The organism is Achromobacter sp. SX5 (assembly GCF_056711425.1).
The window spans coordinates 5,500,047-5,609,776 of sequence record NZ_CM160041.1 but is presented as its reverse complement, the minus strand read 5'-3'; the positions used below and the strand labels follow the sequence as shown (position 1 = coordinate 5,609,776).

Sequence of the window (109,730 nt, the reverse complement as noted above, 5' to 3'; positions counted from 1 at the left end):
GTGACGAGTTCCTTGTACTTGCTGTAGAGGCCGCCGGCCTGCTGCGACAGGGTCCAGTCCAGGAAGCGCTTGGCGTCCGCGGGATTCTTGGCCGTTTTCATCAGGCCCGAAGCCTCCAGCTCGTAGCCCACCCATTTGGACGGGATCACCATCTTGATGGGATAGCCCTCTTCGATGGACTGCATGGCCGGAAAGGCGAAGGACACGCCGATCGCGTACTCGCCGGCGCGCGCCATCTTGCAGGGACGCGAACCGGAAGGCGTGTACTGCGCCACGTTCTTGTCCAGGTCCTTGAGCAGGGCCCAGCCCTTTTCCTTGCCCAGGCCCTGCAGCAGGGCGGCGATCTGCAGATAGCCGGTGCCGGAGGCGGCCGGGCTGGGAATCACGATCTCGCCCTTGTAGGCGGGCTTGGTCAGGTCTTCCCACGACGTGGGCATGGGCAGGTTCTTGGACTTCAGCCTGTCGGTGTTGACACAGAACGCCGCCACGTAGCCGGTGGCGGCGAACCATTTGTTGTCGGCGCCCTTGTAGCGGGCGGGCAGGGCGTCCATGCCCTTGGCCGCATAGGGTTCCAGCAGGTTCTGCAGGCGCGGGTCGAGCATATTGCTGACCGCGAAGCCCCAGATCACGTCCTGCTGCGGGTTGGAGGCCTCGGCGATCAGGCGCGCGCCCAGGTCGCCGGTGGACAGGCGCAGCACGTTGACTTTCAGGTCGGGCATGGCGGCGTTGGCCGCCTTGAGGTAGGCCGCGATCTCGTCTTCCTCGAGCGCGGTGTAGACGGTGATGGCGCCGGCATGGGCCTGCGAGCCGATGGCACCTAGGGAAATTACTGCAACCACAAGGCTGAGCTTCTTCATACATTGCATGATGGGACTCCGGTTGGAATACACGGCAACGGTGCGAGCTACATATGCGGACTGCGGGGCTGCAAGACAGGTGCGAGTTGCAGTTTTAAGTATATTTGCAAATTTGTGGCAACGTGTCTAGACTGGAAAAACCTCGTATGCACGGTTTTTTTTGGCCTGGGCCCGATCCCGCGGCCGGTCTGGAGGCATCACCGATGCAAACCTCATTGCCGCTATCCGCGCCGCAGCTGGCCGCCTATCGCGCGTTCGCCCAGACGCTGGCCGACCGCGTGCGGCCGCTGTCGCGCAAGTGGTTCCGCCATCCGCTGGCGGTCGACACCAAGGCCGACGCCAGCCCCGTCACCCAGGCCGACCGCGAAGTCGAGACGGCCCTGCGCGCGGCCATCGCGGAGCAATACCCGGAGCACGGCATCCTGGGCGAGGAGTTCGGCGTATCGCACATGGAGGCCGAGCTGGTCTGGTCGCTCGATCCCATAGACGGCACCCGCGCCTTTATTTCCGGCAACCCGCTGTGGGGCACGCTGCTGGCGCTGCTGCACCGCGGCAGGCCGGTGCTGGGCCTGATCGACATTCCCGCGCTGGACGAACGCTGGATCGGCGCGGCCGGCCAGCCCGCCAGCCTGAACGGCCACGCGTGTCGCGTCAGCGGCTGCACCGAACTGGGCGAGGCCATCCTCTACGCGACCTCGCCGGACATCTTCGCCGGCGCCGAGCTGGCCGCCTTCGACGCGCTGGCGCAGGCCGCGCGCATGCGCCGCTACGGCGGCGACTGCTACAGCTACGGGCTGCTGGCCAGCGGCCACGTCGACCTGGTGGTCGAGTCCGGCCTGCAGCCATACGACTATCTGGCGCTGATGCCCGTGATCGAAGGGGCAGGCGGCGTCATTACCGACTGGTCCGGGCAGCCGCTCGGCCTCCAGTCGCAGGGCCGCGTGATCGCGGCCGCCACGCCGCAGCTGCATCGCCAGGCGATGCGGCTGCTGGGGGCGGCCGCGACCTGAACGCCACGCCGCCCGCCCGACAGGTCAACGCAACGCTACAGTCACAGCAAGGTGGACAAGCATGCATGCACTAGGGGTAGCAACGGTGGAAGACGCGGAGCGGCTGGTGCAGGCCAGCGCGCTCTCGCACATCAAGGTCGGCCTGTCCGACGTCGACGGCGTCATGCTGGGCAAGTACCTGCGCCGCGATAAATTCCTGGGGGCGCTGCGCTCCGGGCTCGCATTTTGCGACGTGGTGTTCGGCTGGGATCTCGACGACCAGCTCTACGACAACACCAAGTACACCGGCTGGCATACCGCCTATCCCGACGCCAAGCTGCGGATCGTCCCGCAAAGCGCCCGCAGGCTGCCGCTGGAGCAGGGGCCGGGCGGCGAGGACATGCTGTTGTTCCTGGCGGAATTCGAAGGCGAGGCCGGCGCCATCTGCCCGCGGCGCCTGCTGCACCGGGTCATCGACCGGGCCGCCGACATGGGCTTCGACGCCTACGCCGCGCTGGAATACGAGTTCTTCATGTTCCGCGAGACCCCGCACTCGGTGCGCGCGAAGCACTACCGCAACCTCGAGAACTGGACGCCCGGGAATTTCGGCTACTCGGTGCTGCGCAGCACGGTGGAGGGCGATTTCTACCGCAAGCTGCTGGACATGTGCGAACGCATGGACATGCCCATCGAAGGCCTGCATACCGAGACCGGGCCGGGCGTGCTGGAAGCCGCGCTCGCGGTCGACCAGGCCGCGGCCGCCGGCGACAAGGCATTCCTGTTCAAGACCTTCACCAAGGCGCTGGCGCAGCAGAATGGCCTGATGGCGACCTTCATGGCGAAGTGGTCGCACGAGCATCCCGGCCAGAGCGGCCACATCCACCTGTCGCTGCGCGACCGCAAGACCGGGCGCTCGGCGTTCCACGACGAGTCGCGGCCGCATTGCATGAGCGCGACGCAGGCTTCCTTCATGGCCGGCGTGCAGCGCTACCTGCCGGAATTCATGGCCCTGTACGCGCAGACCGTCAACAGCTACTCGCGCCTGGTGCCCGGCTACTGGGCGCCGCTGGACGCCACCTGGGGCATGGAGAACCGCACCACCGCGCTGCGGCTGATTCCCGGCAGCGACAAGTCGCAGCGCGTCGAAGTGCGCATCGGGTCGGCCGACGCCAATCCCTACCTGGCGTTGTCGGCCGCGCTGGCCTCGGGCCTGTACGGCATCGAACAGGGGCTCGAACCCGAGCCCATGGTGCAGGGCAACGCCTATACCCAGCAGTTTCCCGCGCATCTGCGCCTGCCGAGCACGCTGTGGGACGCGGCCCAGCGGCTGGGCGAATCCGAGGCCGCGCGCCGGCTGTTCGGCGACGCCTTCGTCGAGCACTACGTGGCCACGCGCGAATGGGAAGAAAGGCAGTTCCGGCGCCACGTGACCGACTGGGAACTGGCGCGCTACTTCGAAATCATCTGACCATCGACCACACCGTTTGCACAGGGCAGCCATGACGCAGGAACTCATCACCATCAGTCCGATCGACGGGCGCGAGGTCGTCCGCCGTCCCTATGCCAGCGAGGCGCAGATCGCGCGTGCGCTGGCCGACGCCCACGGCGCGCAGCCGGGCTGGGCGGCGCTGGGCGTGCAGGAGCGGGGGCGCATCGTGTCGGCCGCCGTGGACCGCTTCGTCGCGGCCAGGGACGAAATCGCGCGCGCCATCACCGTGCAAATGGGCCGGCCCCTGCGCTACACGCCGGGCGAAGTGGCCGGCTTCGAGTCGCGCGCGCGTCACATGATCGCCATCGCCGCCGAGGCGCTGGCCCCGATCCGGGTTCCCGAGCAGCCCGGGTTCACGCGCTTCATCAGCCGCGAGCCCATCGGCGTGGCGCTGACGATCGCGCCGTGGAATTATCCGCTGCTGACCGCCGTCAACAGCATCGTGCCGGCGCTGATGGCCGGCAACGCCGTCATCCTCAAGCACTCGGATCAAACGCCGCTGTGCGCCGAATTCATCGAGCGCGCGTTCCGCGAGGCCGGCGCGCCCGCGGGCGTGTTCCAGTACCTGCACGCCAGCCACGAGATCGCGCAGCGACTGATCCGCGCGCCGGAAATCGGCTATGTGTCCTTCACCGGCTCCGTGCGCGGCGGACACAGCGTGGAAGAGGGCGCGGCGGGGCGCTTCATCGGCGTCGGCCTGGAGCTGGGCGGCAACGATCCGGCCTATGTGCGCAACGACGCCGACATCGGCCACGCGGTCGAGACGCTGGTCGACGGCGCATACTTCAATTCCGGCCAGTCCTGCTGCGGCATCCAGCGCATCTACGTGGCGCGGCCGCGCTACGATGAGTTCGTCGAGCGCGCCGTGGCGCTGACCGAGCAATACGTGCTGGGCGATCCGCTGCAGGACGGGACCACGCTCGGGCCGGTGGTGCGCAAGCGCGCCGCCGACGAAATCCGCGAGATCGTCGACGCCGCGGTCGCGGCCGGCGCCAGAAACCTGATAGATCCATCGCGTTTCAAAAACGCGAACAAAAACTCGCCTTACGTCGCGCCGGCGCTGCTGACGCAGGTGGACCACGGCATGCGCGTCATGAACGACGAATGCTTCGGCCCCGTCGTCGGCATCATGCCGGTCGACAGCGACGAGCAGGCCATCGCGCTCATGAACGACAGCCCCTACGGCCTGACGGCCGCGGCGTTCACGCAGGACCAGGAGGCCGCGCTGCGCATCGGCCGCCAGGTCCGCACGGGCACGTTCTTCATGAACCGCTGCGACTACCTGGACCCCGCGCTGGCCTGGACCGGCGTGAAGAACTCGGGCCGCGGCGTATCGCTGTCCGTGGTCGGATACGAACAGCTCACGCAGGCCAAATCCTTCCATCTGCGCAGCCTCTAACCAGATATCCACAGGAAGCCGACCATGAGCGTGCCTAGCGTCAACTGGAATTACCCCACCGCCATCAAGGCCGGTCCCGGCCGCATCAGCGAACTGCCGCAGGCATGCCGCGAACTGGGCATGGCGCGCCCGCTGCTGGTGACCGACCCCGGCCTGGCGGCGCTGCCGATGGTGGCCGCGGCGCAGGCCGCGTGCCGCGAAGCCGGCCTGCAATGCGGCCTGTTCCACGATATCAAGGGCAACCCCACGGGCCGCAACGTCGACGACGGCGTGGCGGCGTACCGGCAGGGCGGCCATGACGGCGTGATCGCGATGGGCGGCGGGTCGGCGCTGGACGCGGCCAAGGCCATCGCGCTGATGGCGGGCCAGCAGCGGCCCCTGTGGGACTTCGAGGACGTGGGCGACAACTACCTGCGGGTGAACGTGGCCGGCATGGCGCCGGTGGTGGCGGTGCCCACCACCGCGGGCACCGGCTCGGAAGTGGGACGCGCCTCGGTCATCACCGACGAGGCGGCCGAGGTCAAGCGCATCATCTTCCATGCGCGCATGCTGCCGGCCATCGTCATCCTGGACCCCGAACTCACCGTCGGCCTGCCGCCGAAGATCACGGCCGCCACCGGCATGGACGCGCTGTCGCACAACCTGGAGGCCTATTGTTCGCCGGTGTTCCATCCGATGGCCACGGGCATCGCGCTCGAAGGCATGCGCATGGTCAAGGAATACCTGCCGCAGGCGGTGGCCGACGGCGCCGACCTGCAGGCGCGCCAGCAGATGCTGGTGGCCTCCAGCATGGGCGCCACCGCGTTCCAGCGCGGGCTGGGCGCCATGCACGCGCTGGCGCATCCGCTGGGCGCGCTCTACGACGCGCACCACGGCCTGCTCAACGCCATCCTCATGCCCTACGTGCTGAAAGCCAACCAGCACGCCGTGGCTCCGCGCCTGGAAGCGCTGGCGCGCTACCTGGACCTGCCGGCCCGGCCGGGCGCGGTGCTGGACTGGGTGCTGGCGCTGCGCGAGGCCATCGGCATTGCGCACACGCTGGCCGAGATCGGCATCGATGACGCCCAGGCCGAGCGCGTCGGGCGCATGGCGGCCGCCGACCCTTCGGCCGGCACCAATCCGGTGGACTACTCGGCCGCGCAATACACCGAACTTTTCCGTGCAGCGGTTCACGGAAATCTGTAAGATTGCCCCCCTCTGCGTGCAAACGCGGGGTGACTGAACCGGAGTTCTGAATATTTTTCGTCCGAATCGTTTGACAGCGATTTAGAAAGTGTTCATAATCTCGAATTCTCCTCTGGAGGAGTGCCCGAGTGGTTAAAGGGGGCAGACTGTAAATCTGTTGGCCTTGCGCCTACGTTGGTTCGAATCCAACCTCCTCCACCAGAGACCCGTACCTCGTGTAGTAGTACACAGGAATCCAGGCGCAGTTGGCCTGGATTTACAATGTGAGGTTCTGGATGCTTGGCCGCCTTTGCAAGAAAGGCGGCACGGTTTTCCAGGCTTTGTATTGAAAGAGGTTCGGGAAGAGAGAAGGTGAAAGGATAGCCGCGGGTGTAGCTCAATGGTAGAGCAGAAGCCTTCCAAGCTTACGACGAGGGTTCGATTCCCTTCACCCGCTCCAGCTTTATATGCCCATGTGGCTCAGTGGTAGAGCACTCCCTTGGTAAGGGAGAGGTCGCGCGTTCGATCCGCGCCATGGGCACCACTAATTCCCTAAGTTCTTTTCTTCAGTCGCAGCTTTAGTCAAAAGCGCAATCCAGGTCAGGAGTCAGCCATGGCAAAAGGCAAGTTTGAACGTACCAAGCCGCACGTGAACGTGGGTACGATTGGTCACGTTGACCACGGCAAAACGACGTTGACGGCGGCCATCACGACCGTTCTGTCGACCAAGTTCGGCGGCGAAGCCCGCGGCTACGACCAGATCGACGCGGCTCCTGAAGAAAAGGCTCGCGGCATCACCATCAACACCGCCCACGTCGAGTACGAAACGGAAACGCGTCACTACGCGCACGTTGACTGCCCGGGCCACGCCGACTACGTGAAGAACATGATCACGGGCGCGGCGCAAATGGACGGCGCGATCCTGGTGGTGTCGGCCGCTGACGGCCCGATGCCGCAGACCCGCGAACACATCCTGCTGTCGCGCCAGGTGGGCGTGCCCTACATCATCGTCTTCCTGAACAAGGCTGACATGGTCGACGACGCCGAGCTGCTCGAGCTGGTCGAAATGGAAGTGCGCGAACTGCTGTCGAAGTACGACTTCCCGGGCGACGACACCCCGATCATCAAGGGTTCGGCCAAGCTGGCGCTGGAAGGCGACAAGGGCGAACTGGGCGAACAGGCCATCCTGTCGCTGGCCCAGGCGCTGGATTCGTACATCCCGACGCCGGAGCGCGCGGTTGACGGCTCGTTCCTGATGCCGGTCGAAGACGTGTTCTCGATCTCGGGTCGCGGCACCGTGGTGACCGGCCGTATCGAACGCGGCGTGATCAAGGTCGGCGAAGAAATCGAAATCGTGGGCATCACCCCGACGGTCAAGACGACCTGCACGGGCGTGGAAATGTTCCGCAAGCTGCTGGACCAGGGCCAGGCTGGCGACAACGTCGGCATCCTGCTGCGCGGCACCAAGCGTGAAGACGTCCAGCGCGGCCAGGTTCTGGCCAAGCCGGGCTCGATCACCCCGCACACGGAATTCACCTCCGAGGTGTACATCCTGTCCAAGGAAGAAGGCGGCCGCCACACCCCGTTCTTCAACGGCTACCGTCCCCAGTTCTACTTCCGTACGACGGACGTGACGGGCACGATCGACCTGCCGGCCGACAAGGAAATGGTTCTGCCGGGCGACAACGTGACGATGACCGTCAAGCTGCTGGCCCCGATCGCCATGGAAGAAGGCCTGCGTTTCGCCATCCGTGAAGGCGGCCGTACCGTCGGCGCCGGCGTGGTCGCCAAGATCATCGCCTAAGCAGTCTCCAGAGTGGATAGAGCGGATTTTTCAATCCCTCTATCCATTCTTGCAGTAAAAGTAGTATGATGTATGGTTCCGCGAGCTGATATGGCGCGGAAAGCAGCGGTGAAGAGCGGCTGCGAACTAATGCAAGTGTTTTAGGGGCATAGCTCAATTGGCAGAGCGTCGGTCTCCAAAACCGAAGGTTGTAGGTTCGATTCCTACTGCCCCTGCCACCGCCAGGATAAACCCGCGGGAGATCATCGCGAGTTACGCATTCACGGCGGCTCGCGTCGCAAAATGTCTAATACCAGCGTAGAAACCGTAACCAGTACCGCCGACCGGGTCAAGCTCGGGCTGGCGGTTCTTGTCGTTATTGCTGGCATCGTCGGGTTCTCCGTGCTCAGCGCGCAGCCGATGCCTGCTCGTATCGGCGTGTTCGTCGCCGGCCTCGTGATCGCCGCCGTGATCGCGTGGTTCAGCGAGCCGGGCCGCCGCACCCTGAGCTTCGCGAGCGAATCCTACAACGAAGTCAAGCGTGTCTCGTGGCCCACGCGCAAGGAAACGACCCAGATGACGGGCATCGTTTTCGCGTTCGTGGCGATCATGGGCATTTTCATGTGGGTGCTCGACAAGGGCATCGAATGGATTCTCTACGGCCTGTTGTTGGGCTGGAAATAAGGACGGCGAATGAGTAAGCGTTGGTATGTCGTCCATGTGTACTCCGGCATGGAAAAAAGCGTACACAAGGCCCTGAACGAGCGCATCGAGCGCGCAGGCCTGCAAACGTCGTTTGGCCGCATTCTTGTGCCCTCCGAGGAAGTCGTCGAGGTCAAGGGCGGTCAGAAGTCGATCACCGAGCGCCGCATTTTCCCCGGTTATGTCCTGGTTGAAATGGACCTGACCGACGAAACGTGGCACCTGGTCAAGAACACCAACCGCGTCACCGGCTTTCTGGGTGGCTCGGGCAATCGTCCGACCCCGATTTCCGAAAAGGAAGTCGAAAAGATCCTCTCCCAGATGGAAGAGGGCGTCGAGAAACCCCGCCCCAAGATCCTGTTCGAAGTGGGCGAGATGGTTCGGGTCAAGGAAGGTCCGTTTGCGGACTTCAACGGCAACGTCGAAGAAGTCAACTACGAAAAGAGCAAGGTGCGTGTGTCGGTCACCATTTTTGGTCGCGCCACCCCCGTCGAGCTCGATTTCAGCCAGGTCGAAAAGACCTGATTTCAACCCCCGGGGAGCTTCGGGCCTGAACGGCGCGAAGCGATATAACCCGCAAGGAGCAAAGCATGGCGAAGAAGATCGTCGGCTTTATCAAGCTGCAAGTGCCGGCTGGTAAGGCTAACCCCTCCCCCCCGATCGGTCCGGCGCTGGGTCAGCGCGGCCTGAACATCATGGAATTCTGCAAGGCGTTCAACGCCAAGACGCAGGGCATGGAGCCCGGTCTGCCGATTCCGGTGGTGATCACCGCCTTCGCGGACAAGAGCTTCACCTTCATCATGAAGACCCCGCCCGCGACGGTCCTCATCAAGAAGGCCGCTGGCGTGCAAAAGGGTTCGGCCAAGCCGCATACCGACAAGGTCGGCACGCTGACCCGCGCTCAAGCCGAAGAAATCGCCAAGACCAAGAGTCCGGACCTGACGGCTGCCGACATGGAAGCCGCCGTCCGCACCATCGCTGGCAGCGCCCGCAGCATGGGCATCACGGTTGAGGGGATCTAATCATGGCAAAACTGTCCAAGCGCGCCGCCGCCATTGCGCAGAAGATCGACCGCACCAAGCTGTACCCGGTCGCTGAAGCCCTGACCCTGGTCAAGGAAACCGCCGTCGCCAAGTTCGACGAATCCATCGACGTGGCCGTGCAACTCGGCATCGACCCGAAGAAGTCGGACCAGCTGGTCCGCGGCTCGGTCGTGCTGCCCGCCGGCACCGGCAAGTCGGTCCGCGTGGCCGTGTTCGCCCAGGGCGACAAGGCTGAAGCCGCCAAGGCCGCCGGCGCCGACATCGTCGGCCTGGACGACCTGGCCGAGCAGATCAAGGCCGGTCAGATGGACTTCGACGTGGTCATCGCCTCGCCCGACACGATGCGTGTCGTGGGCGCCCTGGGTCAGATCCTGGGCCCCCGTGGCCTGATGCCGAACCCGAAGGTCGGCACCGTGACCCCCGACGTCGCCACCGCCGTCAAGAACGCCAAGGCCGGTCAGGTTCAGTACCGCACCGACAAGGCCGGCATCATCCACGCCACGATCGGCCGCGCGTCGTTCGGCGTGGAACAGCTGCAAACCAACCTGGCCGCTCTGGTCGACGCCCTGCAAAAGGCTCGTCCCGCTGCTGCCAAGGGCATTTACCTGCGCAAGCTGGCCGTCTCGTCCACGATGGGCGGCGGTGCGCGCGTGGAAATCGCCTCGCTGTCGGCCTGAGTCCGACAGTAGTAAACGTACTTTGGGCCGCATCCGGAGTTCTCCGGATGCTGCTGTCAAAGACCGCTGGAGCAGGGTGGTTCAAGCCGTACCGGGCCACCCCGCTTAATCCCGAAGCTCACATAGTTCGGATCCAGCGTAGACGGCGTCCCCAGGAAGATTTCTTTACCCGAAGAACTCGACCAGGCGCCGCATTCGGTTGACGCGCAAGGCATTCGCCCCAGGCGTCTTTTGATGGAGTGTTCAAACCGTGAGTCTCAATCGTCAAGAGAAAGCGGTGGTGATCGAGGAAGTCTCGGCTGAAGTTGCCAAGGCTCAATCGATCGTTATCGCCGAGTACCGTGGTCTGGACGTCGCCTCTGTCACCGTACTGCGCAAAACTGCGCGTGAATCGGGCGTGTATCTGCGTGTTCTGAAGAACTCGCTGGCCCGTCGTGCCGTTGCCGGCACGGCTTTCGAGCCGTTGGCCGAGCAACTCACCGGTCCGCTGATCTACGGTATCAGCGCCGATCCGGTCGCGGCGGCCAAGGTCCTCGCAGGTTTCGCGAAAAGCAATGACAAGCTGGTCATCAAGGCGGGCTCGCTGCCCAACAGCCTGTTGAACCAAGAAGGCGTGAAGGCCCTGGCCACCATGCCCTCGCGCGAAGAGTTGCTGTCGAAACTGCTGGGCACCATGCAAGCCCCCATCGCGCAATTCGTGCGTACGCTCAACGAAGTTCCGACCAAGTTCGCCCGTGGCCTCGCCGCCGTGCGCGACCAGAAGGCTGCGGCTTAATCCCCGCCCTTCCCGGAATTCGCTGAACGACCGAGCGACACCCAAACCCTGGCATTACCAAAATATTTGGAGTTCTTAAAAATGGCACTTAACAAAGCTGAAATCCTTGACGCCATCGCTGGCATGACCGTGCTCGAACTGTCCGAGCTGATCAAGGAAATGGAAGAGAAGTTCGGCGTGTCGGCTGCTGCCGCCGCTGTCGCTGTCGCTGCTCCCGCCGCTGGTGGCGCCGCCGCCGCTGCTGAAGAGCAGACCGAGTTCACCGTTGTCCTGGCTGAAGCCGGCGCCAACAAGGTTTCCGTCATCAAGGCCGTGCGCGAGCTGACCGGTCTGGGCCTGAAGGAAGCCAAGGACCTGGTCGACGGCGCTCCGAAGCCCGTCAAGGAAGGCGTTGCCAAGGCTGACGCCGAAGCCGCCAAGAAGAAGCTGGAAGAAGCTGGCGCCAAGGTCGAAGTCAAGTAAGACCTGCGTCAACTTGCCCGGGGACAGCGCAGTTTGCAGTCCCCGGGCTTTTGCGTTTCCAGGAAACCCCTACTGGGGGAATGCCCTTTTCAGGGGGGTTTCCTGGAGTCGTATCACCTGGGGCCGTGGTTGACGGCCCATGCAACCTCGAGTCGGAGTGCTCATGCCTTACTCGTACACCGAAAAAAAGCGCATCCGCAAAAGCTTCGCCAAGCGTGAAGACGTTCAAAACGTTCCCTTCCTGCTGGCGACTCAGCTTCAATCCTACCTAACTTTCCTGCAGGCGGATACCGCCCCGTCCGAACGCGTAGCCGACGGTTTGCAGGCGGCGTTCTCGTCGATTTTCCCGATCGTTAGTCACAACGGTATGGCGCGCTTGGAGTTCGTGAGCTATGTGCTCGGCGAACCGGTGTTCGATGTCAAGGAATGTCAGCAACGTGGCCTGACCTATGCCTCGCCCCTGCGAGCCAAGGTCCGCCTGGTGCTGCTTGACCGCGAAGTCAGCAAGCCCACCGTCAAGGAAGTGAAGGAACAGGAAGTCTACATGGGCGAGATTCCGCTCATGACCAGCACCGGTTCCTTCGTCATCAACGGCACCGAGCGCGTCATCGTGTCGCAGCTGCACCGCTCGCCCGGCGTGTTCTTCGAGCACGACCGCGGCAAGACCCACAGCTCCGGCAAGCTGCTGTTCTCGGCCCGCGTGATTCCCTACCGCGGCTCGTGGCTGGACTTCGAGTTCGACCCCAAGGACATCCTGTTCTTCCGCGTCGACCGCCGCCGCAAGATGCCCGTCACGATCCTGTGCAAGGCCATCGGCATGACGCCGGAATCGATCCTGGCCAACTTCTTCGACTTCGACAACTTCGAACTGAAGAGCGAAGGCGCGATGATGGAATTCGTGCCCGAGCGCTGGAAGGGCGAAATGGCCCGCTTCGACATCTCGGACCGCTCCGGCAAGGTCATCGTCGAGAAGGACAAGCGCATCAACGCCAAGCACCTGCGCGACCTGGCTGCCGGCGGCATCCAGCGCATCTCCGTGCCGGAAGACTTCCTGTACGGCCGCGTGCTGGCCAAGAACATCGTTGATCCGGACACCGGCGAAGTCATCGCCAACGCCAACGACGAGATCACCGAAAGCGTGCTGGGCGCGCTGCGCGCCGCCAACGTCCACGACATCCAGACGCTCTACACGAACGACCTGGACCGCGGTCCCTACATCTCGCAGACCCTGCGCACCGACGAGACCGCCGACCAGATGGCCGCGCGCGTCGCCATCTACCGCATGATGCGTCCCGGCGAGCCGCCCACCGAAGAAGCGGTGGAGGCCCTGTTCCAGCGCCTGTTCTACAGCGAAGAAACCTACGACCTGTCGCGCGTGGGCCGCATGAAGGTCAACAGCCGTCTGGGCCGTGGCGAAGACACCAGCGGTCCGATGACGCTGACCAACGAGGACATCCTCGAAACCATCAAGGTGCTGGTCGAGCTGCGTAACGGCCGTGGCCAGATCGACGACATCGATCACCTGGGCAACCGCCGCGTGCGCTGTGTGGGCGAACTGGCCGAGAACCAGTTCCGCGCCGGCCTGGTGCGCGTCGAGCGCGCCGTCAAGGAACGTCTGGGCCAGGCCGAGACGGAAAACCTGATGCCGCACGACCTGATCAACTCCAAGCCGATCTCGGCCGCCATCAAGGAGTTCTTCGGTTCGAGCCAGCTGTCGCAGTTCATGGACCAGACCAACCCGCTGTCGGAAATCACGCACAAGCGCCGTGTTTCCGCACTGGGCCCGGGCGGTCTGACCCGCGAGCGCGCCGGCTTCGAAGTCCGCGACGTGCACCCGACCCACTACGGCCGCGTCTGCCCGATCGAAACGCCGGAAGGCCCGAACATCGGCCTGATCAACTCCATGGCGCTGTACGCCCGCCTGAACGAGTACGGCTTCCTGGAAACGCCTTACCGCAAGATCATCGACGGCAAGGTCAGCGACCAGATCGATTACCTGTCGGCCATCGAGGAAAGCCACTACGTCATCGCGCAGGCCAACGCCGCGCTCGACGACGAAGGCCGCTTCGTGGACGACCTGGTTGCCTGCCGTGAAGCCGGCGAAACCATGCTGACCGCGCCGGCCAACGTGCACTACATGGACGTGGCGCCGTCGCAGATCGTGTCGGTCGCCGCCTCGCTGATTCCGTTCCTGGAGCACGACGACGCGAACCGCGCGCTGATGGGCGCCAACATGCAGCGTCAGGCCGTGCCTTGCCTGCGTCCGGAAAAGCCGGTCGTGGGTACGGGCATCGAGCGCACCGTGGCCGTCGACTCGGGCACCACCGTGCAGGCGCTGCGCGGCGGCCTGGTCGACCACGTCGACGCCGAGCGTGTCGTGATCCGCGTGAACGATGAAGAAAACGTCGCCGGCGAAGTCGGCGTCGACATCTACAACCTGATCAAGTACACCCGTTCCAACCAGAACACCAACATCAACCAGCGTCCCATCGTCAAGCGCGGCGACCGGGTCGCCAAGGGTGACGTGCTGGCCGACGGCGCATCGACCGACCTGGGCGAACTCGCCCTGGGTCAGAACATGCTGATCGCGTTCATGCCCTGGAACGGCTACAACTTCGAAGACTCGATCCTGATCTCGGAAAAGGTCGTGGCCGATGACCGCTACACCTCGGTGCACATCGAGGAACTGACGGTCGTGGCCCGCGACACCAAGCTCGGACCTGAGGAAATCACGCGCGACATCAGCAACCTGGCGGAAACCCAGCTGAACCGCCTGGACGATTCCGGCATCTGCTACATCGGCGCCGAAGTGAGCGCCGACGACGTGCTGGTCGGCAAGGTCACGCCCAAGGGCGAGACCCAGCTGACGCCGGAAGAAAAGCTGCTGCGCGCCATCTTCGGCGAGAAGGCCTCCGACGTTAAGGACACCTCGCTGCGCGTGCCCTCGGGCATGACCGGCACCGTGATCGACGTGCAGGTGTTCACCCGCGAAGGCATCGTGCGCGACAAGCGCGCCCAGTCCATCATCGACGATGAACTGCGCCGCTATCGCCAGGACCTGAACGACCAGCTGCGCATCGTCGAGAACGACCAGTTCGACCGTATCGAGAAGATGCTGGTCGGCAAGACCGTCAACGGCGGCCCGCGCAAGCTGGCCAAGGGCGCCACGATCACCAAGGCCTACCTGGCCGACCTGGACCGCTGGCAGTGGTTCGACATCCGCCTGGCCGACGAGCCCCACGCCGTGGTGCTGGAGCAGGCCAAGGAATCGCTCGAGCAGAAGCGCCACCAGTTCGACCTGGCCTTCGAAGAGAAGCGCAAGAAGCTGACGCAGGGCGACGAGCTGCCCCCGGGCGTGCTGAAGATGATCAAGGTCTACCTGGCCGTCAAGCGTCGTCTGCAGCCCGGCGACAAGATGGCCGGCCGCCACGGCAACAAGGGCGTGGTCTCGCGCATCACCCCGGTGGAAGACATGCCGCACATGGCTGACGGCACGCCGGCCGACATCGTTCTGAACCCGCTGGGCGTGCCCTCGCGGATGAACGTCGGCCAGGTGCTGGAAGTCCATCTGGGCTGGGCCGCCAAGGGCGTGGGCCATCGCATCGCCGACATGCTGCGCGACGAGCGCACCGCGCAGGTCAAGAACGTCCGCGCCTACCTGGACAAGGTCTACAACACGACCGGCACCGGCGCGCGCATCGACGAGCTGACCGACGACGAAGTCATGGAAATGGCCCAGAACCTCAAGAACGGCGTGCCGTTCGCGACGCCCGTCTTCGACGGCGCGACCGAAGAGGAAATCACCAAGATGCTGGAACTGGCCTATCCGGACGACGTCGCCAAGCGCATGGCGCTGACGCCGTCGCGCACGCAGGCGTGGCTGTTCGACGGCCGCACCGGCGAGCAGTTCGAGCGTCCCGTGACCGTCGGCTACATGCACTACCTGAAGCTGCACCACCTGGTCGACGACAAGATGCACGCGCGTTCGACCGGCCCGTACTCCTTGGTTACCCAGCAGCCGCTGGGCGGCAAGGCGCAGTTCGGCGGCCAGCGTTTCGGGGAAATGGAAGTGTGGGCGCTGGAAGCATACGGCGCCGCCTACACCCTGCAGGAAATGCTGACGGTGAAGTCCGACGACATCACCGGCCGCACCAAGGTATACGAAAACATCGTCAAGGGCGATCACGTCATCGACGCCGGCATGCCGGAATCGTTCAACGTGCTGGTCAAGGAAATCCGCTCGTTGGCCCTGGACATGGATTTGGAGCGTAACTAATGAAAGCGCTACTCGACCTCTTTAAGCAAGTCTCGCAAGACGAGCAGTTCGATGCCATCAAGATCGGCATCGCCTCGCCCGAGAAGATCCGTTCGTGGTCTTACGGCGAAGTTCGCAAGCCCGAGACCATCAACTACCGTACGTTCAAGCCCGAGCGCGACGGCCTGTTCTGCTCCAAGATCTTCGGCCCGATCAAGGACTACGAGTGCCTGTGCGGCAAGTACAAGCGCCTGAAGCACCGCGGCGTGATCTGCGAGAAGTGCGGCGTGGAAGTCACCGTCGCCAAGGTCCGCCGTGAACGCATGGGCCACATCGAGCTGGCCAGCCCGGTCGCGCACATCTGGTTCCTGAAGAGCCTGCCCTCGCGTCTGGGCATGGTGCTCGACATGACCCTGCGCGACATCGAACGCGTGCTGTACTTCGAAGCCTGGTGCGTGATCGAACCCGGCATGACGCCGCTCAAGCGCGGCCAGATCATGTCGGACGACGATTTCCTCGCCAAGACCGAAGAGTACGGCGACGACTTCCGTGCCCTGATGGGCGCGGAGGCCGTGCGCGAACTGCTGCGCACCATCGACATCGACCGCGAAGTGGAAACGCTGCGCGGCGAACTGAAGGCCACCAGCTCGGAAGCCAAGATCAAGAAGATCTCCAAGCGCCTGAAGGTGCTGGAAGGCTTCCAGAAGTCCGGCATCAAGGCCGAGTGGATGGTCATGGAAGTGCTGCCCGTGCTGCCGCCGGACCTGCGTCCGCTGGTGCCGCTGGACGGCGGCCGCTTCGCGACCTCCGACCTGAACGACCTGTACCGCCGCGTCATCAACCGCAACAACCGTCTGAAGCGCCTGCTGGAGCTGAAAGCGCCGGAAATCATCCTGCGCAACGAAAAGCGCATGCTGCAGGAAGCCGTCGACTCGCTGCTGGACAACGGCCGCCGCGGCAAGGCCATGACCGGCGCCAACAAGCGCCAGCTCAAGTCGCTGGCCGACATGATCAAGGGCAAGAGCGGCCGCTTCCGTCAGAACCTGCTGGGCAAGCGCGTCGACTACTCGGGCCGTTCGGTCATCGTGGTGGGTCCGCAGCTCAAGCTGCACCAGTGCGGCCTGCCCAAGCTGATGGCCCTGGAACTGTTCAAGCCGTTCATCTTCAACCGCCTGGAGATGATGGGCCTGGCCACGACCATCAAGGCCGCCAAGAAGCTGGTGGAAAGCCAGGAACCGGTGGTCTGGGACATCCTGGAAGAAGTCATCCGCGAGCACCCGGTCATGCTCAACCGTGCGCCCACGCTGCACCGTCTGGGCATCCAGGCGTTCGAGCCGGTGCTGATCGAAGGCAAGGCCATCCAGCTGCACCCGCTGGTCTGCGCGGCGTTCAACGCCGACTTCGACGGCGACCAGATGGCCGTCCACGTGCCGCTGTCGCTGGAAGCCCAGCTCGAAGCCCGCACCCTGATGCTGGCCTCGAACAACGTGCTGTTCCCGGCCAACGGCGAACCGTCGATCGTGCCGTCGCAGGACATCGTGCTGGGTCTGTACTACACGACCCGCGAGCGCATCAACGGCAAGGGCGAAGGCATCTTCTTCATGGACGTCGCTGAAGTCCAGCGCGCCTATGACAACGGCGAAGTCGAGCTGCAGTCGCGCATCACCGTGCGCCTGAAGGAGCACGAGCGCGACGAGAACGGTGAATGGCAGCCGGTGATCCGCCGCCACGAAACCACGGTCGGCCGCGCGCTGCTGTCGGAAATCCTGCCCAAGGGTCTGCCCTTCACCGTCCTGAACAAGGCGCTGAAGAAGAAGGAAATCTCGCGCCTGATCAACCAGTCGTTCCGCCGCTGCGGCCTGCGCGACACGGTGATCTTCGCCGACAAGCTGATGCAGTCGGGCTTCCGCCTGGCCACGCGCGGCGGTATCTCCATCGCCATGGGCGACATGCTGATCCCGACCGCCAAGGAAGGCATCCTGGCTGAAGCCAGCCGCGAAGTGAAGGAAATCGACAAGCAGTACTCGTCGGGTCTGGTCACGTCCCAGGAACGCTACAACAACGTGGTGGACATCTGGGGCAAGGCCGGCGACAAGGTCGGCAAGGCGATGATGGAACAACTGGCCACCGAGCCCGTGATCAACCGTCACGGCGAAGAAGTGCGCCAGGAATCGTTCAACTCCATCTACATGATGGCTGACTCGGGCGCCCGCGGTTCGGCCGCCCAGATCCGCCAGCTCGCCGGCATGCGCGGCCTGATGGCCAAGCCGGACGGCTCGATTATCGAAACGCCGATTACCGCGAACTTCCGTGAAGGCCTGAACGTGCTTCAGTACTTCATCTCGACTCACGGTGCGCGTAAGGGTCTGGCCGACACGGCGCTGAAGACCGCGAACTCGGGTTACCTGACCCGCCGTCTGGTCGACGTGACGCAGGACCTGGTGATCACCGAGGACGATTGCGGCACGTCGCAGGGCTACAACATGAAGGCCCTGGTCGAAGGCGGCGAAGTCATCGAACCGCTGCGCGACCGTATCCTGGGCCGCGTCGCGGCCGTGGACATCGTCAACCCGGACACGCAGGAAACGGCCATCGTCGCCGGCACCCTGCTGGACGAAGACATGGTCGACACCATCGACCGCATCGGCGTGGACGAAGTCAAGGTCCGCACCCCGCTGACCTGCGAAACGCGCCACGGCCTGTGCGCGCACTGCTACGGCCGCGACCTCGGCCGCGGCACCTCGGTCAACCAGGGCGAAGCGGTCGGCGTCATCGCCGCCCAGTCCATCGGCGAACCGGGCACGCAGCTCACGATGCGTACGTTCCACATCGGTGGCGCGGCTTCGCGTTCGGCCCTGGCCAGCGCGGTCGAAACCAAGTCCAGCGGCACCGTCGGCTTTGCCAGCACGATGCGCTACGTCACCAACGCCAAGGGTGAACGCGTGGCCATCTCGCGTTCCGGCGAACTGGCGATCTTCGACGACAACGGCCGCGAACGCGAACGCCACAAGATCCCGTACGGCGCGACCGTGCTGGTGGGCGATGGCGAGGCCGTCAAGGCCGGCGCCCGCCTGGCGACGTGGGACCCGCTGACCCGTCCGATCGTGTCGGAATACGGCGGCGCCGTGCGCTTCGAGAACATCGAAGAAGGCGTGACCGTGGCCAAGCAGGTCGACGAAGTCACCGGCCTGTCCACGCTGGTCGTGATCACGCCCAAGACCCGTGGCGGCAAGATCGTCATGCGTCCGCAGATCAAGCTGGTCAACGAGAACGGCGAAGACGTCAAGATCGCCGGCACCGATCACTCGGTGAACATCTCGTTCCCGGTGGGCGCGCTGATCACGGTGCGCGACGGCCAGCAGGTTGCCGTGGGTGAAGTCCTGGCGCGTATTCCGCAGGAATCGCAAAAGACCCGCGACATTACCGGCGGTCTGCCGCGCGTGGCCGAGCTGTTCGAAGCCCGTTCGCCCAAGGACGCCGGCATGCTGGCCGACGTCACCGGCACGGTCTCGTTCGGCAAGGACACCAAGGGCAAGCAGCGCCTGGTCATCACCGACCTGGAAGGCGTCAGCCACGAGTTCCTGATTCCGAAGGAAAAGCAGGTGCTGGTGCACGACGGCCAGGTGGTGAACAAGGGCGAAATGATCGTGGACGGCCCGGCCGATCCCCACGACATCCTGCGCCTGCAAGGCATCGAGAAGCTGGCGACCTACATCGTCGACGAAGTGCAGGACGTCTACCGTCTGCAGGGCGTGAAGATCAACGACAAGCACATCGAAGTGATCGTGCGCCAGATGCTGCGCCGCGTGAACATCGTGGACGCCGGCGATACCGAGTTCATCCCGGGCGAGCAGGTCGAGCGCTCCGAGCTGCTCAACGAGAACGATCGCGTCACGGCCCAGGACCTGCGTCCTGCCACGTACGAGAACGTGCTGCTGGGTATCACCAAGGCGTCGCTGTCGACCGATTCGTTCATCTCGGCCGCTTCGTTCCAGGAAACCACCCGCGTCCTGACCGAAGCCGCCATCATGGGCAAGCGCGACGACCTGCGCGGCTTGAAGGAAAACGTCATCGTCGGCCGCCTGATCCCGGCCGGCACCGGCCTGGCCTACCACCATGCCCGCAAGGACAAGGAAGCGCTGGAGGCCGCGGAACGCGAAGCCGCCCGCCAGCTGGCCAACCCGTTCGAAGACTCGCCGGTCACGGTGGGCTCGGATACGGAAACGCCGGCTTCCGACCTGGGCACGGACGACGCCGAGCAGTAAACCGGTACTGGCGGGACCTCCCGCCAGCAAAAAGGCCGCTGATTGTTATCAGCGGCCTTTTTTTTGCCTTGAAGAAGCGGGGCCAGGCCTACTTCGCGGCCTGCGCCTGGGCGCGCTGGAATGCCGGGCCCCAGACCGGGTGGCCGGCCTCGTTGGGCGCCAGCACGAAAGCGGGGTCGAGCGCGAGAATGCGCGAGAAGCTGTCCTGGCAGAGCTGCGGATAGCGGCTGACGCAATAGCTGAACGCCTGCAGCTTGTACGCTTCGATGCGCACGGCCTTGGTGGAAGTCGCCAGGGTGTCCGAGGTGGCCACGGTGCGGATCACGTCGCCGTAGCGGCCCGCGCTGTATTTCTCGCGCACTTGTTGCAATTGATCCAGCGCTTCGGCGGTCGGCGGACCTTCCGGCTGCATGGAAGTAAGACCGGCACAGCCCGTCAGGAGGGCGGATAAGCCAAGCAGACTACTCAAAACGCGAATTTTCATGGGCTTCCAAAGAGGTAGGGAGTTGATGCCATACGCTATCGTGCCACAGCCTGATGCGCTCGGACATTTTCGGCAATGTCCTTGTGTGGCGGATTGGATAATATTCGCCCTATCCACTTTTGATACCGTATTCGCGCCGTGGCGCAGCTCTCGATCATGTCTCCTACCGCCGGCCTGCCGATGCCGCGTGGCCCGTTTTCCGGCGCCGCGCCGCTCGCGCTGCGCCCCTTGAGCGCCATCGCCGCCAGCACCGCGGGCGGCGTGCCCCAGGCGCGCATCAAACGGCTCCTGTCCGACCTCCTGCCGTCCCTGATCGCCCTGCACGGGCAGGGCGAAATCTGCGGCGACATCTCGCTGGAAACGGTGGGGATGGACGAAAACGCGCGGGCCCACCTGGTGCCCGAACTCATCGTGGCCCGTTCGCGCCGCGTCACCCGCAGTCCGTCGGCCGGCTTCGCGCCGTTCGAGCTCTATACCGATTCAATGGAATGGCCGCGCGGCCCCTGGAGCGACATCTACGCGCTGTGCGCCGTCATGCACGCGCTGGTCACCGGCCGCCGGCCGCCGCCGGCGCCCGAGCGCCGGGCGGAAGACACCTACCAGCCGCTGGTCTCCCTCGATCTGCCCAAGTACAGCCAGGATTTCCTGTCGGTGATCGACGCCGGCCTGTCGATGGTCCCGGCCGACCGCCCGCAGACGCTGGACGAACTGGCCGAGATGCTGGGCGTGGCCGCGCAGCCCGAGGCCGCGCCCGCGCCGGCCGAAGCGAACGAGGCGGCCGCGGCCCAGGCGCTGCCCGCCGCGGCCGCCGCCGCCTCGCAGCGTCCCGCGCGCGGTCGCCGCGTGCTGTTGTGGCTGCTGCTCATCGCGGCCCTGATCGGCGCCGGCGTCTACGCGTGGCAGCAGTACGGCCCCGGCGCGCAGAACGCGCTGATCACCCGTTCCGAACTGGTGCAGCCGAATCCGCCCGCGGTCCATCCCTTGCCGCAGGCCGCGCCGGAGCCGGCGCCCGCGCCGGTCGTCCCGCCGGGCCCTGCGCCCGCGCCCCAGCCGTCCGAACCGCCCGCGCCGGCCGGCGCCAATGCCGCGGAAAATCCGGCGCCGGCCGACACGCCCGCGCCGCCGGCGGCGGCGCCCGAGGCCGCGCAGCCCGAAGCGCCGGCGGCGGCCGCCGCCGAAGAGGCTCCCAAGCCCAAGCCCGTGCCCGTGCTGGTGCGGCTCGACATACGTCCGTGGGGCGAGGTGTGGATCAATGGGGTGGCGCGCGGCGTCAGCCCGCCGGTCAAGGAGCTGCGGCTGATTCCGGGCAAGTACCAGGTGGTGCTGCGCAATGCCGGCCTGCCGCCGTACCGCATGACCCTGGAGGTCAAGGCCGGCCGCCCGGCGCTGATCTCCCACACCTTCCAGTAGGCGCTACGCCATCGGCAGGCGCAGCGTGAAGACCGAGCCGGCGCCCGGCTCGCTGCTGACTTCCACCGAGCCGCCGTGGCGTTCGGCCACGGTGCGCACGAACGCCAGCCCCAGGCCCGCGCCGCCCACGTCGCCGCGGGTGTCGACGCCGACGCGCGAGAACGGCTCGAACAGCCGTGCCAGGTCCTCGGCCGCGATGCCCTGGCCCTGGTCGCGGATGGCGGCGCGCCAGAAGCCCGGCTCTTCGTCTATGCCGCATTCGATGCGGGTCTGCGCGGGGCTGTACTTGATCGCGTTGTCGATCAGGTTGCACAGCGCGCGCATCAGCAGGGTCTGGTCGCCGCGCACATAGGCCGCGGGCAAGGGCAGGCGCAACTCCAGCGCGATGCCGCGCTTTTGCGCCGAGGCCCAGAATTCGTCCGCGGCGTCCTGCAGCAGGCTGGCCAGGTCCAGTTCCACGGCGCTGATGACCATGGACTCGGCGCGCGTCAGGTGCACGAAGTCGTCGACCAGGTGCAGCGTGCGCCGCGCCAGCATGGCGATGCGGTCCAGCGTGGCGCCGTGGTCCCCCTGCGCCGCGCCTTCCTGCTTCATTTCCACCAGCGCCAGGATGGAGCTCTGCGGCGCGCGCATGTCGTGCGAGATGAAGCGCAGCGTCTCTTCGCGCTGGCGTTCGGCCTGGCGGATGCGGGAGATGTCGGTCAGCGTGGCGACGGTGCCGGCGAAGTTGCCCTCGGCGGTATGGATGGGCGCGCATTTCAGGATCAGATCGCGTCCCGCATGGTCGCGCAGTTCCAGGTCCGCGCTCCACGGCGAGCCGGCGGCGGCCGGCCCCTGGCCGCTCAGCGCTTCGGCCACGCGCTGGCGCGTGGCGGGATCGGAGATGGTCTTTTCCAGCAGGTGGATGGCCGGGCGGCCCACGCGCGGCGGCCGCATGCCCAGGCGCTGGAAGTACATGACGGCGGCCCGGTTGCGGAATTGCATGCGCCCGTCCTGGTCGAACACCAGCGTGGCGTCGGGCATGCCGTCCAGGCCGTCGGCCAGGAAGCGCCGCAGGTTGCGCACGCGCGCCAGCGCGCGGCGCAGTTCGCCGACGCGGCTTTCGAGCGAAGCGCTGGGCCCCGCGGCCTGGGCGCGCGCCTCGTTCATCACCGGCGGGTACTCGCGCTGCAGGCGGCGCAGTTCATTGTCCATGTAGCGCAGCGCCGCTTCCTGGCTGCGCCAGCTCCACAAGGGATAGCACAGCGCCACCCCCAGCAGCGCCGCCGAGGGCGCGAACCAGAAGCGGCCATAGGCCAGAAACAGCAGCGCCGCCAGCAGGATGCCGGCCAGCAGCCCGACACAGACCAGCAGCGCGCGCTTGGGCGACAGCCGCCACAAGGCCAGGCAGGCCAGCATCACCGGCAGCGCCGAGAACAGCGCGCTCCACCAGGCCGGCGGCTGCACGTACGCGATGTCCTCGCGCGCCGCGTGCAGCAGGTTGGCGATGATCTCCACTCCCGACATGCCGCTGACGTCATGCGAGACGGGCGTCGGATAGGCGTCGCCCAGGCCGGTGGCCCAGGCGCCCACCAGCACGTACTTGCCGCGCAGTTCATCGGGCGGGATATCGCCGCGCAGCACCGACAGGTACGACACCGTGCGCACATGCGCGGTGGGGCCGGCGTAGGGAATCAGGATGCTGCCGTCCGGCGCGGCGCGCCGCAGCAGGCGCTGCGCCTGTTGCGCCTGGCCGCCGACTTCCAGCATCGACAGGGCCAGGTGCTGCCAGCGTCGGCCGTTCACGTGCGCGGCCAGCGTGGCCGCGCGCACCACGCCGTCGGAATCGATGCGGGCATTGATGAAGCCCAGGCCGGCGGCGGCCTGCGCCAGCGGCGCGATGGGGGCGTTGACGGCGGAGGGATGGTCCAGCCGGTTCAGCACGACCGGCAGCACCGTGCGGCCGTTGCGCCGGATGCTGTCGGCCAGGAAGCGGTCGTCGTCCGAATAGACCCCGTCCGCTTCGCCGAAGATCAGGTCCAGCCCCACGGCGCGGGCGTCATGCAGCCGGTCCAGCAGCGCCGCGTGGACCGCGCGCCGCCAGGGCCAGCGGCCCAGTGCGTCGATGCTGGCGTCGTCGATCGCCACGATCAGGATGTCGGGATCGGCGCCGCGGCCCGTCACCGAGACGGCGCGGTCGTAGAGGATCTGGTCGACCCGGCCGAGTCCGTTGAACCAGCCCAGGACCGCGGCCAGCAGCGCCAGCGCCAACGTCAGCCATAGCCCTGAGCGCGAGGTCCGGTCCTGCGGATCGGCGGCGGCCATGAGGGTCCTTGCGGCGCTAGTACTCGGTGAGCGTGATGAAGCCGCCCGTGCCGCTGGCCACGCCCAGCCCGTAGGCGGTCATGAGCTGGTTGGCGCCTTCGAAGGTCGCGACCGCGTCCTTGCCGCTCAGGCCCAGGTCGTCCACGGCCCGCACCGATACGTAATACGTGCCCGGCCCGGGCGCGGAGAAGCGGATGTCCTGGTTGTCGGGAAAGTCGGCCGACGATACCGGCAGGGCGCCTTCGGCATCGCGCGAGACCCGCACCAGATAGCTGCGGGCGCCGGCCACGGGCGAGACCGGGGCGGTCCATACGCCGCCGCCGGCGCGCACGGGTTCGCCCAGCTGCGGCGCGGGGAGGAGGGCCCGCATGCCGGCGACCGTGCCGTCGGCGCCGACCGCCGCGCCATAACCCTTGGCCACGGCCACCGGCCTGGCCGGGCGCGCGCCCGGGGCGTGGGGCTGCAGGCGGACGCTGCCGTCCAGCACCTCGCTGTGCACGCCCTGCGCGCTGCTCTGCACGCGGAAACGCGTGCCGCGCACCCCGGTCACCGCCACCGGCGTGCGGACCTCGAAGCGGCCCACGCCTTCGCCGGCGGGCGCCACCGAAGACTCGACGCCGCCACGGCGCACCTCGACGATGGAATCGGTCAGCGCCGTGCCTTCGAACTGGCGCAGGCGGGTCAGTTCGACCGCGCCGCCGGCCGGCAGGGTGAGCTTGGATCCATCGGCCAGTTCCAGCGTGACGAAGCCGTTGGCGGCGGTGGACACGGTGCTGCCTTCGGCCACCGCGTCGCCGGCGCGCAGCGATTTGCCGTCGAGCTCGGCCTGGCCGCTGACGTGCACCACGCGGGCGCTGGCCGGGCGCACGGGAATCATGGAAAGCGGAATGTGCAGTTCCAGGCCGATGGGCAGCAATTCCGGCGTCACCACGCGGTTCAGGCTCTGCAGCGGGCCCCAGTTGGCCTGGTTGCGCGTGTAGCGGGTGGCCAGGTCGATGAGGGTGTCGCCCTGGCGCACGCGATAGATGAAATCGTCGCCGAGCGCGCCCGCCGGCTGGCTGTGCGCCGGCGCCAGGATGCTCAGGCAGGAAATCAGGGCAAGCAAAGAAAGCGCGCGGCAGCGGCTCATGACTAGCGGTTCTCCAGGGGTGCGCGCGGGGGCGCTTACAGTGGATGGGCGGGCGCGTCTTCGGCCGGGCTGGTCAGTTCCAGCCGGTAGCCCAGCGCGTAGGAGGAAGACAGGCGCACGCCGTGCTCGGGGCGCAGCTGGAGCTTTTGCCGGATGTTCGACAAATGGGTGTCCAGCGTGCGCGAGGTGGCCGGGATCTCCCGGTTCCAGACGCACTCGGCCAGCACGTCGCGCGACATGAGGCGGCCGATATTGCGGAAAAACAGCAGCGCCAGATCGAATTCCTTGGGGGCCAGCGCGACCGGCGCGCCGTCCAGGGAAATCGTGCGCGCGCCCGGCTCGATGCGGTAGCGGGCGACCTCGAAGCCCTCGCGGGCGGGCTCGGAGATCTGGCTGCGGCGCAGCAGCGCGGCCACGCGCGCCAGCAGTTCCTGGGGGCGCAGCGGTTTGACGATGTAATCGTCGGCGCCCGCGCGCAGGCCCTCGACCAGATCGTCCTCGCTGGAGCGGTTGGTCAGGAAGATAACGGGAATGCGCGCGCCGATATTGGCGCGCAGCCAGCGCACTACGTCGTCGCCGTCGATATCGGGCAGGTGCCAGTCCAGCAATACCAGGTCGAAATGCTCCGTGCGCAGTGCGGCCAGGAGATCCCGGCTTTGCTGGTAGCTGGCGCAGGAGTATCCGGCGGTGGTCAAGACTTGCTGGATGCGGCGGGCTTGGTCCAGGTCATCTTCCAGCGACGCGATTTTCATCAGACGTGTTCTCGCGAAGGTTTGCTACGCAAGCGCGCGCTATGGCGCCCTACTGCAAGAGGGTAAGGGAATTCGTGTAAACGAATGATAACTCGGGCTGTGTCCCCGCTGGCTACGTTATGCCAAGAACTGTCAAACATTGCAAAGTTGACGAATCTTGACTGGAGTTGTTGCGCAACACCGCGCCACACTGTCTCAAACATCCCACTACCAGAGGCACTGGAGGGAATCGACCGTATTGCTGAGTGGAACAAACATGAATCAATTGTGCGTACTTATGATGTCGCCGGACGAAGCGGCCCGCGGGGCGGCCGTGTCCGCGCTGCTGCAGGCCGGCATATCGGCGCGCGGCTGTTCGACGTCCCTGGAGCTGTTCGGATTGCTCAACGGCGGCGCCTATGACGTCGTGATCCTGGACGTGGGCGCGCTGGGCGAGATCGGCTACGCCCTGGTGGCGCGGCTGCATGGCTCCTCGTCCCTGGGCATCGTGGTGACGGGCGCCGACCTGTCGGTGGACGGCCGCCTGCGCTGCCTGCAAAGCGGCGCCGACGCCTGCCTGCCCGAGCCGCAGGACCCGCGCGAGCTGGCCTGCATCCTGCTGGCGCTGGCGCGCCGCCTGCCGCCCGGCCGCGCGGGAGCCGGAGCGGAAGCGCCCGGCAACGGCCAATGGGAGCTGCGCGACCAGGGCTGGACCCTGGCCTCGCCCAGCGGCACCACCATTTCGCTGTCGGCCAACGAGCGCCTGGTCGTGCGTTCGCTGCTGGAAGTGGCGGGCAGGGCGGTCGGGCGCACCGAGCTGGGCGAAGGCCTGCAGGTCGAAGGCGGCAGCGCGCGCGCCAGCGGTTCGCGCAGCATCGACGTGATCGTCAGCCGCCTGCGGCGCAAGGCCGAGCTGGCCGGCGTGATCCTGCCGATCCGCACCGTCTACGGCAGCGGCTACCTGTTCGCCGACCAGTAAAAAACCGGCGCAAACCCGCGCGCGCGGGGCTACACTGATCGCTGCCGCCGCATACGTGGAAACCCGGACCGGGCGGCGCGGCCCGCGACCCGGATCTGCGGTTTATGCGGCCCCAATTTTCATGACCGGCGCTTAACTGGCCGTCTTCTGCCGGCAACATGCCGTCTGGCAGGGTTTACAAATTTCTTTGACAGTGCGCCCGAATCTCAGTTATGCTAAAGGGCTAACTGCTTTATCTCGCGCGCAAAATCTGTACGCGGTAGGGTTTGGAAGTTCGGGTCATGGGCGAAGGTGCGTCACGAGCCATTCAAGCATGATCCGCTAGGCGGGGGGCTGGTACTCCCGCGGCGACTTCCCTGCCGCATCCGGTTTTGTGCGTTTTGTCACAGTTTGTTGGCAAGCCCGCTCTTTTACGTATTCGAACGTTTGAGGCGGTTTTGCGCGAACTGCCTGCTCCGGAGGCTCTCCGCCTCGGGACACTAGTACGAAAGTACTTACCAGTGGTACGTAAAAGGGATTTCAAAGGTCATGCCTACCATTAGCCAACTCGTGCGCAAGCCGCGCGAAGTCAGCATCATCAAAAGCAAGAGCCCCGCGCTCGAAAACTGCCCGCAACGCCGCGGCGTGTGCACTCGCGTGTACACCACCACCCCCAAGAAGCCGAACTCCGCTCTGCGTAAGGTTGCCAAAGTGCGTCTGACCAACGGTTACGAAGTCATTTCGTACATCGGCGGCGAAGGCCACAACCTGCAAGAGCACTCGGTGGTTCTGGTGCGTGGCGGTCGTGTGAAGGACTTGCCCGGTGTGCGTTATCACATCGTGCGCGGTTCCCTCGACCTGCAAGGCGTCAAGGATCGTAAGCAAGCCCGCTCGAAGTACGGCGCCAAGCGCCCGAAGAAGGCCTGATAACGAATCGGTAGTACCCCGAAGTGGCGGAAGTCCGTCACCAGGGAAGTGCAACCGCGCCATCCGCATACAGGAAGGTGCGCGGCACGTAAGGGGTCGTCCCATTGGGCGGCCATGGCCGTGTAATGAAGCACGGTTCAACTGAACAGACACAAGGAAGCAACAATGCCCCGTCGTCGCGAAGTACCCAAGCGCGAGATTCTGCCCGATCCCAAGTTCGGCAGCGTCGAGCTCGCCAAGTTCATGAACGTCGTCATGCTGGACGGCAAGAAGGCCGTCGCCGAGCGCATCGTCTATGGCGCCCTCGAGCAAGTCGCCACCAAGACCGGCAAGGAGCCGATCGAGGTGTTCAGCCTGGCGATCAACAACATCAAGCCGATCGTCGAAGTCAAGAGCCGCCGCGTGGGCGGTGCCAACTACCAAGTGCCGGTTGAAGTGCGCCCCGTGCGCCGCCTGGCCCTGGCTATGCGTTGGCTCCGTGAAGCCGCCAAGAAGCGTGGCGAAAAGTCGATGGATCTGCGCCTTGCTGGCGAACTGATCGACGCATCCGAAGGACGTGGCGCCGCGATGAAGAAGCGCGAAGACACGCACAAGATGGCCGAGGCCAACAAGGCCTTCAGCCATTTCCGCTGGTAATTTAAGGACTAACCCACCATGGCCCGCAAAACCCCGATCGAGCGCTATCGCAACATTGGTATCTCTGCGCACATCGATGCAGGGAAAACCACCACGACCGAACGTATCCTGTTCTACACCGGCGTCAATCACAAGATTGGCGAAGTGCATGATGGCGCAGCCACCATGGACTGGATGGAGCAAGAACAAGAGCGTGGCATCACCATTACGTCGGCTGCTACGACGGCGTTTTGGCGTGGCATGGCTAAGAACTACCCCGAGCACCGCATCAACATCATCGACACCCCGGGGCACGTGGACTTCACCATCGAGGTGGAGCGTTCCATGCGCGTCCTGGACGGCGCCTGCATGGTGTACTGCGCGGTGGGCGGCGTTCAGCCGCAGTCCGAAACCGTGTGGCGTCAGGCCAACAAGTACGGCGTGCCGCGTCTGGCCTTCGTCAACAAGATGGACCGCACCGGCGCCAACTTCTTCAAGGTCTATGACCAGCTGAAGACGCGCCTGCGCGCCAACCCCGTGCCCGTGGTGATCCCCATCGGCGCCGAAGACACCTTCAAGGGCGTCATCGACCTCGTCAAGATGAAAGCGATCATCTGGGACGAAGCCAGCCAGGGCATCAAGTTCGAGTACGAAGACATCCCGGCCGAGCTGCAGAGCACCGCTGAAGAGTGGCGCGAAAAGCTGGTCGAGGCTGCCGCCGAATCGTCCGAGGAACTGATGAACAAGTACCTCGAGACCGGCGCGCTGGAAGAAGCCGAGATCAACCTGGCCATCCGCCAGCGCACCATCGCCGGCGAAATCCAGCCGATGCTGTGCGGCACCGCCTTCAAGAACAAGGGCGTGCAGCGCATGCTCGACGCCGTCATCGACTACCTGCCCTCGCCCGTGGACATCCCGCCGGTCGAAGGCACCGATGACGCCGGCAACGAAGTCAAGCGCCAAGCCGACGACGGCGAGAAGTTCTCGGCCCTGGCGTTCAAGCTGATGACGGACCCGTTCGTCGGTCAGCTGACCTTCGTGCGCGTGTACTCGGGCGTCCTGAAGTCGGGCGACACCGTGTACAACCCGGTCAAGGGCAAGAAGGAACGTATCGGCCGCATCCTGCAGATGCACGCGAACAACCGCGAGGAAATCAAGGAAGTTCTGGCTGGCGACATCGCCGCCGTCGTGGGCCTGAAGGACGTGACCACCGGCGAAACGCTGTGCGACGTCGACTCGCACGTGACGCTGGAGCGCATGGAGTTCCCCGAGCCCGTGATTTCGCAGGCCGTGGAACCCAAGTCCAAGGCCGACCAGGAAAAGATGGGCCTGGCGCTGTCGCGCCTGGCGCAGGAAGACCCGTCGTTCCGCGTGCGCAGCGACGAAGAATCCGGCCAGACCATCATTTCCGGCATGGGCGAGCTGCACCTGGAAATTCTGGTCGACCGCATGAAGCGCGAATTCGGCGTGGAAGCGAACGTCGGCAAGCCCCAGGTGGCCTACCGCGAAACCATCCGCAAGACCTGCGAGGAAGTCGAAGGCAAGTTCGTCAAGCAGTCGGGCGGTCGCGGCCAGTACGGTCACGTGGTCCTGAAGGTCGAACCGCTGGAGCCGGGCGGCGGCTACGAGTTCGTGGACGCCATCAAGGGCGGCGTGGTGCCGCGCGAGTTCATCCCCGCGGTGGACAAGGGCATCCAGGAAACGCTGCCTTCGGGCATCCTGGCCGGCTACCCGGTCGTGGACGTCAAGGTCACGCTGTTCTTCGGTTCGTACCACGACGTGGACTCGAACGAAAACGCGTTCAAGATGGCCGGCTCGATGGCGTTCAAGGAAGGCATGCGCAAGGCCAGCCCTGTGCTGCTGGAACCGATGATGGCCGTTGAAGTCGAAACGCCTGAAGACTACGCCGGCACCGTGATGGGCGACCTGTCCTCGCGTCGCGGCATGGTCCAGGGCATGGACGACATGGTTGGCGGCGGCAAGACCATCAAGGCCGAAGTTCCGCTGGCCGAGATGTTCGGTTACGCCACGAACCTGCGTTCGCTGACGCAAGGTCGTGCCACGTACACGATGGAATTCAAGCATTACTCCGAGGCCCCCAAGAACGTCGCTGACGAAGTCATCGCCGCTCGGGCCAAGTAAATAACCCTCGCCGCGTCCGCCCACAAGGCGGCGCGGCAAATATCGAAATTTCCTTGAAAGTCAAAGGATAGAGATCATGGCAAAAGGCAAGTTTGAACGCACCAAGCCGCACGTGAACGTCGGCACCATCGGTCACGTCGACCACGGCAAGACCACCCTGACGGCGGCCATCACGACCGTTCTGTCGACCAAGTTCGGCGGCGAAGCCCGCGGCTACGACCAGATCGACGCGGCTCCTGAAGAAAAGGCTCGCGGCATCACCATCAACACCGCCCACGTCGAGTACGAAACGGAAACGCGCCACTACGCGCACGTTGACTGCCCGGGCCACGCCGACTACGTGAAGAACATGATCACGGGCGCGGCGCAGATGGACGGCGCGATCCTGGTGGTGTCGGCCGCTGACGGCCCGATGCCGCAGACCCGCGAACACATCCTGCTGTCGCGCCAGGTGGGCGTGCCCTACATCATCGTCTTCCTGAACAAGGCTGACATGGTCGACGACGCCGAGCTGCTCGAGCTGGTCGAAATGGAAGTGCGCGAACTGCTGTCGAAGTACGACTTCCCGGGCGACGACACCCCGATCATCAAGGGTTCGGCCAAGCTGGCGCTGGAAGGCGACAAGGGCGAACTGGGCGAACAGGCCATCCTGTCGCTGGCCCAGGCGCTGGATTCGTACATCCCGACGCCGGAGCGCGCGGTTGACGGTTCGTTCCTGATGCCGGTCGAAGACGTGTTCTCGATCTCGGGTCGCGGCACCGTGGTGACCGGCCGTATCGAACGCGGCGTGATCAAGGTCGGCGAAGAAATCGAAATCGTGGGCATCACCCCGACGGTCAAGACGACCTGCACGGGCGTGGAAATGTTCCGCAAGCTGCTGGACCAGGGCCAGGCTGGCGACAACGTCGGCATCCTGCTGCGCGGCACCAAGCGTGAAGACGTCCAGCGCGGCCAGGTTCTGGCCAAGCCGGGCTCGATCACCCCGCACACGGAATTCACCTCCGAGGTGTACATCCTGTCCAAGGAAGAAGGCGGCCGCCACACCCCGTTCTTCAACGGCTACCGTCCCCAGTTCTACTTCCGTACGACGGACGTGACGGGCACGATCGACCTGCCGGCCGACAAGGAAATGGTTCTGCCGGGCGACAACGTGACGATGACCGTCAAGCTGCTGGCCCCGATCGCCATGGAAGAAGGCCTGCGTTTCGCCATCCGTGAAGGCGGCCGTACCGTCGGCGCCGGCGTGGTCGCCAAGATCATCGCCTAAGTAGCACCCATCAGCGAAGGCGGCTCAGTCCTCCCCGGCCGCCTTCGTCTTTCGTTCTTTAGGAAACGCCATGAAAAACCAAAAGATCCGCATCCGTCTGAAGGCTTTCGATTACAAGCTGATCGACCAGTCCGCTGCGGAAATCGTCGATACCGCCAAGCGTACCGGCGCCGTTGTCCGTGGCCCCGTGCCGCTGCCCACGCGCATCCGCCGCTACGACGTCCTGCGTTCGCCGCACGTGAACAAGACGTCGCGCGACCAGTTCGAGATCCGTACCCATCAGCGCCTGATGGACATCGTGGATCCCACCGACAAGACCGTTGACGCCCTGATGCGTCTGGACCTGCCGGCCGGCGTCGACGTCGAAATCGCGCTGCAGTAAGACCGCAAGACCTTCGAGCCTGCTACCTTCGCCGGCAGGCCCGGAAAAAGAAAAGCCGCATTCCCCGGAATGCGGCTTTTTTGTTTGTGGCGCGCAACGGTCAATCGCGCTAAGTGCTTGTGCTGCCTGAAAAAAACGTGCTAATATGCGAAGCTTGCCATTTTGTGGCAAGAGCAGCTATGGAAAAAAGGCAGGCGGGTTCGATTTTCAGAGCCATCGTGCCTTTGACCAGGTTGAACATAGTCGTAGGGCAGAGGCCGTTACCCTTTGCCTGATTAGCCCCGACCAATCGCAGTCGGGAATGGAGAAAACGATGTCGAATTCGACACCCACGCCCGCCGCTCACCGGCTGGGGCTGGTGGGTCGCAAGGTCGGCATGACCCGCATTTTCACCGAGGATGGCGAATCCATTCCGGTGACCGTGCTGGACGTGTCGAACAACCGCGTGACCCAAGTTAAGTCGCTGGAAACCGACGGCTACGCCGCGATCCAGGTGGCTTATGGCACTCGTCGTGCCTCGCGCGTGGCTCAGCCGCAAACGGGCCACTACGCCAAGGCCGGCGCTGAAGCCGGCAGCATCCTGAAAGAATTCCGCCTTGATCCCGCCCGCGCCGCCGAATTCGCGGCTGGTGCCGTGATCGCCGTGGAATCGGTGTTCGAAGCCGGCCAACAGGTCGACGTCACGGGCACCACCATCGGTAAAGGCTTCGCCGGTACCATCAAGCGCCACAACTTCGGTTCGCAGCGCGCGTCGCACGGTAACTCCCGTTCGCACCGCGTCCCGGGCTCGATTGGTCAAGCTCAAGATCCGGGCCGTATCTTCCCGGGTAAGCGCATGGCCGGTCACCTGGGTGATGTCACCCGCACCGTTCAAAACCTCGACGTCGTTCGCGTTGACGCTGAGCGCGGCCTGCTGCTGGTCAAGGGCGCCGTCCCCGGCCACGCTGGCGCCGACATCGTCGTGCGTCCGGCCATCAAGGCCCCGGCCAAGAAGGGAGCGTAAGTAAATGGATCTCAAGCTCCTGAACGACCAAGGTCAGGCCGCCGCGACTTTCAGCGCGCCCGACACGATCTTCGGCCGCGACTTCAACGAAGCCCTGATTCATCAGATCGTGGTGGCCTTCCAGGCCAACGCCCGTTCCGGCAACCGCGCTCAGAAGGATCGTGCCGAAGTCAAGCACACCACCAAGAAGCCCTGGCGCCAGAAGGGTACCGGCCGCGCTCGCGCCGGTATGACCTCGTCGCCGCTGTGGCGTGGGGGTGGTCGGACTTTCCCGAACTCGCCCGAAGAGAACTTCAGCCAGAAGGTCAACAAGAAGATGTACCGCGCCGGGATCCGCTCGATCCTGTCGCAGCTGGCTCGCGAAGACCGCATCGCCGTCGTCGAATCGTTCGATCTGGAATCGCCCAAGACCAAGGCCGCCGCTGCAAAGCTGAAGAGCCTGGGCCTGGACTCGGTCCTGATCATCACCGACAGCGTCGATGAAAATGTTTACCTCGCCACCCGCAACCTGCCGCACGTTGCCGTTGTCGAGCCCCGTTATGCCGATCCGTTGTCGCTGGTCCACTACAAGAAAGTGCTGATCACCAAGCCGGCCATCGCTCAACTCGAGGAGATGCTGGGATGAACGCTGAACGCTTGATGCAAGTCATTCTGGCGCCGATCGTGACCGAAAAGGCCACCTTCGTTGCCGAGAAGAATCAGCAAGTCGCTTTCCGTGTCGTGGCTGACGCTACCAAGCCGGAAATCAAGGCTGCCGTCGAACTGCTCTTCAAGGTGCAGGTCGAGTCCGTGCAGGTCCTCAACCGTAAGGGCAAAGTCAAGCGCTTTGGCCGATTCGTTGGCCGCCGCCGCAATGAGCGCAAGGCCTACGTCTCGCTCAAGGACGGCCAGGAAATCGACTTTGCGGAGGTGAAGTAAATGGCCCTCGTAAAAGTTAAGCCGACTTCGGCTGGCCGCCGTGGCATGGTGAAGGTCGTCAGCCCGAACCTGCACAAGGGCGAGCCCTACGCGCCGCTGCTGGAAAAGAAGACCCGTGGCTCGGGCCGTAACAACAACGGCCACATCACGGTCCGCCATCGTGGCGGCGGTCACAAGCAACACTACCGTGTCGTCGACTTCCGTCGCGACAAGGATGGCATTCCGGCCAAGGTCGAGCGTCTGGAATACGACCCCAACCGTACGGCGCACATCGCTCTGCTGTGCTACGCCGACGGCGAACGTCGCTACATCATCGCTCCGCGCGGCCTGGAAGTGGGCGCCACGCTGGTCTCGGGCATCGAAGCCCCGATCCGCGCCGGCAACACCCTGCCGATCCGCAACATCCCGGTGGGTACGACCATTCACTGCGTCGAAATGATCCCTGGCAAGGGTGCCCAGATGGTCCGCTCGGCCGGCGCTTCCGCCGTCCTGCTGGCCCGTGAAGGCGTCTACGCTCAGGTCCGTCTGCGCTCGGGTGAAGTCCGCCGTGTGCACATCGAGTGCCGCGCCACCATCGGTGAAGTCGGTAACGAAGAACACAGCCTGCGCCAGATCGGCAAGGCCGGTGCAATGCGTTGGCGCGGTGTCCGCCCGACGGTCCGTGGCGTCGCCATGAACCCGGTGGATCACCCGCACGGTGGCGGTGAAGGCCGTACCGGTGAAGCACGCGAACCGGTCAGCCCGTGGGGCACTCCGGCGAAGGGTTACAAGACCCGTCGCAACAAGCGGACGAACAATATGATCGTCCAACGGCGCAAGCGCAAGTAAGAGGCGAACACTATGTCACGTTCGATCAAGAAAGGCCCGTTTGTCGATGCTCACCTGATCAAGAAGGTGGACACGGCCGTCGCGGGCAAAGACAAGAAGCCGATCAAGACCTGGTCGCGTCGCTCGACGATCCTGCCCGAGTTCATCGGTCTGACGATCGCTGTGCACAACGGCAAGCAACATGTTCCCGTGTACATCAACGAGAACATGGTCGGTCACAAGCTGGGCGAGTTCGCGCTGACCCGCACGTTCAAGGGTCACGCCGCGGACAAGAAGGCGAAGAGGTAAGCGATGGAAACTACTGCCATTATCCGTGGGGTTCACATCTCCGCTCAAAAGACGCGCCTGGTTGCGGATCTGATCCGCGGCAAGTCCGTCGCGCAAGCGTTGAACATCCTCACCTTCTCGCCGAAGAAGGCCGCCGCCATCCTGAAGAAGGCTGTCGAGTCCGCCATCGCCAACGCCGAGCACAACGACGGCGCCGATATCGACGAACTGAAGGTCACCACGATTTTCGTGGACAAGGCCCAGTCGATGAAGCGCTTCTCCGCTCGCGCCAAGGGCCGCGGCAACCGTATCGAGAAGCAGACCTGCCACATCACGGTCAAGGTCGGAGCTTAAGGAGTCACGATGGGTCAGAAAATTCACCCCACTGGGTTCCGTCTCGCGGTCACCCGTAATTGGTCCTCGCGTTGGTTCGCCGACGACAAGGCCTTCGGCTCGATGCTGGCCGAAGACATCCGCGTGCGCGAGTACCTGAAGAAGAAGCTCAAGAGCGCCTCCGTCGGTCGCGTGATCATCGAGCGTCCCGCCAAGAATGCCCGCATCACCGTCTACTCGGCTCGTCCGGGCGTGGTGATCGGCAAGCGCGGCGAAGACATCGAAAGCCTGAAGGCTGATCTGCAGCGCCTGATGGGCGTGCCCGTGCACGTCAACATCGAAGAAATCCGCAAGCCGGAAACCGATGCTCAACTGATCGCCGACTCGATCTCGCAACAGCTCGAGAAGCGCATCATGTTCCGCCGCGCCATGAAGCGCGCGATGCAGAACGCCATGCGTCTGGGTGCCCAAGGCATCAAGATCATGAGCTCGGGCCGTCTGAACGGTATCGAAATTGCCCGCACCGAGTGGTATCGCGAAGGCCGTGTGCCGCTGCACACGCTCAAGGCCAACATCGACTACGGCACCTCCGAAGCCCACACCACGTACGGCGTGATCGGCATCAAGGTCTGGGTCTACAAGGGCGACATGCTGGCCAACGGCGAACTGCCGCCGGAAACCGCCGCCCCGCGTGAAGAAGAACGTCGTCCGCGCCGCGCTCCGCGTGGTGATCGTCCGGACGGTGCTCGCACCGGTCGTCCGGGTGGTCGTGGCCGTGGTCCCCGCAAGGCGGACGCTGCTCCGGCGCCTGAAGGAGAATAACCATGCTGCAACCCTCTCGCAGAAAGTATCGCAAAGAGCAGAAGGGCCGCAACACCGGTCTGGCGACCCGCGGCACCAACGTGTCGTTCGGCGAATTCGGTCTGAAGGCCACCGGCCGTGGCCGTCTGACCGCCCGTCAGATCGAAGCCGCTCGTCGTGCCATCAATCGTCACATCAAGCGTGGCGGCCGTATCTGGATTCGTATCTTCCCGGATAAGCCCATCTCGCAGAAGCCTGCCGAAGTCCGTATGGGTAACGGTAAGGGCAACCCGGAGTACTGGGTCGCCGAAATCCAGCCCGGCAAGGTGCTCTACGAAATGGAAGGGGTTAGCGAAGAGCTCGCGCGTGAAGCTTTCCGCCTGGCCGCTGCCAAGCTGCCGATTTCGACCACGTTCGTCGCGCGTCATATCGGTGCTTAAGGAGTACTAAGATGAAAGCCAGCGAACTCCGTTCGAAAGACGCCGCCGAGCTCGGCAAAGAGCTCGAAAGCCTGCTGAAGGCACAATTCGGTCTGCGTATGCAGAAGGCCACGCAGCAGCTTGCCAACACCAGCCAGCTGCGCAACGTGCGCCGCGACATCGCGCGCGTGCGTACCTTGCTGACCGAGAAGGCAGGGAAATAAAGATGAGCGAAACTCAAAACACCCAAGTGGCCAAGCGCCAGCGTACGCTGGTCGGCAAGGTCGTCAGCAACAAGATGGACAAGACTGTCGTCGTGCTCGTCGAGCGCCGCGTCAAGCACCCCATCTTCGGCAAGATCATCATGCGTTCCGCGAAGTACAAGGCGCACGATGAATCGAACCAGTACAACGAAGGCGATACGGTTGAAATCGCTGAAGGCCGTCCCATCTCGCGCTCGAAGTCGTGGCGCGTGGTGCGTCTGGTTGAAGCCGCACGTATCATCTAAGTGAAAGCAGTTTGTCGGAACGGTTCGCCGTTCCGATAATGAAACGGCAAGGGATCAAACCCTTGCCGTTTTTTTTGCGCCGTGCGGAAGTGTGGCGGGGCTTGTTTTCAGCGGTGGGCCATCTCCCGCAGCCGGCCCGCGATGCCGGTGGGAAAGTAATACACCGACACCACGAACAGGATGCCCAGCCACAGCAGCCAGCGGTCGGGTTCGAACAGCAGGGCCAGCGGCGCGACGCCGGAGACCAGGCCGTGCACGTGGTGCAGGCCGTCCTGCAGATAGCTCTGGGCGAATACGAACAGGCTGGCGCCCACCACCGCGCCATACATGGTGCCCATGCCGCCGATCACCAGCATCAGCAGGATATTGAGCATGATCTCGAACGACAGCGAGGCGTCGGGGCCGTTGTAGCGCAGCCAGAGCGCGTACATGGCGCCGGCCAGCGTGGCGAAGGCGGCCGCCAGGAGATTGGACAGGCTGCGGTACAGCACGGTGCGGTAGCCGATGGCTTCGGCGCGGAAAGGGTTCTCGCGGATCGCCTGCAGCACGCGGCCGAAGGGCGAGTTCACGATGCGCAGCAGCAGCAGGAACAGCACCAGGCAGACCGCGGCGATCAGGTAGTAGGTGATGATGCGGCCGTCCACGTTCACGCCGAACAGCGGTTCGGAGAACGGCCGGAAGGCCGGGCGCAGCATCTGCGGCACCTTGAAGCTCAGGCCGTCCTCGCCGCCGGTCAGGTGCGACAGCTGCGACACCAGGGTCTGGAACGCGGCGGCCACCGCCAGCGTGATCATGGCGTAGAAGATGGCGCGCACCCGCAGGCTGGCCAGGCCGATCAAGAGCGCGAAGGCCAGCGACACCGCCAGGCCGGCGGCCGTGCCGGCCAGTATCGCGGTCCAGCCGGGCTCCATGCGCACGCTGGCGATGGCCACGCCATAGGCGCCGATGCCGAAGAACATGGTGTGCGCGAAACTGACGATGCCGGTGTAGCCCAGCAGCAGGTCGTAGCTGGCCACCAGGATCACGAACACCAGGATCTTGGCGGCCACGGCCAGCGACTTCGGGCCGGGAAACAGAAAGGGCGCGGCCGCCAGCGCGGCCACGATCGCGATCAGCAGCAGCGTCAGCACGGCGCTGCGGGGAGGGTCGCCGGAAAGCAGGCGTACGGACATGTCGGTTCCTAGCGGTTCGTGACCGGATACACGCCCTGCGGGCGCCACAGCAGGATGGCGACCATCAGCGCGATGTTCGAGAACAGGGCGGCCTTGGGCATCAGAAAGCCCGTGTAGTTGGCCATCAGGCCCACCAGCAGCGCGCCGATCAGGCAGCCCACGGTCGAGCCGAGGCCGCCGATCATGATGACGATGAAGATCAGCACGTTGACCTGCGCGCCCAGCTGCGGCACCACCGACTGCTGGTACATGCCCCACAGCACCCCGCCCAGCCCCGCCAGCATCGAGCCGGCGACGAACACGCCCACGAACAGGTGGCGGATGCGGTAGCCCAGGCTTTCCACCATCTCGCGGTCTTCCACCCCGGCGCGGATCAGCAGGCCGAGCTTGGTGCGGTTGAGCAGCCACAGCATGCCGCCCAGCACCAGCAGTCCGGCCACCAGCGCCACGATGCGGAACTTCTCGATGGCGGCGTCACCCAGCAGGAACGCGCCGCGCATGGCCTCGGGCAGCGGCAGCGAAATCGTCTGCGGGCCCCACAGCATCTTGATGATCTCTTCGCCGATGATCATGCCGCCCATCGTGATCAGGATCTGCTTGAGATGCTGCCCGTACACCGGGCGCACGATGACGCGTTCGAACGCCAGGCCGACGGCGCCGGCCACCAGCATGCCGACGATCATGGCCGGCAGCACCGCGGCCAGGTTCACCCACAGGCTGCCTGACTGGGTCCAGTCGGCCATGGCGCCCAGCACCGTGGCCGCCATGTACGCGCCGATGGCGATGAACAGGCCGTGGCCGAAGTTCAGCACGTCCATCAGCCCGAAGACCAGCGTCATGCCGGAGGCCACGATGAAGATGATCATGCCCATCGCCAGGCCGGCCAGGGTCAGCGTGACCCAGGTCGACAGCGAGCCCACCAGCGGCAGCGCGATCGCCGCCAGGGCCAGCACCAGCAGCGCCGGGCGCAGGTCCGCGCGCACGCGCGGCAAGGGGGTATCGAGTTCCAGCGTGCTCATTGGTGGCTTCCCAGCGACAGGCCCAGCAGGCGCGTCTGCAATGCGTCGTCCTCGGCCAGCTGCGCCATGCTGCCGGCATGGACCACGCGGCCGTTGTCCATCACGGCGACGTGATCGCCCACGAAGCGGGCGAAGTTGAAGTTCTGCTCGACCAGCAGGATGGTGGTGGAGGCCTGCTTCAGTTCGATGAAGGCGTCGATCATGTTCCGCACGATGGCGGGCGCCAGGCCCTTGCTGGGCTCGTCGACCAGCAGCAGCCGGCGCGGCTCGATGATGGCGCGCGCCACCGCCAGCATCTGCTTCTGGCCGCCCGACAGCTTGCCGGCCGGGTGCAGCCAGAATTTCTTCAACGCCGGGAAGAAACCGAAGATCCATTCCAGCCGGGCGCTGTCGAGCTGGCTGGCGTTGCGCGCCTGGCGCGCCGCCAGCAGGATGTTCTCCTTGACCGACAGGTCGGCGAAGATGCCCATGTTCTCGGGCACGTAGGCCATGCCCAGGCGCGCCATGTCGGGCGGCGAGGTGCGCGTGCCGGGCCCGCCCACCGGCGCGCCGTCGAAGCTCACCTGGCCTTGCGAGGCGCGCCACAGTCCCATGATCGTGCGCAGCGTGGTGGTCTTGCCCGCGCCGTTGCGTCCCAGCAGCATGGTCACGCCGGCGGCGGGCACCGCCAGGTCGACGCCGTGCAGGATGTGGTAGGCGCCGATGTGCGTGTGCACGTCTTTCAATTCCAGCAGCGCTTGCGTCATGCCGCCTTCTCCGTGGGGCTCACGCCCAGATAGGCCTGCTGCACGATGGGCGAGGCGATGACTTCGGCCGGCTCGCCGTCGGCCATCAGGCGGCCGTTGTGCAGCACCACGATGCGGTCGGCCAGTTCGCGCACCACGTCCATCTTGTGCTCCACCAGCAGGATGGTCTTGCTTGCGTCGTTCTTGATTTCGCGGATCAGCTCCAGCACCACCGGCACGTCGTCCACGCTCATGCCGGCCGTGGGCTCGTCGAACATGAACACCTGCGGATCGAGCGCGACCAGCATCGCGATCTCCAGCTTGCGCTGGTCGCCGTGCGGCAGGTCGGCGGCCGGCTGGTCGCGGCGCGCCGACAGGCGGGTGCGCGCCAGCAGCGCGTCGGCGCGTTCGATCAGGGCGCGGTCGTCGCTCCAGGTGCGCCAGAAACGGATCTGGCGCCAGCCCAAGCCTTGCTGGCGCGACTGCAGCGCCAGCCGCACGTTCTCGTGCACGCTCAGGCGCGGAAACAGCTGGGTCAGCTGGAACGCCCGGCCCAGGCCCGCGTGCATGCGCGCCGGCGCGCCCAGCGCGGTGAGGTCGCGCCCGTTCAGGCGCACCGTGCCGGCGCTGGCGCGCAGCTGGCCGGAGATCAGATTGAAGTAAGTGGTCTTGCCCGCGCCGTTGGGGCCGACGATGGCCGTCAGCGTGCCGGGCGCGTAGCTGCAGCTGACTTCGTCGACGGCCACGTGCCCGCCGAAACGGATGGTGAGCGATTGGGTCTCCAGCATGGACGGATGCAGGCTCAGCGCTTGTTCTGGATGGGCACCGACATCTGGTCGGGCGTGATTTCCCTGACCAGGTCCTGCACCGCCCACGGCACCGAGGGATCGTTCTTGATGCGGAAGTGGTACATGGACTGCATGGCCTGGTGGTCCTCGGGGCGGAAGGTCATCTTGCCCTTGGGCGTGTCGAAGCTCATGCCTTCCATGGCCTTGATCAGCGCGTCGGTGTCGGAGTCGCCCTTGGTCCTGGCCAGCGCCGTCGCGATCGCGATGCCCGAGGCCATGCCGCCGGCGGTGAAGAAGTCCGGCGGCTGGCCGTAGCGCTTCTGGTGTTCGGCCACCAGCCAGTCGTTGACCGGGTTCTTGGGTATGCCGTAGTAGTAATAGGTGGCGCCTTCCATGCCGACCAGCGATTTCAGCGGCGTCATGGCCGCCAGCGTGTTGCCGCCGGTGGCGATCTCGATGCCGAAGCGCTGCGGGTCGAGGTCGGCGATCTTGAACGGGTTGCCGGCGCCGGCCCACAGGATGAAGATGATCTTGCGCCCGGGCTGGTCCTTCAGCGCATCGAACAGGCGCTGCGCGCCGGCGGTGAAATCGGTGGCGTTGGCCGGCAGATATTCCTCGTGCACGATCTTGGCGTTCTTCAGGGCGCTCTTGAACGCCTTGACGCCGTCGCGGCCGAAGGCGTAGTCCTGCGCGAGCATCGCGATGGAGGTGCCGGCCTGGTCGAAGGCGACCGCGTTGGCGATGGCGTCCTGCGAGGAATTGCGGCCGGTGCGGAAGATGTACCGGTTCCACTTGTCGCCGGTGATGGAGTCCGCCACGGCGGGCTCGACCAGCAGGATCTTCTCGTACTCTTCGGCGATCGGCAGCATGGCCAGCGCCACGCCGGACGACGTGGGGCCCACGGCGATGTCGGCATTGTCGTCGGCATAGGCCGAGGCCAGCTGGGCGCGGGCCACGTCGGGCTTGCCCTGGTTGTCCTTCTCGATGACGCGGATCTTGCGCCCGGCCACCGTCATGCTGCCCTGGGTCGCGTACTCCAGGCCCAGCATCAGGCCGGCCTGGGTCTGCTTGGCGTAGGCCTCCAGCGGGCCGGTCTTGTCGTAGACGTGGGCCACGACGAAATCCTTCGCCGCGGCCGCGGAACTCATGCACAGGCCGGCGAGCGCGGCGAGCAGTAGGCGTTTCATAGGGGACTCCTGTTTATCAGTGACGTGCGGCGAGGAATTGGCGGACGGCTTCGATCTGCGGGGCGACGTTGAGCGCGGGGGCGTGGCCGCAATCGGGGAAATCGATGCGCTGCGCGCGCGGGCCGCGCCGCGTCATGGCCTCGGCCACTTCCGGCAGCAGCAGATCCGACTCGGCCCCGCGCAGCAGCAGCAGCGGCATGCGCAGCGAGTCATAGCCGCTCCAGCGGTCGTAGTCGTCGGGATGATGGCTGAACTGGCCGACGATGGCCGGGTCGTAGTGCGCGGTCACGCGCCCGTCCGGCAGGCGGCGCATCGAGGTCTCGGCCATGCGGCGCCATTGCTCGTCGCTCTGCCAGCCATAGGGCTTGTAGGCGGCGCGCAGCCAGGTCTCCAGTTCGGTGACCGTGTCGAAGGCAGGCGGATCGCCGGCGTAGTCCAGGATGCGCCGGATGGCGGGGCGCGGCAGTTCCGGCCCGATGTCGTTGACCACCAGGCGCGAGATGCGGTCGCGCAGGGTGGTGGCCGCGGCATGCATGCCGATGGCGCCGCCCATGGACGTGCCGACCCAGCGCACGCTGGCGAGCGCCAGCCCGTCGAGCAGGGCGCGCGCCAGCCGCGCGTAGAAGTCCAGCCGGTACTCGGCCACCGGGTCCGGGCTCCATTGCGACAGGCCGCGGCCGATCGTGTCCGGGCAGATGATGCGGTAGTCGGGCGCCAGCGCCTGCGCCAGCTCGTCGAAGTCGCGCCCGGTGCGCGCCAGGCCATGCCACATGACCAGCGGCGGCGCGTCGGGGGCGCCCCATTCGGTGTAATGCAGTTCGCGGCCTTCGCAGCGCAGATAGCGCGAGGCCGGCGCGGGCGCGGTCGCCATGAGTCTCCTCCCGGTGGGTCCAGGTCGTTCTGTGCGGTTGTTGTACGCTTATGCGGGTGAATATAGACTTGCGCCAGGCGCGCGCACAATGCGCCGCCCGCCCTGCTGCAGGCTGAGTCAAGAACTTGTAGACGCAAGATCAATTTGCGCTTCGCATCCCAGGAGACCGCGCCATGTCGGAGACGGAATTCGCCATTTCGGCCGGCGCCGGCGCGGACCGGCGCGATCAATGGCGCGCGGCGCTGGCCGACGCCTTCGGCCCCTTCGAGGTCCACGGCGGCAAGCCCGGCCATTTCGCCGGGCGCCTGCGCTACGCGCGCCGCGCCAGCCTGCAGTTCAACGACCTGCACTACCAGGGCCAGCAGCTCGAACGCACGGCCGGCAATGTCTCGCGGCTGGACCAGGAGTTCTATACCTTCGGCCTGCCGCTGGCCGGGCCGCTGGCGGTGCGCCAGCAGGGGCGGGACTTCCAGGTCGAGCCGGGCTGCGTGTACCTGATGAACCAGAGCCTGCCGTACCAGGCCACGGCGCTGGGCGCCGGCGGCTACCGCAGCCTGAGCATCTCGTTTCCGCGCAGCGCGCTGTCGCAGCGCGATTCGCGCGTCGGCGCCTTCCACAAGCTGCGCATCGATGACGGCTCGCCGCGAGGCGCCATGCTGGCCAGCTACATGGAACACATGTTCAAGGGCATGGACGGCTGGTCCGACGCCGAGGTCGCCGAACTGGGCGAGCGCCTGATCGACCTGATCGTGCTGTTCCTGGTGCAGCCGGGGCAGGGCCATGCGTCGGAGTCGGACAGTAGCGTGACGGTGGCGCACCGCCAGCGCGTGCTGGCCTACATCCGGCAGCACCTGGCCGATCCCGAACTGTCGCCGGCGCGCGTGGCCGAAGGCTGCGGCATCTCCGTGGCCTACCTGCACCGCATCCTGCGCGCCGGCGGGCTGTCGGCGGAGTCCTTCATCTTCGACCAGCGGCTGGAACGCTGCCACGCGCTGCTGCTGGACCCGCGCCATCGCCATCGCGCGATTTCCGAACTCGCCTACCAGGTCGGGTTCTCGCATCCGGCGCATTTCAGCCGCCTGTTCAAGCGGCGCTTCGGCATGTCGGCGCGCGAACTGCGCGCCCGTTCCTAGGACGCGGCCGCCGCCAGCGCCGCGTCCAGGTCGCCGATGATGTCGGCGTGGCTCTCGAAGCCCACGCCGAGCCGGATCAGTCCCGGCGGCAACCCCGATTCCGCCAGCTGCTGCGGCGTCATCATGCCCGCCCACATGGCCGCCGGATGCACCACCAGGGTCGAGAACGAGCCGAAGCTGGCCGAGCGATGCGCCAGCGTGAGCGCGCCCACGACGCGCTCGGCCTGCGCCATGCCGCCCGGCACCTCGAAACTCAGCACGCCGCCGTATCCGCTCATCTGCGCGCGCGCCAGCGCGTGCTGCGGATGGCTTTCCAGGCCGGGATAGTGCACCGCCGACACCGCCGGGTGCGCGGCCAGGTGCCGGGCGACGGCCAGCGCGGTTTCGTTCTGGCGCGCCACGCGCATGGGCAGGGTGCGCAGGCCGCGCAGCACCAGCCAGGCGGCGAAGGGGTCCAGCGTCGCGCCCAGCAGATAGGCCTTTTCCCACACGGCCTTGATGCGCTGCTCGTCGCCCACCAGCACGCCGGCCGAGGCGTCGCCGTGGCCGCACAGGTACTTGGTGGCGCTGTGCATCACCAGGTCCATGCCCAGCGCCAGCGGCTGCTGGTTGATGGGCGAGGCGATGGTGTTGTCGACCAGCGTGGTGATGCCGCGGGCGCGCGCGATGCCCGACATGCGCGCCAGGTCCGTCAGGCGCAGCATCGGATTGGACGGGCTTTCCAGCACGAAGAGGCGGGTCTCGGGGCGCGCGGCGGCGGCGAAGCCGTCGGCGTCGGCCTGGTCCACGAAGCTCACGTCGATGCCGAGCTGCGGCGCGATGTTCTGCAGCAGGCCGGTGGTGCCGCCGTACAGCACGCGCTGCGCCACCACGTGGTCGCCGCGGCCGGCGAAGGCCAGCAGCGCCGCCGTGATGGCGCCCATGCCGGAGGCGGTGGCCAGCGCGCATTCGCCGCCTTCCAGCCCGGCCACGGCGGACTCGAACGCGCGCGTCGTGGGGTTGCCGTAACGTGTATAGAATCCCGGATGCAGGGGCCGCGTCGCCATGTCCAGGAACACGCCGGCCTCGTCCGTAGCGAAGCTGGCCGTCTGGTACAGCGGCGGGGCCACGGGATACGAGCTTTCCGGCAGCAGTACGGCCGCCTGCGCCAGGCGGGTATGGGGATCGGAATGGGAAGACATCGTCTATGACCTCATCGAATGATTTCAGGTCCTACGATCTTATGGATGGCGGCGAGGCTGTCTTGTCTGATCCTGCTGTCGCCGCCCACGGCCTCTACGGCGGCCTGCGCGACGGCGTGCGGGTGTGGCGGCAGGGCGCCTGCGGCGCCATGGCGACCGCGGCGCGCTTCGTGCGCCACCGCTTCCGGCCGCATACCCACGACACCTTCATGTTCGGCCTCATCGAAAGCGGGGCCAAGGAATTCCAGCGGGGGCGCGCCACCTATCTCGCCGCGCCGCAATCGGTATCGGTGGTCAATCCGGGCGACCTGCACACCGGCCGCCGGGCCGCGGGAGCGGAGCTGCGCTATCGCGCGCTGTACGTCCCGGCCGACGCCATGTCGCAGGCGCTGGGCGCGGCCGCGGCCGTGGGCTTCCAGTCGGGCGTGGTCCAGGACCCCGCGGTGTTCCGCGCCATGCTGCGCGCCCACGACGCCCTGGTCGAAGGCGATTCGCGCCTGGCCTGCGACGGCCTGATGCTGGCGGCCCTGGGCCTGCTCGCCTCGCGCCATGGCGGCGCGGCGGCCGCCGGCCCGGCGCGGGAGGCCCGGCCCGAGATCCGGCGGGCCCGGGCGCTCATCGAGGATTGCCACGCGCAGGCCTTGTCGGTGGCCGAGATCGCGCGGGAGGTGGCGCTGAGCCCCTACCACCTGATGCGGCAGTTCCGCAGCCAGGTCGGCATGCCCATGCACGCCTACCAGCTGCAGGTGCGGGTCGAGCGCGCCAGGCGGCTGCTGGCCGCGGGCCAGGCGCCGGCCGACGTGGCCCTGAGCGTGGGCTTCGCGGACCAGGCCCATTTTTCCAAGCGCTTCAAGAGCCTGGTGGGGGCCTCGCCCGCCTCGTATCAGCGCGACCTGCGCCGCTGATGCGCCGGCGGCCCGGACGAAAAAACGGGCTCCCGCGGGAGCCCGTCAGTACATCCTGGCCGCGGAGCGGTCAGATGTGGGTGATGAACTTGGTCACCAGGTAGCCGTCGAACGTTTCCAGGCCGCCTTCGCTGCCGATGCCGCTGTCCTTGATGCCGCCGAAGGGCGTCTCGGCCAGGGCGCTGCCGAAATGGTTGATGTTGACCATGCCGGCTTCCAGGCCGTTGGAGACCTTGGTGGCCGTCTTCAGCGAGTTGGTGAACACGTAGGACGACAGGCCGAAGGGCAGGCTGTTGGCGCGGCGCAGCACTTCATCGGTGTCGGTGAAGCGGACCACGGGCGCGACCGGGCCGAAGGGCTCTTCGGTCATGAGCATGGAATCGTCGGGCAGCTCGGTCACGACCGTGGGGGCGAAGAAGAAGCCCTTGCGGTCCAGCGGGCCGCCGCCGACCACCACCTTGCCGCCGTGCTTCTTGGCGTCGTCGATGAAGGCGGTCATGGCGGGGACGCGGCGCTCGTGCGCCAGCGGGCCCATGTCGGTGCCGGTTTCAAGGCCGTCGCCGACCTTGATGTTCTTCAGCACTTCGGAGAAGCGCGCCAGGAACTGCTCGTAGGCGCCGTTCTGCACGTAGAAGCGGGTCGGCGATACGCAGACCTGGCCGGCGTTGCGGATCTTGAACTTGGCCAGCATGGTGGCGGCGCGGTCGATGTCGGCGTCGTCGAACACCAGCACCGGCGAGTGGCCGCCCAGTTCCATGGTGACGCGCTTCATGTGCGCGCCGGCCAGCGCGGCGAGCTGCTTGCCCACCGGCACCGAGCCGGTGAACGACACCTTGCGCACGATGGGCGAGCGGATCAGGTAGTCCGAGATCTTGGCGGGTTCGCCCCACACGATGTTCAGGCAGCCCTTGGGCAGGCCGGCGTCGTGGAACATGCGGGCGATCGCCATGACGGCGCTGGGGGAATCCTCGGGACCTTTCAGTACCACCGTGCAGCCGGCGCCGATGGCGGCGGCGATCTTGCGGATGGCCTGGTTGTACGGGAAGTTCCAGGGTGTGAACGCGGCGCAGACGCCGATGGGTTCGCGCACGACGATCTGGCGCACGTCGGGGTTGCGCGGCGGCACCACGCGGCCGTAGATGCGGCGGCATTCCTCGGCGTGCCAGTCGGCGTGCTCGGCGCAGGAGGTGACTTCGCCCACGGCCTCGGCCAGCGGCTTGCCCTGGTCCAGCGTCATGTTGCGGCCGATCTCGTTGGCGCGTTCGCGCGACAGCGTCGCGACCTTGCGCAGGATGGCCGAGCGGTCCATGGGCGAGGATTTCTTCCACGACTCGAACGCGCGCTGGGCGGCGGCTAGCGCCCGGTCCAGGTCCGCTTCGGTGGCGTGGGGCAACTGGCCGAGAACTTCCAGCGTGGCCGGGTTGATGACGTCCTGGGTGCGCCTGCCCTCTCCGGCGACGAATTCTCCGTCGATATACAGCGCCAACTGTTCATACATGCCTGTCTTCCCTTGCTAAATAGGAGTGGATAGCGATCACTGTCGCCCGCTCCAGTCTAAACCAGCTTGTGGATGGCGGGGAGGGCCAATGGCGGACGGGGCCGTGGAGCCAATCGGACCGCAAACCTTGCACGCGCGCCCGGGCATGGCCAAAATGGGGCATCTTTGGCCGCCTACCCGATTCCCTATCGTGCAACCCGTCGATGCGCGTCCGTCCGGCAAGCCCAGCCTCTATTCCCGGGTGTTCTTCCGTTTCATCGACTGGCTGCGCCAGCGCATCGCCCAGGCGTCGCTGGTGGGGGACCGGCCCATCTTCCGAAACGACCAGTTCCCCTGGCTGGCCGCGCTGGAGGCCCAGGCGCCGGCCATCCGCGATGAACTGAACGGGCTGCTGTCCGAACGCCAGCAGCTGCCGTCCTTCCACGAGCTGTCCCCCGACGTGGGCATGATCACGTCCGACGACCAATGGAAGACCTTCGTCTTCATGGGCTACGGCCTGCGTTCCGAGCGCAACCTGGCGCGCTGCCCGGCGACCGCGCGCGCCCTGCAGGGCATTCCGGGCCTGCGTACCGCCTTTTTCTCCATACTTGAGCCCGGCAAGCGGATTCCGCCGCATACCGGACCCTATAACGGCGTGCTGCGCCTGCACCTGGGACTGGTCGTGCCCGAGCCGGCCGAACGCTGCTGGATCGAGGTGGGCGGCGAGCGCTACCACTGGAAGGAAGGCGAGGCCGTGGTGTTCGACGACCTCTACCTGCACCAGGTGCACAACGACACCGAGGGCCTGCGCGCCGTGCTGTTCGTGGATTTCGAGCGGCCCTGCCGGGCGCCGGTGCGCTGGCTCAACCGCCTGGTGCTGGCGGCGGCGCCGTTCACCGACGAGATCCGCCGCGGCAAGGCCAACCACGACGCCTGGGAACGCAACTATTACGGCGGCAAGCGCGCCGGAAATAAAACGGGGGCGGATTGATTCGGGGCAGAAACGGCCTGCGGCCCGGAGTTGTCCACAGGCGTTGTCGTGTATTTGCTCTCTATGTCAACAAAGGGCTTGCGCTCAAAATATAAGCAGGCTAGAATTATCAGCTTTCCCAGATTGTCTGTTGGCTTAGAGGTCTACGTAGAGGTCTAAGCCCAGGTGATTGGGGGAATTACCCGCAGGATTTCAACCCAGGGTCGTTGCGTTGCCACCAGTTGCTGGTCTTTGGAGCGGAAAAGCTCGAGGCGCCAGCCAACAAAAGCAGGGCGGCTGACCTGACGGGACCAAAACTGGCAGGAATTGCAGTGTTCCTAAGGGGGAGAGCCCCGGGGGAAAACCGTATTTCCAGTTAAGTTGGAACAGGAAAAATCATGATCCAAATGCAGACCACGCTGGATGTGGCCGATAACACTGGTGCGCGTCATGTCATGTGCATTAAGGTGCTCGGTGGCTCCAAGCGCCGTTATGCCGGTATCGGCGACATCATCAAGGTGAGCGTCAAAGATGCGGCTCCGCGCGGACGCGTCAAGAAAGGCGAAATTTACAATGCCGTGGTGGTTCGTACCGCCAAGGGCGTGCGCCGTAAGGACGGTTCGCTGATTCGTTTCGGTGGCAATGCCGCCGTGTTGCTCAACGCCAAGCTGGAGCCCATCGGCACCCGCATCTTCGGACCCGTGACGCGTGAACTGCGTACCGAGAAGTTCATGAAGATCGTGTCGCTGGCCCCGGAAGTGCTGTAAGGAGCCCTACGATGAACAACATTCGTAAAGGCGACGAAGTCATCGTCCTGACCGGTCGCGACAAGAAGCGTCGCGGTACCGTGCTGGCTCGCGTTGGCGCCGACCACGTGCTGGTCGAAGGCGTCAATGTCGTCAAGAAACACGTGAAAGCCAACCCGATGGCCAACAACCCGGGCGGAATCGTCGAAAAGACCATGCCGATCCACATCTCGAATGTGGCGCTCTTCAACCCCGCGACCGGTCGTGGCGACCGCGTCGGCGTGCAGGAAGTCGAAGGTCGCAAGGTCCGCGTGTTCCGTTCCAATGGTGCCGTTGTCGGCGCCAAGGCGTAAGGGGCGATAGACATGTCTCGTTTGCAAGATCTGTACAAGAGCAAGGTCGCTGCCGACCTGCAGGCCAAGTTTGGCTACAAGAGCGCGATGGAAGTGCCGCGCATCACCAAGATCACCCTGAACATGGGTGTCTCGGAAGCCGTCGCTGACAAGAAGGTCATCGAGCACGCCGTCTCGGACCTGACCAAGATCGCCGGCCAGAAGCCCGTCGTGACGAAGACCAAGAAGGCTATCGCCGGGTTCAAGATCCGCGAAAACTACCCGATCGGTTGCATGGTCACGCTGCGTGGTCAGCGTATGTACGAATTCCTGGATCGCCTGGTGGCGGTTGCGCTGCCCCGCGTGCGCGACTTCCGCGGCATCTCGGGTCGTGCTTTCGACGGCCGTGGCAACTACAACATCGGGGTGAAAGAGCAGATCATTTTCCCCGAAATCGAGTACGACAAGATCGACGCGCTGCGTGGGCTGAACATCAGCATCACCACCACCGCCAAGACCGACGAAGAAGCCAAGGCGCTGCTGACCGCCTTCAGCTTCCCGTTCCGTAACTAAGGGGCTGATGACGTGGCTAAACTTTCCCTCATCAATCGCGACATCAAGCGCGCCAAGCTGGCTGACAAGTTCGCCGCCAAGCGCGCTGAGTTGAAGGCGATCATCGACGACCAGTCGAAGACCGACGAAGAACGTTACCAAGCTCGGCTCAAGCTGCAACAGCTGCCGCGCAATGCCAACCCGACGCGTCAACGTAACCGTTGCGTGGTCACCGGTCGTCCGCGCGGCGTGTTCCGCAAGTTCGGCCTGACGCGCCACAAACTGCGTGAAATGGCGATGAAGGGTGAAATCCCCGGCATCACCAAGGCCAGCTGGTAGGAGAAACAATATGAGCATGAGCGATCCCATCGCCGATATGCTGACCCGCATTCGCAATGCGCAGCAAGTGGACAAAGTTACGGTGAGCATGCCCTCCTCGAAGCTGAAGGCGGCCATTGCCGCCGTGCTGAAGGACGAAGGCTACATCGACAGCTTTGAAGTCAAGGGCACCCAGGCCAAGCCTGAGCTCGAGATCACCCTGAAGTACTACGCCGGCCGTCCGGTCATCGAACGCATCGAGCGCGTTTCGCGCCCGGGCCTGCGTATCTACAAGGGCCGTACCAGCATTCCTCAGGTCATGAACGGCCTGGGCGTGGCCATCGTTTCGACCTCGCGCGGCGTCATGACCGACCGTAAGGCTCGCGCCAACGGCGTCGGCGGCGAAGTGCTTTGCTACGTGGCCTAAGGAGAGTCGAATGTCACGTATCGCTAAGTATCCGGTCGAACTGCCCAAGGGTGTTGAAGCCAACATCCAGCAGGATCAGATCATCGTCAAGGGCCCGCTGGGTTCCCTGACCCAAGCCCTGACCGGCGACGTCACGATCGCGTTGGACGAAGGCAAGCTCACGTTTGCCGCCGCCAACGAGACCCGTCACGCCAACGCCATGTCGGGCACCGTGCGCGCGCTGGTGGCCAATATGGTCAACGGCGTGAGCAAGGGATTCGAGCGCAGGCTGAACCTGGTTGGCGTGGGTTACCGCGCCTCGGTTCAAGGCGACGCCGTTAAGCTGCAGCTCGGTTTCTCGCACGACGTCGTGCATCAGTTGCCGGCCGGTATCAAGGCCGAATGCCCCACCCAGACGGAAATCGTCATCAAGGGCGCCAACAAGCAAGTCGTCGGTCAGGTGGCCGCTGAAATCCGCGCGTACCGCGAACCCGAACCCTACAAGGGCAAGGGCGTGCGTTACTCGGACGAACGCGTCGTCATCAAAGAAACCAAGAAGAAATAACGGCGCACGCAAGGACGAATCATGGACAAAAAAGTTTCCCGTTTGCGTCGTGCGGTTCCGACCCGCCGGAAGATCAGCGAGCTGCGCGTTCATCGCCTCTCGATTTTCCGCTCGAACCAGCACATCTACGCCAACATCATTTCGCCGGAAGGCGATCGCGTTCTGGTCAGCGCCTCGACGGTCGAAGCCGAAGTGCGCGCGCAACTGGCCGGCCAAACCGGTCAGGGCGGCAACAAGGCCGCTGCGTCGCTGGTCGGCAAGCGCGTGGCCGAAAAGGCCAAGGCTGCCGGTATCGAACTGGTTGCTTTCGATCGCTCGGGCTTTCGTTACCATGGCCGCGTGAAGGCGCTGGCCGATGCCGCGCGTGAAGCCGGCCTGAAGTTCTAAGCGAGGATCTGTCAAATGGCTAAAGTACAAGGCAAGAACGCCGCGGAAAAAGAGAACGATGACGGCCTCCGCGAAAAAATGATCGCGGTCAACCGCGTGAGCAAAGTCGTCAAGGGTGGTCGCACCATGAGCTTTGCCGCGCTGACCGTGGTCGGCGATGGCGACGGCCGCATCGGCATGGGCAAGGGCAAGGCGCGCGAAGTGCCGGTGTCCGTTCAGAAGGCTATGGAACAGGCCCGTCGCGGCATGTTCAAGGTGGCCCTGAAGAACGGCACGCTGCACCACTCCGTGGTCGGCAAGCATGGCGCCGCCACCGTGCTGATTTCGCCCGCTGCTGAAGGTACCGGCGTTATCGCCGGCGGCCCGATGCGCGCTATTTTCGAAGTGATGGGTGTGCGTAACGTGGTTGCCAAGAGCCTGGGCTCGAGCAACCCCTACAACATGGTTCGCGCCACGTTGAACGGCCTGCGCGCCTCCCTGACCCCGGCGGATGTTGCTGCCAAGCGCGGCAAGACCGTCGAAGAAATCCTGGGGTAAATCATGGCTCAGAAGCAGATCAAAGTGACCCTCGTGCGCTCGGTGATCGGTACCAAGCAATCGCACCGTGATACGGTTCGCGGTTTGGGCTTGGGCCGTATCAACAGCAGCCGCGTGCTGGTCGATACGCCCGAGGTGCGTGGGATGATCCGTAAGGTGGATTATCTCGTTTCCGTCTCGGAAGCCTAAGGAATCACCATGTCGGATATGCAACTCAATACGCTGAAGCCCGCCGAGGGCAGCAAGCACGCCAAGCGCCGCGTCGGCCGTGGCATCGGTTCGGGTCTGGGCAAGACCGCCGGCCGTGGCCACAAGGGTCAGAAGTCGCGCTCGGGCGGTTTCCATAAGGTTGGCTTCGAAGGCGGTCAAATGCCGCTGCAGCGTCGTCTGCCCAAGCGCGGTTTCACCCCGCTCGGCCAGCACCTGTACGCCGAAGTCCGTCTGTCGGACCTGCAAGCCGTGCCCGTCGACGAAATCGACGTGCAAGTGCTGAAGGCCGCTGGCGTGGTCGGTCAGGCGGTTCGCTACGCCAAGGTCATCAAGTCGGGTGAACTCTCGCGCAAGGTCGTGCTCAAGGGCATTACCGCGACGGCCGGCGCTCGCGCCGCCATCGAAGCCGCGGGCGGCTCGCTTGCCTGATCACGAGGTGACGAGTGGCTAACGCGCAGGCATTGGGCAAAACCGGAGGACGTTACGGCGATCTGAAGCGCCGTCTCGTTTTCCTGGTGCTCGCCCTGGTGGTTTACCGGTTGGGTACACACATCCCGGTACCGGGCATCAACCCGGATGCGCTGGCGGACCTGTTCCGCCAGAACCAGGGCGGGATCCTCGGCCTGTTCAACATGTTCTCGGGCGGGGCGCTTTCGCGCTTCTCGATTTTTGCCCTGGGGATCATGCCGTACATTTCGGCATCCATCATCATGCAGCTGATGTCTGTGGTGGTGCCGTCGCTGGAAGCCCTCAAGAAAGAGGGCGAATCCGGCCGTCGGAAGATCACCCAATACACCCGCTACGGCACCGTGGTGCTGGCGCTGGTGCAGGCTGTGGGCATTTCGGTTGCGCTGGAGTCCCAACCGGGGCTGGTGATCGATCCGGGCATGCTGTTCCGCTTCACGACCGTCGTGACCCTGGTCACCGGCACCATGTTCGTCATGTGGCTGGGTGAACAGATCACGGAACGCGGTCTGGGCAACGGGATTTCCATCCTGATCTTCGCAGGTATCGTTGCGGGTCTGCCCGCGGCGCTGGCTGCATTGCTGGACCTGGTCCGCACCAACTCGATGTCCGTGCTGTCGGCGCTGTTCATCGTGGCTCTGGTGGTGCTGGTTACCGCTTTTGTGGTGTTCGTCGAACGCGGACAGCGCAAGATCACGGTGAACTACGCCAAGCGTCAGGTCGGCAACAAGATCTACGGTGGCCAAAGCTCGCATTTGCCGCTGAAGCTGAACATGGCAGGGGTGATTCCGCCGATCTTCGCATCGTCGATCATTCTGTTCCCGGCCACGATCACGAGCTGGTTTTCCAGCAGCGAGAACATGCGCTGGCTTAGCGACCTGGCTGCGGCCCTGTCGCCTCGTCAACCGCTCTACATCACGCTGTATTCGGCCGCGATCATTTTCTTCTGCTTTTTCTACACGGCTCTGGTGTTCAACAGCCGCGAAACGGCGGACAACCTGAAGAAGAGTGGTGCGTTCGTTCCGGGCATCCGTCCGGGCGAACAAACGGCGCGCTACATCGACAAGATCCTGATGCGTTTGACGCTCGCAGGTGCCATCTACATCACGTTGGTGTGCCTGTTGCCGGAATTCTTGGTGATGCGCTGGAACGTTCCGTTCTACTTCGGTGGTACGTCTCTGTTGATTATTGTGGTGGTGACGATGGATTTCATGGCGCAGGTCCAGGCCTACATGATGTCTCACCAGTACGACTCGTTGCTCAAGAAGGCTAACTTCAAGGGCCCGGGTTTGCCGATGCGGTAAGCAAGAGAATGTCCAAGGACGACGTCATTCAGATGCAAGGTGAGGTTCTGGAGAACCTCCCGAACGCGACATTTCGCGTCAAGCTCGAAAACGGCCACGTGGTGTTGGGCCATATTTCCGGCAAGATGCGTATGCATTACATCCGGATCCTGCCGGGTGACAAGGTCACAGTGGAGCTCACGCCCTATGACCTGACGCGAGCCAGGATTGTTTTCCGCTCCAAGTGAGCGGAACCGGATTACGGAAAATTAGGAGTCAACCATGAAAGTAATGGCATCGGTTAAGCGGATCTGCCGCAACTGCAAAGTTATCAAACGTCACGGCGTGGTGCGCGTTATCTGCACCGACCCGCGTCACAAGCAGCGTCAAGGCTAACCCGGGTTAGCGACTACGCAACGGATTTATTCAAGGAACAGTCATGGCCCGTATTGCTGGCATTAACATTCCGCCGCATCAGCACGCCGAGATCGGCCTGACCGCCATTTTTGGCATCGGTCGCACGCGCGCTCGCAAGATTTGCGAAGCGGCAAACGTCCCGTTTGACAAAAAGGTCAAGGATCTGAGCGACGCTGAACTGGAACGCGTTCGCGAACACGTTGGCGTGTTCACGGTCGAAGGCGACCTGCGTCGTGAAGTGCAGCTCTCGATCAAGCGTTTGATCGACCTGGGAACCTACCGAGGCATGCGCCACAAGCGCGGCCTGCCCGTGCGCGGCCAGCGCACTCGCACCAACGCCCGCACCCGCAAGGGCCCGCGTCGTGCTGCTGCGTCCCTGAAGAAATAATCGAGGAACTGGATTATGGCGAAAGCTTCCACCAGCGGCGCTTCGCGCGTGCGCAAAAAGGTCAAGAAGAACGTCTCGGACGGCATCGCGCACGTTCACGCTTCGTTCAACAACACCATCATCACCATCACCGACCGTCAGGGCAACGCGCTGTCGTGGGCCACGTCGGGCGGTGCTGGCTTCAAGGGTTCGCGCAAGTCGACCCCGTTCGCTGCGCAGGTCGCCGCTGAAACGGCCGGCCGCGTCGCGCTGGAGTACGGCATCAAGACGCTGGAAGTGCGTATCAAGGGCCCCGGCCCCGGCCGCGAATCGTCGGTCCGCGCTCTGAACGCGCTGGGCATCAAGATTTCGAGCATCGCCGACATCACGCCCGTTCCGCACAACGGCTGCCGTCCGCCGAAGCGTCGTCGTATCTAAAGGGAATCCACATGGCACGTTATACTGGACCCAAATGCAAGCTCTCGCGCCGCGAGGGTACTGACCTGTTCCTGAAGAGCGCCCGTCGCTCGCTGGATTCCAAGTGCAAGCTGGATTCCAAGCCTGGCCAACACGGCCGCACTTCGGGCGCCCGCACTTCCGACTACGGCCTGCAGCTGCGCGAAAAGCAAAAGCTCAAGCGCATGTACGGCGTGCTGGAAAAGCAATTCCGCAAGTACTTCGCCGAAGCCGAGCGTCGTCGCGGCAACACCGGCGAAACGCTGATCCAGCTGCTCGAATCGCGCCTGGACAACGTCGTCTACCGCATGGGCTTCGGCTCGACCCGCGCCGAAGCTCGCCAGCTGGTGAGCCACCGCGCGATCGAACTGAACGGCCACACCGCCGACATCGCCTCGATGCTGGTCAAGGCCGGTGACGTCGTCTCGGTCCGCGAAAAGGCCAAGAAGCAAGGCCGCATCAAGGAATCGCTCGACCTGGCCGCCAGCATCGGCATGCCCCAGTGGGTCGAAGTCGACGCCAACAAGATGACCGGCACGTTCAAGTCGGCTCCCGATCGCGCTGACGTCGCTCGCGACATCAACGAATCGATGGTCGTCGAACTGTACTCGCGTTAATCAGGCCTGCCGGCGCTACCTTCGCAATGCGCCGGCGAACTGGTCCCGCGACCCGTTTGCAAGTCCCGCAGCAGCCCGCTTTCCGCTTTTCGGCGGAGCGGGCTTTGCGGTAAGTATCGGCCCGCGCTTCGCGCCGGCCCTGTTTCACGTTTCACCCTGTCCATCAGCCTTATCGGTGTAACGAGCCGAGGGTATTGAAAAGGAACACAGTAAATGTCCACTCAAGGTTTCCTGAAGCCGCGCTCCATTGAAGTCGAACCGGTCGGCACGCACCATGCCAAGATCGTGATGGAGCCGTTCGAGCGTGGCTACGGTCACACGCTGGGCAACGCCCTGCGCCGCATCCTGCTGTCTTCGATGACCGGCTACGCGCCGACCGAAGTGCAGATGACCGGCGTGGTGCACGAATATTCGACCATCCCGGGCGTTCGCGAAGACGTCGTCGACATCCTGCTGAACCTGAAGGGCGTGGTCTTCAAGCTGCACAACCGTGACGAAGTCACCCTGGTCCTGCGCAAGACCGGCGCCGGCACCGTGCTGGCCAGCGACATCGAGCTGCCGCACGACGTCGAGATCATCAACCCCGGCCACGCCATCTGCAACCTGACCGACGCCGGCAAGCTGGAAATGCAGATCAAGGTCGAAAAGGGCCGCGGCTACGTGCCGGGCAACGTGCGCGCGCTGTCGGAAGACCGCACCCACACCATCGGCCGCATCGTGCTGGACGCCTCGTTCAGCCCGGTCCGCCGCGTCAGCTACGCGGTCGAAAGCGCCCGTGTGGAACAGCGCACCGACCTGGACAAGCTGGTCCTGGACATCGAAACCAACGGCGTGATCTCGCCCGAGGAAGCGGTGCGCCAGTCGGCCCGCATCCTGATGGACCAGATCTCGGTCTTCGCCGCCCTGGAAGGCGCCGGCGACTCGTACGAAGCCCCGGTCCGCGGCACGCCGCAGATCGACCCGGTGCTGCTGCGCCCGGTCGACGACCTGGAGCTGACGGTGCGTTCGGCCAACTGCCTGAAGGCCGAAAACATCTACTACATCGGCGACCTGATCCAGCGCACCGAGAACGAGCTGCTCAAGACCCCGAACCTGGGCCGCAAGTCGCTCAACGAAATCAAGGAAGTGCTGGCCGCACGCGGCCTGACGCTGGGCATGAAGCTCGAAAACTGGCCCCCGCTGGGCCTGGAGCGCCCCTAAGTCCTGAAAGGGAGTCCGCCCTCGCAAAGGGCGGCCCCTGCAGGCGGGCCGGGGAAATCCCGGCCGGTTTGCGAAACCGTCGTAAAATGCACCGTTTTCTACCGGACCGCAGCCTGATCGCAGGTTGATAGAAGAGCCGGCAACCCGATGGCGGAAACGCCGTCTTTAGATTCAAAGGAAACTTATCATGCGTCACGGTAATGGCTTGCGTAAGCTCAACCGCACCAGCAGTCACCGTCTTGCCATGTTCCGCAACATGGCCGTTTCGTTGATCACCCACGAAGCCATCAAGACCACGCTGCCGAAGGCGAAAGAATTGCGCCGCGTCATCGAACCCCTGATCACGCTGGGTAAAGAACCCACCCTCGCGAACAAGCGTCTGGCTTTCGCCCGTCTGCGCGACCGCGATGCCGTGGTGAAGCTGTTCGCCGAAATCGGCCCGCGCTACGCGGCCCGCAACGGCGGCTACACCCGCGTGCTGAAGATGGGCTTCCGTCAAGGCGACAACGCTCCCATGGCTTTCATGGAGCTGGTCGACCGTCCGGAAGTCGATGAAGCCGCTGAGGACAGCGCCGAGTAAATCCGGCTGCTCGATAAGCGACAAGGGCGGGTCTTCGGACCCGCCCTTGTTTTTTGCGCGCCGCCTCAGGAGGCGTGCAGTTCGGCGCGCAGCTGCTCGGCGGTCGCGGCCAGCGCGTCCGGCGCGGCCTGCGGCGGCATCCGAAAGGTCAGGTCCTGCTGCTCGATGTACTGCGTGGACGTGACGTCCTGCGGATGGTGCATCGGGATGACGTGCGCGTGCGCATGCGCGACGTGGATGCCGGTGAAGGCGAAGCCCACGCGGTCCACGCCGTACAGGCGCTTCATGTGGCGGCCGAGCTTCTGCCCCAGGTTGAGGATGTTGCCCGCCAGGTCGGCCGGCATGTCCTCGTAATAGGGGTAATGCTGCTTGGGGATGATGAGCGTGTGCCCGGGGCGCACCGGCTGGATGTCGAGAAAGGCCAGCACGCGGTCGTCTTCGTGCACGATGTGGGCGGGGATCTCGCGGCGGGCGATGCGGCAGAACAGACAGTTGTCGGACATGCGTGCCTCGGTGGTAGCGGGTTGCATGGCGGCGCGGCGGCCGTGGGTAGCCGGGCGTTGGCCGCAATACCGATAAAATACCCTGAGTTACGCCCCATACGGGCTTTCCAAGGAGACATCATGTTGCGCGATGACGACGTTGTGCTGGTCATCAGCAATGCGCCCGACCTGCTCCTGGCCAAGCGGATCGCGCACGTCCTGGTCGAAGACGGCCTGGCCGCCTGCGTGAACCTTGGCGCGCCGGGCCTGTCCATCTACATGTGGAACGGAGAAGTCGAAGGGGCTGAAGAGATCCCCATCCACATCAAGACCACCTATGCGCGCCACCAGGCCGTTGTGCAGGCCCTGGCGCAGATGCATCCGTACGACGTGCCTGAAATCATCGTGCTGCCGGTCATCGGCGGCGCCGCGCCTTATCTGGACTGGGTGCGCGAGCAGACGGCCGTCACGCCGAACAAGAGAGACTGATGTTGCAACATGCCGGTATGGTCGGCGCGCCCCGGCGCGACTTTCGCGCGGTCCGCGCTTTCTTCGGGCGCTGCCTCGCCCTGTTGGCGGCGGCGCTGCTGTTGCTGGGCTGGCAGGCCGCGGCGCGCGCCGAGGCCGAGTTCCTGGACCCTGAAAAAGCCTTCGTGTTCAGCGCCGCCATGGCCGCGCCCGACACGCTGGAGATGCGCTACCGGGTCGCGCCCGGCTACTACATGTACCGCGAGCGCTTCGGCATCACCATCAGCCCCATTGGCGCGGCCACCCTGGGCGAGGCCGTCTATCCGAAGGGCGAGGTCAAGTACGACCCGACCTTCGAGAAGGACATGGAGGTCTTCCATGAAGACGTGGTCATCCGCGTGCCCATCGCGGCCGGCGGGCAGCCGTTCACGCTGACCCTGACCGGCCAGGGCTGCGCCGACGCGGGCCTGTGCTATCCGCCCATGGACAGCAGCGTCAAGCTCACGCCGGTGGCCGGCGGCTATGCGCTGGCCGGGCCGGCGGGCGCGCCGTCCGCCGCTTCGTCCGCGGCGTCGGGCGGCCTGGGCGCGCTGGTCAACGCCGGCGATACCGGGCTGGCCGACGCGCTGGGCGGACTGGGCTGGGCCAAGACCGCGGGCGTGTTCCTGGTGCTGGGCCTGCTACTGGCGTTCACGCCCTGCGTGCTGCCCATGATTCCCATCCTGTCCTCCATCGTGGTGGGCGGCTCGGCCCAGGCCAGGCCCAGCCGCAAGCGCGGGCTGGCGCTGGCGGCCACCTACGTGCTGGGCATGTCGGTCGTGTACACCGCGCTGGGCGTGGCGGCGGGCCTGAGCGGCGCGGGCCTGGCGGCCTGGCTGCAGACTCCGTGGATACTGAGCCTCTTCGCGATCCTGCTGGCGGTGCTGGCGCTGGCCATGTTCGACGCGTTCACCTTCCAGATGCCTTCGGGCATCCAGGCGCGGCTGTCCGAGCGCGCCTCGCGCATTCCCGGCGGCCGCTACACCGGCGCGCTGCTGATGGGCGCCTTGTCGGCGCTCATCGTCGGGCCCTGCGTGGCCGCGCCGCTGGCCGGCGCGCTGCTGTACATCTCGCAGACCGGCGACGTGGTGCTGGGCGGATCGGCGCTGTTCGCGATGGCCTGGGGCATGGGCGTGCCGCTGCTGATCGTGGGCGCGTCCTCGGGCGCGCTGCTGCCCAAGGCCGGTCCGTGGATGGACGGCGTGAAACGGCTGTTCGGCATGCTGTTGCTGGCGACCGCGTGGTGGATGCTGATCCCGGTGGTGCCCACCTGGGTGCAGATGACGGGCTGGGCCTTCCTGGCGGCGGTTTCCGCCGTGATGCTGCGCGCCTTCGACGCCCTGCCCGCGGGCGCGGGCGCGGCGCGCATGTTCGGCAAGGGCGTGGGCCTGCTGCTGGCGCTGGCCGCGGCCGCGTGGCTGGTGGGCGCGGCCAGCGGCGGGCGCGACGTGCTGCAGCCGCTGTCGCACCTGGCGGCGCGCGCCGACGGGGCCGTCGCCACGGCGAACGCCGGCGGCGAAGTGCGCTTCACCCGCGTGCGCAACAACGCCGAGCTGGATGCCGTGCTGGCGCAGAGCCGCCAGCCGGTCATGCTGGATTTCTACGCGGACTGGTGCGTGTCCTGCCGCGAAATGGAGCGCTTCACCTTCACCGATCCGGGCGTCGCGCAGCGCATGGCCGGCATGGTGCTGGTGCAAGCCGACGTCACGGCCAACAACGCCGACGACCGCGCCTTGCTCAAGCGCTTCCGCCTGTTCGGCCCGCCCGGCATCATGTTCTTCGAGCCCGGCGGCAAGGAGCTGCCCGAGGCCCGCGTCGTGGGCTTCCAGGACGCCAGGCGCTTCACCGAATCGCTGGACAAGGTGCTGATGCGCTAAGCGCCTAGCCCAGGCGCGAGGCGCGCGCGTCGCGGTTCTGCCAGCCCAGTTCGGCCGAGATGGCGTCGGCGCACTGCCTGATCTCGGCCACCAGCGGGCTGCTCCAGCGCGCGTCGAACACCCCGGCCGCGCCGATCGCGGTGATGACGAGCACCACGTTGCCGTTGGAATCGAACACCGGCGCGCTCAACCCGTTGATGCCGGGTATCGGGTCGCCGACCGCGCGCGCCACGCCGCGCTGGCGCACTTCTTTCAAGGTCTGCTCGAACTTCTCGCTCCTGGCCCGCGACGGCACCGCGCCCAGGCGCAGGAAGTCCTCGTGCAGCAGGCTTTCTATCTTCTTGGGCGGCAGCAGCGCCGCGAACACCTTGCCGGTGGCGGTGTTGGTCAGCGACATCACGGTGCCGGTGCGCATGTTGACGTGGATCGGGTAGTTGGACTCGTGCAGGTGCACGATCACCGGACCCAGATTGCCCAGCACCGCGATGGCGATGGTCTGGCCGGTTTTTTCGGCGAGCTCGCGCGTCATGGGCACGGCGATCTTGATGGGATCGAGCCGGTGCAGCGCGGCCAGCCCGAGCTGCAGCGCCAGCGGGCCCAGCTCGTATTCGCCGGTGCTGGCGTCCTGCCGGACCAGGCCCAGGTTGCCGTAGCTCACCAGGTAGGCGTGGGCGTTGGCGCCCGACATCCCGGCAGCCTTGGCCAGGGCGCCCAGTGGCAGCGAGGACGAGTGCTCCAGCAGCGCAAGCAGCAGCTTGCCGCCGACTTCGATGGATTGGATGCCGCGCCTGCGCGGCGATTTGACGGAGGGTTGGGCGGCGCTGCGCGCGCCGGCGGTGGTGTGGGCAGTCATTTTTCTTTATCGAACGTGATCGCCTATGTTAGTACTTTCGCAACTAGCGAATCCTATTGACAGTATCAAATCACTTATCTACAGTCGCTACAAGAACAAAGCCATCCCGGCCCCGAGGGCGGGACAAGGCCACCCAGTGGGTATGGAGACAACGTGGAAGATACTCGTCAATACGACTGCGACGTGCTGGTCGTCGGGTCGGGCGCGTCCGGTATGTCGGCGGCGATCACCGCGGCCACGGCGGGCCTGAAGGTCCTTATCGTTGAAAAAGAGCCGCGCTTCGGCGGCTCCACCGCGCGTTCGGGCGGCTGGCTCTGGATTCCGGGCACGTCCCTGGCCAAGGCGCAGGGCATGCACGAAACCCCCGACGAAGCGCGCGCCTACCTGCGCCACGAGGCCGGCGACAGCTACAACGCCGAGCGCGTGGACGCATTCCTGGAGCACGGGCCGCGGGCCGTGGACTTCTTCACCTCGCAGACCGAGGTGCAGTTCGACATGCCGCTGGTGTTTCCCGACTATCACGCCGAAGCGCCGGGCGGCAAACAGGGCGGCCGCTCGATGGTGGCGCGGCCCTACGACGGCCGCAGGCTAGGCGCCCACGTCCGCGACCTGGCGCCGGCGCTGCCCGAGCTGACCGTGTTCGGCATGATGCTGGGTTCGGGCAAGGAGATCGTGCACTTCATGCGCGCGACGCGCTCGCCGGCCTCGGCCTGGTACGTGGCCAGGCGCCTGACCAGGCATTTCCTGGACGTGGCCAAACATGGGCGCGGCATGACGCTGACCAACGGCAACGCGCTCGCGGGCCGGCTGGCCGCCAGCGCGTTCAAGCTGGGCATTGCGCTGTGGCTGCGCGCCCCGGCCCGCTCGCTCATCATCGAAGACGGGGCCGTGCGCGGCGCGGTGGTGCAGCGCGACGGCGCCACGGTGCAGGTGCGCGCCGCGCGCGCGGTGGTGCTGGCCGCCGGCGGCTTTCCGTACGACATCGAGCGGCGCAAGCGGCTGTACGCGCATGCGCCCACGGGCACGGAGCATTATTCGCCGTCGCCCGCCGGCAATACCGGCGACGGCTTGCGCCTGGCGGAGAGCGCCGGCGCCTGCGTCAACACGGCGCTGCCCAACGCCGCCGCCTGGGTGCCGGTGTCCGTGGTTACGCGCAAGGACGGCAGCCCCGGCTACATGCCGCATTTCATCGACCGCGCCAAGCCGGGCGTCATCGCCGTGACGCGCCAGGGCAGGCGCTTCGTCAACGAGGGCAGCTCGTACCATGACTTCGTGCAGCAGATGGTACGCGCCTGCCAGGGACAGGACGAGATCTGCGCCTGGCTGATCTGCGACCACCGGACGCTGCGCAAGTACGGCCTGGGCAGCGTCGCGCCGTTTCCGCTGCCCATCAAGCGCTATCTGGAAACCGGCTACCTGACGCGGGCCGCGACGGTGGCTGAACTGGCGCAGAAGACCGGCATCGACGCCGGCAGCCTGCGCCAGACGGTCGAGGCCTTCAACCGCGAGGCCGCGCTGGGGCGCGATCCCGAATTCGGCAAGGGCAGCATGGCCTACAACCGCTACCAGGGCGATGCGCTGCACGGCCCCAATCCCTGCGTGGCGCCGCTAGTGAAAGCGCCGTTCTACGCGATCAAGGTCATGATCGGCGACATCGGAACCTTCGCCGGCCTGAAGGTCGACGGCGAGGGCCGCGCGCTGAACGCGCAGGGCGAGGTCATCGCCGGCCTGTACGCGGTGGGCAACGACGCGTGCAGCATCATGGGCGGCAATTATCCCGGCGCGGGCATCACGCTGGGGCCGGCCCTGACCTTCGGCTACATCGCCGGACAGAGCATCGCCGCCGCCGCCAAGGCCGCGGCGGCCACACCTGCGCAGGCCACGGCATGAGCGCGGCGCGGCAAGGCGGTTCGGCGAGCGCCGCGCCAGCAGGCCTGCTGCAAGGCAGGCTCGCGCTGGTCACCGGAGCGGGGCAGGGCAACGGACGCGCATTGGCGCTGGGCCTGGCGGCCGCGGGCGCGCGCGTGGTGGCGACCGACCTGCGGGCCGACAGCGCCGCGCAGACGGCCGAGGACATCGCCGCCGCCGGCGGCCAGGCCTGGAGCCATGCGCTGGACGTGACGGACCTGGAAGCCTGCGCGGCCGTTGCGGCGCGGGTCCGGCGCGAAGCGGGCCCGATCGACGTGCTGGTCAACAACGCCGGCATCCTGATCCGCGAGGGCATGGACAGCCCGCGCGCGGCCGAGAACTGGCGGCGCGTGCTGGACGTGAACCTGAACGGCAGCTTCAACATGATCCACGCCTTCCTGGAAGCGCTGCGCGCGACCCGCGGCGTCATCATCAATGTCGGCTCGATCGCGTCGTTCGCCGGCGTGGGCGCGACGCTGGGGTACTCGCCGTCCAAGGGCGGCGTGAAGATGATGACGCAGGCGATGGCGCGCGATCTCGCGCCCGACGGCATCCGCGTCAACGCCATCGCGCCCGGCGTCATCGAGACGCCGATGACGCAGTACACGCGCGACGATCCCGCCCGCCTGGCCGGCTTTATGCAGCGCATACCGCTGGGACGGCTGGGCCAGCCCGAGGACCTGGTCGGTCCCGTCGTGTTCCTGGCCTCGCCGATGGCGCAGTACGTGACGGGCGTGTCCCTGCCGGTGGACGGAGGCTATCTGGCGGTATAGCGGGGACGGGAACAAGCATCATCGAAGTGCGGCACATCCGAAAAAAACACAGGAGACAACGATGAAGGCAACAGGCATTTTCTCCACCTTGTCCAAGGCGGCCATGATGTGCGCGCTGGCCATCGGCGCGCAGGCCCAGGCCCAGGACATCAAGATCGGCTTCAACGGCGACCTGTCGGCCTCGCCCTCGGCGCAGAGCGGGCAGGCCGCGGTGCTGGGGCTGCGCACCGCCATCGACGACATCAACGCGGCCGGCGGCCTGCTGGGGCGCAAGGTGGTGCTGGTGGTGCGCGACGACCTGTCGCAGCCGCCCAAGTCGATCCAGAACATGACCGACCTGATCGACAACGAGAAAGTGGCGGCGATCGTCGGCCCCACCAACTCGGGCAATGCGCTGGCCTGGAAGCACATTCCGAACCAGAAGAAGATTCCGGTCATGGGCGCCATCGGGTCGGGCACCGACATCACCAAGCCGGTGCGCGCGGGCGCCGACAACTACATGTTCCGCGTCGGCATGGTGGACCGGGAGCAGGTCGAGGGCGTGATCGGCTACCTGAAGAAGAATCCCAAGGTCAAGAACGTGGGCTTCATGATCGAGACCACCGGCTATGGCCAGAGCGCGCTCAAGGACCTGGAGGCGGTCGGCCCGGCGCAGGGCATCAAGGCCGCGGCGGTGGAGAAGTTCGGCGTGGCCGACACCGACATGACTTCGCAGCTCAACAAGCTCAAGGCCGCGGGCGTGGACACCGTGGTGATCTGGGCGCAGAGCACGCCGATCGCGCACGTGTTCCGCAGCATGGAGAAGATCAACTGGTTCCCGCTGACGCTGACGTCCTGGGCGGCCGACAACATCGCGTTCTACGACACGGCCGGCAAGACGCTGTCGGAAAAGCCCTTCTTCCTGCGCACCATCACCGACAACCGCACGCCCGCGCAGCAGAAGCTGTATGACCGGGTTTCGGCCAAGATGACTTCGCCCACCGCCTTCGGCTTCCTGGCGCATGCCTACGACGGCATGAACCTGCTCGCCATGGCGATCAAGCAGGCCGGCACGACCGACGGCGACAAGGTGCGCCTGGCGCTGGAGAACCTGCAGGGCACTTACGAGGGCGCCATGAAGACCTACGAGAAGCCGTTCTCGGCCACCGTGCACGACGCGCTGCTGGTGGGCGACTACAAGTGGGCGCACTGGCAGGACGGCAAGCTGGTGCCGTATGCCGACGACGTGACGGCGATGGCCGCGAAGTAGCTGCGAGGCCCTCATGTTGGCGACATTGCTGCAGGCGCTCGTCAGCGGGCTGGCCGTGGGAGGCGCGTATGCGCTGGTGGCGCTGGGTTTCAGCATCACCTACACCACGACCCGCACGCTGAATTTCGGGCATGGAGAGTTCGTGTCGGTGGGCGCGTTCGTGGGCGTGGGCGCGCTGTTCCTGCTGGCCGGCAAGCCGGTCACCACGGCGGCGTTCACCGGACTGGACCTGAGCGGCTGGCAGTACCTGCTGGCGGGGCTGGCCGCGGTGGCGGCGATGGGGCTGCTGGGCATGCTGCTGTACGTGTTCGGCGTCAAGCCGTTCGCCGCGCGCCCGGGAATGGCCTGGGTCATGAGCACGCTGGGCTTCGGCATCCTGCTGCAGAGCACGGCCTTCGCGGTCTGGGGGCCGGCGCCGGTCACCGTGCCCGCGCCGTTCGGCGACGAGGTGATCCGCGTGTTCGGCGCAGGCGTGCGCAGCCAGGAACTGCTGCTGCTGGCGGTGGCCGTCACCGTCATGCTGCTGTTCGACCGCGTCATGAACCGCACCGTGCTGGGCAAGGCGATGCGGGCGGTGGCGGCGAACCCGGCGGTGGCCAACCTGATGGGCATCAACGTCAACGCGATCATGACCGGCGCCTTCTTCGCCAGTTCGGCGCTGGCCGGGCTGGCGGGTTTCCTGGTCGCGCCCATCACGTCGGCGTCGATCTTCATGGGTCTGGCCATCGGCCTGAAGGGTTTTTCCGGCGCCATGATAGGGGGGCTGTCCAACCCGCGCGGCTGCGTGCTGGGCGGTTTCGTGCTGGGCATCCTGGAGTCGTACGTGAACCTGTGGCAGTCGCAGTGGCGCGAGGTCGCGGTGTTCGCGCTGGTGATCCTGGTGCTCGCGGTCAGGCCCACCGGCCTGTTCGGCAAGCGGCTGGTGGAGAAGGTATGAAGCGGCACGGCCAAACCCTGATCGCGGTGGCGCTGGCGGCGGCGCTGGCGGCGTTCGCCGCGCTGGTGGACAACGATTACTACCTGCGCATCGTCTTCATGGCCTGCGTGTACTACCTGTGCGCGGCCGGCGTGAACGTGCTGGTGGGCTATGCCGGCCAGAAGTCGCTGGGCCAGGCGGGCCTGTTCGCCGCGGGCGCCTACACGGCCGCGCTGCTGACCTCGCGCTGGCAGCTCGATCCGTGGCTGGCGCTGGCGACCGCGCCCGTGGTGGCCGGCGTCTTCGGCGTGCTGATCGCGCTGCCGTCGCTGCGCGTGAAAGGCCCATACCTGGCCATGGTGACGCTGGCGTTCGGCATCGTGGTGGAGAAGATCGTCACCGAGTGGGTCGACGTGTTCGGCGGACCGTCGGGCCTGTTCGGCATCATGCCGCTGACCTGGGGCGGCGAGGCGTTCACCAACCAGCAATGGGTGTGGTTCGCGCTGGCGCTGTGCGTGGTTACGCAGCTGCTGCTGCGCAACGTGCTGGACGGACGCTTCGGGCGCGCGCTGCTTTCGGTGCAGGCCGACGAGATCGCCTCGTCCTCGGTCGGGGTCAGGGTGTACCGCGCCAAGGTCATCGCCTTCGTGGTGGCGGCCGTGACCTGCGGCATCGCGGGGGCGCTGGTGGCCCAGCAGAACCAGTACATCAATTCCGACTTCATCACCTTCAACCTGTCCATCTTCATCCTGCTGCTGGTGCTGTTCGGCGGCGCCGGCTCGAAGGCCGGGCCGGCGGTCGGCGCGATCGCGCTGACCGTGATCGACGCGCTGCTGGCGCGCTGGCCGTCGGTGCAGCATTTCTTCTACGGCGCGCTGCTGCTGTTCGCGCTGTACTTCATGCCCGGCGGCGTCATGGGGCTGTTCGCGCCGCGCGCGCGGCGCGTGGCGGACGCGCAGCCGCGGCAGGAGGGAGAGCCGGCGCCCGCGCAGCGCACGCCGGCCGGGGGCCAGGACGAGCTGCTGCTGGTGGTCGAGAACCTGTGCAAGGCCTATGGCGGCGTGAAGCCGGCGCAGGATATTTCCTTCTGCCTGCGCCGCGGCCACGTGCATGCGCTGATCGGCCCCAACGGCGCGGGCAAGAGCACCCTCATCAACATGCTCAGCGGCGTGGTGCAGCCCGACGCGGGCGTGGTGCGCTTTCGCGGCGCCGACATCGCCGGCGAGCGCCCGCACGCCATCTGCGCGCTTGGCATCGGCCGCAGCTTCCAGAACCTGCGCCTGTTCGGCGAGCTGTCGGTGCTGGACAACGTGCTGCTGGGCCGACACAGCCGCATGAAGAACGGTTTCTGGGCGTCGCTGCTGGGCCTGCCCGGGGCGCGCGCCGAAGAGCGCCGCGCGCGCGAGCACGCCGGGCGGCTGGTGCGCATGGTGGGCCTGGCGCATCTGGCCGACACGCCCGCGGGCAGCCTGCCTTACGGCCTGCAGCGGCGCGTGGAGCTGGCGCGCGCGCTGGCCACCGAGCCGGCGCTGCTGCTGCTGGACGAACCGGCCGCGGGCCTGAATCCCCAGGAGACGGCGGAACTGGGCGAACTGCTGCTGCGCGTCGGCGCCTCCTGCGGCATCACCCTGCTGATGGTCGAGCACCACATGGACCTGGTGATGGCGATATCGGACCACGTGATCGTGCTGGACTACGGCATCAAGATCGCCGAAGGCGTGCCGGCGCAGGTGCAGGCCGACAAGCGCGTGATCGAGGCTTACCTCGGGACCGGCATGGCCTGAGCCCGGACTCACATTCATCGACAGGCCGCAAGACGATGCTGAAACTAGAATCCGTGCAGATTTCGTATGGCGCCATCCAGGCCGTGCGCGACGTATCGCTGGAGATACGCGCCGGCGAGATCGTGACCATCATCGGCGCCAACGGCGCGGGCAAGAGCACGCTGCTCAAGGGCGTGGCCGGGCTGGAGTCGCTGCAGGGCGGCCGGGTCACGTTCGACGGGCGCGACATCACGCCGGTGCCGGCGCATCGGCGCGTCGGCCTGGGCCTGGCGCTGTCGCCGGAAGGGCGGGGCGTGTTCGCCGACCAGACGGTCTACGACAACCTGGCGCTGGGCGCCTACCTGCGGCGCCGCGATCCGGCCGCGGTGGCCGAGGGCGTGGAGCGCGGCTACCGGCTGTTCCCGCGCCTGCGCGAACGCCGCGACCAGCTCGCCGGCACGCTGTCCGGCGGCGAGCAGCAGATGCTGGCGATGGCGCGCGCGCTGATGAGCGCGCCCCGCCTGCTGTGCCTGGACGAACCCTCGCTGGGGCTGGCGCCGCTGATCGTGCAGGACATCTTCGCCGCCATCCGCAAGCTGCGCGACGACGGCCTGACCATCGTGCTGGTCGAACAGATGGCCAACCAGGCGCTGGGCGTGGCCGACCGCGCCTATGTGCTGGAAACCGGGCGCATCACGTTGAGCGGCAGCGGCGCCGAGCTGCTGCGCGACCCCGGCGTGCGCGCGGCCTATCTCGGCGCGCATTGAGTCCGCGCGCCGGGCGCGATACCATGTCCGCTGCGCCGCGTGGGCGGCGCCCTCATCCCCTTCAGGCCGGCGCCGTGACGTCCCCTACAGTTGATGCAAGCCAGGACCGCACCGGTCTTATCTATCTTCAATTGATGTTCGTCATGGCCACGTGGGGCCTGAACATCGTCTCCATCAAATACCTGACGCAGCACATGGACGTGCAGGCGCTGGCGGCCGTGCGCATCGTGATCGCCTTCGCCGCCGTCACCTTCATCATCAAGGCGCGCCGCGGCCGCATTCCCAGGCTGGGCCGCGCCGAACTGGTCTGGGTCGCGCTGGCCGGATTCCTGGTGGTGTACGCGCACCAGGTGGCGCTGGTCTCGGGGCTGCGCCTGTCTTCGGCGGCCAACGGCACGCTCATCATGGCCACCAGCCCGCTGCTGTCGGCGCTGCTGGCCGCGCTGTTCTACCGCGAGCGGCTGACGCCGTCGCGCATCGCCGGCGCGCTGCTGGGGCTGCTGGGCGTGGGCATGGTGGTGGCCGGCAGCGGCGGGCGCTTCGGGCTGACCGGCTGGGGCGACGCCATCGTGTTCGTGGCGGTGCTGGTCTTCGTCTGCGGCGGGCTGGTGATCCAGCGCATGTCGCGCATGATGGACCCGCTGGGCATGCTCTGGTACATGTACCTCGCCGGCGGCCTCATGCTGGTCGCGCATGCGCTGCTGACGCCGGCCTCCTATGACGCGGAGATGTGGCTGATGTCGTGGTGGCCGTGGGTGGTGCTGCTGTACTCGGCGGTCATCGCCTCGGGGGTCAGCAACATCGTGTGGAACGCCGGCATCGCGCGGCTGGGCATCAGCCGCGCGGCGCTGTTCGTGAACTGGCTGCCGATCTTCGGGCTGCTGTTCGCGGCGCTGTTCCTGGACGAGGCCGTCACGCCCACGCACGTGGCCGGGCTGGCCTGCGTGCTGGGCGGAACCTGGCTGGGCCTGCGGCGCGTCAGCGCGCGTTCTTAAGCAGGCGCGCGGCTTCGATCGCGAAGTAGGTGAGGATGCCGTCGGCGCCGGCGCGCTTGAACGCCAGCAGCGCTTCCATCATGACCTTGTCGTGGTCGAGCCAGCCGTTGGCCGAGGCGGCCTTGATCATGGCGTATTCGCCGCTGACCTGATAGGCGAAGGTCGGCACCCGGAAGGCGTCCTTCACGCGGCGCAGCACGTCCAGGTAGGGCATGCCGGGCTTGACCATGACCATGTCGGCGCCTTCCTGCAGGTCGGCGGCCACTTCGCGCAGCGCTTCGTCCAGGTTGCCCGGGTCCATCTGGTAGGCCATTTTGTTGGACTTGCCCAGGTTGCTGGCCGAGCCCACCGCGTCGCGGAACGGGCCGTAGAAGGCGCTGGCGTACTTGGCCGAGTAGGCCATGATCTGCGTGTGGATGTGGCCGTTGGCTTCGAGCGCGCGGCGCACGGCGCCGATGCGGCCGTCCATCATGTCGCTGGGGGCGACCATGTCGACGCCGGCGTCGGCCTGGGCCAGCGCCTGCTTGACCAGGATCTCGACGGTAGGCTCGTTCAGCACGTAGCCGTTTTCGTCGATGACCCCGTCCTGGCCGTGGCTGGTGTACGGGTCCAGCGCCACGTCGCACAGCACGCCCAGCTCGGGGAAGCGGCGCTTGAGCTCGCGCACCACGGTCGGGATCAGGCCGTCGGGATTGATGGCTTCGATGCCGTCGGGCGTCTTGAGCGAGGGCTCGATGGCGGGAAACAGCGCCAGCACCGGAATGCCCAGCGCCACGCATTCCTCGGCCACCGGCAGCAGCGTGTCCAGCGAATAGCGGACCACGCCGGGCAGCGAAGGCACCGCCTGCTGCAGGCCCGAGCCTTCGGCCACGAACACGGGATAGATCAGATCGTTGACCGTCAGCGCGTTCTCGCGGACCAGGCGGCGCGTGAAATCGTCGCGGCGCAGGCGGCGCGGACGGGAGACCGGGAATTCGGGGGAGATGATCTGCGGGTTCATGGTACGACCTTCGGTGAAATCCAGTTTTCGATGTGCGCGCCGGCCTCTTCCAGCCCGATGCGCTCGGGCGCCGAGAAGGGAACGGTGTGCAGGGCGCCGATATCGGCCAGATCCTTGCGCACCGCGAACACGGTGCGCATGCGCTGGCCGTAGGGCAGCTTGTCGGCCTTGGTCAGCAGCGCCAGCACCGGGCGGCCGGTGGGGGCGATGAAATTGGCCAGGCGCCGGTCCAGTTCGGTGACGCCGCGGCGGATGTCGATCAGCAGCACGATGCCGACCAGCGATTCGCGGTCGCGCAGATAGCCGCCCAGGATGTCCGCCCATTTTTCCTTTTCGTCGCGGGCCACCGACGCATAGCCGTAGCCGGGCAAGTCGACGAGAAAGCCGATCTGGCCTTCGGGGTCCAGCGGGTCGGGCAGGCCGAACATATTGATCAGGCGCGTGCGGCCCGGCGTCTTGCTGGAGAACGCGAGACGGCGCTGGTTGCACAGCACGTTGATGGCCGTGGACTTGCCGGCGTTGGAGCGGCCGACGAAGCAGACCTCGGGGGCGCCGGCGGCCGGCAGCTGGTCGAGGCGAGCCGCGGAAGTGAAGAAGGAGGCGCGATGTAGGAGGGACACGGATGGCTTCGGATGCGGTTGGTTTCAAGCCCTATTGTATAATCCGGCGTTTGCAACAGTGGTCCCCGTGCGCGGAGCCGTCTTTTTTGGCTCGATACGGTATATCCGGGTGTGCGGGTAGGCGTGGGCGCCTTTTTGCGCCTTGATCGATGCGATTCGTCGAGGTCTTCATGAAGCGTGTGCTGTCCCGGATGTTGGTTGCGAGCGGGCTGTTGCTCGGCGCCTCCGCCTTATCTACTACGAGTTTCGCCGCCGAAGGCGCTGCGGGCCCGGCCAAACCAGATGCCGCCAAGGGCGGGCAGCTGTTCGAGCAGGGGGACGCCGCCAGAGGCATCATTTCCTGCGCGTCCTGTCATGGCGCGGCCGGCAACAGCACCATCCCGGCGAACCCCAACCTGGCCGCGCAGCCGCACGAATACCTCGCCAAGCAACTGGCCGACTTCCAGGTCAAGTCCGGCGCCAAGGTGCCCACGCGCAACGGCCCCGAGGGCAATCCCACCCCGATGACGGCCATGGCGCAGAACCTGACGCCGGCCGACATGCAGAACATCGCGCTCTACCTGGCGCAGCAGCCGCTCAAGGAGCCGGCCACCGCCGGTCATGAGAACCTGGTTGATCTGGGTCAAAGAATCTGGCGCGGCGGTTTGCCCGAACGCAACGTTCCGGCGTGCGCGGCGTGCCATTCTGCCAATGGCGCGGGCATGCCCGCCCAATACCCCCGTCTGTCGGGCCAGTTCCCGATGTATATCGAAGCGCAGCTGAAGCTGTTCCGCAGCGGCGATCGCAAGAACGACATCATGTTCGCCATTGCCGATCGCATGTCGGATGCCGATATCAAGGCGGTCTCGGACTACGCAGCCGGTCTGCGATAGGCGCTTGCCCGCAACGCGCGCGGCTGGTCCGCGCCCTGCAACCGAGCGCGACGGAACCTGAGTCCGCCGCGCGCTGTCTATGAGGGGGGTAGCCGATAGCGCGGCCCCCCTTTTTTCATGAATTCAGCCCGTACACATACCCGTCCCTCCCTGCGCACCCTGCCCGGCGATTTCTTCGAATTGCTGGGCTCGATGCGTTTTGCCGTCAGCCTGCTGATGTTCATCTGCGTGGCGAGCCTGGTGGGAACGGTGCTGCAGCAGAACCGCGCGTCCAGCAATTACATCGACCAGTTCGGCCCGTTCTGGTTCGAAGTGTTCGACAAGTTCTCGATCTGGCACGTCTACAACAGCTGGTGGTTCCTGCTGATCATGGCGTTCCTGGTCGTGTCGACCTCGGTCTGCCTGATCCGCAACGCGCCCAAGATGCTGCGCGACGCGCGTTCGTTTCGCGAGCACGTGCGCGTCGGCAGCCTGCGCGCCTTCCCCCACCGGGTGGAAACGGACGCCGCCACCGACGTGCCGCAGACCGCGGCCGGCCTGAAGAAGCTGCTGGGCGGGCTGGGATACGCGGTGCGCGAACGCCAGGACCAGGACGGCGTGCTGCTGGCGGCCAAGAAGGGCAGCGCCAACCGGCTGGGCTATGTGTTCGCGCACTCGGCGCTGGTCATCATCTGCATCGGCGGGCTGCTCGACAGCGAACTGCCGGTGCGGCTGCAGGTCATGTTCGGCGGCAAAAAGCCCATCGTCGAGAACATGCTGATCTCCGAGGTGCCCGAAAGCGGGCGCCTGTCGGTGAACAACCCGAGCTTTCGCGCCAGCGTGCTGGTGCCCGAGGGCAGCCAGGCCAGCACCGCGGTCGTGATGGTGGGCGACGGCGCCCTGGTGCAGCCCATGCCGTTCTCGCTCAGGCTCAAGAAGTTCGTGGTCGATTATTACTCGACCGGCATGCCCAGCCGCTTCGCGAGCGAGGTGGAGGTGACCGATCCCGACACCGGCAAGACCTTCGATTCCACCATCGAGGTCAACGAGCCGCTGCGTTTCAAGGGCATGACGGTCTACCAGTCCAGCTTCGACGACGGCGGCAGCACGGTGGTGCTGAAGGGCTACCCGCTGGTCGGTGCCGAGGCCACGCCTTTCGCGGTGGACGGCACCGTGGGCAAGAAATCCGAAGTAACCGCTCACACAGCGTCCGGCCCGCGCAGCATGGGCATCGAGATCACGGCCCTGCGGCCGATCAACGTCGAGGACCTGACCGGCGGCACGCCCAAGGGCGCGAACCAGAGCTTCGCCGAGCATGTGGCTTCGGTCTCGGGCAGCGCCGCCGGCAAGAAGAACGAAAACCTGCGCAACGTCGGTCCCAGCGTCGAATACAAGCTGATCGACGACGCCGGCCAGGCCCACGAATTCCAGAATTACATGCTGCCGGTCGAACTGGACGGCGCTTCCGTGTTCCTGGCCGGGGTGCGCAACAACGCCTCCGAGCCGTTCCGCTACCTGCGCATCCCCGCCGACGCCGACAGTTCCATCGGCGAATTCATGCGCCTGCGCGCCACGCTGGCCGATCCGGCCGCCCGCAAGGAGGCGGCGCGCCGCTTCGCCGAGCGCAACAGCCCGTCGGGCACGGATCGCCAGCCGCTGCAGACGGCCGCCGAACGCGCGCTGGACACCTTCGCCTCGGGCGGCCTGCAGGCCGTGGCGGCGTTCCTGCAGGCCAACACGCCGGCCCAGGACCTGGAGCGGGCCGCCGACGTGGTGATACGGCTGATCGGCGCCAGCATGAACGAGCTGCGCGCCGTCGAGCGCGAGCGCGCCGGCCTGCCGCCGGTGGCGGCTTCCGGCCCTGACGCCGAACAGGCCGCGGTCTGGTCGCGCCTGGCGGTGGCGGCGCTGTCGGACCTGACTGTTTATCCGGCGCCGGTGTTCCTGTCGCTGGCGGACTTCCAGCACGTGCAGGCCAGCGTGTTCCAGGTCAGCCGCACCCCCGGCAAGAACACGGTGTACCTGGGCAGCCTGCTGCTGGTGCTGGGCGTGTTCGCGATGTTCTATATTCGTGATCGCCGCATCTGGATCTGGATCAAGCCGCAAGACGGCGGCAGCAGCGTGCTGGCGGCCATGACGTCCCAGAAGCGTACACTGGACTTCAACCAGGAGTTCGAACGCTTCAAGCAGGCGCTGTTGCGCCACAAGAGGTCTTAAGGTTCCCTATGTCCACGACGACCACCACCCATTCCACGTCGCCGGACCTGCTCTGGCAGGACCAGCTGTCCGAAACCGGCGACAGCCGCGCGCGGCGCGGCCGGCCCGACTGGACCGACATCGTCTTCTTCCTGCTGCTGTCGGCGGGGGCGGCCTTCGCGCTGACCCGCTACAGCGGCGCGATGGACTACTACGAGAAGATCATCCTGTGCGGCACGGTGCCGGTGCTGGCCTGGATGGGCTGGCTGTGGCGTCCGCTGCGCCGGCTGATGGTGGCCTGTGCCATCGCCGCCGGGCTGGCCCTGATGCTGTACGGCAACGACCTGGCCCGCGCCGAGCAGGTGTTCTTCCTGAAATACCTGTTCTCTTCGCAATCCGCCATTCTGTGGATGTGCGCGCTGTTCGCGCTGGCCACGGTGTGCTACTGGATCGGGGTGTTCAGCCCTACCGCCGCCTGGCTCGGCACGGCCCTGACCTGGGGCGCGGTGTTCGCCGGCGTGACCGGCCTGCTGGTGCGCTGGCGCGAGGGTCACCTGATGGGCCCGGACCTGGGCCACATCCCGGTCAGCAACCTGTACGAAGTCTTCGTGCTGTTCGCGCTGATCACGGCGCTGTTCTACCTGTATTACGAACGCAAGTACGCCACGCGCGCGCTGGGCGGGTTCGTGCTGCTGGTGGTGACCTCGGCCGCCGTGTTCCTGCTGTGGTATTCGTTCACGCGCGACGCCGGGCAGATCCAGCCGCTGGTGCCGGCCTTGAAGAGCTGGTGGATGAAGCTGCACGTGCCGGCCAACTTCATCGGCTACGGCACGTTCTCGCTGGCCGCCATGGTGGGCTTCGCCTACCTGGTCAAGCAGCACGGGCAGACCACGTCCTGGGCCAAGCTGGCGCCGCTGTTCGTGCTGGGCGTGCTGCTGGCGGCCGAGCCCATGGTGTTCCGCACCGATGGCCTGTCGGCCACCTGGATGCTGTATTTCGGCGTGGGCGCGGTGATCGTGGGCGCCATCCTGCTGGGCCGCCGCCGCATCGCCGCGGTGCTGCCGTCGCTGGAGGTGCTGGACGACATCATGTATCGCGCCATCGCCATCGGCTTCGCGTTCTTCACCGTCGCCACCATCCTGGGCGCGCTGTGGGCGGCCGACGCCTGGGGCGCATACTGGCAGTGGGACCCCAAGGAGACCTGGGCGCTGATCGTCTGGCTCAACTACGCGGCCTGGCTGCACATGCGCCTGATCAAGGGCCTGCGCGGCACCATGGCGGCCTACTGGGCGCTGATGGGGCTGCTGATCACCGGGTTCGCGTTCCTGGGGGTGAACATGTTCCTGTCGGGGCTGCACTCGTACGGGGAGCTTTGACGGGTGCCGGCATTTGCGCTTGCCACGAAAATCGGCGGCTTGCGCCGCCTGATGGGTTCCGCGCGGTGAACGTTGGGGTTCTTGCTTAAGGACTCTGGCGCTGCACCCATCCTACAGCGTCGATTCCCCGCGTAGCAGGTCGTCCAGCGTTTCGCGCCGGCGCACCACGTAGTACTGGTCGCCGTCGACCATGACCTCGGCCGCGCGCGGGCGGGTGTTGTAGTTGCTGGCCATGGCCATGCTGTAGGCGCCGGCGGATTCCACGGCCAGCAGGTCGCCGGCCTCGATCGCGAGCTTGCGCTGCCTGGCCAGCCAGTCGGCGCTTTCGCAGACCGGGCCCACGATGTCGTAGAGGGTTGCTTCGCCGGCGCGCGGATGCACCGGGCGCACGCCGTGGAAGGCGTCGTACAGCGCCGGACGCAGCAGGTCGTTCATGGCGGCGTCGACGATGGCGAAATTGCGCGCCTCGGCATGCTTCAGGTATTGCACCGTCGTCAGCAGCACGCCGGCGTTGCCGACCAGCGAGCGGCCGGGCTCCAGCACCAGGTGCAGATGGCCCAGGCCGCGGGCCTGCAGGCGTTCGAAGACGGGGTCGAGCAGGGCGCGCGGCGAGGGCGGGGTTTCATCCGCGTAGCGGATGCCCAGCCCGCCGCCCAGGTCCAGGTGCCGGATCGCGATGCCGGCCTGCGCCAGCCGGTCGATCAGGTCCAGCAGCTTGTCCAGCGCGTCCAGGTAGGGGCCGATCTCGGTCAGCTGCGAGCCGATATGGCAGTCCACGCCCACGATTTCCAGCGCGGGCAGCGCCTGCGCGCTGCGATACACCGCCAGCGCCGATTCGATGGCGATGCCGAACTTGTTTTCTTTCAGGCCGGTGGAGATGTACGGGTGGGTCTGCGCGTCCACGTCGGGATTGACCCGCAGCGAAACCGGCGCGCGCGCGCCCATGTCCTGGGCGACCTGCGACAGCAGGCGCAGCTCGGCCTCGGATTCGACATTGAAGCACTTGACCCCGGCCGCCAGCGCGTCGCGCATCTCCCAGGCCTGCTTGCCCACGCCCGAAAACACGATGCGGGCCGGATCGGCGCCGACCGCCAGGGCGCGCTTGAGCTCGCCGCCCGAGACGATGTCGAAGCCCGCGCCCAGGCGCGCGAATTCCTTGAGCACGGCCAGGTTGGAATTGGCCTTCATGCCGTAGCAGACCAGCACCGGGCGCTGCCCGACGGCGCTGTGGTAGGCCTGCCAGGCGGCCTTGAGCGCGGCGCGCGAATATACGTACAACGGGGTGCCCAGCCGCTCGGCCAGGTGATCCAGCGGCACGTCCTCGGCGTAGAGGACGTTGTTGCGGAACTGGAAGTACGGATGGCCCGCCAGTTCCGGCTGCGCTGGAAACCGGGCGGTCATAGCACGGGGGGCGCCGGCGGGATCGGCACCGAGGGTTGCGGCTGGGAGTCGCGCGGCGGCTTGCCGTCGGGAGTCGGCATGTACAACGGCCCCTTGTACCCGCAGGCCGCCAGCATGCCGGTCGTCACGAGCGTGGCTACAATGCGAAGAGCCATGCGGCTGAATGCCAATTGGAACACTGGGAACTCCGTAATTCTTGCAGGCTCGATTATGACCGAAACCGAATTTCTTGCGTTGATCGACCAGGTGCTGGACAGCATCGAAAGCCAGGCCGATGACTGGGCGGCTTCGCTCGACGTCGATGTCGAAACCAGCCGCAGCGGCAATGTGCTGACCATGGTTTTCGAGGACAACACCCACGTCGTGGTGAACAGCCAGGCCGCCATGCAGGAGCTGTGGGTCGCCGCGCGCAGCGGCGGCTTCCACTACCGTTACGACGGCCTGCACTGGAACGATACCCGAGGCGGGCCGCAATTGCCGGATGCTTTGTCGCAAATCTGTTCCGCGGCCGCCGGCGTGCCGGTGACGATACGGCTGTAGGCGGGTAACCCCTGCGCGGCGGGGGCGGCTGGCGCCGCCCGATGGGTTCCGCGCGTTCGACGGTCGAGTTTTTGCGTAGACGGTCTCGCGCTGCACCCCTCCTATGGGCGCCGATCTTGTGGTCCATCCTTTAAAAAAAACCGGCCCCTTGGGCCGGTTTTTGCATTTGCGCGATCAGAACTGGATCTGTTGCGACCAGGGGGCGGGCTTCTGGGAGCCGACGCCCGGCGCGACCTTGATGCGGGTGTCCTCGTTGGTGCTGCCGTTCAGGCCGTTGAGGAACTCGCCCAGCGTGTCGGCCTCGGGCAGGCCCAGGCGCGCGACGGCCTGGCCCGGCGGGAATTCGGAGAAATAGAACTCGCCGTTTTCCACCAGCAGGCCATCGGGGCGGGGGCGCGGCTTCTCTTCGGGCACGCCCTTGAGCACGTCCTGCATGTAGTCGACCCAGATCGGCATGGCCACGCCGCCGCCGGTTTCGCGCGAGCCCAGCGACTTGGGCTGGTCGAAGCCCAGCCACGCGGTGGCGACCAGCGAGGGGGTGTAGCCCGAGAACCAGGCGTCCACGGATTCGTTGGTGGTGCCGGTCTTGCCGGCGATGTCGCTGCGCTTGAGCAGCGCGCGGGCGCGGGCGGCGGTGCCGTAGGTGGCCACGCCGCGCAGGATGTCGTCCATGACCCAGGCGGTGCGCGGGTCGATGGCGCGGGCCTGCTCGTCGCCGGCCACGACCGGCTTGGCCTGCATGATGACCTTGCCGCTGCTGTCGGTGACGCGGTCGATCAGGTAGGGCGTGACGCGGTAGCCGCCGTTGGCGAACACCGAGAACGCGCCGGCCAGCTGCAGCGGCGTGACCGAGCCCGCGCCCAGGGCCAGGGGCAGCACGGCCGGCTGGCGGGCCTTGTCGAAGCCGAAGCGGGTCAGGTAGTCCTGTGCGTATTGCGGGCCGATGGCCTGCAGGATACGGATCGACACCATGTTCTTGGATTTGTACAGGCCCTGGCGCAGGGTCAGCATGGGCTCGTACTGGTTGCCGTAGTTCTTCGGGTTCCAGGCCTTGGAGCCGGTCTGCTCGGCGGTCAGCATGAAGGGCTGGTCGGAGATCTGCGTGCCCGGGGTCAGGCCGCGCTCCAGCGAGGCGGCGTAGATGAACGGCTTGATGTTCGAGCCGGGCTGGCGCCAGGCCTGGGTCACGCGGTTGAAGTTGCCGCGATAGAAATCGAAGCCGCCCACCATGGCGCGGATGGCGCCGTCCTGCGGCGCCAGCGCCACGAAGGCCGCCTGCACCGAAGGCAGGTTGATGATTTCCCAGTTGTCGCCGAACTTGCGGATATAGACCACCGAGCCGCGCTTGATGCGCTGCTCGGGCTTGGCCTTGTCGTTGAGCGCGCGCGCCACCACGCCCAGCACCTTCTTGTCGGTGACCGTGATGATCTCGCGCGAGCTGCGCGCCAGTTTCACTTCGGTGGGGCTGGCCGACAGCACCACCGCGGTCAGCAGGTCGCCGCTGTCGCTGAACTTGTCGAACACGCCGTCCAGGAAATCGTCCAGCGCCTGCGGGTTGTTTTCGACGCCGGCCGGCAGTTCGAGCTGCTCTTCGGGACCCGGGTAGGGCGCGCGGCGGGTGTATTGCAGCACGCCTTCGCGCACGGCGCGGTAGGCCGCTTCCTGGTCCTTGGAGTGCACCGTGGTGTAGATATTGATGCCGCGCGAATAGACGTTGTCCTGGTACACGTTGTACAGCAGCTGGCGCGCCAGCTCGGCCACGTATTCGCCATGGATGGAATAGCCGCCGGCCGGCGTGCCTTCGGCCGACTTCATGACGATGGGCTGGGCCAGGGCCTGCTTGTATTCAGGCTCGGTCAGGTAGCCCAGCGAATGCATGCGGCTCAGCACGTAGCGCTGGCGCAGTTCGGCGCGGGGGCGGTTGGCGATCGGGTTGAAGCGCGAGGGCGCCTTGGGGATGCCGGCCAGCATGGCGGCCTCGGCCGGGGTCACCTCGGACAGGGGCTTGCCGAAATAGGTGCGCGAGGCGGCGGCGAAGCCGTAGGCGCGGTGGCCCAGGTAGATCTGGTTCATGTAGAGCTCCAGGATCTGGTCCTTGCTGAGCTCGGATTCGATCTTGAAGGTCAGCAGCAGCTCGTAGAACTTGCGCGAGTAGGTCTTTTCCGACGTCAGGTAGAAGTTGCGCGCCACCTGCATGGTGATGGTGCTGGCGCCCTGCGTCTTCGACATGTTGATCAGGTTGGTCAGGCCCGCGCGCACCACGCCGGCCCAGTCGATGCCGCCGTGCTGGTAGAAGCGGTCGTCCTCGGCGGCCAGCACCGCGGATTTCATGACGTCGGGAATCTCGTTGAAGCGCAGCACGTTGCGGCGCTCTTCGCCGAATTCGCCGATCAGCACCTTGTCCGCCGTGTAGACGCGCAGCGGCACCCGCGGGCGATAGTCCGTCATGGCGTGCAGGTCGGGCAGGTTGGGCCAGGCCAGCGCCAGCGCCATTCCCGCCAGCAGCACGCCGCACAGGAACAGGCCGGCACAGAAGATGCCGGTCTTGACGAAGAATCGCAGTATCGGGGAGCCGCTCTTGGAGGGCTTGTCTTTCTTGGAGGAATTCTGGGGCTTGCTCATCGCGGCGATTTTACGGGTATCTCCGGTCGGGGCTTAGCGCGGGGGACCGGTTTCTGTAACAAGATTGTGCAGTGTGGTGCGCGGGCAACTTGCGGGCAATGTGATAATGCCGGCATGAACGTTTCCGCTATCTCATGTCCGGAGGCTGCCCCGGACCCGGCGTCCCCCGGCGAGACGCCCGAAAATCCGCCTTGTGCCGCGGAGTGCGCAGGCGCGACCGCGTCGCTGCCGCACGATCTGCCCGTCTTCCTGGTGGGCATGATGGGCGCGGGCAAGACCACCATCGGCCGTGGCCTGGCGCGTGCGCTGGGGCGCGAGTTTGTGGATCTGGATCATGAGCTCGAGGCGCGTTGCGGCGTGCGGGTGCCGGTAATCTTCGAAATCGAAGGCGAAGCCGGTTTCCGTCGCCGGGAAGCTGCCGCCTTGGAAGAGTGTACCCAACGGCGCAACATTATTCTCGCCACCGGCGGCGGCGCCATCCTGGCGGCGGAAAACCGCCAGCGCCTGCACGAGCGCGGCATCGTGGTCTATCTGCGGGCCAGCGTGGACGAACTGTTCCGCCGCACCTGCCGCGACCGCAACCGTCCGCTGCTGGCCACCGCCGACCCGCGCGGCACCCTGCGCGAGTTGATGACGCTGCGCGAACCCCTTTACAAAGAAGTGGCCGACATGGTCGTGGAAACCGGCACCATGCCCGTCCACACCCTGGTCAAGGCCCTGCTGCCCCAACTGCAAGCCTTCGAGAAGCGCATATGAACGTAGTCGACGTCGAAACCCCGGGCGGGAGCTATCCCATCCATATCGGCCCGGGCCGCCTGGACGCCCTGGACCAGTGCATTCCGGCCGACGCCACCGCCATCGCCGTGGTGACCAATCCCACCGTGGCCGCCCTGTACGGCGAGCGCGCCGAAGCCGCGCTGGCCCGCAGCGGCAAGCGGGTGCTGCGCATCGAGCTGCCCGACGGCGAGGCCTACAAGGACTGGCAGTCGCTGAACCTGATCTTCGACGCGCTGCTGGCGCAGCGCCTGGACCGGCGCTGCGTGCTGGTGGCGCTGGGCGGCGGCGTGATCGGCGACATGACCGGCTTTGCCGCCGCGGTCTACATGCGCGGCGTGCGCTTCCTGCAGGTGCCCACGACGCTGCTGGCCCAGGTGGACTCCTCGGTCGGCGGCAAGACCGCCGTCAACCATCCGCTGGGCAAGAACATGATCGGCGCCTTCTACCAGCCGATCGCCGTCGAGATCGACACCGACGTGCTGGGCACGCTGCCGGCGCGCGAGGTATCGGCGGGCCTGGCCGAAGTCATCAAGTACGGGCTGATCCTGGACGCCGGCTTCTGGGCCTGGTGCGAGGAAAACGTGCAGAAGCTGCGCGCGCTGGACCCGGACGCCATCGCCTACGCCATCCGCCGCTCCTGCGAGCTGAAGGCGCAGGTGGTGGGCAAGGACGAACGCGAATCCGGGCTGCGCGCCATCCTGAACCTGGGCCACACCTTCGGCCACGCCATCGAATCGGGGCTGGGCTACGGCGCCTGGCTGCACGGCGAGGCGGTGGGCTGCGGCATGGTGCAGGCCGCCGAGCTTTCCGCCGACGTGGCCGGGTTCGACCGCGACGACGTGGCCCGCGTGCGCGCCCTGGTGGCCGCCATCGGCTGCCCGGCCGTGGCGCCGGACCTGGGCGCGGACCGGTGGCTGGAACTCATGCAGGTGGACAAGAAAACCGAGGGCGGCTCGATCCGCTACGTGCTCATGAACCGCATCGGCGCGGCCGTCATCCAGGCGGCGCCCGACGATGCCGTGCGCGCCGTGCTGGCCCGCACCACCCAATAACCGCGAGGAGGGCGGTGTTGCAGATGAAAGAACTGGCTTCCTATGCATCCCACCCGTCTCAATCGCGCGGACGGACCTATGCCGAGCCGCCGCCGGAAAACCGAACCGAATTCCAGCGCGACCGCGACCGCATCGTGCATTCGGGCGCTTTCCGGCGCCTGGAGTACAAGACCCAGGTCTTCGTCAACCACGAAGGCGACCTGTTCCGCACCCGGCTGACGCACAGCCTGGAAGTCGCGCAGATCGCGCGCACCCTGGCCCGCAGCCTGGGCCTGTCGGAAGACCTGACCGAAGCCATCTCGCTGGCCCACGACCTGGGCCATACGCCTTTCGGCCATGCCGGCCAGGACGAGCTGAACGCCTGCATGCGCGAACTGGCGCCCGAGGCCGGCGGCTTCGAGCACAACCTGCAGAGCCTGCGCGTGGTGGACGAGCTGGAGGAACGCTATGCGGACTTCAACGGCCTGAACCTGTGCTTCGAAACGCGCGAGGGCATCCTGAAGCATTGCTCGGCGGCTCACGCGCGCCAGCTGGGCGAAGTGGGCGAGCGCTTTCTCAACCGCACCCAGCCCTCGCTGGAAGCGCAGCTGGCCAATCTGGCCGACGAGATCGCCTACAACAACCACGACATCGACGACGGCCTGCGTTCCGGCCTGATCACGCTGGAGCAGCTGCAGGAGGTGTCGATCTTCGAGCGCCACCACGCCCACGTGCTGCTGCGCTATCCCGGCCTGGCGCCGCGCCGCGCGGTGGCCGAAACCATACGGCGGATGATCAACACGCTGATCGTCGACCTGACGCGCACCTCGCTGGCGCGCATCCGCGAATACGCGCCGGCCAGCGCCGACGATGTGCGCCGCGCCCCGCCGCTGGCGAGCTTTTCCGAAGAAATCCGGCGCGAGGCCGACCAGTTGAAGAAATTCCTGTTCGACAACCTGTACCGCCACTACCGCGTGCTGCGCATGACCACCAAGGCGCGCCGCATCGTGCGCGAACTGTTCGTCGCCTTCCTGGAAGATCCGCGCCTGCTGCCGCCCGACTACCGCCGCCCGGCGCCGGACCAGCAGCCCCGCGCCATCGCCGACTACATCGCCGGCATGACGGATCGCTACGCGATCCGGGAGCACCGGCGTTTGTTCGAGATGTCGTGACGGCGTATCACCGGTGCTTGCGGTACGGCTCGTCCTCGGGCACGAAGGTGGCTTCGGCGCGGGCTTCCTGCATCCACGACTGCATGGCGGGCAGGGCCAGCACGGCGTCCATGTAGTCGCGCACCGGGCCGGCGGCTGCGATGCCGTAGGTGGTGAAGCGCGACACCACGGGCGCGAAAAAGGCGTCGGCGATGGAGAACGCGCCGAACAGGAACGGCCCGCCGCGGCCGAATTCGGCGCGGGTGTCCTGCCAGAGGGCCTGCACGCGGGCGATGTCCTGGCGCGCGGCCTCGGGCAGGTCGATGCCGGGCAGATGGGCTTCGATGTTCATCGGCAGCGCCTGGCGCAGCGCGCCGAAGCCGCTGTGCATCTGGGCGGACAGCGAGCGCGCCCGGGCGCGGGCGCGCGCGTCCTGCGGCCACAGCTGCGCCTCGGGATGGCGTTCCGCCGCGTACTCGCAGATGGCCAGCGAATCCCAGACCGCGAAGTCGCCGTCCAGCAGCACGGGCACCAGGCCCGCCGGCGTGAGCGCGCCCAGGCGTTGCGCGAACGCCTCGGAGAACAATGCGAGCTTCTGCTCTTCGAAGGGGATGCCGGCGGCGCGCAGCGCGATCCACGGCCGCATGGACCAGGAAGAGTAGTTCTTGTTGGCGATGATCAGGGTGTACATGCCGCGGGTCCCCTTATGGGTTGAGAGTGGTCACGATTGTTGCGCGGTGCGGCGCAGCAGCTTGCCCAGGTACTGGCCGGTGTGGCTGGCCTCGGTGGCGGCGACCTCCTCGGGCGTGCCCTGGGCGACCACGCGGCCGCCGCCGTCGCCGCCCTCGGGGCCCATGTCGACGATCCAGTCGGCCGTCTTGATGACGTCCAGGTTGTGCTCGATGATGAGCACCGTGTTGCCGCTGTCGACCAGCTGGTTCAGCACCTGCAAAAGCAGCTCGATATCGCGGAAATGCAAGCCCGTGGTGGGCTCGTCCAGGATGTACAGCGTGCGCCCGGTGCTGCGGCGCGACAGTTCCTGCGACAGCTTCACGCGCTGCGCTTCGCCGCCGGACAGGGTGGTGGCGCTCTGGCCCAGCCGGATGTAGGACAGGCCCACGTCGATCAGCGTGTGCAGCTTGCGCGCGATGGCCGGCACGGACTCGAAGTATTCGAGCGCCTGCTCCACCGTCAGGTCCAGCACCTCGCTGATGTTGCGGCCGCGGTAGCGGATCTCCAGCGTCTCGCGGTTGTAGCGCTTGCCGTGGCAGACGTCGCAGGGCACGTACATGTCCGGCAGGAAGTGCATCTCCACCTTGACCACGCCGTCGCCCTGGCAGGCCTCGCAGCGCCCGCCCTTGACGTTGAAGCTGAAGCGGCCCGGATCGTAGCCGCGGGTGCGCGCCTCGGGCACGCCGGCGAAAAGCTCGCGGATGGGCGTGAACAGGCCCGTGTAGGTGGCCGGGTTGCTGCGCGGCGTGCGCCCGATGGGGCTCTGGTCCACGCTGATGATCTTGTCGAAATTCTCCAGTCCCTGCATCGAGGCGTAGGGGGCGGGCTCGCTTTGCGCGTGGTGCAGCTGGCGCGAGACGGCGACGGCCAGCGTGTCGTTGACCAGGGTGGACTTGCCCGATCCGGAAACCCCGGTCACGCAGACCAGGCGGCCCGCCGGGATGCGCAGGTCCACGTTCTTCAGGTTGTTGCCGGTGGCGCCCGACAGCACCAGCCAGGGCTGGTCGTCGCCGACCGGGCGGCGCTCGGGAATCGCGATGGCGCGCGCGCCGCTGAGGTACTGGCCGGTCAGCGAGGCCGGATCGCGCTGCACCGTGTCGGGGTCGCCCTGGGCCACCACTTCGCCGCCGTGCTCGCCGGCGCCCGGGCCCATGTCCACGACCCAGTCGGCCATGCGGATCATGTCCTCGTCGTGCTCGACCACGATGACGCTGTTGCCCAGGTCGCGCAGGTGCTGCAGGGTGCCGATGAGGCGGTCGTTGTCGCGCTGGTGCAGGCCGATGGAGGGCTCGTCCAGCACGTACATCACGCCGGTCAGGCCCGAGCCGATCTGGCTGGCCAGGCGGATGCGCTGCGCCTCGCCGCCCGAGATGGTGTCGGCGCTGCGGTCCAGCGACAGGTAGTTCAGCCCCACGTTGTTCAGAAAGCTCAGGCGCGCCTCGATCTCGCGCACGATGCGCTGCGCGATCTCCTGCTTGGCGCCGGTCAGGCTGAGCGCGCGGAACCACGCCAGGCAGGTCGACAGCGGCATGGCCTCGACCTCGTAGATGGCCTGGCCGTGGCGCTCGCCGCCGCGCGGGTCCTGGCCGATCAGTACGTTGCGCGCCTCGGGGCGCAGGCGCGAGCCGGCGCAGTCCGGGCAGGTCTTGATGTTGCGGTACTTGCCCAGCTCCTCGCGCACGGTGGCCGAATCGGTCTCGCGCCAGCGGCGTTCCAGGTTCGGGATCACGCCCTCGAACGTGTGGCGCTTGACCGTGCTGCGGCCTTTCTCGTTGAGGTAGAGAAACGAGATTTCCTCGTCGCCCGAGCCGTACAGCACCTTGTCGCGCAGCGCCTCGGGCAGCTCCTCGAAGGGCGTTTCGATGTCGAATTCGTAGTGCGCCGCCAGGCTGGTCAGAAGCGAGTGCGTGAACGCGTTGCGGCGGTCCCAGCCGCGGATGGCGCCGGCGGCCAGGCTCAGTTCGGGGAAGGCGACCACGCGCTTGGGGTCGAAGAAGCCGACTTGGCCGATGCCGTCGCAACTGGGGCAGGCGCCCATGGGATTGTTGAAGCTGAACAGGCGCGGCTCCAGCTCGGGCAGGCTGTGGCTGCAAACCGGGCAGGCGTAGCGGCTGGAGAAGACCTGTTCGCGCCCGCCGTCCATGTCCAGCGCCAGCGCGCGGCCGTCGGCCAGCTGCAGGGCGGTCTCGAAGCTCTCGGCCAGGCGCTGCTTGCTTTCGGGCCGGATGCGCAGGCGGTCGATGACGACGTCGATATCGTGCTTCTCGGTCTTCTTCAGCGGCGCCATGCCGTCGATTTCCATCATCTGGCCGTCGACGCGCAGGCGCACGTAGCCCTGCGCCTGCAGGCTGGCGCATTCGTCCTCGAAACTGCCTTTCTTGCCGCGTGCGATCGGCGCCAGCACCGCCAGCCGGGTCTCGGGCGCCCAGGCCAGCACCGCGTCCACCATCTGGCTGACGCTTTGCGCCTGCAGCGGCAGGCCGTGGTCCGGGCAATAGGGCGTGCCGACCCGCGCGTACAGCAGGCGCAGGTAGTCGTGGATTTCGGTGATGGTGCCGACGGTGGAGCGGGGGTTGTGCCCTGCGGCCTTCTGCTCGATCGAGATGGCCGGCGACAACCCCTCGATCAGGTCCACGTCCGGCTTGTCCATCAGCTGCAGGAACTGGCGGGCGTAGGCGGACAGGCTCTCCACGTAGCGCCGCTGGCCCTCGGCGTACAGGGTGTCGAACGCCAGGGAAGACTTGCCCGAGCCGGACAAGCCGGTCACGACCACCAGTTTGTGGCGCGGCAGGTCCAGCGAGACGTTCTTGAGATTGTGGGTGCGGGCACCCCGAATGCGTATCGCGTCCATCGGGCTCTTAAGCGGTTTCAAAGGCCAACTTGGTACTATAGCGCGCCGGCCCCCCTCGCGTTCCGGGCAGTCCTCCAGCCCTCGCAGGCCCCGGGGCCGGCGCCGCACCGCCAAATCAGACCGTGAGCGTATGACTCCCACGCGCGCGCATAGCCCCAGTCATTGTTGAAATTTCCGCATGCCGGCAGATAAAAAACTGAAATTGACTCCGTCCGAGCGCCGCGCCAGCGTGGCGCTGGCGGGCCTGTTCGCCGCGCGGATGCTGGGCTTGTTCCTGTTGCTGCCCGTGTTCGCCGTGGCCGCCAGCGGCATGCCGGGCGGCGACGACCCGGCCCGCGTCGGCCTGGCGCTGGGCATGTACGGCCTGACCCAGGCGTTCATGCAGATCCCGTTCGGCCTGGCGTCCGACCGCTGGGGGCGGCGTCCGGTGGTCCTGTTCGGCCTGCTGCTGTTCGTGATCGGCAGCGTCGTCTGCGCGCAGGCCCCGGACGTCTACTGGATCACCATCGGCCGCGCCATCCAGGGCGCCGGCGCGATCTCCGCGGCGGTCACCGCCTGGCTGGCGGACGCCACCCGCGACGAGGTGCGCACGCGCGCCATGGCCATGGTGGGCGGGTCGATCGGTCTGTCCTTCGCCGTGTCGCTGGTGCTCTCGCCCGTGCTGGTGGGCTGGTGGGGCCTGTCGGGCCTGTTCTGGACCATCGCCTGCCTGGGCGTCGTCTGTGTGGCCGTGGCGCGCTTCGTCGTGCCGGTGGTGCCGCGCACGCAGGCCCGCAGCATGCAGGCGGCCAGGCCGCGCGAGGTCCTGACCCACCGCGACCTGCTGCGCCTGAACTTCGGCGTGTTCGTGCTGCACCTGATCCAGGTGTCGCTGTTCGTGGTGGTGCCGGCGCTGCTGGCGCAGGCCGGCGGCCTGGACGCGCGCGACCTGTGGAAGGTCTATCTGCCGGTGATCCTGGTGTCCTTCGTGCTGATGGTGCCGGTGGTGTTCGTCGCCGAAAAACGCCGCGCCCACCGCGGCGCGCTGCGCGCGTCGGTGGCGGGGCTGATCGTGGTGTGCGCGCTGCTGCCGGCCGCCAGCCACGGCTTCTATACCCTGGCGATCGCGCTGACGGGCTTTTTCGTGGCGTTCAACGTGCTGGAGGCCCTGCAGCCTTCGCTGGTGTCGCGCGTGGCGCCGCAGGCCTACAAGGGCCTGGCGCTGGGCTTCTACAACACCGCCCAGGCCGCGGGCCTGTTCGCCGGCGGCGCGCTGGGCGGCTGGCTGGCCGCGCATTCCGGGGCCAGCGCGGTGTTCATCGCCGCGGCCGTGCTGTCGGCGCTGTGGCTGGCGGTCACCTGGGCGCTGCGGCCCCTGGCGTAAACCCTGGTGGGCGGCAAAGTCACGGATCTCGCGCCGAACGGCGTCCAACAGCGGGCAAATCCCGAAGCAACGGGGACGGTTTTGTCACTATTTCCGTTTGGCGCGCCGGACTCTTTTCGTCGATAATACATACCAATCCAAGGGCTTCACCCGGCGTCGCCGGTCATCGTAATGATGACCGGCGTGTTTCATGAAGCCGGTCTTCAACATCGCTTTTATGTTGTTGCCGGCGCGTCCGCGGCAACGCACAGGCGCAGGCTGTCAACAACAGAGGGACAACGGCATGGCATCGGTTAACAAAGTCATACTCGTGGGCAATCTGGGACGCGACCCGGAAGTCCGCTACAGCCCCGACGGGGCGGCAATCTGCAATATGTCCATTGCCACCACCTCCACCTGGAAAGACAAGGCTTCCGGCGAGCGCCGCGAAGAAACGGAATGGCACCGCGTGGTCATGTACAACCGCCTGGCCGAAATCGCCGGCGAATACCTGAAAAAAGGCCGCTCGGTCTACATCGAAGGCCGCCTCAAGACCCGCAAGTGGCAGGACAAGGAAACCGGCGCTGACCGCTACAGCACCGAAATCGTCGCCGACCAGATGCAGATGCTGGGCGGACGCGACGACAGCAGCGGCGGCGGCGCCAGCTACGGCGGTGGCGGCGGCTTCGACGAGGCCCCGCGCCAGCAGCGCGCCCCGGCGCAACGCCCGGCGCCCCAGCAGCGCCCGGCCCCCGCGGCGGCCCCGGCCAGCAGCGGCGCCAACCTGGCGGACATGGACGACGATATTCCGTTCTAAGCCGGGTGAATTCACGGCGGGTACAGGCCCGCGTCCCCTTGGGGGCGCGGGCTTTTTGTTTGTTGGCGGGGGTGTGAAATATTCAGTTTCACAAAACCGCTGGCGCTATCTACCTAGTAGTAGATAAGATTCATCCATCGACGCAGCACACCAACCGAATCCGCCGCCGTCGAAACCAGAAATACAGTAGTCCGTCTTTTTTATTTACTCAGTTATCTACCTATAAGTAGATAGTTTGTTTGAACAGCAACACCATCCTTATCCGGAGATTGACCATGAAGACCCTCGTATCCGCCCTGATCCTGTCCGCTTCCTTCATCGGCGCCGCCCAGGCCGGCGAACTGGACTATCCGCCCGCCCTGAACACGGAAAGCACGCTGACGCGCGCCCAGGTGCAGCAGGAGCTGGCCGCCGCCCGCGCCAATGGCGAGCTCGCGTTCGGCGAAGAAGGCTATGCCGCCACGACTTACGCCGCCCGCGCCGACAAGACCCGCGCCCAGGTGCGGCAGGAACTGGCCGCCGCCCGCGCGCAAGGCCTGACCGACAGCGCCGAACTGGCCTACCCGCCGGTGCAGGGCTGAGTTTTTTTCCCCAGTCATCTATCTATACATAGATAGCGTCATCCACACCGCTATCGCCGTACCGATCCATTAGGAGCCCGACCATGAAGACCCTCGTATCCGCCCTGATCCTGTCCGCTTCCTTCATCGGCGCCGCCCACGCCGGCGAGCTGGACTATCCCCCGCCGCTGAACACAGAAAGCACGCTGACGCGCGCCCAGGTGCAGCAGGAATTGGCCGCCGCCCGCGCCGCCGGCCAGCTGGAGTTCGGCGAAGAAGGCTATGCCGCCACGACCTACGCCGCCAGCGCCGACAAGACCCGCGCCCAGGTGCAGCAGGAACTGGCTGCCGCCCGCGCCCATGGCCTGACCGACAGCGGCGAGCTGGACTATCCGCCCGTGCAAGGCTGAGCGTGATGCCGACGCATGCGGGCCCCGGGAAGCGGGAATCTTCCCGCCGGGGCCCGCGCGGGCGTTACCGCGGCGTAATCCGCCGCATCGATGACGAATTGACCTATTAGTAGGTAATATTCAGCCATGGACACTCCGACCCCCAGCACCACCCGCGAACTGCTACTGGCCCACGCCGAGAAGCTGATTCGCACGCGCGGATGCAACGGCTTCAGTTACCGCGACCTGGCCGAGCACGTGGGCGTGAAGACGTCCAGCATCCACTATTACTTTCCGGGCAAGGACGACCTGCTGTACGAAGCCGTCGAAGCCTACAGCGCGCGCGCGCTCGGCGCCGTGCGCAGCATCGACACCGCGCAGCCCGCGCGGGCGCAGCTCGACCAATACCTGTCGCTGATGGAATCGCGTTCCTGCGGTTCGGGCGAACTGTGCCTGGGCGGCATGCTGGCCGCCGAGGTCAATTCCCTGCCGGAACGGGTGCGCGGCGCCTTGCAGGGTTTCTTCCGGGCGCACGAAGCCTGGCTGGCGCGCGTGCTGGCCGAAGGCGCGGCGCAAGGCACGATGAAGTTTTCCGGCACCCCCGAGGCGGCCGGCCGCGCGGTGTTCGCGACGGTGCAGGGCTGCATCCTGGTGTCGCGCCTGTTCCAGCAGCCCGCCGCCCTGTGCGAGGCGATCGGCGCGCTGTATGTGCAATGCGAGGACAAAGACGATTGAGCGCGGATTCCCCTGTCGCCGTCGACGGCCGCCATGCGCGATGCAGGCGGCCGTGTCGTTTCAGGGGCTAGGCGGCGAGCAGGGCGCGCGCCATGTCGACGCTGGTGCGCTGCTGCACGCCCAGGTCCCGCATGCGCTGCTGGAACGCCGCCTGCGCGTCGGCGAAGCCGGCCACGGGGCTCATGCAGTCGGTCAACAGCACCAGCCGCGACAGCTCGCGGCCGGGCAGGTGCTCGGCCAGGTGTTCGACGGTGGCCTTGACGCAGTGGCTGCCCGCTTCGCCGGCGACCAGGATGATCTCGGCGCGGTCCAGCGCGTCGAGCAGGCCGCGGTTGAGCTGGCTGCGGGGATCGTCGGCGTCGGGCACTTCGGCCATCAGCGCGCTGTAGTGCTCGGTCCAGGGGTTCACGCCCTTGGGGACCTTGCGCACGATGAACTGGCGCTCGTCTTCCCAGCGGCTGTAGGCGGAGCGCACGTCCGCATGCACGTTGTGGCCCCACGTGCCGATCTCGCAGTGCACGGGCCAGACCATCAGCGTGTAGCGGCCGCGCGCCTCCAGTTCGTCCAGGTAGGACAGGGTGCGCGGCAGGTCGTCGGCATGGCGCGGGCGGAACGCGCCGGCGCGCACCTGGGCCGCGGTGATCGGCGTGAACGGCGCCACCGGCTGGCCGTCGCCGGTGCACCAGAACGTCGGGTGGGCGATATCGAGCCGGTGGTGGGAATCCAGCGTGACGGTGATGGCGGTCAGCGCGGGGGCGGCGGCGTCGATGAAGCGCGCCAGCCGCAGCATGTCCTGGTGCGCGCCGGCGACCGGCAGGGCCGGCGCAAGCGCGGCGCCCGTCAGCGGATCGGTGGGCAGGTAGGCGGGAGGCAGGTCGCAGAAGTCGTTCTGCGGGTCGATGATCAATAGATGGCAGGAGCGCGGCATGACGACGTTCGGTAGGGGCGAACCGAAAATATAGAACGGGACGGCCATGGCAATCTAGAAAAGTACCAGATGCTCGGGGCGGTCGGGCAGTTGCCGCAGCAGGGCGCGCCATAGCAGCCAGAGGCGCAGGCCGGCGGCCAGGGCGATGAGGGCGATCAGTATCCACATGTGAGGCTCCTGAATGTTTCGCACGATCGTGCGAAATTGGGCGTAAGCAAAGCGCCGCGCCGGTGCGTCCGGGCGGCGCTATCCGATGTACTTGAAGCTGCGGTAGGTGGAAATCAGGCGTTCATAGGCGGCCCGCACGCGGTCGTGGGCCTTGGGGTCGCGCAGGAAGCGCGCGTCGTGCATCAGGCCGATCATCAGGCTGTAGACCTCGAACACCAGCTGTTCGGGGTCGGTGTCCGGGCGCAGGTGGCCGGCTTCCAGCGCCTGGTTCACGGTGCGGACCATGGCCGCGCGCCAGCGCCGCAGATTGTGCTCCAGCACGCTGCGCAGCGGCGATTCGACGTCGTCGTACTCGAAGGCCCCGGCCACGTAGATGCAGCCGGTCAGCATTTCGACGTTGCTGGCGCGGTCTATCCACAGCGACACCAGGGCGTTGAGCCGCGGCAAGCCGCGGGCGTAGGCCATCGCGGGGGTGAAGACCGCGGCCACGAAGCGCCGGTCGTACTCGTCCAGCACCGCCTGCTGCAGGGCCTCGAGCGAGCCCACGCGCGAGAACACGCCGCTCTTGCTGATGCCCAGGCGCCGGGCGACCTGGCCCAGCGACAGGCTTTCCAGGCCCTGCGCGGCGGCCATGTCCAGCGCGGCGTCGACGATGGCCGCGAAGGTCAGTTCGCTTTTCTCGGTTTTGGCGGTCATGAGGCAAATTTAGCACGACCGTGCGAAAAAGGCGCGATATTTTCCGGCGGACAAGCAAAAGGCCGGACAGCAACGCCGTCCGGCCCCAACGCTGTCCGGCCCGTTCGGGTTGCGGCGCTCAGGCCTGGGCGGCCTTGAACTCCAGGCGGTACTTGTGCAGCAGCGGCTCCGTGTAGCCGTTGGGCTGCGTCAGGCCTTCGAACACCAGCGCGCAGGCCGCCTTGAAGGCCAGCGAGGTGTCGAAGTGGCCGGCCATGGGGCGGTAGAGCGGATCGCCGGCGTTCTGGCCGTCGACCACCTTGGCCATGCGCTTGAAGGTTTCCATGACCTGGTCGCGGTTGGTGATGCCGTGGCGCAGCCAGTTGGCGATGTGCTGGCTGGAGATGCGCAGCGTGGCGCGGTCTTCCATCAGGCCGACGTTATGGATGTCGGGCACCTTGGAGCAGCCCACGCCCTGGTCGATCCAGCGCACCACGTAGCCCAGGATGCCCTGCACGTTGTTGTCCAGCTCCTGCTGGATGTCGGCGGCCGACCATTTGGACGGGTCGCCCACCGGCACGGTCAGCAGGCCATGCAGCAGTTCGTCGCGCACGCTGTCCAGGCTGGTGCGTTCCAGTTCCTGCTGCACCGCCTGCACGTCGACCTGGTGGTAGTGCAGTGCGTGCAGCGTGGCGGCCGTGGGCGAGGGCACCCAGGCGGTGTTGGCGCCGGCCTTGGGATGCGCGATCTTCTGTTCCAGCATGGCGGCCATCATGTCCGGCATGGCCCACATGCCCTTGCCGATCTGGGCGCGGCCGCGCAGGCCGGCGTCCAGGCCGACCAGCACGTTATTGCGTTCGTAGGCGGCGATCCAGGCGGTGGACTTCATGTCGCCCTTGCGCATCATCGGGCCGGCTTCCATGCTGGAGTGCATTTCGTCGCCGGTGCGGTCCAGGAAGCCGGTGTTGATGAAGGCCACGCGGCTGGCGGCGGCTTCGATGCAGGCCTTGAGGTTGATGCTGGTGCGGCGCTCCTCGTCCATGATGCCCATTTTCAGGGTGTTGCGCGGCAGCTTCAGCAGGTCTTCGACGCGGTCGAACAGCTCGCTGGCGAACGCGGCCTCGGCCGGGCCGTGCATCTTGGGCTTGACGATGTAGACCGAGCCGGTGCGCGAGTTCAGCTTGCGCTCGCGGTCGGCCAGGGCGGCCAGGCTGGTGACCACCGCGTCCAGGATGCCTTCGGGGATTTCCTGGCCGTCGCGGTCCAGGATGGCCGGGTTGGTCATCAGGTGGCCGACGTTGCGCACGAACATGAGCGAGCGGCCGTGCAGGGTGAGCGGCGAGCCGTCGGGGCGGGTGTACTGGCGGTCCGGGTTCAGCTTGCGGGTGAAGGTCTTGCCGCCCTTGGTGACTTCCTCGGTGAGGTCGCCCTTCATCAGGCCGAGCCAGTTGCGGTAGATCTGCACCTTGTCGTCCGCGTCGACGGCGGCGACCGAGTCCTCGCAGTCCATGATGGTGGTCAGCGCGGCCTCGACCACCACGTCCTTCACGCCGGCGGCGTCGGTGCTGCCGATGGCGTGGGCGCGGTCGATCTGGATCTCGAAATGCAGGCCGTTGTTGACCAGCAGGATGGCCGTGGGGGCGGAGGCCGGGCCCTGGTAGCCGGCGAACTGGGCGGGCGACTTCAGGCCGGTGGCGCCGTCGGCCAGCGCCACGCGCAGCTGGCCGCCTTCGACGGTGTAGCCGCGCGCGTCGGCGTGCGAGCCCTGGGCCAGCGGGGCGGCGCCGTCCAGGAAGGCGCGGGCGCGGGCGATGACGGCCGCGCCGCGCTGCGGGTTGTAGCCGCCGCCGGTGTCGCCCGGCGTGGCGGGGATGGCGTCGGTGCCGTAGAGGGCGTCGTACAGGCTGCCCCAGCGCGCGTTGGCGGCGTTCAGCGCATAGCGCGGGTTGGACATGGGCACCACCAGCTGCGGGCCGGCCTGCTGCGAGATCTCGGTGTCGACGCGGTCGGTGCTGGCGCGCACGCTGGCCGGCTGCGGCAGCAGGTAGCCGATGCCTTCGAGGAATTTGCGGTAGGCGGCCGGGTCGGCGATGGGGCCCGGATGGGCGCGGTGCCAGGCGTCGAGCTCGGCCTGCAGGCGGTCGCGCTCGGCCAGCAGCTTGCGGTTCTTGGGGGCCAGGTCTTGCACCAGGGCGGCGAAACCCTGCCAGAACGCGTCGGCATCCAGGCCGGTGCCGGGCAGCGCTTCCTGTTCGATGAATTGGCTGAGATTGGCCGCCACTTGCAGGCCGTGGTGCTGGATGCGTTGAGTCATGCGGTTCTCTGACGGTAAGTGAGGCTGGCCGGCGCCGCGCGCCGGGCGGTTCTTCGCGACATCATCGTCCGCGCCAGCGGCGATGTCCATATCAAAACCCGCTGGTCATACCAGTTTATTTTGGTCGTCCCGGGCAGACCTTGATTTTTTATGGTTTTATATCAGCTACTTACAGAGGCCTGATCGGCCGGTTCCCATGGGGGGCGGGCTTGGTCATACCACTGGTACGGAGAGCGCATGTACGCGGAAACAGAAGCAAAACCCCGCCAGGTGGCGGACGAGGTGGCCGAGCGCATCGAGCGCCTGATCCTGGACGGCGTGCTCAAGGCCGGCCAGGCGCTGCCCTCGGAACGCCGCCTGACCGAAAAGCTGGGCGTGTCGCGCACGGCCCTGCGCGAAGGGCTGAAGCTGCTGCGCGCGCGCGAGATCATCCATACCTCGCAGGGCAAGGGATCGTTCGTGGCGCAGATCTCCAAGGTGGACGCCGGGCCGCTGATGCACCTGTTCAATTCGCAGCCGCGCACGCTCTACGACCTGCTGGAGGTGCGCTCGCTGCTGGAGGCGGAGTCGGCGCGCCTGGCGGCCATACGCGGCACCGAGGCGGATTTCATCATGATCCGCCGGCGCTACGACGAAATGGTGGCGGCGCAGGATGCGGCCACCGACATGACGACGCACGCGCACCTGGACCACGCCTTCCATCTCGCTATCTGCGAGGCCTCGCACAACCCGGTGCTGGTGCATACGCTGCAATCCCTGACAGACCTGCTGCTGGGTTCGGTGTTCGCCTGCGTGAACAACCTGTATCACCGAGAGCCGGAAAAGCGCCAGATCGACCGCCAGCATGCGCGGCTGTTCAACGCCGTCACCGGGCGCCAGCCCGAGCAGGCGCGCAAGGCGGCCGCCGACCACGTGGACAGCGTGCGCCGCAGCCTGTCGGATATCGAGCAGGAAGAACAGCGCCTGGTGCGCGCCACGCTGCGCCTGGAAGGCTGGGCCTAGGGTCTAGCGCCCCAGCATCGACAGCGCGATGCCGAGCACCGATTTCCTGAAGGCGCGAGGCCGTTGCGGCAGCGATGAAAAGCGGCCCAGCAGGTGGCTGTACGACACCGTCTTGGTGATGCCATTGAGCAGCATCATCGACATGACCATGGGATCGTGGCGCGCCATCTCGCCGGCGTCCATCGCCGCGGCCAGCAGCGGCGTGAGCACGCGGTAGTACGGCCGCATCACGCGCTCGACCAGCAGGTCGAGCCGCTCCCCGTCTTCCAGCGCCGCCGTGGAAAAGAACAGGCCGAGGTCCGGTTCGCCGATGACCCGGTCGACGAAAAGCGCCAGCGCCCGCTCGACCCGTTCCCGTGGGGCCATCGGCTCGCCGGCCAGCTTGCGCGTGGCCTCGACCATGGGCTCGGCCCGTTGGGCGATCCGGTCGATGATGGCCGTCCACAGTTCCTGCTTGGAGCCGAAGCGATGCGCGATCAATGCCGCGTCGACGCCGGCCGTGCGTGCGATCTCGCGCACGCTGGCCGCTTCGTAGCCGTGGCGCGCAAATACCTGCTGCGCCGTATGGAGCAGCGTGTCCGGGTCCACGGTCTCCCTGACGGCCGGCCGTCCGCGCGCGCGCTTCGTTCCATCGCAGGAATCTGGAAAAGACAATTTCATCGCCCGCCTGTCGTTGATTAATTCATCAGGCGATGAATATACTGGATTCAGGGCTTTCCGCGGCATCGCCGGATCATCGGCATTTTTCAAAGGAGTTCATCATGAACAATCTGAATGGCAAGGTTGCCGTCGTCACGGGCGCGGCCAGCGGCATCGGCAAGGAAATCGCCATGACGCTGGCGCGGGCCGGCTGCGCGGTCGCGATCGCAGACCTGAACGTGGACGGCGCGAATGCGGCCGCGCAGGCGATCCGCAGCGCCGGCGGCAAAGCCGTGGGCGTGGCGATGGACGTCACCGATGAAGCCGCGGTCAACCGGGGCATCGATCAGGTGGCCAAGGAATTCGGCTCGATCGATATCCTGGTTTCGAACGCCGGCATCCAGATCGTCAATCCGATCCAGGACTACGCTTTCGCCGACTGGAAGAAGATGCAGGCGATCCACGTCGACGGTGCGTTCCTGACGACGAAGGCCGCGCTCAAGCACATGTACAAGGACGACCGGGGCGGCATCGTGATCTATATGGGCTCGGTGCATTCGCACGAGGCCTCGCCCCTGAAATCGGCCTACGTCGCGGCCAAGCACGCGCTGCTGGGCCTGGCCAGGGTGCTGGCCAAGGAAGGCGCGCCGCACAACGTGCGCTCGCACGTCATATGCCCCGGTTTCGTCAAGACGCCGCTGGTCGACAAGCAGATTCCCGAGCAGGCGAAGGAACTCGGCATTTCCGAGGAGGAGGTGGTGCGCGACGTCATGCTCGGCGGCACCGTCGATGGCGTTTTCACCACCGTCGAGGACGTCGCGCAGACGGTGCTGTTTCTTTCCACGTTCCCGAGCGCCGCGTTCACCGGACAGTCATTCGTCGTGAGCCACGGCTGGTTCATGCAGTAAGCCGCGCTCAGAGGGCGACCCCGGCCAGCGCCAGGGGCTTGCCTGCATACACCCGGCCGTAGCGGTTGTGCACAAAGGTCTCCAGGTCGATCGCTTCCTGGCCCACGAAACCGCGCTGCGGCAGCACGCCCTGGGCCACCAGGTCGAGCGCCGCGCAGATGCCCGCCGCCGTGGACAGCTGGATCGCGCTCAGGCGGTGGCCTTCCACGTCCGCGCCGAAGATGCGCACCGGGTAGGACTCTTCTTCCAGCCGGCCGTCGCGCCGGCCCGAGGCCGAAGCCTGGATCACGATCACGTCCTGGCCGGTGGTGGGGATGGCCGCTTCGAAGATCTCCTTGAGCAGGTCGCGGCGGTCGCGCAGGCGCAGATCGTTGAGCAGCAGCTTCATGATGGCGCAGTGTCCGGGGTAGCGCACGGACTTGTAGTCCACGTTGCGGGCGCGGCCCAGCAGGGTGGCGGGCAGGGTGCCCAGGCCGCCCGAGGTGTTGAAGGCTTCGTACTCCACGCCGTCGAGCGCGAAGGTTTCGTAGCCTTCCAGCGCGGGCACGCTGGTGAGCTGGCCGTCGACGATGGCCTCGCACGGGTTGCAGTATTCGTTGATCAGCCCTTCGGTGCTCCAGGTCAGGTTGTAGCGCAGGCCGTTCGAGGGATAGCGCGGCAGGGCGCCGACGCGCATGCGCAGGTCCAGCAGGGTGTCGAAGCGGCGCGCCAGCGCGTTGCCGACGATGCCGATGAAGCCCGGGGCCAGGCCGCATTGCGGCATCAGCACGCCGCGGGACTCGGCGGCCAGCGACTGGATGGCGTGCGTGCTGGCGACGTCCTCGGTCAGGTCGAAATAGTGCACGCCCGCTTTGGCGCACAGGCCGGCCACCGCGATGGCGCGATGGAAGGGCAGTGCGTTGACGACGGCGTAGCGGCCTTCGATGCAGCGCGCCACGGAGTCGTCATCCGAAATCTGCCGGGTTTCGCAACCGAGTTCGGCCACGGCCCGCAGCCGCGCGGGGTCCTGGTCGGCGACCAGCACGCGATAATCGCCGCTGCGTTCGAGCATCAAGGCGATGGCGAAGCCGATCTTTCCGGCGCCCAGGAGCAGGATGGGACGGGGCGATGATGCGAGGGACATGGCGCGGACTCCTGTGGATAGGGGAAGGCAGTGGCCTCATGCTATGCCCGCGCGCTGTCGATGTGTAGAGAGCAGAAAGTCGAATCGGCTTAAGAAATAGTCGATTCGACATTAATAAACGTCGAATCGGCAAAAACAAAGCCCCCCGGCGGGGCCGGAGGGCTTTGGGGCGCTGTTCGCGGCCGCGGGGGGAAGCGGCCGTGGGAGGGGATCAGCTGCCCAGGGGCGGGTAGTCCAGGTTGCCGAAGGTGACCAGGCCTTCCGCCTTGGCTTGCGCCAGTTCGGTCTGGACCTGGGCGCGGCTCAGCGTGGTGGTCTTTTCGGCGGCGGCGACGGGCGGATAGTCCAGGTTGCCGAAAGTCACTTCGCCGGCGTTCTTGGCCTGGGCCAGTTCGGCCTGGACCTGTTGCGAGGTCAGGCTGGACGTCTGGGCGATGGGGGCGGGATAGCCTTCTTCGCCGAACGTGTACTGGCCGGATGCCTTGGCTTGTTGCAGTTCGGCCTGGACCTGGGCGCGCGTGACGCCTTGGTCGGCTTCGGCGGCTTGGGCGCCGGCGGCCAGAACGGACATGGACAGCATCAAAGCGGTAGCAAGGGTTTTCATGGCAGACCTCCGTTGATCTTGAGCTTGGGAGCCGAACCGCCGGCCTGATTGCCTGGGGGTTCGCTTGCTGTGTCCCGATGAGTTGCATTCTGTGCGCAATCACCCCTGGGATAAACCCTTATTACCTGAAAACATTTTTCCAAAATCTTGGCTAATCGGGTGCTATTTCACCAAATAACCCCATCAATGGTGATGTTTCCATTTGATGACGCAATAGGAGGCCGCGCCCCTTGCGGCGGGGCGGGAAGGTGGGACGAACGGGATCAGCGGTTCAGTTCCGCCAGGGCGGCGTCGTATTCGGCGCGGGCCTCGTCCAGCTTGCGCTGGGCCTTGTCGATCTTGTCCTGCTTGCCCTTGGCGCGGGCCGCCTTGAGTTCGCTTTCGCGCTCGGCCACTTCGGCCTGCTTGTCGCGGACTTTGGCTTCGCGGCTGTCCTGCAGCCGGCTGTCGGTGCAGCTGGCGCGGGCTTCGGCCAGGGCCTTGCGCAACCCGGCTTCGCGCCGCGTGTTGTTCTGCGCCTGGGCCGCGGCGATGTCGTTTTCGATATGGCAGAACTTGGCGGCGCAGCCGCGCGCCGCGGAGCAGTCGGCGGCCTGGGCCGGCAGGGCGCCGAGCGCGGCGGCGGCCGCAGCGGCCAGGACCAGGGGTTTGAGCAAAGCGGGCATGCGGATCTCCATCAAGGGGGAATGGCGGCCGTCTGCGCCCGAACCGGCGCGTTTCAGCGGATCAGGGTGCCCGCCAGCGCGGCGGCCACCAGCAACGCGCCCAGCCAGAGGTTGGCGCGAAACAGCATGAAATTGCGGTCGGGACGCTGGATGTCGAACACCTTGAGCTGCCAGGCCAGGTGCACCGCCACCGCCGCCATGCCGACCTGATAGGCCCACGACAGGCCGATGGCGTAGCCGCCCCAGGCCCACAGCGCCACGGTGGCCGCGTAGAAGCCGCCGATCCAGAGCTTGCCCTGGTCGCCGAAGCGCATGGCGGTGGAGTGCAGGCCCAGGCTGCGGTCGTCGCGCACGTCCACGTAGGCGTAGATGCTGTCGTAGCCCACCTGCCACAGCACGGCGCCCGCCCACATCGCGATGGCGGCCAGCGGCACATGGTTCTGCGTGTCGGACCAGGCCATCAGCATGCCCCAGTTGAAGCAGATGCCCAGCACCACCTGCGGCCAGTACGTGACGCGCTTGCACAGCGGATAGATGAAGACGAAGGGCAGCACGGCCAGCGCCAGCCAGCGGCTCATTTCGTTCAGGAAAAACAGCAGCGAGCCGCAGACCAGCAACTGCCCGAGCAGGAACCAGACGGCGTTCTTCATCGTGAGCTGGCCGCTGGTCAGCGGCCGGAAGCGCGTGCGCTCGACGTGCTTGTCGAAGTTGCGGTCGCACATGTCGTTGACCGTGCAGCCGATGCCGCGCATCAGCAGCGCGCCCAGCGAAAACACGATCAGGCGCTGCAGATCGGGCAGCCCGCCCGCGGCCTGCACCAGCGCGGCGACGGCGGGCAGCAGGGTCAGCCAGGTGCCGATGGGTCGGTCCAGCCGGCAAAGCCGGGCATAGGGCCGCCATGATTTCGGCAGCCAGCGTTCAACCCAGTCGGTAAAGACGATGTCGGAGAGGTCGACGGGAGATTGTTGGGGGGCGCTCACTGTCACGGCGAAACGGAGGAAGGAAAACCGACAGCATAAAACAACCGCGCGCCGGCTTCCTGTCCAGCAGAACCCCGAGCGATTCGAGGCACCCTCACCGCACGCCACAAGCGCTCCCAGATCGGGGCTGCACGGATCCGGCTCCGCCGGTCCGTAGCGGCGCCCCCTGGGGGGAAGCGCCAAGGGCGCTTCGGGGGGGGAAACTTACAGCGCTTTCAGCAGCTTGCCGAGGATTGCGATGCCGGTGCGGATCTTGTCTTCCGGCACCGTGGCGAAGCTCAGGCGCAGCGTGTTGGATTTGCCGGCGCCGCAATAGAACGGCGCGCCCGGCACGAAGGCCACGTTCTGCGCGATGGCCTTTTGCAGCAGCGCGGTGGTGTCGATGTGCTCGGGCAGCGTCAGCCAGATGAACATGCCGCCTTCAGGCTTGGTCCAGGTGACGGTGGACGGGAACTCGCGCGCGATGGCGTCCAGCATGCAGCGGCCCTGCACGCGGTAGATCTCGCGCACGTTGGGCAGGTGCTCTTCCAGGAAGCCGTCCTTGACGATCTCGTACACGGCCATCTGGGTCAGCGTGGGCGTGTGCAGGTCGGTGGCCTGCTTGGCCTGCACCAGCTTGTCGATGAGCGGGCGCGCGGCGGCGATGTAGCCCAGGCGCAGGCCGGGGGCCAGCACCTTGGAGAACGTGCCCAGGCGCACGACGTTGGCGCCGTATTCGGCGGCCAGCGCGATCAGGCCGGGTTGCGGCTCGCCGGCGTAGCGCAGTTCGCCGTAGGGATCGTCCTCGACGATGGTGAGGTTCAGTTCCGCGGCGCGCTTGACCAGCGCGATGCGGCGCTCCAGGCTCAGCGTGCGGCCGGTGGGGTTCTGGAAATTGGGCAGGGCGTACAGGAAGCGCGCGCCGGCGGCCAATTCAGGGGTGATGGCTTCCGGGATCAGGCCGCCTTCGTCGGTGGGCACCGGCACGAACTTGGGCTGGTACAGGCTGAACGACTGCAGCGCGCCCAGGTAGCTGGGGTCTTCGACCAGCACCTTGCTGCCCGGGTCGATCAGCACCTTGCCCAGCAGGTCCAGCGCCTGCTGCGAGCCCGACACGATCAGGGTCTGGTCGGGCGTGACGTTGGCGCCGGCCTTGTTCAGGTCGTCGGCGACCCATTGGCGCAGCGGCGCGTAGCCTTCAGTGGGGCCGTACTGCAGGGCGGCGCGGCCGTTGGTGGACAGTACCTTGTCGAATGCCGCGCGAACTACCTCTACCGGAAAGCCGCCGGGCGCCGGCAGGCCGCCGGCGAACGAAATGACTTCGGGACGCTCGGTTACCTTGAGAATCTCGCGGATGGCGGAGCTGGTGAGTTGCTGGGCGCGTTCCGAAAAGGAAAACGCAGGTTCGAGAGGCTTGTCCATGGAGTGCTTCTTGATCAAGAAGGGTAGGAAGGTTCGGGCATTTTTTTCCCTTGGGGAGGCCCGGTTGAGAAATTTGCGAAAAGCATTGTCCCACATGGCGGCAGCCCGGCCCCCATAATGGCGGCTGGCCCTAAAATCACCTGCATCGATAATCGCCTGTACAGTTACATTTCCGCCATGTTCGAAGCCGCCCCGATCCACGCCGATTCCAAGGCCGCCCTGTACGCCGGGCTGGCCGCCCAGGCCCGCGCCCTGCTCGAGGGCGAACACGACCGCATCGCCAATGCGGCCAACCTGAGCGCGCTGGCCTACCAGGCCCTGCCGGACCTGAACTGGGCGGGCTTTTATTTCTATGACGGCGCCGAGCTGGTGCTGGGGCCGTTCCAGGGCAAGCCGGCCTGCGTGCGCATCCCGCTGAACCGCGGCGTCTGCGGCGCGGCCGCCAGCCAGCGCCGGACGCAGGTGGTGCCGGACGTGCATGCGTTTCCCGGGCACATCGCCTGCGACGCGGCCTCGCGTTCCGAAGTCGTCGTGCCGCTGGTGCACCGCGGCGAACTGATCGGCGTGTGGGACGTGGACAGCCCGCTGCCGGGCCGTTTCGACGAAGACGACCGCCAGGGCATGGAAGCCCTGTGCGCGGTATTCCTGGCCAGCCTGGCGTGATCCGCGGCGCCGCCGCCGTTGACACGGCGGCGGGCTGCCGGTAGATTTGCCGTCTTTCGCGCTCGCCGCGCACCGATTTCCCGATTCATGATTCCTCAGGCCAACCAATCCGCTTTCCCGCTTCGCGCCCTGTGCGCGATGCTGGCTTGCGCCGGCCTGAAATCCAAAAAACAGCCGCTCATCTGACCGGAGCATGCTGTTCCGTCAGATGGGCGACGGAACAGCGGCCTCCTGGCGGCGCATGGCGCCGTCCGCGCATCCCCTCTGATATCCCGAGCACTTCTGTACGGTCCAACCACGGTCCGTTTCACACCGAAGGAGTGTTCACATGCAATCTCATCAATCTCCGATCCAGGGCGTCTGGGTGCCGCTGGTCACGCCGTTTTCCGGCGGCGCCGTCGACGGCGGGGCCTTGCGCCGCCTGGTGCGCCACTATGCCGCCGCGGGCGTGGACGGGCTGGTCGTCTGCGGCAGCACGGGCGAGGCCGCGGCGCTCGACGACGCCGAGCAGCTGGCGGTGCTGGACGCCGTGCTGACCGAGGCGGGCAGGCTGCCCGTCATCATGGGCCTGGCCGGCAACCACCAGGGCCACGTGCTGCAGCGCCTGGCGGCCTTCGGCACCCGGCCGCTGGCCGGCATCCTGGCGCCGGCGCCGTACTACGTGCGGCCGGGGCAGGAGGGCGCGGCCGCCTATTTCCGCTGCCTGGCCGACGCCTCGCGCTTTCCCCTGGTGCTGTACGACATACCCTATCGCACCGGCGCGACGCTGGAGACCTCGACCCTGCTGGGGCTGGCGGCGCATCCCAACATCGCCGCGATCAAGGATTGCGGCGGCTCGCTGGAAAAGACGGTGGCGCTGATCGCCGACGGCAATATGGCCGTGCTGGCGGGCGAAGACCTGCATGCCCTGTCCGTGCTGTGCCTGGGCGGGGCCGGCATGATCGCGGCGGCGGCCCACATCCGGCCGGACCTGTTCGTGGCCATGTACCGCGCCGTGCGCACGCAGCAGCTCGACCAGGCCAGAAAGCTCTTCCATGCGCTGGCGCCGGTGATCCGGCTGGCGTTCGCCGAGCCCAATCCCGGCCCGGTGAAGGCGCAGCTCGAACGCCTCGGGCTGCTCAACGCGGAGGTGCGCCAGCCCATGCCGCGCGCAAGCGCGGAACTGGCGGCCCGCATGGAGGGCGCGGTCGCCGGACTGAACCGCCTGTACCCGGCCTAGGGCGGCCCGCGAGCTTTGTGGCGCCTGGATTCATTTTGTAATAAATATCCTGCCTGGAAGCTGACGGATTGCTTATGATGCGGCCATTCCTCGGGTGAAACAAAACGTTCATGGCCCTGGCTTTCGAATCGCTGTCCGCCTGGCAAGTCATGCTGGCGGGCTTGCTGTTCTTCGGCGGCATCTATCTGGTTTTCGGCGCGGCCACCTGGCTGCTGACGCATTATCTGCTGCCCGCGCTGGGCATCGGGCGCCCGCTGGACCCGCGTCCGCTCGGCCCGGGCCAGCTGCGCCGCGAGTTCGCGCAGTCCGGCCTGTCCATCCTGCTGTTCGGCACCGGCATGATTTTCCCGTGGGGCCTGGTGCAGCTGGGCTGGGCGCGGCTGGACCCGGACGCCGGCTGGCGCCAGATCTTGGTCGAGATCCTGGTGCTGGTGGTGTGGAACGACGTGCACTTCTGGATCAATCACCGCCTGCTGCACACGCGGCTGCTGCGCCGCTTCCACCTGCCGCATCACCGTTCGGTCGTGACCACGCCGTTCTCCACCTACAGCTTCCATCCGGTCGAAGCGCTGATGCTGGGCAACGTGATCCTGCTGCCCATGGTGCTGCACGATTTCAGTTTCTGGTCGCTGGCCTCGGTGCCGCTGTTCAGCCTGTTCTTCAATTGCATCGGGCACGCCAACTACGACTTCTTTCCGCGGGTGTCGTATGCGCACTGGTTCGCCGCCAGCCGCCGCCATCATCTGCACCACGCCTGCTACAACGGCAATTACGGCTTCCAGTTCACCTTCATGGACCGCCTGTTCCGCACCCGGCTCAAGGCCGAGGCGGCCGCGCCCCAGCTGGACGCCTTCCGGCAGCGAGAATCGCTTGGCGGGCGCGCTTAAGCGGCGGCGCCGGCTGCCGGCGCTGCGCAACCGGCGCGACTGGCAAAGCCTGGCCTACCTGGCCGCGCTGCCTGCGCTGGCCGCCTGGCAATGGGCGTACGGATTCTGGTGGCCGCTGTACGGGCTGATGCTGTTCCTGACGCTGGGCATCGGCGTCATCCACCACAACCATACGCACCTGCGCATGTGGCGCGGACGGCGGGCCAACCGCGCCACCGATTTCTGGATCACGCTGCTGCAGGGCCATCCCACCTTCGTGTTCTATCCCGCCCACGTCGCCAACCACCACCGCTACCGCCACGGCGCGCGCGACGTGGCGCGCACCTACCGCTTCGGCGGCGACACCAACCATCTGTGGGGCTACCTCATCCACCCGCTGCAGGCCGTGTGGGTGCTGTATCCGCTGTTTTTCGCGTGGCTGGGCCGCCTGCGCCGACATAGCCCGGGGGCGTGGCGCTACTGCATGGCGCAGTACGGCGCCTGGCTGGGGCTGTGGGGCGGCCTGCTGGCCGTCAACCCCATGAAGGCGCTGCTGTTCGTCATCGTTCCGCAGCTGCACGGCCTGCACTGGCTGCTGGCCACCAACTACCTGCAGCACGCGCATGCCGACGGCGGCCCGCGCGCCGTCGCCGGCCTGAACTACGCGCGCAACTTCGAGGGGCTGGTCAATCCGCTGCTGTTCAACATCGGCCTGCACACCGCCCACCACGAGCATTCACGCGCGCACTGGTCCGAACTGGGCCGGCTGCATCGCGACCATTACCGCGACCGCGTGAACCCGGCGCTGAACGAGCGCGGGCTTGCGCCCTACATGCTGCGCGTGTTCGTACTGGCCGTCTTCGTGCCGCGGCTGCGCAGCCGTTCGCACATGGCGCCCGAGCACATACGCTAGCGCCGCCACCGATATTTCTCACTAGAGACCTGCCATGCCCATCGCGTTTCATCGTGTCTATCTGGAGAGCGCCGGCTATTTCATGCCGGGCGAGCCCGTGTCCAACGAGGACATGGACCGCTACATCGCGCCGCTGAACCGCATGTCCGGCCGCATCAAGAGCCGCATCCTGGCCGAGAACGGCATCAAGCAGCGCCACTATGCGATCGACCCCGAAGGCGCCACGGTGTTCACCAACGCGCAACTGGCGGCCAACGCCATCCGCGACTGCCTGCGGCGGCACGACAGCGACCTGTCCGCCGTGTCGCTGCTGGCCAGCGGCTCGTCCGGCGGCGACGCGCTGATGCCGGGCTTCGCCAACATGATCCAGGGCGAGCTGGCCGCGCATCCGATGGAGACGCTGTCGGTGCACGGCATCTGCGCGGCGGGCGTGTCGGCCATCCAGACGGCCGCCCAGGGCGTGGAGCTGGGCGGACATGCCAGCGCCCTGGCCGTGGCCAGCGAGCTGCCGTCGCGGCTCTTCAAGCGCTCGCGCTTCGCCGCGCGCGGCTACGACGCCGACTTCGACGCGCACTTCCTGCGCTGGATGCTGTCGGACGGCGCGGGCGCGGTGCTGCTGGGCAATGGCGGGCGGCCCTTGCCGGGCGCTTCGCAAGGCGTGCGCCTGCGCCTGAAGTGGGTGCACCAGCGTTCGTTCTCGGGCGACTACCCGGTGTGCATGCAGCTCGGCCTGTCGGCCGACCGCGCCCGCGGCCACTTGGACTATCCCTCGTGGAACGAGGCCGAGGCCGACGGCGCGCTGTCGCTGCGCCAGGACATCCGCCTGCTGCCGCACCTGTTCGACATCGGCATCCACGAGTACGCCAAGCTGGTGCGCGACGGCTGGGTGGACCCCGACCAGGTGGACCACTTCCTGTGCCACTACTCGTCGGAGAAGTTCATCCCGGTGGTGGAAGACCTGATGGAGAAGGCCGGCCTGGTGATCCCGCGCGAACGCTGGTTCAGCAACCTGGCGTGGCGCGGCAACACGGGCGCGGCGTCCATCCTCATCATGCTGGCCGAGTTCCTGGAAACGCGCGAGATCAAGCCCGGCGAGCAGATCTTCTGCTACATCCCGGAGTCGGGCCGCTTCATGGCCGCCTACATGCTGCTGGAGGCCGAAGCCGTGCATGCCCCGAGCGTGGCCGCCGGCGCGCCCGCGGCCGCGCCGCGCGAAGACGCGCTCAGCGACGACGCCGCCGCGATCGCGCCGCCGCACGATCCGGACGGGGCGCCGCAAGGCCTGGGCCAGCTGCTGACCGAACTGGCCGCGATCTGGCACGACTACCGTTCGCGCGTGTGGCGCACGCCCGTGGTGCGGCGCCTGCGCGAGCGCCGGTTCCGGACGGCCGACTACCTGAACTGGATGGAAAACTGGATTCCTCAGGTGCGCGAGGGCAGCAAGTGGATGCGCGAAGGCGCGGCCTCGCTTTCCGGACAGTACGCGCCCCTGGCCGCGCTGATCGACACACACGCCGGCGAGGAACAGAACGACTTCCAGATCCTGTTCAACGACTACCGCAAGGCCGGCGGCGCCATCGAGGACATCGACGCGCTTCGCCGCAATCCGGGCGGCGAGGCGCTCAACGCCTACCTGCACGGCCTGGCCGCCACGCGCGACCCCATCGGGCTGCTGGGCGCGATCTACATCATCGAAGGCACGGGCCAGCGCATTGTGCCGGCGCTGCTGCCGCTGCTCAGGGCCAGCCTGGCGCTGCCGCCGGACGCCTTCCGCTTCCTGGAATACCACGGCCACAACGACGAACACCACCTGGCGCGCTGGCTGTCGGCGGTGGAGCTGGCGCTGGACTGCGACGAGGACGGCCGCGCCGGGCAGCGCATCGTCGACACGGCGCGCCGCACGGCCGCGCTGTACCTGATGCAGTTCCACCACGTGATGGAAGACGACGCGTCATGAGCAAAGAACCCGAATTCCTGTCCAGGCCGCACGATCCGGCCGACCCCAGCCCGTGGCTGGCGCTGTACCTGGACCGCAGCACGCCCCTGCCGGACAAGGTGAAGAAGGCCTGGCTCACGGATTCGAGCTGCGCCTCGCGCCAGTACCTGCTGCCGTTCCTGCGGCCGCTGGCGCGCGCCTGCATCATCCTGATCCAGGTGATCAAGACCTTCCTGCCGCGCCGCTGGTCGCATTCGAAGCTGCTGCACCGCATCCTGGCATGGGGCCTGAAGCGCTTCGTGTCGCCCGAGGCCAACTGGCTGATCCTGCGCCATTTCCACCTGGGCGCGCAGATCCTGTCGTTCATCGCCGCCAATTCGCCCGTGCCCATCACGACCACGCCGCTGGCGCCGCGCAATATCGACGACCTGAAGGACGAGCTCTTCGTCAAGCATGACCTGAACCTGTTCAACTTCGTCATCCGCCTGAACCAGGCGCTGCGCGAGGCCGGCGTGGAGATGCATGCGCCGCAGCGGGTGGATTTCTCGATGATCGACGATCCCGGGCTGCTGCTCGAAGACATGCCGCAAGGCCGGCTGAATTTCCTGGACCTGCAAAGCGCCATCGAGCTCTTCACGCCGCTGTACCAGCTGATGCTGACCGACAACGACTTCTGGCGCGCGGCCAATTCGCTGCAGCTGGACGAGACCATCGGCATCTACGCGGCCAAGCTGCTGGGCGCGCCGCAGCACCTGATCCTGGTCAACAACAACCATCCGCTGGTGCCGATGTCGACGCTGCGCGCGGGCTACCGGCTGGTGCTGCACGGGCTGTCCACCGAGATGCTGCACAGCCTGCTGATGGAAATGAAGGCGGCGCAGCAGGGCGCGGAACCGCCCGCGCCCATCGCCTGACGCCTCAGGGCTTGTCGGCGTACACGCCGAAGCGCTGCAGCTGGGCCTCGCTGTTGGCGATTTCGCGCAGGCTTTCCTTGCCGCTGTGCGCGACCAGCATGGCGGCCAGCGTCTGCGCGATGGACAGGGCCGGCACCACCGAAGGAAACAGCGAGGGCGTGTCGCTGGCCACCAGCAGCAGCGCCTTGGCGCCCGGGGCGATGGGCGAGACCGCGCTGTCGGTGACCGCCACTACGCCGGCGCCGCGCTCGCGCGCGAATTCCACCGCCGCGACCGCCGCCCGGGCATAGGGCGCCTGGCTGAACGCGATCAGCGCGTCGCGCGGGCCGATGCGGCGCAATTCGTCGGCCAGCGTGCCGCCCACGCCGGTGAGCAGCGTGACGCGGTCCAGGAACATGCCGCAGACGTAGCTGAAGTGATAGGCGGCCGGATACAGGCTGCGCAGGCCGATGACGTAGATGCGGCGCGCGCCGGCCAGCGCGCCGTGCGCGGCCTTGAGCGCGGGCAGGGCGGCGGGGCCGAGGCTGCTGCCCAGGTTGCGCACTTCCGCCTCCAGGATGTCGGCCACCAGGCCGGCGT

At 66.5% G+C, this 109,730-nt stretch carries 112 protein-coding genes and 4 tRNA genes (2 of these 116 cut by a window edge); 84 read left to right on the top strand and 32 right to left on the bottom strand.

Annotated features, from left to right (window positions below):
* Window positions 1-866: the 5' portion of an ABC transporter substrate-binding protein gene (locus AC1M14_RS26405; protein ID WP_479730702.1), read on the bottom strand. Its footprint begins 148 nt before the window's first position; only the first 866 of its 1,014 coding nucleotides appear in the window; it begins with the start codon at window positions 864-866; its stop codon lies beyond the left edge, outside the window.
* Between the two features lie 194 nt (window positions 867-1,060).
* Between AC1M14_RS26405 and hisN the strand changes: the two genes are divergently transcribed.
* From hisN to rpoC, 17 genes are all read left to right on the top strand, one after another.
* The gene (gene hisN / locus AC1M14_RS26400; protein ID WP_102775007.1) at window positions 1,061-1,867 is read left to right on the top strand and encodes a histidinol-phosphatase; all 807 of its coding nucleotides are present in this window, start codon (window positions 1,061-1,063) and stop codon (window positions 1,865-1,867) included.
* A gap of 61 nt (window positions 1,868-1,928) precedes the next feature.
* Window positions 1,929-3,314 carry a glutamine synthetase family protein gene (locus AC1M14_RS26395; protein ID WP_111826299.1) on the top strand — a complete coding sequence of 462 codons (1,386 nt, stop codon included), beginning with the start codon at window positions 1,929-1,931 and terminating at the stop codon, window positions 3,312-3,314.
* 31 nt (window positions 3,315-3,345) lie between these two features.
* On the top strand, window positions 3,346-4,734 hold the full coding sequence (locus AC1M14_RS26390) for an aldehyde dehydrogenase family protein (protein ID WP_479730701.1): 1,389 nt from the start codon (window positions 3,346-3,348) through the stop codon (window positions 4,732-4,734).
* A 24-nt stretch (window positions 4,735-4,758) separates the two neighbouring features.
* A complete protein-coding gene (locus AC1M14_RS26385) occupies window positions 4,759-5,919 on the top strand; it encodes an iron-containing alcohol dehydrogenase (protein WP_102775010.1) in 1,161 nt (386 codons plus the stop codon).
* 114 nt (window positions 5,920-6,033) lie between these two features.
* A tRNA-Tyr gene (locus AC1M14_RS26380) sits at window positions 6,034-6,120 on the top strand.
* A 164-nt stretch (window positions 6,121-6,284) separates the two neighbouring features.
* Window positions 6,285-6,358 (top strand) — tRNA-Gly (locus AC1M14_RS26375).
* Window positions 6,359-6,367: 9 nt separating this feature from the next.
* Window positions 6,368-6,442: transfer RNA gene (locus tag AC1M14_RS26370), tRNA-Thr, on the top strand.
* A 69-nt stretch (window positions 6,443-6,511) separates the two neighbouring features.
* On the top strand, window positions 6,512-7,702 hold the full coding sequence (tuf, locus tag AC1M14_RS26365) for an elongation factor Tu (RefSeq protein WP_102775022.1): 1,191 nt from the start codon (window positions 6,512-6,514) through the stop codon (window positions 7,700-7,702).
* Between the two features lie 142 nt (window positions 7,703-7,844).
* Window positions 7,845-7,920, top strand: a tRNA-Trp gene (locus tag AC1M14_RS26360).
* 64 nt (window positions 7,921-7,984) lie between these two features.
* Entirely contained in the window at window positions 7,985-8,365 is a 381-nt protein-coding gene (secE, locus tag AC1M14_RS26355; RefSeq protein WP_102775011.1) for a preprotein translocase subunit SecE, read from the top strand.
* Between the two features lie 9 nt (window positions 8,366-8,374).
* Entirely contained in the window at window positions 8,375-8,908 is a 534-nt protein-coding gene (gene nusG / locus AC1M14_RS26350; protein ID WP_006389586.1) for a transcription termination/antitermination protein NusG, read from the top strand.
* A 65-nt stretch (window positions 8,909-8,973) separates the two neighbouring features.
* The gene (gene rplK / locus AC1M14_RS26345) at window positions 8,974-9,405 is read left to right on the top strand and encodes a 50S ribosomal protein L11 (protein ID WP_102775012.1); all 432 of its coding nucleotides are present in this window, start codon (window positions 8,974-8,976) and stop codon (window positions 9,403-9,405) included.
* A 2-nt stretch (window positions 9,406-9,407) separates the two neighbouring features.
* Window positions 9,408-10,103, top strand: a complete 696-nt coding sequence (rplA, locus tag AC1M14_RS26340) for a 50S ribosomal protein L1 (RefSeq protein WP_102775013.1) — start codon at window positions 9,408-9,410, stop codon at window positions 10,101-10,103.
* Window positions 10,104-10,353: 250 nt separating this feature from the next.
* Window positions 10,354-10,878: a 50S ribosomal protein L10 gene (gene rplJ, locus AC1M14_RS26335; RefSeq protein ID WP_054459366.1), complete on the top strand. Its 525-nt coding sequence runs from the start codon at window positions 10,354-10,356 to the stop codon at window positions 10,876-10,878.
* An 81-nt stretch (window positions 10,879-10,959) separates the two neighbouring features.
* Entirely contained in the window at window positions 10,960-11,340 is a 381-nt protein-coding gene (rplL, locus tag AC1M14_RS26330; protein ID WP_006389590.1) for a 50S ribosomal protein L7/L12, read from the top strand.
* 163 nt (window positions 11,341-11,503) lie between these two features.
* The gene (gene rpoB, locus AC1M14_RS26325) at window positions 11,504-15,616 is read left to right on the top strand and encodes a DNA-directed RNA polymerase subunit beta (RefSeq protein WP_111827320.1); all 4,113 of its coding nucleotides are present in this window, start codon (window positions 11,504-11,506) and stop codon (window positions 15,614-15,616) included.
* A complete protein-coding gene (gene rpoC / locus AC1M14_RS26320) occupies window positions 15,616-19,860 on the top strand; it encodes a DNA-directed RNA polymerase subunit beta' (protein ID WP_102775015.1) in 4,245 nt (1,414 codons plus the stop codon). Before rpoB ends, rpoC begins: the two co-directional genes overlap by 1 nt.
* Window positions 19,861-19,948: 88 nt before the next feature.
* Here rpoC and AC1M14_RS26315 read toward each other — a convergent pair whose 3' ends face one another.
* The gene (locus tag AC1M14_RS26315) at window positions 19,949-20,344 is read right to left on the bottom strand and encodes a TssQ family T6SS-associated lipoprotein (protein ID WP_102775016.1); all 396 of its coding nucleotides are present in this window, start codon (window positions 20,342-20,344) and stop codon (window positions 19,949-19,951) included.
* 156 nt (window positions 20,345-20,500) lie between these two features.
* On the opposite strand from AC1M14_RS26315, the gene AC1M14_RS26310 reads away from it, so the two are divergent.
* Window positions 20,501-21,754: a serine/threonine-protein kinase gene (locus AC1M14_RS26310; protein ID WP_479730700.1), complete on the top strand. Its 1,254-nt coding sequence runs from the start codon at window positions 20,501-20,503 to the stop codon at window positions 21,752-21,754.
* A gap of 3 nt (window positions 21,755-21,757) precedes the next feature.
* On the opposite strand, the gene AC1M14_RS26305 is transcribed toward AC1M14_RS26310, so the two are convergent.
* The 3 genes from AC1M14_RS26305 to AC1M14_RS26295 are packed head-to-tail and all read right to left on the bottom strand — an operon-like array spanning window position 21,758 to window position 25,939.
* Window positions 21,758-24,058 carry a CHASE2 domain-containing protein gene (locus tag AC1M14_RS26305; RefSeq protein WP_479730699.1) on the bottom strand — a complete coding sequence of 767 codons (2,301 nt, stop codon included), beginning with the start codon at window positions 24,056-24,058 and terminating at the stop codon, window positions 21,758-21,760.
* 16 nt (window positions 24,059-24,074) lie between these two features.
* The gene (locus AC1M14_RS26300; RefSeq protein WP_479730698.1) at window positions 24,075-25,187 is read right to left on the bottom strand and encodes a FecR family protein; all 1,113 of its coding nucleotides are present in this window, start codon (window positions 25,185-25,187) and stop codon (window positions 24,075-24,077) included.
* A gap of 35 nt (window positions 25,188-25,222) precedes the next feature.
* Complete coding sequence (locus AC1M14_RS26295; protein WP_102775019.1) at window positions 25,223-25,939, bottom strand: response regulator transcription factor; 717 nt, start codon at window positions 25,937-25,939, stop codon at window positions 25,223-25,225.
* Between the two features lie 256 nt (window positions 25,940-26,195).
* On the opposite strand from AC1M14_RS26295, the gene AC1M14_RS26290 reads away from it, so the two are divergent.
* The 16 genes from AC1M14_RS26290 to rpsQ all read left to right on the top strand — a co-directional run bounded on the left by AC1M14_RS26290 (window position 26,196) and on the right by rpsQ (window position 37,286).
* Window positions 26,196-26,897 carry a response regulator transcription factor gene (locus AC1M14_RS26290; RefSeq protein ID WP_102775020.1) on the top strand — a complete coding sequence of 234 codons (702 nt, stop codon included), beginning with the start codon at window positions 26,196-26,198 and terminating at the stop codon, window positions 26,895-26,897.
* 528 nt (window positions 26,898-27,425) lie between these two features.
* Entirely contained in the window at window positions 27,426-27,803 is a 378-nt protein-coding gene (gene rpsL, locus AC1M14_RS26285; protein WP_005017264.1) for a 30S ribosomal protein S12, read from the top strand.
* Window positions 27,804-27,968: 165 nt separating this feature from the next.
* Complete coding sequence (rpsG, locus tag AC1M14_RS26280; protein ID WP_006389600.1) at window positions 27,969-28,439, top strand: 30S ribosomal protein S7; 471 nt, start codon at window positions 27,969-27,971, stop codon at window positions 28,437-28,439.
* 18 nt (window positions 28,440-28,457) lie between these two features.
* Window positions 28,458-30,560: an elongation factor G gene (gene fusA / locus AC1M14_RS26275; protein ID WP_102775021.1), complete on the top strand. Its 2,103-nt coding sequence runs from the start codon at window positions 28,458-28,460 to the stop codon at window positions 30,558-30,560.
* Window positions 30,561-30,636: 76 nt separating this feature from the next.
* Window positions 30,637-31,827, top strand: a complete 1,191-nt coding sequence (tuf, locus tag AC1M14_RS26270) for an elongation factor Tu (RefSeq protein ID WP_102775022.1) — start codon at window positions 30,637-30,639, stop codon at window positions 31,825-31,827.
* 70 nt (window positions 31,828-31,897) lie between these two features.
* Window positions 31,898-32,209: a 30S ribosomal protein S10 gene (gene rpsJ, locus AC1M14_RS26265; protein ID WP_003806903.1), complete on the top strand. Its 312-nt coding sequence runs from the start codon at window positions 31,898-31,900 to the stop codon at window positions 32,207-32,209.
* A 313-nt stretch (window positions 32,210-32,522) separates the two neighbouring features.
* On the top strand, window positions 32,523-33,212 hold the full coding sequence (gene rplC, locus AC1M14_RS26260) for a 50S ribosomal protein L3 (RefSeq protein WP_168202287.1): 690 nt from the start codon (window positions 32,523-32,525) through the stop codon (window positions 33,210-33,212).
* 4 nt (window positions 33,213-33,216) lie between these two features.
* Window positions 33,217-33,837: a 50S ribosomal protein L4 gene (gene rplD, locus AC1M14_RS26255; RefSeq protein WP_043541548.1), complete on the top strand. Its 621-nt coding sequence runs from the start codon at window positions 33,217-33,219 to the stop codon at window positions 33,835-33,837.
* Window positions 33,834-34,130, top strand: coding sequence for a 50S ribosomal protein L23 (gene rplW, locus AC1M14_RS26250; RefSeq protein WP_006216557.1), 297 nt, complete (start codon window positions 33,834-33,836; stop codon window positions 34,128-34,130). Before rplD ends, rplW begins: the two co-directional genes overlap by 4 nt.
* The gene (gene rplB, locus AC1M14_RS26245) at window positions 34,131-34,958 is read left to right on the top strand and encodes a 50S ribosomal protein L2 (protein ID WP_102775024.1); all 828 of its coding nucleotides are present in this window, start codon (window positions 34,131-34,133) and stop codon (window positions 34,956-34,958) included. It begins immediately after the preceding gene.
* 12 nt (window positions 34,959-34,970) lie between these two features.
* A complete protein-coding gene (rpsS, locus tag AC1M14_RS26240; protein WP_006216555.1) occupies window positions 34,971-35,246 on the top strand; it encodes a 30S ribosomal protein S19 in 276 nt (91 codons plus the stop codon).
* A 3-nt stretch (window positions 35,247-35,249) separates the two neighbouring features.
* Window positions 35,250-35,579 (top strand): 50S ribosomal protein L22, encoded by a 330-nt coding sequence (gene rplV, locus AC1M14_RS26235; protein ID WP_102775025.1) that lies wholly within the window; start codon window positions 35,250-35,252, stop codon window positions 35,577-35,579.
* 9 nt (window positions 35,580-35,588) lie between these two features.
* Entirely contained in the window at window positions 35,589-36,380 is a 792-nt protein-coding gene (rpsC, locus tag AC1M14_RS26230) for a 30S ribosomal protein S3 (protein WP_006389609.1), read from the top strand.
* 2 nt (window positions 36,381-36,382) lie between these two features.
* Window positions 36,383-36,799 carry a 50S ribosomal protein L16 gene (gene rplP, locus AC1M14_RS26225; RefSeq protein WP_029579982.1) on the top strand — a complete coding sequence of 139 codons (417 nt, stop codon included), beginning with the start codon at window positions 36,383-36,385 and terminating at the stop codon, window positions 36,797-36,799.
* An 11-nt stretch (window positions 36,800-36,810) separates the two neighbouring features.
* On the top strand, window positions 36,811-37,002 hold the full coding sequence (gene rpmC, locus AC1M14_RS26220; RefSeq protein WP_003806912.1) for a 50S ribosomal protein L29: 192 nt from the start codon (window positions 36,811-36,813) through the stop codon (window positions 37,000-37,002).
* A gap of 2 nt (window positions 37,003-37,004) precedes the next feature.
* Window positions 37,005-37,286 carry a 30S ribosomal protein S17 gene (gene rpsQ / locus AC1M14_RS26215; RefSeq protein ID WP_006216549.1) on the top strand — a complete coding sequence of 94 codons (282 nt, stop codon included), beginning with the start codon at window positions 37,005-37,007 and terminating at the stop codon, window positions 37,284-37,286.
* Between the two features lie 107 nt (window positions 37,287-37,393).
* On the opposite strand, the gene AC1M14_RS26210 is transcribed toward rpsQ, so the two are convergent.
* Genes AC1M14_RS26210 through AC1M14_RS26185 form a run of 6 tightly spaced genes read right to left on the bottom strand, consistent with a single transcriptional unit; the run spans window position 37,394 to window position 43,048 of the window.
* A complete protein-coding gene (locus AC1M14_RS26210; protein ID WP_102775026.1) occupies window positions 37,394-38,458 on the bottom strand; it encodes a branched-chain amino acid ABC transporter permease in 1,065 nt (354 codons plus the stop codon).
* A gap of 8 nt (window positions 38,459-38,466) precedes the next feature.
* Window positions 38,467-39,477 carry a branched-chain amino acid ABC transporter permease gene (locus tag AC1M14_RS26205; protein WP_102775027.1) on the bottom strand — a complete coding sequence of 337 codons (1,011 nt, stop codon included), beginning with the start codon at window positions 39,475-39,477 and terminating at the stop codon, window positions 38,467-38,469.
* Complete coding sequence (locus tag AC1M14_RS26200) at window positions 39,474-40,223, bottom strand: ABC transporter ATP-binding protein (RefSeq protein WP_479730697.1); 750 nt, start codon at window positions 40,221-40,223, stop codon at window positions 39,474-39,476. The genes AC1M14_RS26205 and AC1M14_RS26200 overlap by 4 nt, the downstream gene beginning before the upstream one ends.
* Entirely contained in the window at window positions 40,220-40,990 is a 771-nt protein-coding gene (locus AC1M14_RS26195) for an ABC transporter ATP-binding protein (protein WP_102775029.1), read from the bottom strand. Before AC1M14_RS26195 ends, AC1M14_RS26200 begins: the two co-directional genes overlap by 4 nt.
* Before the next feature lie 14 nt (window positions 40,991-41,004).
* Window positions 41,005-42,177 (bottom strand): substrate-binding domain-containing protein, encoded by a 1,173-nt coding sequence (locus tag AC1M14_RS26190; RefSeq protein ID WP_479730696.1) that lies wholly within the window; start codon window positions 42,175-42,177, stop codon window positions 41,005-41,007.
* Between the two features lie 16 nt (window positions 42,178-42,193).
* A complete protein-coding gene (locus AC1M14_RS26185) occupies window positions 42,194-43,048 on the bottom strand; it encodes an alpha/beta fold hydrolase (protein ID WP_102775031.1) in 855 nt (284 codons plus the stop codon).
* Window positions 43,049-43,221: 173 nt separating this feature from the next.
* Here AC1M14_RS26185 and AC1M14_RS26180 point away from each other — a divergent pair, with 173 nt between their 5' ends.
* Window positions 43,222-44,181, top strand: coding sequence for an AraC-like ligand-binding domain-containing protein (locus AC1M14_RS26180; RefSeq protein ID WP_479730695.1), 960 nt, complete (start codon window positions 43,222-43,224; stop codon window positions 44,179-44,181).
* On the opposite strand, the gene AC1M14_RS26175 is transcribed toward AC1M14_RS26180, so the two are convergent.
* The gene (locus AC1M14_RS26175; RefSeq protein WP_479730694.1) at window positions 44,178-45,362 is read right to left on the bottom strand and encodes a trans-sulfuration enzyme family protein; all 1,185 of its coding nucleotides are present in this window, start codon (window positions 45,360-45,362) and stop codon (window positions 44,178-44,180) included. The two genes, AC1M14_RS26180 and AC1M14_RS26175, sit on opposite strands and share 4 nt — an antisense overlap.
* A gap of 62 nt (window positions 45,363-45,424) precedes the next feature.
* On the opposite strand from AC1M14_RS26175, the gene AC1M14_RS26170 reads away from it, so the two are divergent.
* Window positions 45,425-46,267, top strand: coding sequence for a helix-turn-helix domain-containing protein (locus AC1M14_RS26170; protein WP_102775364.1), 843 nt, complete (start codon window positions 45,425-45,427; stop codon window positions 46,265-46,267).
* 70 nt (window positions 46,268-46,337) lie between these two features.
* On the opposite strand, the gene AC1M14_RS26165 is transcribed toward AC1M14_RS26170, so the two are convergent.
* Window positions 46,338-47,765 (bottom strand): NAD-dependent succinate-semialdehyde dehydrogenase, encoded by a 1,428-nt coding sequence (locus AC1M14_RS26165; protein WP_102775034.1) that lies wholly within the window; start codon window positions 47,763-47,765, stop codon window positions 46,338-46,340.
* A 190-nt stretch (window positions 47,766-47,955) separates the two neighbouring features.
* Between AC1M14_RS26165 and AC1M14_RS26160 the strand changes: the two genes are divergently transcribed.
* The 19 genes from AC1M14_RS26160 (at window position 47,956) to rplQ (ending at window position 58,152) form a co-directional block, all read left to right on the top strand.
* Window positions 47,956-48,735 (top strand): aspartyl/asparaginyl beta-hydroxylase domain-containing protein, encoded by a 780-nt coding sequence (locus AC1M14_RS26160; RefSeq protein WP_246842539.1) that lies wholly within the window; start codon window positions 47,956-47,958, stop codon window positions 48,733-48,735.
* A gap of 377 nt (window positions 48,736-49,112) precedes the next feature.
* Window positions 49,113-49,481 (top strand): 50S ribosomal protein L14, encoded by a 369-nt coding sequence (gene rplN, locus AC1M14_RS26155; protein ID WP_006216531.1) that lies wholly within the window; start codon window positions 49,113-49,115, stop codon window positions 49,479-49,481.
* 11 nt (window positions 49,482-49,492) lie between these two features.
* Window positions 49,493-49,813, top strand: a complete 321-nt coding sequence (gene rplX, locus AC1M14_RS26150; protein WP_102775036.1) for a 50S ribosomal protein L24 — start codon at window positions 49,493-49,495, stop codon at window positions 49,811-49,813.
* Between the two features lie 12 nt (window positions 49,814-49,825).
* Window positions 49,826-50,365, top strand: coding sequence for a 50S ribosomal protein L5 (rplE, locus tag AC1M14_RS26145; RefSeq protein ID WP_102775037.1), 540 nt, complete (start codon window positions 49,826-49,828; stop codon window positions 50,363-50,365).
* Window positions 50,366-50,377: 12 nt separating this feature from the next.
* Entirely contained in the window at window positions 50,378-50,683 is a 306-nt protein-coding gene (gene rpsN / locus AC1M14_RS26140; RefSeq protein ID WP_006216527.1) for a 30S ribosomal protein S14, read from the top strand.
* A gap of 10 nt (window positions 50,684-50,693) precedes the next feature.
* Entirely contained in the window at window positions 50,694-51,089 is a 396-nt protein-coding gene (gene rpsH / locus AC1M14_RS26135; RefSeq protein ID WP_102775038.1) for a 30S ribosomal protein S8, read from the top strand.
* A 10-nt stretch (window positions 51,090-51,099) separates the two neighbouring features.
* Window positions 51,100-51,633 (top strand): 50S ribosomal protein L6, encoded by a 534-nt coding sequence (gene rplF / locus AC1M14_RS26130; RefSeq protein WP_102775039.1) that lies wholly within the window; start codon window positions 51,100-51,102, stop codon window positions 51,631-51,633.
* A 21-nt stretch (window positions 51,634-51,654) separates the two neighbouring features.
* A complete protein-coding gene (gene rplR, locus AC1M14_RS26125) occupies window positions 51,655-52,020 on the top strand; it encodes a 50S ribosomal protein L18 (protein ID WP_102775040.1) in 366 nt (121 codons plus the stop codon).
* 15 nt (window positions 52,021-52,035) lie between these two features.
* Window positions 52,036-52,557 carry a 30S ribosomal protein S5 gene (gene rpsE, locus AC1M14_RS26120; RefSeq protein ID WP_102775041.1) on the top strand — a complete coding sequence of 174 codons (522 nt, stop codon included), beginning with the start codon at window positions 52,036-52,038 and terminating at the stop codon, window positions 52,555-52,557.
* A 3-nt stretch (window positions 52,558-52,560) separates the two neighbouring features.
* The gene (gene rpmD / locus AC1M14_RS26115) at window positions 52,561-52,746 is read left to right on the top strand and encodes a 50S ribosomal protein L30 (protein WP_006216520.1); all 186 of its coding nucleotides are present in this window, start codon (window positions 52,561-52,563) and stop codon (window positions 52,744-52,746) included.
* A 9-nt stretch (window positions 52,747-52,755) separates the two neighbouring features.
* A complete protein-coding gene (gene rplO, locus AC1M14_RS26110; protein WP_069730502.1) occupies window positions 52,756-53,196 on the top strand; it encodes a 50S ribosomal protein L15 in 441 nt (146 codons plus the stop codon).
* A gap of 14 nt (window positions 53,197-53,210) precedes the next feature.
* Window positions 53,211-54,536 carry a preprotein translocase subunit SecY gene (gene secY / locus AC1M14_RS26105; protein ID WP_102775042.1) on the top strand — a complete coding sequence of 442 codons (1,326 nt, stop codon included), beginning with the start codon at window positions 53,211-53,213 and terminating at the stop codon, window positions 54,534-54,536.
* Between the two features lie 8 nt (window positions 54,537-54,544).
* Entirely contained in the window at window positions 54,545-54,763 is a 219-nt protein-coding gene (gene infA, locus AC1M14_RS26100) for a translation initiation factor IF-1 (RefSeq protein WP_003806927.1), read from the top strand.
* A 34-nt stretch (window positions 54,764-54,797) separates the two neighbouring features.
* Complete coding sequence (gene rpmJ, locus AC1M14_RS26095; RefSeq protein ID WP_003806928.1) at window positions 54,798-54,911, top strand: 50S ribosomal protein L36; 114 nt, start codon at window positions 54,798-54,800, stop codon at window positions 54,909-54,911.
* 43 nt (window positions 54,912-54,954) lie between these two features.
* Window positions 54,955-55,320, top strand: coding sequence for a 30S ribosomal protein S13 (gene rpsM, locus AC1M14_RS26090; protein WP_006389632.1), 366 nt, complete (start codon window positions 54,955-54,957; stop codon window positions 55,318-55,320).
* Window positions 55,321-55,335: 15 nt separating this feature from the next.
* Complete coding sequence (gene rpsK / locus AC1M14_RS26085) at window positions 55,336-55,737, top strand: 30S ribosomal protein S11 (RefSeq protein ID WP_006216516.1); 402 nt, start codon at window positions 55,336-55,338, stop codon at window positions 55,735-55,737.
* An 11-nt stretch (window positions 55,738-55,748) separates the two neighbouring features.
* Entirely contained in the window at window positions 55,749-56,372 is a 624-nt protein-coding gene (gene rpsD, locus AC1M14_RS26080; protein ID WP_102775043.1) for a 30S ribosomal protein S4, read from the top strand.
* Between the two features lie 213 nt (window positions 56,373-56,585).
* Entirely contained in the window at window positions 56,586-57,572 is a 987-nt protein-coding gene (locus AC1M14_RS26075) for a DNA-directed RNA polymerase subunit alpha (RefSeq protein WP_006216514.1), read from the top strand.
* 187 nt (window positions 57,573-57,759) lie between these two features.
* Complete coding sequence (gene rplQ, locus AC1M14_RS26070) at window positions 57,760-58,152, top strand: 50S ribosomal protein L17 (RefSeq protein WP_006389635.1); 393 nt, start codon at window positions 57,760-57,762, stop codon at window positions 58,150-58,152.
* Between the two features lie 65 nt (window positions 58,153-58,217).
* Here rplQ and AC1M14_RS26065 read toward each other — a convergent pair whose 3' ends face one another.
* Window positions 58,218-58,655, bottom strand: a complete 438-nt coding sequence (locus tag AC1M14_RS26065) for an HIT family protein (protein WP_102775044.1) — start codon at window positions 58,653-58,655, stop codon at window positions 58,218-58,220.
* A 120-nt stretch (window positions 58,656-58,775) separates the two neighbouring features.
* Here AC1M14_RS26065 and cutA point away from each other — a divergent pair, with 120 nt between their 5' ends.
* Together cutA and dsbD are read left to right on the top strand one after the other, a co-directional pair.
* On the top strand, window positions 58,776-59,123 hold the full coding sequence (gene cutA, locus AC1M14_RS26060; RefSeq protein ID WP_102775045.1) for a divalent-cation tolerance protein CutA: 348 nt from the start codon (window positions 58,776-58,778) through the stop codon (window positions 59,121-59,123).
* The gene (gene dsbD / locus AC1M14_RS26055; protein WP_479730693.1) at window positions 59,123-61,018 is read left to right on the top strand and encodes a protein-disulfide reductase DsbD; all 1,896 of its coding nucleotides are present in this window, start codon (window positions 59,123-59,125) and stop codon (window positions 61,016-61,018) included. The genes cutA and dsbD overlap by 1 nt, the downstream gene beginning before the upstream one ends.
* A gap of 4 nt (window positions 61,019-61,022) precedes the next feature.
* Here dsbD and AC1M14_RS26050 read toward each other — a convergent pair whose 3' ends face one another.
* Window positions 61,023-61,871 (bottom strand): IclR family transcriptional regulator, encoded by an 849-nt coding sequence (locus AC1M14_RS26050; RefSeq protein ID WP_102775047.1) that lies wholly within the window; start codon window positions 61,869-61,871, stop codon window positions 61,023-61,025.
* Window positions 61,872-62,084: 213 nt separating this feature from the next.
* Here AC1M14_RS26050 and AC1M14_RS26045 point away from each other — a divergent pair, with 213 nt between their 5' ends.
* The 7 genes from AC1M14_RS26045 (at window position 62,085) to AC1M14_RS26015 (ending at window position 70,242) form a co-directional block, all read left to right on the top strand.
* Complete coding sequence (locus AC1M14_RS26045) at window positions 62,085-63,761, top strand: FAD-dependent oxidoreductase (RefSeq protein WP_479731840.1); 1,677 nt, start codon at window positions 62,085-62,087, stop codon at window positions 63,759-63,761.
* Window positions 63,758-64,552 carry an SDR family NAD(P)-dependent oxidoreductase gene (locus AC1M14_RS26040; protein WP_111826953.1) on the top strand — a complete coding sequence of 265 codons (795 nt, stop codon included), beginning with the start codon at window positions 63,758-63,760 and terminating at the stop codon, window positions 64,550-64,552. The genes AC1M14_RS26045 and AC1M14_RS26040 overlap by 4 nt, the downstream gene beginning before the upstream one ends.
* Before the next feature lie 61 nt (window positions 64,553-64,613).
* Window positions 64,614-65,801, top strand: coding sequence for an ABC transporter substrate-binding protein (locus tag AC1M14_RS26035; RefSeq protein ID WP_479730692.1), 1,188 nt, complete (start codon window positions 64,614-64,616; stop codon window positions 65,799-65,801).
* A 13-nt stretch (window positions 65,802-65,814) separates the two neighbouring features.
* Window positions 65,815-66,738: a branched-chain amino acid ABC transporter permease gene (locus AC1M14_RS26030; protein WP_479730691.1), complete on the top strand. Its 924-nt coding sequence runs from the start codon at window positions 65,815-65,817 to the stop codon at window positions 66,736-66,738.
* Window positions 66,735-68,501 carry a branched-chain amino acid ABC transporter ATP-binding protein/permease gene (locus tag AC1M14_RS26025; RefSeq protein WP_479730690.1) on the top strand — a complete coding sequence of 589 codons (1,767 nt, stop codon included), beginning with the start codon at window positions 66,735-66,737 and terminating at the stop codon, window positions 68,499-68,501. The genes AC1M14_RS26030 and AC1M14_RS26025 overlap by 4 nt, the downstream gene beginning before the upstream one ends.
* Window positions 68,502-68,536: 35 nt before the next feature.
* Window positions 68,537-69,247, top strand: a complete 711-nt coding sequence (locus tag AC1M14_RS26020) for an ABC transporter ATP-binding protein (RefSeq protein ID WP_479730689.1) — start codon at window positions 68,537-68,539, stop codon at window positions 69,245-69,247.
* 134 nt (window positions 69,248-69,381) lie between these two features.
* Window positions 69,382-70,242 (top strand): DMT family transporter, encoded by an 861-nt coding sequence (locus AC1M14_RS26015; protein WP_209165922.1) that lies wholly within the window; start codon window positions 69,382-69,384, stop codon window positions 70,240-70,242.
* On the opposite strand, the gene hemB is transcribed toward AC1M14_RS26015, so the two are convergent.
* On the bottom strand, window positions 70,226-71,242 hold the full coding sequence (hemB, locus tag AC1M14_RS26010; RefSeq protein ID WP_102775052.1) for a porphobilinogen synthase: 1,017 nt from the start codon (window positions 71,240-71,242) through the stop codon (window positions 70,226-70,228). The two genes, AC1M14_RS26015 and hemB, sit on opposite strands and share 17 nt — an antisense overlap.
* Window positions 71,239-71,862, bottom strand: coding sequence for a ribosome biogenesis GTP-binding protein YihA/YsxC (gene yihA, locus AC1M14_RS26005; RefSeq protein ID WP_102775053.1), 624 nt, complete (start codon window positions 71,860-71,862; stop codon window positions 71,239-71,241). The genes hemB and yihA overlap by 4 nt, the downstream gene beginning before the upstream one ends.
* A 170-nt stretch (window positions 71,863-72,032) precedes the next feature.
* Here yihA and AC1M14_RS26000 point away from each other — a divergent pair, with 170 nt between their 5' ends.
* The 3 genes from AC1M14_RS26000 to ccsB all read left to right on the top strand — a co-directional run bounded on the left by AC1M14_RS26000 (window position 72,033) and on the right by ccsB (window position 76,285).
* Window positions 72,033-72,734, top strand: a complete 702-nt coding sequence (locus AC1M14_RS26000) for a c-type cytochrome (RefSeq protein ID WP_102775367.1) — start codon at window positions 72,033-72,035, stop codon at window positions 72,732-72,734.
* Between the two features lie 117 nt (window positions 72,735-72,851).
* Complete coding sequence (locus AC1M14_RS25995; RefSeq protein ID WP_181391043.1) at window positions 72,852-74,930, top strand: cytochrome c biogenesis protein ResB; 2,079 nt, start codon at window positions 72,852-72,854, stop codon at window positions 74,928-74,930.
* Between the two features lie 8 nt (window positions 74,931-74,938).
* Entirely contained in the window at window positions 74,939-76,285 is a 1,347-nt protein-coding gene (ccsB, locus tag AC1M14_RS25990; RefSeq protein ID WP_479730688.1) for a c-type cytochrome biogenesis protein CcsB, read from the top strand.
* Window positions 76,286-76,396: 111 nt separating this feature from the next.
* Here the strand turns inward: ccsB and lysA are convergent, their stop codons facing one another.
* The gene (gene lysA, locus AC1M14_RS25985; RefSeq protein WP_102775054.1) at window positions 76,397-77,686 is read right to left on the bottom strand and encodes a diaminopimelate decarboxylase; all 1,290 of its coding nucleotides are present in this window, start codon (window positions 77,684-77,686) and stop codon (window positions 76,397-76,399) included.
* On the bottom strand, window positions 77,683-77,802 hold the full coding sequence (gene lptM / locus AC1M14_RS25980) for an LPS translocon maturation chaperone LptM (protein WP_246842544.1): 120 nt from the start codon (window positions 77,800-77,802) through the stop codon (window positions 77,683-77,685). Before lptM ends, lysA begins: the two co-directional genes overlap by 4 nt.
* 94 nt (window positions 77,803-77,896) lie before the next feature.
* On the opposite strand from lptM, the gene cyaY reads away from it, so the two are divergent.
* Complete coding sequence (gene cyaY / locus AC1M14_RS25975; protein ID WP_043541608.1) at window positions 77,897-78,226, top strand: iron donor protein CyaY; 330 nt, start codon at window positions 77,897-77,899, stop codon at window positions 78,224-78,226.
* A 174-nt stretch (window positions 78,227-78,400) separates the two neighbouring features.
* Here the strand turns inward: cyaY and AC1M14_RS25970 are convergent, their stop codons facing one another.
* Window positions 78,401-80,848, bottom strand: coding sequence for a penicillin-binding protein 1A (locus tag AC1M14_RS25970; protein WP_102775056.1), 2,448 nt, complete (start codon window positions 80,846-80,848; stop codon window positions 78,401-78,403).
* Window positions 80,849-80,962: 114 nt separating this feature from the next.
* Between AC1M14_RS25970 and AC1M14_RS25965 the strand changes: the two genes are divergently transcribed.
* The 3 genes from AC1M14_RS25965 to AC1M14_RS25955 are packed head-to-tail and all read left to right on the top strand — an operon-like array spanning window position 80,963 to window position 83,828.
* Entirely contained in the window at window positions 80,963-81,604 is a 642-nt protein-coding gene (locus AC1M14_RS25965) for a shikimate kinase (protein WP_111826949.1), read from the top strand.
* Window positions 81,601-82,677 carry a 3-dehydroquinate synthase gene (aroB, locus tag AC1M14_RS25960; protein ID WP_102775057.1) on the top strand — a complete coding sequence of 359 codons (1,077 nt, stop codon included), beginning with the start codon at window positions 81,601-81,603 and terminating at the stop codon, window positions 82,675-82,677. The genes AC1M14_RS25965 and aroB overlap by 4 nt, the downstream gene beginning before the upstream one ends.
* A gap of 23 nt (window positions 82,678-82,700) precedes the next feature.
* Entirely contained in the window at window positions 82,701-83,828 is a 1,128-nt protein-coding gene (locus AC1M14_RS25955; RefSeq protein ID WP_102775370.1) for a deoxyguanosinetriphosphate triphosphohydrolase, read from the top strand.
* A gap of 7 nt (window positions 83,829-83,835) precedes the next feature.
* Here AC1M14_RS25955 and AC1M14_RS25950 read toward each other — a convergent pair whose 3' ends face one another.
* Window positions 83,836-84,498, bottom strand: coding sequence for a glutathione S-transferase family protein (locus AC1M14_RS25950; RefSeq protein WP_111826948.1), 663 nt, complete (start codon window positions 84,496-84,498; stop codon window positions 83,836-83,838).
* A 30-nt stretch (window positions 84,499-84,528) separates the two neighbouring features.
* Complete coding sequence (gene uvrA, locus AC1M14_RS25945; protein ID WP_209165907.1) at window positions 84,529-87,390, bottom strand: excinuclease ABC subunit UvrA; 2,862 nt, start codon at window positions 87,388-87,390, stop codon at window positions 84,529-84,531.
* Between the two features lie 178 nt (window positions 87,391-87,568).
* Between uvrA and AC1M14_RS25940 the strand changes: the two genes are divergently transcribed.
* From AC1M14_RS25940 to AC1M14_RS25920, 5 genes are all read left to right on the top strand, one after another.
* Window positions 87,569-88,753, top strand: a complete 1,185-nt coding sequence (locus tag AC1M14_RS25940; protein WP_102775060.1) for an MFS transporter — start codon at window positions 87,569-87,571, stop codon at window positions 88,751-88,753.
* Between the two features lie 283 nt (window positions 88,754-89,036).
* A complete protein-coding gene (ssb, locus tag AC1M14_RS25935; RefSeq protein WP_102775061.1) occupies window positions 89,037-89,549 on the top strand; it encodes a single-stranded DNA-binding protein in 513 nt (170 codons plus the stop codon).
* Between the two features lie 275 nt (window positions 89,550-89,824).
* Window positions 89,825-90,130, top strand: a complete 306-nt coding sequence (locus AC1M14_RS25930) for a DUF4148 domain-containing protein (protein WP_479730687.1) — start codon at window positions 89,825-89,827, stop codon at window positions 90,128-90,130.
* Window positions 90,131-90,213: 83 nt separating this feature from the next.
* Window positions 90,214-90,519, top strand: a complete 306-nt coding sequence (locus AC1M14_RS25925) for a DUF4148 domain-containing protein (RefSeq protein ID WP_102775062.1) — start codon at window positions 90,214-90,216, stop codon at window positions 90,517-90,519.
* Between the two features lie 126 nt (window positions 90,520-90,645).
* The gene (locus AC1M14_RS25920; protein ID WP_209165906.1) at window positions 90,646-91,233 is read left to right on the top strand and encodes a TetR/AcrR family transcriptional regulator; all 588 of its coding nucleotides are present in this window, start codon (window positions 90,646-90,648) and stop codon (window positions 91,231-91,233) included.
* A gap of 67 nt (window positions 91,234-91,300) precedes the next feature.
* Here the strand turns inward: AC1M14_RS25920 and AC1M14_RS25915 are convergent, their stop codons facing one another.
* The 3 genes from AC1M14_RS25915 to AC1M14_RS25905 form a co-directional block, all read right to left on the bottom strand.
* Entirely contained in the window at window positions 91,301-92,161 is an 861-nt protein-coding gene (locus AC1M14_RS25915) for a cysteine hydrolase family protein (RefSeq protein ID WP_479730686.1), read from the bottom strand.
* 246 nt (window positions 92,162-92,407) lie between these two features.
* A complete protein-coding gene (locus tag AC1M14_RS25910) occupies window positions 92,408-93,025 on the bottom strand; it encodes a TetR/AcrR family transcriptional regulator (RefSeq protein ID WP_102775066.1) in 618 nt (205 codons plus the stop codon).
* Between the two features lie 118 nt (window positions 93,026-93,143).
* Window positions 93,144-95,318, bottom strand: a complete 2,175-nt coding sequence (locus tag AC1M14_RS25905; protein ID WP_479730685.1) for a malate synthase G — start codon at window positions 95,316-95,318, stop codon at window positions 93,144-93,146.
* A 237-nt stretch (window positions 95,319-95,555) separates the two neighbouring features.
* Between AC1M14_RS25905 and glcC the strand changes: the two genes are divergently transcribed.
* Window positions 95,556-96,320, top strand: coding sequence for a transcriptional regulator GlcC (glcC, locus tag AC1M14_RS25900; protein WP_102775068.1), 765 nt, complete (start codon window positions 95,556-95,558; stop codon window positions 96,318-96,320).
* Window positions 96,321-96,323: 3 nt separating this feature from the next.
* On the opposite strand, the gene AC1M14_RS25895 is transcribed toward glcC, so the two are convergent.
* Window positions 96,324-96,980 carry a TetR/AcrR family transcriptional regulator gene (locus AC1M14_RS25895; RefSeq protein ID WP_102775069.1) on the bottom strand — a complete coding sequence of 219 codons (657 nt, stop codon included), beginning with the start codon at window positions 96,978-96,980 and terminating at the stop codon, window positions 96,324-96,326.
* Window positions 96,981-97,081: 101 nt separating this feature from the next.
* On the opposite strand from AC1M14_RS25895, the gene AC1M14_RS25890 reads away from it, so the two are divergent.
* Window positions 97,082-97,867: a 3-hydroxybutyrate dehydrogenase gene (locus tag AC1M14_RS25890; RefSeq protein WP_102775070.1), complete on the top strand. Its 786-nt coding sequence runs from the start codon at window positions 97,082-97,084 to the stop codon at window positions 97,865-97,867.
* 7 nt (window positions 97,868-97,874) lie between these two features.
* Here the strand turns inward: AC1M14_RS25890 and AC1M14_RS25885 are convergent, their stop codons facing one another.
* The 5 genes from AC1M14_RS25885 to AC1M14_RS25865 form a co-directional block, all read right to left on the bottom strand.
* Complete coding sequence (locus AC1M14_RS25885; protein WP_102775071.1) at window positions 97,875-98,990, bottom strand: saccharopine dehydrogenase family protein; 1,116 nt, start codon at window positions 98,988-98,990, stop codon at window positions 97,875-97,877.
* Between the two features lie 211 nt (window positions 98,991-99,201).
* Window positions 99,202-99,594: a DUF4148 domain-containing protein gene (locus tag AC1M14_RS25880; protein ID WP_102775072.1), complete on the bottom strand. Its 393-nt coding sequence runs from the start codon at window positions 99,592-99,594 to the stop codon at window positions 99,202-99,204.
* Between the two features lie 263 nt (window positions 99,595-99,857).
* Window positions 99,858-100,259: a DUF1090 domain-containing protein gene (locus AC1M14_RS25875; RefSeq protein ID WP_102775073.1), complete on the bottom strand. Its 402-nt coding sequence runs from the start codon at window positions 100,257-100,259 to the stop codon at window positions 99,858-99,860.
* Window positions 100,260-100,312: 53 nt separating this feature from the next.
* Window positions 100,313-101,239, bottom strand: coding sequence for a 4-hydroxybenzoate octaprenyltransferase (gene ubiA, locus AC1M14_RS25870; RefSeq protein WP_102775074.1), 927 nt, complete (start codon window positions 101,237-101,239; stop codon window positions 100,313-100,315).
* 204 nt (window positions 101,240-101,443) lie between these two features.
* On the bottom strand, window positions 101,444-102,640 hold the full coding sequence (locus tag AC1M14_RS25865) for an aminotransferase-like domain-containing protein (RefSeq protein WP_102775372.1): 1,197 nt from the start codon (window positions 102,638-102,640) through the stop codon (window positions 101,444-101,446).
* Window positions 102,641-102,817: 177 nt separating this feature from the next.
* Here AC1M14_RS25865 and AC1M14_RS25860 point away from each other — a divergent pair, with 177 nt between their 5' ends.
* The 6 genes from AC1M14_RS25860 to AC1M14_RS25835 all read left to right on the top strand — a co-directional run bounded on the left by AC1M14_RS25860 (window position 102,818) and on the right by AC1M14_RS25835 (window position 109,151).
* The gene (locus AC1M14_RS25860) at window positions 102,818-103,303 is read left to right on the top strand and encodes a GAF domain-containing protein (protein ID WP_479730684.1); all 486 of its coding nucleotides are present in this window, start codon (window positions 102,818-102,820) and stop codon (window positions 103,301-103,303) included.
* Between the two features lie 328 nt (window positions 103,304-103,631).
* Window positions 103,632-104,522 (top strand): 4-hydroxy-tetrahydrodipicolinate synthase, encoded by an 891-nt coding sequence (gene dapA / locus AC1M14_RS25855; RefSeq protein ID WP_102775076.1) that lies wholly within the window; start codon window positions 103,632-103,634, stop codon window positions 104,520-104,522.
* Window positions 104,523-104,632: 110 nt separating this feature from the next.
* The gene (locus AC1M14_RS25850; RefSeq protein WP_479730683.1) at window positions 104,633-105,409 is read left to right on the top strand and encodes a sterol desaturase family protein; all 777 of its coding nucleotides are present in this window, start codon (window positions 104,633-104,635) and stop codon (window positions 105,407-105,409) included.
* 13 nt (window positions 105,410-105,422) lie between these two features.
* Window positions 105,423-106,301 (top strand): fatty acid desaturase, encoded by an 879-nt coding sequence (locus tag AC1M14_RS25845; RefSeq protein WP_440130668.1) that lies wholly within the window; start codon window positions 105,423-105,425, stop codon window positions 106,299-106,301.
* 34 nt (window positions 106,302-106,335) lie between these two features.
* Complete coding sequence (locus AC1M14_RS25840) at window positions 106,336-108,258, top strand: iron-containing redox enzyme family protein (protein ID WP_479730682.1); 1,923 nt, start codon at window positions 106,336-106,338, stop codon at window positions 108,256-108,258.
* Entirely contained in the window at window positions 108,255-109,151 is an 897-nt protein-coding gene (locus tag AC1M14_RS25835; protein ID WP_111826941.1) for a DUF6999 family protein, read from the top strand. The genes AC1M14_RS25840 and AC1M14_RS25835 overlap by 4 nt, the downstream gene beginning before the upstream one ends.
* A gap of 4 nt (window positions 109,152-109,155) precedes the next feature.
* On the opposite strand, the gene AC1M14_RS25830 is transcribed toward AC1M14_RS25835, so the two are convergent.
* A protein-coding gene (locus tag AC1M14_RS25830) for a MurR/RpiR family transcriptional regulator (protein ID WP_479730681.1) crosses the window boundary here: on the bottom strand, window positions 109,156-109,730 show its 3' portion. Its footprint extends 298 nt past the window's final position; the window shows 575 of its 873 coding nt (coding positions 299-873); its start codon lies off the right edge, out of view — the gene reads right to left on this strand; its stop codon occupies window positions 109,156-109,158.

Bases quoted from the DNA above. Each gene is read 5' to 3' on its own strand.
- AC1M14_RS26385 (WP_102775010.1), top strand. From the start codon at position 4,759: ATGAGCGTGCCTAGCGTCAACTGGAATTACCCCACCGCCATCAAGGCC.
- cutA (WP_102775045.1), top strand. From the start codon at position 58,776: ATGTTGCGCGATGACGACGTTGTGCTGGTCATCAGCAATGCGCCCGAC.
- AC1M14_RS26030 (WP_479730691.1), top strand. From the start codon at position 65,815: ATGTTGGCGACATTGCTGCAGGCGCTCGTCAGCGGGCTGGCCGTGGGA.
- rpsS (WP_006216555.1), top strand. From the start codon at position 34,971: ATGTCACGTTCGATCAAGAAAGGCCCGTTTGTCGATGCTCACCTGATC.
- AC1M14_RS26205 (WP_102775027.1), bottom strand. From the start codon at position 39,477: ATGAGCACGCTGGAACTCGATACCCCCTTGCCGCGCGTGCGCGCGGAC.
- rplP (WP_029579982.1), top strand. From the start codon at position 36,383: ATGCTGCAACCCTCTCGCAGAAAGTATCGCAAAGAGCAGAAGGGCCGC.
- AC1M14_RS26050 (WP_102775047.1), bottom strand. From the start codon at position 61,871: ATGACTGCCCACACCACCGCCGGCGCGCGCAGCGCCGCCCAACCCTCC.
- AC1M14_RS25840 (WP_479730682.1), top strand. From the start codon at position 106,336: ATGCCCATCGCGTTTCATCGTGTCTATCTGGAGAGCGCCGGCTATTTC.
- rpsH (WP_102775038.1), top strand. From the start codon at position 50,694: ATGAGCATGAGCGATCCCATCGCCGATATGCTGACCCGCATTCGCAAT.
- AC1M14_RS25995 (WP_181391043.1), top strand. From the start codon at position 72,852: ATGAATTCAGCCCGTACACATACCCGTCCCTCCCTGCGCACCCTGCCC.
- rplN (WP_006216531.1), top strand. From the start codon at position 49,113: ATGATCCAAATGCAGACCACGCTGGATGTGGCCGATAACACTGGTGCG.
- AC1M14_RS26045 (WP_479731840.1), top strand. From the start codon at position 62,085: ATGTCGGCGGCGATCACCGCGGCCACGGCGGGCCTGAAGGTCCTTATC.
- rpmD (WP_006216520.1), top strand. From the start codon at position 52,561: ATGGCTCAGAAGCAGATCAAAGTGACCCTCGTGCGCTCGGTGATCGGT.
- AC1M14_RS26075 (WP_006216514.1), top strand. From the start codon at position 56,586: ATGTCCACTCAAGGTTTCCTGAAGCCGCGCTCCATTGAAGTCGAACCG.
- AC1M14_RS26165 (WP_102775034.1), bottom strand. From the start codon at position 47,765: ATGTATGAACAGTTGGCGCTGTATATCGACGGAGAATTCGTCGCCGGA.
- rplW (WP_006216557.1), top strand. From the start codon at position 33,834: ATGAACGCTGAACGCTTGATGCAAGTCATTCTGGCGCCGATCGTGACC.
- hemB (WP_102775052.1), bottom strand. From the start codon at position 71,242: ATGAACCCGCAGATCATCTCCCCCGAATTCCCGGTCTCCCGTCCGCGC.
- AC1M14_RS25970 (WP_102775056.1), bottom strand. From the start codon at position 80,848: ATGAGCAAGCCCCAGAATTCCTCCAAGAAAGACAAGCCCTCCAAGAGC.
- AC1M14_RS25885 (WP_102775071.1), bottom strand. From the start codon at position 98,990: ATGTCCCTCGCATCATCGCCCCGTCCCATCCTGCTCCTGGGCGCCGGA.
- rplA (WP_102775013.1), top strand. From the start codon at position 9,408: ATGGCAAAACTGTCCAAGCGCGCCGCCGCCATTGCGCAGAAGATCGAC.
- AC1M14_RS26175 (WP_479730694.1), bottom strand. From the start codon at position 45,362: ATGTCTTCCCATTCCGATCCCCATACCCGCCTGGCGCAGGCGGCCGTA.
- rpsQ (WP_006216549.1), top strand. From the start codon at position 37,005: ATGAGCGAAACTCAAAACACCCAAGTGGCCAAGCGCCAGCGTACGCTG.
- tuf (WP_102775022.1), top strand. From the start codon at position 30,637: ATGGCAAAAGGCAAGTTTGAACGCACCAAGCCGCACGTGAACGTCGGC.
- dapA (WP_102775076.1), top strand. From the start codon at position 103,632: ATGCAATCTCATCAATCTCCGATCCAGGGCGTCTGGGTGCCGCTGGTC.
- AC1M14_RS26315 (WP_102775016.1), bottom strand. From the start codon at position 20,344: ATGAAAATTCGCGTTTTGAGTAGTCTGCTTGGCTTATCCGCCCTCCTG.
- rplQ (WP_006389635.1), top strand. From the start codon at position 57,760: ATGCGTCACGGTAATGGCTTGCGTAAGCTCAACCGCACCAGCAGTCAC.
- rplK (WP_102775012.1), top strand. From the start codon at position 8,974: ATGGCGAAGAAGATCGTCGGCTTTATCAAGCTGCAAGTGCCGGCTGGT.
- AC1M14_RS26195 (WP_102775029.1), bottom strand. From the start codon at position 40,990: ATGCTGGAGACCCAATCGCTCACCATCCGTTTCGGCGGGCACGTGGCC.
- AC1M14_RS26210 (WP_102775026.1), bottom strand. From the start codon at position 38,458: ATGTCCGTACGCCTGCTTTCCGGCGACCCTCCCCGCAGCGCCGTGCTG.
- rpsK (WP_006216516.1), top strand. From the start codon at position 55,336: ATGGCGAAAGCTTCCACCAGCGGCGCTTCGCGCGTGCGCAAAAAGGTC.
- AC1M14_RS25905 (WP_479730685.1), bottom strand. From the start codon at position 95,318: ATGACTCAACGCATCCAGCACCACGGCCTGCAAGTGGCGGCCAATCTC.
- cyaY (WP_043541608.1), top strand. From the start codon at position 77,897: ATGACCGAAACCGAATTTCTTGCGTTGATCGACCAGGTGCTGGACAGC.
- AC1M14_RS25880 (WP_102775072.1), bottom strand. From the start codon at position 99,594: ATGAAAACCCTTGCTACCGCTTTGATGCTGTCCATGTCCGTTCTGGCC.
- hisN (WP_102775007.1), top strand. From the start codon at position 1,061: ATGCAAACCTCATTGCCGCTATCCGCGCCGCAGCTGGCCGCCTATCGC.
- AC1M14_RS26035 (WP_479730692.1), top strand. From the start codon at position 64,614: ATGAAGGCAACAGGCATTTTCTCCACCTTGTCCAAGGCGGCCATGATG.
- AC1M14_RS26000 (WP_102775367.1), top strand. From the start codon at position 72,033: ATGAAGCGTGTGCTGTCCCGGATGTTGGTTGCGAGCGGGCTGTTGCTC.
- AC1M14_RS25955 (WP_102775370.1), top strand. From the start codon at position 82,701: ATGAAAGAACTGGCTTCCTATGCATCCCACCCGTCTCAATCGCGCGGA.
- rpsJ (WP_003806903.1), top strand. From the start codon at position 31,898: ATGAAAAACCAAAAGATCCGCATCCGTCTGAAGGCTTTCGATTACAAG.
- rpoC (WP_102775015.1), top strand. From the start codon at position 15,616: ATGAAAGCGCTACTCGACCTCTTTAAGCAAGTCTCGCAAGACGAGCAG.
- AC1M14_RS25865 (WP_102775372.1), bottom strand. From the start codon at position 102,640: ATGGACAAGCCTCTCGAACCTGCGTTTTCCTTTTCGGAACGCGCCCAG.
- rplL (WP_006389590.1), top strand. From the start codon at position 10,960: ATGGCACTTAACAAAGCTGAAATCCTTGACGCCATCGCTGGCATGACC.
- rplF (WP_102775039.1), top strand. From the start codon at position 51,100: ATGTCACGTATCGCTAAGTATCCGGTCGAACTGCCCAAGGGTGTTGAA.
- rpoB (WP_111827320.1), top strand. From the start codon at position 11,504: ATGCCTTACTCGTACACCGAAAAAAAGCGCATCCGCAAAAGCTTCGCC.
- AC1M14_RS26020 (WP_479730689.1), top strand. From the start codon at position 68,537: ATGCTGAAACTAGAATCCGTGCAGATTTCGTATGGCGCCATCCAGGCC.
- uvrA (WP_209165907.1), bottom strand. From the start codon at position 87,390: ATGGACGCGATACGCATTCGGGGTGCCCGCACCCACAATCTCAAGAAC.
- ccsB (WP_479730688.1), top strand. From the start codon at position 74,939: ATGTCCACGACGACCACCACCCATTCCACGTCGCCGGACCTGCTCTGG.
- tuf (WP_102775022.1), top strand. From the start codon at position 6,512: ATGGCAAAAGGCAAGTTTGAACGTACCAAGCCGCACGTGAACGTGGGT.
- rpsC (WP_006389609.1), top strand. From the start codon at position 35,589: ATGGGTCAGAAAATTCACCCCACTGGGTTCCGTCTCGCGGTCACCCGT.
- rplC (WP_168202287.1), top strand. From the start codon at position 32,523: ATGTCGAATTCGACACCCACGCCCGCCGCTCACCGGCTGGGGCTGGTG.
- AC1M14_RS26190 (WP_479730696.1), bottom strand. From the start codon at position 42,177: ATGAAACGCCTACTGCTCGCCGCGCTCGCCGGCCTGTGCATGAGTTCC.
- AC1M14_RS26015 (WP_209165922.1), top strand. From the start codon at position 69,382: ATGTTCGTCATGGCCACGTGGGGCCTGAACATCGTCTCCATCAAATAC.
- lysA (WP_102775054.1), bottom strand. From the start codon at position 77,686: ATGACCGCCCGGTTTCCAGCGCAGCCGGAACTGGCGGGCCATCCGTAC.
- rpsG (WP_006389600.1), top strand. From the start codon at position 27,969: ATGCCCCGTCGTCGCGAAGTACCCAAGCGCGAGATTCTGCCCGATCCC.
- rpsM (WP_006389632.1), top strand. From the start codon at position 54,955: ATGGCCCGTATTGCTGGCATTAACATTCCGCCGCATCAGCACGCCGAG.
- aroB (WP_102775057.1), top strand. From the start codon at position 81,601: ATGAACGTAGTCGACGTCGAAACCCCGGGCGGGAGCTATCCCATCCAT.
- AC1M14_RS26395 (WP_111826299.1), top strand. From the start codon at position 1,929: ATGCATGCACTAGGGGTAGCAACGGTGGAAGACGCGGAGCGGCTGGTG.
- AC1M14_RS25940 (WP_102775060.1), top strand. From the start codon at position 87,569: ATGCCGGCAGATAAAAAACTGAAATTGACTCCGTCCGAGCGCCGCGCC.
- rplV (WP_102775025.1), top strand. From the start codon at position 35,250: ATGGAAACTACTGCCATTATCCGTGGGGTTCACATCTCCGCTCAAAAG.
- AC1M14_RS25860 (WP_479730684.1), top strand. From the start codon at position 102,818: ATGTTCGAAGCCGCCCCGATCCACGCCGATTCCAAGGCCGCCCTGTAC.
- AC1M14_RS26295 (WP_102775019.1), bottom strand. From the start codon at position 25,939: ATGAAAATCGCGTCGCTGGAAGATGACCTGGACCAAGCCCGCCGCATC.
- glcC (WP_102775068.1), top strand. From the start codon at position 95,556: ATGTACGCGGAAACAGAAGCAAAACCCCGCCAGGTGGCGGACGAGGTG.
- rpsL (WP_005017264.1), top strand. From the start codon at position 27,426: ATGCCTACCATTAGCCAACTCGTGCGCAAGCCGCGCGAAGTCAGCATC.
- rplE (WP_102775037.1), top strand. From the start codon at position 49,826: ATGTCTCGTTTGCAAGATCTGTACAAGAGCAAGGTCGCTGCCGACCTG.
- AC1M14_RS25915 (WP_479730686.1), bottom strand. From the start codon at position 92,161: ATGCCGCGCTCCTGCCATCTATTGATCATCGACCCGCAGAACGACTTC.
- AC1M14_RS25835 (WP_111826941.1), top strand. From the start codon at position 108,255: ATGAGCAAAGAACCCGAATTCCTGTCCAGGCCGCACGATCCGGCCGAC.
- AC1M14_RS25895 (WP_102775069.1), bottom strand. From the start codon at position 96,980: ATGAAATTGTCTTTTCCAGATTCCTGCGATGGAACGAAGCGCGCGCGC.
- rplB (WP_102775024.1), top strand. From the start codon at position 34,131: ATGGCCCTCGTAAAAGTTAAGCCGACTTCGGCTGGCCGCCGTGGCATG.
- fusA (WP_102775021.1), top strand. From the start codon at position 28,458: ATGGCCCGCAAAACCCCGATCGAGCGCTATCGCAACATTGGTATCTCT.
- AC1M14_RS25920 (WP_209165906.1), top strand. From the start codon at position 90,646: ATGGACACTCCGACCCCCAGCACCACCCGCGAACTGCTACTGGCCCAC.
- AC1M14_RS26290 (WP_102775020.1), top strand. From the start codon at position 26,196: ATGAATCAATTGTGCGTACTTATGATGTCGCCGGACGAAGCGGCCCGC.
- infA (WP_003806927.1), top strand. From the start codon at position 54,545: ATGTCCAAGGACGACGTCATTCAGATGCAAGGTGAGGTTCTGGAGAAC.
- AC1M14_RS26185 (WP_102775031.1), bottom strand. From the start codon at position 43,048: ATGGCGACCGCGCCCGCGCCGGCCTCGCGCTATCTGCGCTGCGAAGGC.
- rpsD (WP_102775043.1), top strand. From the start codon at position 55,749: ATGGCACGTTATACTGGACCCAAATGCAAGCTCTCGCGCCGCGAGGGT.
- rpsE (WP_102775041.1), top strand. From the start codon at position 52,036: ATGGCTAAAGTACAAGGCAAGAACGCCGCGGAAAAAGAGAACGATGAC.
- AC1M14_RS25930 (WP_479730687.1), top strand. From the start codon at position 89,825: ATGAAGACCCTCGTATCCGCCCTGATCCTGTCCGCTTCCTTCATCGGC.
- rplX (WP_102775036.1), top strand. From the start codon at position 49,493: ATGAACAACATTCGTAAAGGCGACGAAGTCATCGTCCTGACCGGTCGC.
- rplD (WP_043541548.1), top strand. From the start codon at position 33,217: ATGGATCTCAAGCTCCTGAACGACCAAGGTCAGGCCGCCGCGACTTTC.
- AC1M14_RS25875 (WP_102775073.1), bottom strand. From the start codon at position 100,259: ATGCCCGCTTTGCTCAAACCCCTGGTCCTGGCCGCTGCGGCCGCCGCC.
- lptM (WP_246842544.1), bottom strand. From the start codon at position 77,802: ATGCTGGCGGCCTGCGGGTACAAGGGGCCGTTGTACATGCCGACTCCC.
- AC1M14_RS26300 (WP_479730698.1), bottom strand. From the start codon at position 25,187: ATGAGCCGCTGCCGCGCGCTTTCTTTGCTTGCCCTGATTTCCTGCCTG.
- AC1M14_RS26025 (WP_479730690.1), top strand. From the start codon at position 66,735: ATGAAGCGGCACGGCCAAACCCTGATCGCGGTGGCGCTGGCGGCGGCG.
- nusG (WP_006389586.1), top strand. From the start codon at position 8,375: ATGAGTAAGCGTTGGTATGTCGTCCATGTGTACTCCGGCATGGAAAAA.
- AC1M14_RS26200 (WP_479730697.1), bottom strand. From the start codon at position 40,223: ATGACGCAAGCGCTGCTGGAATTGAAAGACGTGCACACGCACATCGGC.
- AC1M14_RS25950 (WP_111826948.1), bottom strand. From the start codon at position 84,498: ATGTACACCCTGATCATCGCCAACAAGAACTACTCTTCCTGGTCCATG.
- dsbD (WP_479730693.1), top strand. From the start codon at position 59,123: ATGTTGCAACATGCCGGTATGGTCGGCGCGCCCCGGCGCGACTTTCGC.
- AC1M14_RS26390 (WP_479730701.1), top strand. From the start codon at position 3,346: ATGACGCAGGAACTCATCACCATCAGTCCGATCGACGGGCGCGAGGTC.
- AC1M14_RS25925 (WP_102775062.1), top strand. From the start codon at position 90,214: ATGAAGACCCTCGTATCCGCCCTGATCCTGTCCGCTTCCTTCATCGGC.
- AC1M14_RS26305 (WP_479730699.1), bottom strand. From the start codon at position 24,058: ATGGCCGCCGCCGATCCGCAGGACCGGACCTCGCGCTCAGGGCTATGG.
- rplO (WP_069730502.1), top strand. From the start codon at position 52,756: ATGTCGGATATGCAACTCAATACGCTGAAGCCCGCCGAGGGCAGCAAG.
- AC1M14_RS25850 (WP_479730683.1), top strand. From the start codon at position 104,633: ATGGCCCTGGCTTTCGAATCGCTGTCCGCCTGGCAAGTCATGCTGGCG.
- rpmJ (WP_003806928.1), top strand. From the start codon at position 54,798: ATGAAAGTAATGGCATCGGTTAAGCGGATCTGCCGCAACTGCAAAGTT.
- AC1M14_RS26040 (WP_111826953.1), top strand. From the start codon at position 63,758: ATGAGCGCGGCGCGGCAAGGCGGTTCGGCGAGCGCCGCGCCAGCAGGC.
- rplR (WP_102775040.1), top strand. From the start codon at position 51,655: ATGGACAAAAAAGTTTCCCGTTTGCGTCGTGCGGTTCCGACCCGCCGG.
- AC1M14_RS26180 (WP_479730695.1), top strand. From the start codon at position 43,222: ATGTCGGAGACGGAATTCGCCATTTCGGCCGGCGCCGGCGCGGACCGG.
- AC1M14_RS25965 (WP_111826949.1), top strand. From the start codon at position 80,963: ATGAACGTTTCCGCTATCTCATGTCCGGAGGCTGCCCCGGACCCGGCG.
- AC1M14_RS25890 (WP_102775070.1), top strand. From the start codon at position 97,082: ATGAACAATCTGAATGGCAAGGTTGCCGTCGTCACGGGCGCGGCCAGC.
- AC1M14_RS26065 (WP_102775044.1), bottom strand. From the start codon at position 58,655: ATGTCCGACAACTGTCTGTTCTGCCGCATCGCCCGCCGCGAGATCCCC.
- ssb (WP_102775061.1), top strand. From the start codon at position 89,037: ATGGCATCGGTTAACAAAGTCATACTCGTGGGCAATCTGGGACGCGAC.
- AC1M14_RS25910 (WP_102775066.1), bottom strand. From the start codon at position 93,025: ATGACCGCCAAAACCGAGAAAAGCGAACTGACCTTCGCGGCCATCGTC.
- secE (WP_102775011.1), top strand. From the start codon at position 7,985: ATGTCTAATACCAGCGTAGAAACCGTAACCAGTACCGCCGACCGGGTC.
- AC1M14_RS26310 (WP_479730700.1), top strand. From the start codon at position 20,501: ATGTCTCCTACCGCCGGCCTGCCGATGCCGCGTGGCCCGTTTTCCGGC.
- rpmC (WP_003806912.1), top strand. From the start codon at position 36,811: ATGAAAGCCAGCGAACTCCGTTCGAAAGACGCCGCCGAGCTCGGCAAA.